The sequence below is a fragment of the Ensifer sp. CCNWLY38 genome, from assembly GCF_037120565.1.
In the GTDB taxonomy this organism is placed as follows: domain Bacteria; phylum Pseudomonadota; class Alphaproteobacteria; order Rhizobiales; family Rhizobiaceae; genus Ensifer; species Ensifer adhaerens_H.
This window is the reverse complement of record NZ_JBBBBO010000003.1, coordinates 287,873-402,291: the sequence shown is the minus strand read 5'-3', so window position 1 is coordinate 402,291 and position 114,419 is coordinate 287,873. Positions and strand designations below refer to the sequence as shown.

Sequence of the window (114,419 nt, the reverse complement as noted above, 5' to 3'; positions counted from 1 at the left end):
GCTATGCCGGCTCGCCCGACCGCTTCCTGCGCACCGAGATTGTCGCCGTCGAGAGCCGGAAGGCAATCGTCGATGCGTTCCGTGACGCGCTTGCGGGCAAGAACCTGCCCTGGGAGCTTTCCGAGGACGATCTCGCAAGCCGGGTCATCCGGCGGGCGATCAGCAATCCGATCTACTGCCGCTCCGCCTGAAGGCTGCGGCGATCAATAACTCCCGACATTTTTCAACGCTCCGGTTTCGGCTACGGCAAGAGTCAAAACCGGATGCCGACATTTCTTTGCTGCACCCGCACATTTTCTCTATTGCAGCAATTTTATGCAGAAAACTTCCGTGCTAAGAAAAGAGGCAGAGACCCCGTTACGGCACGTTAGGACCCCAATGGCCGCACGCCAGCGCATCATTCCCGTCAGGCGTGAATACAATCGTTGGGTCGCCAACCAGACGCTGGAAGACTATGCGCTGCGCTTCACTGCCAAGAGCGCGCGCCGCTTTTCCTCCGAACGCATCTCCCAGACAGCCATCGGCGCGATCTCCTTCCTGGCGCTGGAGGCGATCGGCGGCGCCATCACCATGTCCTACGGCACGACCAACGCGATCGTCGCTATTCTCGTTGCAAGCCTGATGATCCTGACGGTCGGCCTGCCGATCAGCCGCTATGCCATCCGCCATGGCGTCGACATCGATCTTCTGACCCGCGGCGCCAGCTTCGGCTATATCGGCTCGACACTGACCTCGCTGATCTACGCAAGCTTCACCTTCATCCTCTTTGCCATCGAAGCTTCGATCATGTCCGGCGCCCTCGAACTGGCGCTCGGTATTCCCTTGTGGATCGGCTACATCGTCAGCGCCGTCATGGTCATTCCACTCGTCACCCACGGCGTGCGGCTGATCAGCAAGTTCCAGCTTCTGACCCAGCCGTTCTGGATCGTGCTCAACATCCTGCCCTTTGTCTTCATCGCCTTTGCCGACTGGGAAAAGGTTGGCACCTGGCTCGCCTATTCCGGCCTTCATCATGCGTCCGGGCCACCTGGAACGATCGCGCCGTTCGATCTCGTCGAGTTCGGTGCGGCGTCGGCCGTGATCTTCGCGCTGATGGCGCAGATCGGCGAGCAGGTCGACTTCCTGCGCTTCCTGCCGCCCGACGGCCAGCGCAAGCTGCATCACCGCATTGCCGTGTTCCTCGCCGGTTCGGGATGGGTGATCGTCGGCGCGCCGAAACTGCTCGCCGGCTCCTTCCTTGTCGTACTGGCGCTTTCGAGCGGCGTGCCCTCGACCAGGGCCGCTGATCCGGCGCAGATGTACTACACCGCCTTCGGCTACATGATCCCGTCCGAAACGGCAGCGCTGCTGCTGATGGTCGCCTTCGTCGTCGTGTCGCAGCTGAAAATCAACGTCATGAATGCCTATGCCGGATCGCTTGCCTGGTCGAACTTCTTCTCGCGGCTGACGCACAGCCACCCGGGACGGGTCGTCTGGCTGATCTTCAACGTCGCGATCGCGCTACTTCTGATGGAGCTCGGCATCTACCGGCTGCTTGAGGAAACGCTCGGCGTCTTTTCGATCATCGCCATGGCCTGGCTTTGCACGATCTCAGCCGACCTCTTCGTCAACAAGCCGCTCGGTCTGTCGCCGCCCGGTATCGAATTCAAGCGTGCGCATCTTTACGACATCAACCCGGTCGGGCTTGGCGCCATGGCGACCTCGGCGACGGTGGCGCTGACGGCGCATTTCGGCGCCTTCGGCGAGATCGCCGCCTCGCTTGCTCCCTATATCGCGCTTGTCGTCGCCTTCATCGCCTCGCCGCTGATCGCTTGGCTGACGGATGGCAAATTCTACCTCGCCCGCAAGCCGCGCAGGAGCTGGGCCAACCGGACCGAGATCACCTGCTCGATCTGCGAACATCCGTTCGAGCCGGAAGACATGGCCTGGTGCCCGGCCTATGCGGCGCCGATCTGCTCGCTCTGCTGTTCGCTCGACAGCCGCTGCCACGACATGTGCAAGCCGAAGGCGCGTTTCAACGCCCAGGTCGCAACCGTCGCCAACACCCTGCTTCCGCGCGCCATCACGGAAAAGCTGGCGACGCGCCTTGGTCGTTACGCGATCTCGGCGATCCTCTCGATTGCCGGCATAGGCCTGATCCTGGCAATGATCGCGCATCAGACCGCCGGCGCTTCTCCGGAAAGCACCGCGGTGGTCGAGCGCACCGTCGCCATCGTCTTTTTCGTCTTTGCGGTGCTCGCCGGCATCGTCTCCTGGTTCTATGTGCTCGCCCATGACAGCCGCGTGGTCGCTGAGGAAGAATCCTCGCGCCAAAACACCCTGCTGCTCAAGGAAATCGCCGCCCACAAGAAGACCGATGCGGCCCTGCAGCAGGCGAAGGAAACGGCGGAAGCCGCCAACCGCGCCAAGAGCCGCTATGTCGTCGGCCTCAGCCACGAGCTCCGAACGCCGCTCAACGCCGTGCTCGGCTACGCCCAGGTACTGGAGCGCGACGAGACCATTCCGCCGGCGCGCCAGGGCGCGATCAAGGTGATCAAGCGCAGCGCCGACCATCTCTCCGGCCTGATCGACGGGCTGCTGGATATCTCCAAGATCGAGGCCGGCAAGCTGCAGGTCTATTCCAACGAGATCAACATTTTCGATTTCCTCGACCAGATCGTCGAAATGTTCCGGCCGCAGGCGCAGGCGAAAGGCATCGCCTTTGAGCATGAACGCGCCGCCAGTCTGCCGCGTTATGTGAAAACCGACGAGAAGCGCCTGCGCCAGATCCTCGTCAACCTTCTCTCCAACGCGCTGAAATTCACGGAGCGCGGCGGCATCCGCCTGGACGTCGCCTATCGAAGCCAGGTGGCGACCTTCACCGTTATCGATAGCGGCCGTGGCATTGCGGACAAGGACCTGCCGCGCATCTTCGACCCCTTCCAGCGCGGCGAGGCCGAGCATCAAGGCAGCATGCCAGGCCTCGGGCTGGGCCTGACGATCACCCGACTTTTGACGCAGACGCTCGGCGGCGAAATCGCTGTCACGAGCACGCTTGGCAAAGGCACCACCTTCCGCGTCCGGCTGATGCTTTCGGCCGTCGACCGTCCGGCGCTTGCTGCGCCCGTCCGGCGCGTCACTTCCTATCTCGGCTCGCGGCGCACGATCGTCGTCGTCGACGACAATGCCGATCACCGCACGCTGATGCGCGAGATCCTGGCGCCCATGGATTTTACGGTCGTCGCCGTCCCATCCGGGACCGATTGCCTGTCCCTCCTTGCGGACGTCAGCCCTGACCTCTTCCTGATCGACATATCGATGCCGGGCATGAACGGCTGGGAACTCGCCGCCAGGCTGCGTGAAGCAGGAGAAATGGCGCCGGTCATCATGCTGTCGGCCAATATCGGCGACGGCTCGACCACCGGCGCCTTTACCGGCCACAACGACACGCTCGCCAAACCCTTCGTCGTTGGACAACTCGTCGACAAGCTTGCTGTGCATCTCGGCTTGACCTGGATCCACGAAGACGAGGAACAGCCGCCGCATGCCGCGCCAACGGTCCGATCGATGATGCGTCCGGATCTTCAACATGTGCAGGAACTGATCCGCCTCGGCGAGATCGGTTACATCAGGGGCATCGAGGCCAAGTTGACGGAGATCGCGCTCGCGCCCGAACACCAATCCTTTGTCGAGGAGGCTCGTTCCTATGTGCAGGCCTTCGATCTTTCCGGCTACGACGCCTTCCTCAAGAACACCCCCCAAGAAGGAGGCGACGCCCGTGGCTGAGACCTATGACCGCCGCGACATCGTTCTGCTGGTCGACGATTCGCCGGAAGCTCTCGGCTTCCTCACCGAGGCGCTGGAGCGATCGGGCTTTTCCGCGCTGATCGCCACGTCGGGCAATGCAGCGCTTTCGATCGCGGAGCGCATCACCCCCGACGTCATTCTGCTCGACGCTGTCATGCCGGGCATGGACGGCTTCGAGACCTGCCGGCGCCTCAAAGCCAACGCCGCCGTCGGCCAGACGCCGGTGCTGTTCATGACCGGATTGACGGAGACCGAACACGTTGTTCGTGCGCTAGAGGCGGGCGGCGTCGACTATCTGACGAAGCCGATCAATATCGACGAGCTTCGGGCCCGTATTCGCGTCCACCTCTCCAACGCCCGTTCGGCCCAGAGCGCACGCGTCGCGCTCGATGCGGCCGGGCGCCATCTCCTGGCTGTGCGCGCCGATGGCAGCATCTGCTGGTCGACCCCGCAGGCAACCCGCCTCGTCAATGCCGCAACCGGCCGTGACGATGGGTTGAGCACGGTCACGAAACGTATCGCGCGCTGGATGGAAAACCGCAATCGGGGACCGTCCTCTCACGAAGAAAGCTTCACGCTCGATGAGCCAGGCCAATCGGGCCTGCAGATATCCTATCTCGGCGGCATCGGCCCGAACGAATATCTGTTCCGCCTGACGGCCGAGAACCGGCTGACGGACGACGAAATGCTGCGCCAGCACTTCGCGCTGACACAGCGGGAATCCGAGGTGCTGCTCTGGATCGCCAAGGGCAAGGCGAACCGCGACATCGGCGAGATCCTCGGCCTGAGCGCGCGCACAGTAACCAAGCATCTGGAACAGATCTATGTGAAGCTCGGCGTCGAGAACCGGGCATCGGCCGCCGTCAAGGCGACACAGGTTCTGCACGGGATCTGAAGCGAAGAACGGAACATCCGCCACGCTGACACGTTCGGCTGGTGACCTAGATGCCCACTGATGTACTATTGATGCCGCTGAACGGAGGGTTGCATCCATGCCACGATGGCTGTTGCTTGTCGTCATGACCGCATGCGCCGCCGGCGTTGCGCGCGCGGACGAGGGCGCGTTCCTGAAGTCCTTGGGCGGGAGCTGGGCGGGCAGCGGCGTCGTCCGTATCCGGACCAACATGTCGCCAGTCAACGTGTCCTGCAGCTTCAATTCCGAAGCAATCGGCCTCGCGCTGTCGATGGCCGGTGTCTGCCGGGGCATGTTGCTGATCTCACGCTCCATCGACGCGAAGCTTCGCTATACAGGCTCAACCTATAGCGGCTCTTATCTCGGCCCGCGCGGCGGCCGTGCCGGTCTCAACGGCAGCCGCCGCGGCGATGCGATCAATCTCACCATCCGCTGGGCTAAGGAGGTCAACGGCGACCGCCGCGCCGATCTGACCGTACGCAAGATCGGCGCCGACGGCATGCAGTTGACGACGGTTGATGTCGACCCAGCTTCCGGCAAGCGGGTGGTGACGAGCGAGATCAACCTCAAGCGAAAATAGCGGAGGAAGTGCCGCCCTCTCCGAGAGCGGCCACTCAGCGCAGTCAGGCCGCGGCCGCGGTGCGAGTGTCGTAGTCGGTGGTCCATTGCAGCGACGGGCGCTGCCCGCAGCGTTCGACCCACGCCTTGACGACTTCGCTGTCCGGTGTCGCTGCAGGATACCAGGCAAAGGGCGAATGCAGCAGCAGGTCGACCGCCGAGTAGTGTTCGCCCATCAGATAGGGCCTGTCCTTCAGCGCGTTTTCAAGGCGCTGTGCCATCTGTTCCGGACCGCGGAAGGTGGTATCCAGATAGGGGTGCGAAAGCCCCGCCGCCTGCATGATCAGCACCGGCTCGACGACGCCGGCGTACCAGGCAAGCCAGCTCAGATAACGGCCGCGCTGCGGGTCGCCGACAGGCGGCGCCAGCTTCTTTTCCGGGAAGAGATCGGTCAGATACTGAATGATCGCAATGCTTTCCCACAGCACGACGCCGTCATGGACGAGCAGCGGCACCTTGCCTTCCGGATGCGGGTTCGCCGGGTCCTTCCGGCCACTGCCGTCACCGCGGGTGATGTCGACGATCTTGATTTCGACCTTGTCGAGGGCGTCGAGTTCGCGAAGCAGCGTGATGATGCGCGACGAGCGCGAGCGCGGGGCGTGAAAGAGCGTCAGCATGATGAAGTCCTCGGTTGCGTTTGCGAATGCGAAACCTATACAGTTGCCCAACTGTCAGTTTCCGTCAGTAGGCTTCGTCTATCTTCAGTCATGGCCCGTAGTGATCGTTTGTTCCGCCTGCTGCAGGCGCTGCGCACCCTCCCTTCCCCGGTAACGGCCGCTCGGCTCGCCGAAGAGACCGGCGTGTCGTTGCGCTCGCTCTACCGGGACATCGACAGCCTGCGCGCCGCTGGCGCCGTCATCGATGGCGAGCGGGGCTTCGGCTACCGGCTGACGGAGGACATTGCCTTGCCACCCCAGACCTTCACGCGGCTCGAAATCGAAGCACTGGTGCTCGGCCTCGCCGAAGTACAGCACATGGGCGAGCCGGATCTCGCGGCAGCGGCGGTCGCGGTGCTTTCGAAGATAACGGCGACACTGCCCGACCGGCTGCAACGCCAGGCGCTGCACGCCGCATCGCAGGTCTATCGCTTCGAGCGCCGGGACCCGCCGGCAGCCGATGTCGGCCTACTGCGCGAAGCCTGCTGGCAGGAGCGCGCAGTCGTCATCGGCTATGTCGATGCTGGGCAGCAGAGGACCGACCGGCAGGTCCTGCCTCTCGCGATCGTCTACCTCGAACGGGTGCTGGTGCTGCTTGCCTGGTGCTGCCTCAGAGAGGGCTATCGCAAGTTCCGCGTCGATCGCGTCGTCGATATCCGCATGACTGAAGAGAGCTTCCGCCCTCGCCGAGTGCCTATGCTCCGGGAATTCATCGCCTATCTGAACGCCGGCGCGCCTGAAAAATCGAAGATGTCGCTGAGCGGTCAGTAAGCTCAAACGACGACGCGGCCCGTGTTGCCACGAGCCGCGTCCGGACTGCGCTTAGGCAGTCATGCCTTGGGAGGCAAGCTTATTCGGCCGGCTGCAATGCCGGCTGCGGAAGCGCTTCAGGCGTACGGCCGCCAAGCACGGCCGCCATCTGAGCTTCATCCAGTTCACCTTCCCACTTCGCAACCACGATCGTCGCGACCGCATTGCCGACGAAGTTGGTGAGAGCGCGGCATTCCGACATGAAGCGGTCGATGCCGAGGATCAGCGCCATGCCGGCGACCGGCACGGCGGGAACGACCGAGAGCGTTGCGGCCAGCGTGATGAATCCGGCGCCGGTGATGCCGGCGGCACCCTTGGAACTCAACATGGCGACGAGCAGCAGCAACACCTGGTCGCCGAGCGACAGCGGGATATCCATCGCCTGGGCGATGAAGAGGGCCGCAAGCGTCATGTAGATGTTGGTGCCGTCGAGGTTGAAGGAGTAGCCGGTCGGAATGACCAGGCCGACGACCGAGCGCTTGCAGCCGGCCTTTTCCATCTTGCTCATCAGGCCCGGCAGTGCAGCCTCCGACGAGGATGTGCCGAGAACCAGCAGCAGTTCTTCCTTGATGTAGCGGATCAGCGCGATGATCGAGAAGCCGTTGTAGCGGGCAACGGCGCCGAGCACCAGGAAGACGAAGAGGAAGGACGTCAAGTAGAAGGTGCCGATCAACATCGCCAGATTGGCGATCGAGGCGACGCCGTATTTGCCGATGGTGAACGCCATGGCGCCGAAGGCGCCGATCGGGGCGGCCTTCATCAGGATGCCGACGAGCTTGAAGACCGGCAGCGTCAGCGCGTGCAGGAAATCGACGACCGGCTCGGCCTTCTTGCCGACCATCGCCAGCGCGAGACCGAAGAGCACCGAGATGAACAGTACCTGCAGGATGTCGCCATCGGCAAAAGCACCGACCAGCGTGGTCGGGATGATGTTCATCAGGAAGCCGGTGATCGTCTGCTCATGTGCCTTCTCGGCATAGGTCGTCACCGCCTTGGCGTCGAGCGACGCCGGATCGATGTGCATGCCGGCGCCCGGCTGAACGACATTGGCGACGATCAGGCCGATGATCAGCGCCAGCGTCGAGAAGGTCAGGAAATAGATCATCGCCTTGCCGGCGACGCGGCCGACCTTGGCGAGATCGGTCATGCCGGCAATGCCGGTCGCAACCGTGAGGAAGATGACCGGTGCGATAATCATCTTGACGAGGCGGATGAAGGCGTCGCCGAGCGGCTTCAGCTCGGTGCCGAGCGACGGATAGAAATGGCCGAGCAGGATGCCCGCGGCGATGGCCCCCAGCACCTGGACATAGAGATGCCGATAGAAAGGTGTCTTGCCGCGCGGTTCCGCGGATTGGTCGATAATCATGAGATCCTCCACTGGACCCAGTCCGGCGTCATGCCGGGCCTCCCGGGTCAATTTCCGATGCGCGACAGCTCGGGCTGTCATGAGGATGTCATTTGCAACGGCCGTGCCAGTTCTCCGCGGCTGGAGCCAAGCCATTGAATCGATGTGGATGTTTTGTTCGCACCCCTCAACGCGCACGAAGAGTTGAGCGGATTTCCGCACAGATCGTCTGGAAGTCTGAGCGAAAAAATGCACAATCAGGCCATGTTCAATGCCCCATCCGCGCCCCTCAATCTGGCAGATCTCGACCGGTCCATGCGCCGCACCTGGCTGGTGTTCGCCGGCCTCGCTCTGGCGCTGCTCGCCGCCGGCCTTCTGTCCGCCGGTGAATATGGGCGCAGCCAGGCGCTCGAAACGGTCGACGCCCAGAGCCGGATCGATGCCAATCTGAAGGCATCGCTGCTGCGCGCCGTGCTCGAACGTCAGCGCTCGACGCCGTTGGTGCTGGCCGATGACGTCGAGGTGAAGGCCGCACTTTCGACCCGCAGCGCAGAAGCGCTGCAACGGCTGAATGAGAAGTTGCAGGCGCTCGCCGCCAATACCGACGCCGCCGTCATCTATGTGATCGGTCCGAATGGCGTTGCGATTGCCGCCAGCAACTGGCGTGAGCCGACGAGCTTCGTTGGCAACGACTATGCCTTCCGCGAATATTTCCGCATGGCGATGCGGGACGGCAAGGCGGAGCATTTCGCCATGGGCACGGTCAGCAAACGGCCGGGTCTCTATATCTCCCGGCGGGTCCAGGGGCAGGACGGCCCGATCGGCGTTGTCGTCGCCAAGCTCGAGTTCGACGATGTGGAGGCGGAGTGGCTCGCCTCCGGTAAGCCGGTCTATGTCACCGACCGGCGCGGCATCGTGCTCATCACCAGTTTCCCGTCCTGGCGCTTCATGACGACCAGAACCATTCCGCGCGACCGGGTGGCCGCGATCCGCGACAGCCTGCAATTCGGCGATGCCTCGCTGCTGCAGCTGCCGTTCCGCGACATCGAGTCGACCAGCGACGGCTCCAGCAAGCTGCGTGCGCTATTGCCCGGCGACAGCGAGCGGCGGTTCCTGCGGGTCGAAACCATGGTTCCGACCACGAGTTGGCGGCTGGAGCAACTGGCGCCATTGGATGGTGCGGTCTCGGCGGCAACCCGCGAGGCCCGGCTGATTGCGCTGGCCGTGATCGTGCCGCTGCTCGCGCTCGCCGCCCTGCTCCTGCGTCGCCGCCAGGCGCTGACGCTGGTTGCGACGAGGGAGCGTTCTGCACGCGATGAGCTGGAGCGCCGCGTGGCGGAGCGTACCCATGACCTCAGTCTTGCGCGCGATCATCTCGAAACGGAGATTGCCGATCACCGGCGCACCGGCGAGAAGCTGCAGGCCGTGCAGCAGGAACTGGTTCAGGCGAACCGCCTGGCGATCCTCGGCCAGGTGGCCGCCGGCGTCGCCCATGAGATCAACCAGCCGGTCGCGACCATTCGCGCCTATGCCGACAATGCCCGCACCTTCCTCGACCGCGGTCAACAGCAAACGGCGGTCGAGAACCTCGTCAGCATCGCCGAACTGACCGAAAGGGTCGGCACCATCACCGACGAGCTCAGAAGCTTCGCCCGCAAGGGTCGCTTCGTTGCCGAGCCGACGCCGCTGCGTGACGTGATCGAGGGCGCGCTGATGTTGCTCCGCAGCCGCTTCGCCGGTCGCATGGATGCGATCGCCATCGATCTGCCGGATAATGGCCTCAGCGTGGTGGGCAGCCGCATTCGCTTGGAACAGGTACTGATCAACCTTTTGCAGAACGCGCTGGAGGCGCTGGGCGATCGCGCCGATGCCAAGATCCGCGTGCGCTGCGAAGATGGCCCGACCGGCACCGTTGCCCTCGTCGTTGCCGACAACGGCCCCGGCATACCACAGCATATCCGCGAGGACCTGTTCACCCCCTTCAACACCTCGAAGGACGAAGGGCTCGGCCTTGGACTCGCCATCTCCCAGGAGATCGTCGCTGACTATGGCGGCGAGATATCAGTCGAAACCAGCGACAAGGGCACCGTCTTCACGGTTCGCCTGAAGAGGGCCTGAGCGATGCAGCCGTCCGTCTACCTCATCGACGACGACAACGACCTGCGCAAGGCGATGACGCAGACGCTGGAACTTGCCGGTCTCGCCGTCACCTCGCTTGCAAGCGCCGCCGAAGCCTTGGAAACCCTCGACACGAACTTCGACGGCATCGTCGTCAGCGATATCCGCATGCCCGGCATCGACGGGCTGCAGCTCTTTCGCCGCATCGCTGCCTTCGATGCCGACCTGCCCGTGATCCTGGTGACCGGCCATGGCGATATCCCGATGGCGGTGCAGGCATTGCAGGACGGCGTCTATGACTTCATCCCAAAACCTTTTTCCGCCGACCGGCTGGTGCAGAGCGTGCGGCGCGCGCTGGAAAAGCGCCGTCTCGTCATGGAGAACCGCGCACTCAAACGGGCGGCCGAGACGGCCGGCGACAGCCTGCCGCTGATCGGCCAGACGCCTGTCATGGAGCGCTTGCGCCAGACGATCCGGCACATTGCCGATACGGATGTCGACGTGCTCGTCGCCGGCGAAACCGGCAGCGGCAAGGAAGTCGTGGCGACGCTGCTGCACAACTGGAGCCGGCGCCGCGACGGCAACTTCGTGGCGCTGAACTGCGGCGCGCTGCCGGAAACGGTGATCGAGAGCGAGCTCTTCGGCCACGAACAGGGCGCCTTCACCGGTGCCCTGAAGAAGCGTGTGGGCCGGATCGAACACGCGAGCGGCGGCACGCTCTTCCTCGACGAGATCGAGGCGATGCCACCCCCGACCCAGGTCAAGATGCTGCGGGTGCTCGAAGCGCGCGAGATCACGCCGCTCGGCACCAACCAGGTGCGCCCGGTAGATATCCGCGTCATCGCCGCCGCAAAAATCGATCTCGGTGATCCGGCGCAACGTGGCGATTTCCGCGAAGACCTCTACTTTCGATTGAATGTGGTGACGCTCTCGATCCCGCCGCTGCGCGAACGTCGCGACGACATTCCGCTGCTCTTCTCGCATTTCCTGACGCGGGCGGCGGAGCGCTTCAAGCGCGACGTGCCTCACGTCTCGCCGGCAGTGCAGCAACACCTGATGACCCATGCCTGGCCCGGCAATGTGCGCGAACTCTCGCACTTTGCTGAGCGCGTGGCACTCGGCGTCGAAGGCCCGCTGGGACAGCCCGTTGCAGTCGTTGAACAGCCTGGTTTCGCGCTGCCGGAGCGGCTTGAACGCTACGAGGCCGAGATCCTGAAGGAGGCGCTGAGGGCGCAGCGTGGTGACGTCAAGGCGACGATCGAAGCGCTCGGCATCCCGCGCAAGACCTTCTACGACAAGCTCCAGCGCCACGGCATCAACCGCGCCGATTACGCAGAGCGCGGAGTTTCGGAAAAATCCGGCAGCTAGCTCTCGCCAGCGGCCAAAATACACTCAAAAATTGCATCTTCGTCGACGGGCGAATTCGCGCTTGACGACCCGTGCCGTTCGATGGCTATCTCTTGGGCATTCACCAGGGGGGTCCCGCAAGGGGCTGAGATTCTGCTGGATGGCCGGCTTGCCGGCTGTGGCGCAGTGACCCGTTGAACCTGATCCAGTTCATACTGGCGTAGGGACGGTGCAGATATCGAAGCCAGGATTCCGTGCGTCCAGCATCTGGCGGAGCGTCTTTCATCCTTCCGGCATCAGAACTGGGTCTCCAATCGCAAACTTGGAGCCTCGTCATGAATATTGCCACAAAGCCTACCCCCCTCTCGGTCACCCAAGGCCCGCTTCCCGCCTCCTGCAAGGTCCACAAGGCTGGCGTCCTCCACCCGGATATCCGCGTGCCGATGCGCGAGATCGCGTTGCATCCGACGTCCGGCGAACCGCCGGTCACGGTCTACGATTCCTCCGGCGCCTATACCGCTGACGATGCGGAGATCAGCATCGAGGCGGGGCTGCCGCGACTGCGTCGCAACTGGATCGTCGGGCGCGGCGATGTGGAAACCTACGAGGGACGCATCGTCCGTCCTGAAGACAACGGTTTTGCCAGCGGCGACCGGTTGACGCCGACCTTCCCGTTCCAGCATGCGCCGCTGAAGGCGACTGCCGGCAAGGCGGTAACGCAGCTTGCCTACGCCCGCGCCGGCATCATCACGCCGGAGATGGAGTTCGTGGCGATCCGCGAGAACCTCGGCCGCGATGCGGCACGCGCGAAAGCGCGCGACGGCGAAAGCTTCGGCGCCCATATCCCCGACCATGTGACGCCGGAGTTCGTGCGCCAGGAAATCGCCAGCGGCCGGGCGATCCTGCCCGCCAACATCAACCATCCGGAATCCGAACCGATGATCATCGGCCGGAACTTCCTGGTGAAGATCAACGCCAATATCGGTAACTCCGCCGTCACCTCGTCGATGGCTGAGGAGGTCGAAAAGATGGTCTGGGCGACCCGCTGGGGCGCCGATACCGTCATGGATCTTTCGACCGGCCGCAACATCCACAACATCCGTGAATGGATCATCCGCAATTCGCCTGTTCCGATCGGCACCGTGCCGCTCTACCAGGCGCTGGAAAAGGTCAACGGCATTGCCGAAGATCTCAACTGGGAGGTCTATCGCGACACGCTGATCGAGCAGGCCGAACAGGGCGTCGACTATTTCACCATCCATGCGGGCGTGCGTCTGCACTACATCCCGCTCACCGTCGATCGCGTCACCGGCATCGTCTCGCGCGGCGGCTCGATCATGGCCAAGTGGTGTCTGCATCACCACCGGGAAAGCTTCCTTTACGAGCACTTCGAGGAAATCTGCGACATCTGCCGCGCCTATGACGTCTCCTTCTCCCTCGGCGACGGCCTGCGCCCGGGCTCGATCGCCGACGCCAACGACGCGGCGCAGTTTGCCGAACTCGAAACACTCGGCGAACTCACGAAGATTGCCTGGGCCAAGGATTGTCAGGTGATGATCGAAGGCCCCGGCCACGTGCCGATGCACAAGATCAAGGAGAACATGGACAAGCAGCTTGCCGTCTGCGGCGAGGCGCCGTTCTACACGCTCGGACCGCTGACGACCGACATTGCACCGGGCTACGACCACATCACGTCGGGCATCGGTGCGGCGATGATCGGCTGGTTCGGCACAGCCATGCTCTGCTACGTCACGCCGAAGGAGCACCTGGGCCTGCCCGATTGCAACGACGTCAAGGTCGGCGTCATCACCTACAAGATCGCGGCCCACGCCGCCGATCTCGCCAAGGGGCATCCGGCGGCCCAGGTGCGCGACGACGCCCTGTCGCGCGCCCGCTTCGAGTTTCGCTGGGAAGACCAGTTCAACCTCTCTCTCGACCCGGAGACGGCCCGCAACTTCCACGACGAGACGCTGCCGAAGGAGGCGCACAAGGTCGCGCATTTCTGCTCGATGTGCGGTCCGAAATTCTGCTCGATGCGGATCTCGCACGACATTCGCGCCGAGGCACAGAAGGAAGGGCTGGAGGCGATGGCCGCGAAATACCGCGAGGGTGGCGACCTCTATATGCCGGTCGCTGAGGTCGAAGCTCAGAGTTAAAGCGCACACGTCGGGAGGGACGCCTCGTAGTCCCTTCCGACGGAAAGGCGGATGCTGGGCCCTGGGGGAACAGCTTGCCCCCTTATCGGTTGAACGATATGTAAGGTTCACGCAAAAGTCGCCGCCGGCGGACCCGTCATTCACGCCAAGCTGCCGTCTTCTGCGGCACTCTTGCAAGACGACGAAAAAACGCCATTTACGAGGAGAATGACTTGAGGACACGCCTGCTGACACTGACGGCCCTGTCGATAGGCGGCCTTGTGGCACTCGCTGGAGTTCTGCCACGCCTCGACGACAGCGGGAGTTTTGCCACGGGTTTTTCCTGGATTTCCGCCGCCCATGCGGACGACGATGTCGGCGGCGGGAATGGTGAAAATGGCACTGATGGCAGCGACCAAGGTGGCGAAAACGTCGGGAGCGGCGGAAGCAACGGCACAGAGGGTGGCGGCGATGGGGGTGGTGGCGGTTGGGGCACCGGTGACGGCAGCGGCGTAGGCGGCGTTCCCGGCGGTACCGGCGCAGGCGGCGGAGGTGCTGCCGTCATCGACAGCGATAGCCACAGCGAGCCCCACTCATCGATGCGCGACTCACGGGATTACGGACCAAGCGGCAAGGTCTGGCACGGCGGCAGCAATTTCCTTAACCTTTTCCGCCAGACGCCGGAAAGGCGCTTCGAACGGAGCCAGCCTGAATCGTCTGCCCGGCAGAAGACCGTTGACACGAAAAGAGCGCCTTGAAGTGAGTCAGCTTCGTCGCAACGAAGAGGGACCTGCGCTATTTCTCGAAACCGGACTGCGGATTTGCGTGTAGGAACGGGTTCTGACGCGCGAGAACCAGCTCAACTGGCGTCAGAGCTTTACATTCGAGAAATGTCTGTCCCGATCACGACCTGCCGGAGTGTGGCGGCGGAGCTACGGATACAGAGCATCATATTTCTCGCCGCGCGTATTCCTAACGGCCTTTCCAGCCGCTGCAAGCAATCCGCTCGACCACATCAAGCAGTACGTTCGCCCCGGCAACCAGTTCCTCCGGCTCCGTGTGTTCACGCGGATTGTGGCTGATGCCGTCGCGGCTCGGGACGAAGATCATCGCCGTTGGCGCGATGCGCGCGATCATCTGCGCATCATGGCCGGCACCCGAAGTCATGCGCCGGCTCTTCAGGCCGCGCGCCTTCGCCGAAGCCTCGATCGTGGCGACAATGCCCAGATCGAAGGCCACCGGCTGGAAACGCGCCAGGCGCTCGACCGATATCTCGACACCCTCTTCAGCGGCGACACGCAGGAGGAAATCCGCAAGCGCCGCTTCGAGCCCCTGCAGCCGATCCTCGTCCGGATCGCGCAGATCGACGGTGAAGACCGCACGCGACGGGATGACGTTGATCGCGTCGGGCTCGAAACGCATGGTGCCGATGGTCGCCACGCTCGGCGCGTTCGAGCGGGCGATATGCTCGCGCAGGAACAGACCGACGCGGGCGGCGGCAAGTCCCGCATCATTGCGCATCGCCATCGGCGTCGTGCCGGCATGGTTGGCGACGCCATCGATGGTCACCCGCTGCCAGGAAATGCCCTGCAGGTTCTCGACCGCGCCGATTGCCATGCCCTCGCGCTCCAGCACTGGCCCCTGCTCGATATGCAGTTCGACATAGGCGTGAGGTCTGAGGAATCCCGGTTCGACAATACCGGCATAGCCGATCCGCACCAGTTCTTCTCCGAGTATCGAGCCATCCGTGCCGACTGTCGCGAGCGCCGTCTCAACGGTGAGGCCACCGGCATAGACCAGCGAACCCAGCATATCGGGCGCATAACGCACGCCCTCCTCACTGGTGAAGGCGGCCACGACGATCGGCCGGGCCGGCGTCACGCCCCGCTCCTTTAGAGTCTCGATCACCCCAAGTCCGGCAAGAACGCCGTAGCAGCCGTCATAGATGCCGGCATTGATCACCGTGTCGATATGCGAGCCGAGCATGATGGGCGCCTCGCCGGCATTGCCCTCGTCGCGCCAGATGCCGAAGATGTTGCCGATGCGGTCGACAGCGACGTCGAGCCCGGCAGCCTCGATCCAGGCGACGAGGCGATCGCGGCCCGCCTTGTCGTTGTCCGATCCGGCCAATCGGGTCAATTGGCCCTGGGGATCGCGACCGATGTCGCCAAGCTCACGGATGCGCCCGGTCAGGCGCGCGGCGTCGATGGAATGCAATGGCATCTCTGTCCTGCTTTCATGCGGATTTCTGTTCATGGCCGGGGCTCAGTCGGCGCCAGTCTCTGCTTGACGATTTCGGCGTGGTAGCGCGCGCCGAAGATCAGGGCGTCGTCGTTGAAGTCGTATCGCGGATTGTGCAGCGGCGCCGACGTCTCGCCGTTGCCGATGAAGACGAAGCAGCCCGGCACGTGCTCGAGGAAGCGCGCGAAATCCTCCGAACCGGTCATCGGCTCAGCGGCCGTCGCGACATTCTCATGCCCGAACACCGCTTCCGCCGCGGCAAAGGCGTGGCCGGTCAAGGCCGGGTCGTTGATGAGCGGCACGAACTCGCGCGTATAGCTGACCTCGACCTCGCAGCCATAGGCATCCGCCGTGCCCTTGGCGATCACGCGCATCTCCGCCTCGATCTTGGCGCTGACGTCGGGGCGGAAGCTGCGGGAATCGCCGAGAATGCGCGCCAAGCCCGGAAGCGCATTGCGCGTGCCATCGGTCAGCACCTCCGTCACCGAGACGACGCCGATATCCGTCGGCGAAAGGCGCCGCGAGACGATCGTCTGCAGATTGACGACGGTGGCGCAAGCCGCGACAAGCGTCTCGTTGCCCCAATGCGGCCGCGCCGCATGCCCGCCAACACCTTTCAGCACGATTTCGAAATTGTCCTCCGCCGACATGATCGCGCCGATACGGGTCTCGAAGCGGCCGACCGGCAGCCCCGGCATGTTGTGGAGGCCGTAGATCTCGTCGAAAGGAAAACGTTCCATCAGGCCGTCGTCGAGCATCGCCAGCGCGCCTTTGCCCCATTCCTCGGCCGGCTGAAAGATGAAACAAACGCTGCCGTCGAAGTCGCCGCCTTCGGCCAGCATTTTCGCTGCCCCCAGCAGCATTGCGGTGTGGCCGTCATGGCCGCAGGCATGCATGGTGTCGGGCCGGGTCGAGCGATAGGCCAGCTCCCCCTGTTCCGGTATCCGCAGCGCGTCCATGTCGGCGCGGAGGGCTATGGCGCGATTGCCACTGCCGCGTTTCAGCCGGCCGACGACGCCGGTGCCGCCGACGCCTTCCACCACTTCATCGAGCCCGAATTCCCGGAGCTTCGCGGCGACGAAGGATGACGTGCGCTGCTCCTCGAAACCGAATTCCGGATGCGCGTGCAGGTCGCGGCGCCAGGCGGTCATATCAGCGACAAGCCGATCAAGATCCATTTCCGCCATAGGTCACCCTCTTTCGTTCGGTTCGTTGGCGACAGCCTCGGGCGACAACCCGACCAGTGCGGCATAACGCTCCGGATCCGTGGCCCCCTCGGTATTGATGACGAAGACGCGCGACCGTGCGGTCAATCCGAGCGCTTCCCGCAACGCCGGATCACGGGAAACCGCCAGAAGTCCGGCCAGCCCGACGCCACCGCTCTCACCGGCGACGATCGCCGGGTCCCCGACCATGGGGCGCGCGAGCCGGTTCATGACCGAAACGGCGTCCTCTTCATTGACGGTCATGAAGGCATCGGCCACGCGGGACAGGATACGCCAGGCGACGAGCGACGGCTCGTAACATTCGAGCATCGCCATGATGGTCGGCTCGCCATGCGCCACCTTGACGGGATGCCCGGCCTTGGCGCTTTCATAAAGGCAGGCCGCCCGTGCGGGATCGACGACGACGAAACGCGGACGCTCCGCTCCATAGCGCAACGCCAGATGTCCTGCGGTAGCGGCGGCAATGCCGCCAACGCCCGCCTGCACGAAGACATGGGTCGGCGGCTCTTCCATCTGCCGCAACGCCTCGCTGAGCAGCGCGGTATAGCCCTGCATCACCAAGCCGGGAATGTACTCGTAGCCGGGCCAGGATGTGTCGGAAACCACCGTCCAGCCATTCTCGTCGCAGACCCGCGCCGCCTCGTGGACAGAATCGTCATAGGTGCCGGCCACCCGAACGATCTCGGCGCCATAGTGAGCGATCGCCTCGATGCGTTTTTCGCTGACGCCCGCATGCACGAAAATTACCGATCTCGCACCAACGTGCCGGGCGCCCATGGCGACGGAGCGGCCGTGATTGCCGTCGGTGGCGCAGCCGAATGTCATACCAGCGGCCACGGCCCGGACCTCGGGCTGGTCGAGGTCATCGAGATCGAGGCTGCGCCCGAGACGCCGTTCCGCCTCTTCGATCACCAGACGGATCACCGCATAGGAACCGCCGAGCGCCTTGAAGCTTGCGAGCCCCAGGCGATGGCCCTCGTCCTTGACGAAGATGCCGGCAACACCGAGCTCGCCCGCCAGGGCCGGCAAGGCGTGGAGCGGCGTTGGCCGATGATCGGCGCGCCGCGCCAGCTGCCGCTCGACATTTGCTGCGGCCGCGAGCGACAGCATGTCCGCATCCTCAGGCAGCAGGTGACGGCCAAAATCGGAATAGGTGTTGGCAAGGAACATGGTGCAATCTCCGTAGACCCACGAAAATCTATTTCATCGCAGGCGAGAAATGCGCTCTAAATAGCTACCACCAATGCAAGTTTGTAAAGCAGATCGGGTATGCCAACGCGTGGCGTTCCGCTCGCAACCGCTCCGAACGCAGGAACCGATAGGCACCGGATGGCCCCTTCGAAAAAACCAAAGGTCGAACTGGATCGTTTCGACCTCGCGATCCTCGCCATTCTGCAGAAGGACAATACGACGCCGCAGCGCCAGATCGGCGAAGCGGTCAATCTATCCGCTCCGGCCGTCCAGCGGCGGATCAAGCGCATGGAGGAAACCGGCGTCATCCGCTCCAATGTCGCGCTGATCGACCCGGTCAGCGTCAACCAGGCGCTGACGATCCTGGTAGAGGTGGAGGTCGAGAGCGAGCAGATCGCCCTGCTCGACGCGGCGAAGGCGGCATTCACCGCCGCGCCCGAGGTGCAGCAATGCTACTACGTGACCGGCGATGTCGATTTCATGCTCGTCGTCATCGTGCCGACGATGGCCGACTATGAAGCCTTTACGCGGCGGATGTTCTTCGGCAACGCGAATATCAAGCGATTCCGCACCTTCGTGACGATGGATCCGGTCAAAGTCGGCCTGTCGGTGCCGATCTAGAGTGATGCCACGAACGGTCGCCGTTTAAATGGCGTAGTTCCACTACTTCGAGCCCGTGAGCGCCTTTTTCTCCGCTTCTGCATCCAGCGGCTGTCCTGCGCCGATCGATGTCAGAAAGGCGTCGACGGTTTCGAGCGACGAGGCGGGCGCGTACCCGTCTCCGCCTTCGGGCTTGGCGACGGTCAGCCGCGTCTGCCAGGTCGACGCCTTCCGGCAGGCCACCGAGACGAGCCCGGGTTCACCCGGCCGTGCCAACTCGTATTCGCGGCAGAGCTGGCCGGTGGCGAGTTCGAAAGCCGACACCAGCCGAACCGTCCCCTGCCCTTCGCCGATCGCGATTTCTTCTCCTGAAGCAGCCTGGTCGAGGATGGCAGAGAGCCTTGGATCAACAGAGCCGGCCATACGCACCTCACCGGTATCCGCCAACCCGCCGCCGCGAAGCAGATAGCCACCGGCACCGCCGACGACAACGAGCAGCGAAGCCGCCATCGCCATCAGGAGCCTTGAGACACTGCTCTGCGGCGGTGTCGCCTGATCTGCCCGCCGACGAAACGCCACGATGTTCTCGACAGTGGCTGCCGGCGCGTCCGGGGTGCGCTGTGTAACGTTCGCGGCGGCCGCAGCGGTAGCCATGGCCCGCACCTTGCTCACGAGTTCATCCGGCACCGGCTCGGCGAGCACCGGTTTCAGCGCCTCGCTCGCGGCCGCCCGCGTCTCCATGAACATGGCGATGCGTGCCATCAGCTCGTCGTCGATCTCGAGCGCCGCTTCGACACGACGCGTCGTCTCCTCGTCGAGCTCGCCGTCGGCGAACGCCATCAAGATTTCGTCGGTGAATTCCGTGTCGCTCATCTCGTCCCGCCTCTGTTATCCTGTGAACGCGCGACCGGCGGTTCTATTCCCGTTGCCTCGGCGAGATTTTTGCGCGCCCGGGCAAGCCTGCTCATAACAGTGCCAATGGGGATGCCAAGCACCTCGGCCGCCTCCTTATAGGAAAGCTCCTCGACGCAGGTGAGGATCAGCACCTCCCGCTGTTCGAGCACCAGGCCGTCGATCGCGGCCGCCACGCTTTTCAGCGCCAAACGCGCTTCCGCCCCGGCTTCGCCGGAGGGGACGGTGAGCTCCGCCTGCGCATCGATCTCTTCCGTCGGCCCGGCGGTCTTCTGACGGCGGAGCTGGTCGATCCAGAGGTTGCGCAGGATACGGAACATCCAGGCATCGAAGCGCGTGCCCTCCTCGAACCGTTCGGAGCCTGCAAGCGCCTTTTCGCAAGCCGCCTGCACAAGATCGTCGGCGACATCCCGCGAGCGGCAGAGCGAAATCGCAAAACGGCGCAAGTTCGGCAGGAACGCGACGAGGCGCTCGCCGAAGGCGATGGTCGGATCCGTCATGGGGCGTTCCTCGCGGTGCCGCGCGGTGCCCATGGGGGAATAATTTGTCCGTTCATCCGTTGAGCGATATGGGAAACACACGCGAAAGTCATCACCGAGAACCGCTTCGTTCACGGTAAGCTGTCGTCTTCGGACGCTGTAGACGCGAGGAGAGAGCCTTGAAAAGACGCCTATTTCGATTGACCGCCCTGTCGCTGTGCGGCCTGGCAACGGGCGCCGGCGATCTTTCATATGTGGGCAGCAACGGCAATGCCGCCACGCGATTTATCTGGGTCGGCCAAGCCCACGCGGACGACGATGGGGGCGGCGATGACGACGATGGGGGCGGTGGCGGATCGTCCCGCAGTTCCAGCGACCGCGGCTCCGGCGGCGCCTGGCGCGGTGGCGGCAACCTGCTGGACCTCTTCCGCCGGGCACCGGAAAAGCGCGTCGAGCGCCGCCGGCCGCCTGCCCGTCACCCGACCCATACACCGGGCGAAATCATCGCCCTCGGCCTGAACGAGGTTGCGGTTCAACGTCTCGTCACGAGTGGTTTTACGCTGCGTGCGCGCGAGCCGCTAACTCTGTCTGCCAGCGAAATCGTCAAGCTCGGCGTGCCCAAGGACATGACACTTGAGGACGCGCGTCGCCAGGTCGCCGACGCTTCTCCGGGCGCGATCGCCGATCTCAACCATTATTTCGAGCCGAACGAGAGCGCCGCGACGCCCGCCCCCTGTGCCGACGGTGGCTGCGCCCTCGTCCGCAGCGCCATCGGCTGGCCGGATGTCGACGCGGCTTGCACGGCCGCCGGCCCGATCGGGCTCATCGATACGGCAGTCAATCCTGCGCATCCCTCGCTCAAGGACGTCAGGCTCGACATCGTCAGACTGGCAGAGAACGAAGCACCGGAGTCCGGTCGCCAGCACGGAACCGCAGTCGCCGCGCTTATCGCCGGCCGTCGCGACAGCCGCGCACCGGGGTTGCTCAGCAATGCGCATCTGATTGCCGTCGATGCTTTCCAGCGCAAAGGGGGCGAAACCGACATCGCCGAGACCTACGATCTGGTGCGCGCCATCGATCTGCTTGCGGCGCGCAATGTCGCCGTCATCAACATGAGCCTCTCCGGTCCGCACAACCTGCTGCTCGAAAACACCGTCGCCCTCGTCGCCGGAAAGAACATCATCCAGGTGGCGGCGGCCGGCAATGACGGCCCGCGGGCAAAACCCGTCTATCCGGCAGCCTATCCAGCGATGATCGCCGTCACCGCCGTCGACCGCAACTTCAGGCCCTACCGTCGGGCCGGCCGGGGCGACCATATCGATGTCGCCGCACTCGGCACCGGTGTCTGGACGGCTGCTTCGATCGAGGGCGCGGCACCCCGAACCGGCACGTCCTTCGCTGCGCCCTTCGTCACCGCCGCCGTCGCGATCCTCAGAGCATCGCATCCTTCGCTATCGGCCGAAGAGATCGCGAGACTCGTCACGGAGACGACGCAGGACCTCGGCGCGCCCGGCAAGGACCCGGTCTTCGGCTGGGGCGTGCTGAATGCCCGTGAGCTTTGCCGTTCGTAATCGTGAGCGCTTTGACCGGCCCCAAATCGACGCGGATGCGACCGCTCAGACGGGGCGCAGCGGTTGAGCCGCTGCGCCCCCACTCGTGCCCCCGTGATCAGGCCGCAAGGCCGCGATCGTTCAAGAGCATACCGACGCGCACCATGCGCACGGCATCCTCCGCCGCGCGCACCAGCAGTTTCGGCGCCGCGTTGATCGCATCGTCCAGGCTGCAGGGCGCCTTCAGGATTGACGCGAAGGCGTCGATGCCATGATCGAAATTGAGGGTAACGCCCTTGCCGATCGTGCCGGCGAGCGCGATGACGGGGCGGCCCGCCGCCTTCGCCCTGTGCCCCACCTCTGCCGGCACCTTGCCGAACGGCGTCTGCCCGTCGAGGCTGCCTTCGGCGGTGATCACCAGATCGGCCCTGGCGATCACGGTATCGAGGTCGAGGTAGCGCATGACTATGTCGTATCGCGGATGCAGCGTGCCGCCGAGCAGCCCTATGATCGCCGCACCGAGACCGCCGGACGCTCCGGCGCCGGGCGCGGCGCCGACCGCCACTCCGGTGGTCACGTGGATGGCGGCGGCGTAGGTTTCCATCGCCTCGGCCAGAAGCTCCACCTGCTCCGGCGTTGCTCCCTTCTGCGGTCCGAAGACACGGGCGACACCGCGCGCTCCGAGAAGCACATTGTGCCAATTGACCGCCGCATCGATACGGACGTCTACGAGGCGCGGGTCGCGACCCGAGAGATCGATATCAGCCAGCGATGCGAGCGCCGCGCCGCCGGGCGCCAGAGGCTTTCCCTCCCGATCGAGCAGTTTTACCCCGAGCGCCTCGGCCATGCCGGCTCCGCCGTCGTTGATGCCGCTGTCGCCGCAGCCGAGCAGGATTCGGCGGGCGCCGGCATCGAGCGCTGCCCGGATCAGTTCGCCGACGCCGTAGCTCGTAGTGATGCAGGGATTGCGGCGGTCACGCGGCACCAGCCGCAGCCCGGCGGCGGCCGCCATCTCGATGACGGCGGTGCGTTCGCCCTTTCCGCCGAGAAAACCGAAATGGGAGGCGACCGGTTCGCCAAGCGGACCGGTCACGGTCACCTCGTGCAGACTGCCACCGGTGATCGCGACGAGCGCCTTGGTGAACCCTTCGCCACCGTCGACCATCGGCATCTTGATGACCTCGGCGTTCGGGCAGGCGCGCAGCACGCCCTTCTCGATGCAATCGGCGGCTTCCTCCGCCGACAGACTTTCCTTGAAACCGGACGGTGCAACCAGAATGGTAAGCGTCATGTGACAATCTCCTTGCACTTTTGTGACAACGCGGATGCAAGGGAGGAACGGCGCCTCTCGGTGTTTATTCCGGGACGAAATGAGAAATCGGTCGCTTACGGAAAGAAAAATAAAGAGCCGGAACGGAAACCGCGCCGGCTCTGAAGAAAGTAACTATATCAATAGCTTGTGATCACGTTGCGAGACCCATCGTCGGCCAGATCACCAGGGCGAAGAGAGCGAGCAACGCGACGAACGGCAGAGCCAGCATCAATGCCAGGCGTAGCAGATCGGAAGGGCCGAAAGCGGGTGGCTCCATGCCGCCGAAGAGCGCGACGGGCTTGGCCGAAACCATCAGCGTCTGGCAGAAGCCACTACCGATGGTTGCTGCCATGATGAGGCTGGCGGGGTTGACGCCGAAGCCGGCCAGCGGCAGCGCGACCGCTGGAATGAGCACCGTCGCCCGCGCCGTTCGCGAGGCAATGACGATATGGGCGAAGGTCGCCACCGCAATGGTGAGAAGCACGACCAGCCACGCCGGCGGCTTACCGATCTGGCTGAAGGCGCCGACCAGGCGGTCGGCGAGCAGCGTCGCCGTTCCGGTGCTGAGCAGCGCTTCGCCGATGACGAGAGTTCCCGCGAGGAAGAGAAGAAGGTTCCACTCCACGCCCTTCAGCGCCTTGCGGAACGGCATGCCGGAAACCTTTTCCGACGCCAGGACCAGAGCCCCAACGAGGGCGACGACCGGCAGCGCAATGCCGTGCAGGTCCGAGGTCGCGAGCGCGGCGACGATGGCCATGGTCACGGCGAGGATCGCCTTGTCTCGTACCGAAAAAGGGCGCTTCTCCGGCGACGCGTCCGGGGCATCGAGGCGCCTGCGACGATCCGTTTCGTCCAGGAAAAAGCGCAGGATCAGGCCACAGGCAATCAGGCTTGTCAGAAGCGCGAAGGGTGCCGCCAGAAGTGCCCAGCCTAGAAAGCCCGGCGCTTCGCCGCCGCTGCGGCGAATGAAATCGGCCGCGACGAGATGCGCGCCGGCGCCCGTCAGCGATGCTGCCGCCGAAAGCAGGATCACTGAAGGGAACAACAGAGCCAGCGCCCGCGTGACACCTGGGCGGCCAATGGTTGAAGCGAGCCCGAGAAAGACGGGCATGAAGATCGCCGCCCGCGCCGAGGTCGAGGGAATGACGAAGGCAGTCGCAAAGACCGTGAGCGTCACCACCCAGAACAGCCTGTTCACATCGCGGAACCGGGCGAGCAGCCGGAAAGCCAGCCGCTCAACGAGGCCCGATGCCTGGAGCACCGCTGCAATCACCGATGCCGCCAGCATCAACCAGACGATATCATTGCCGAGCGCGCCATAGACCGCCTCCTCATCCACGGCACCCGTGACGGCAAGTGCCGCCACCCCGGCAAGCGCGACCGGTGTCTCCGGCAGGTCGAAGACTGTCCAGCAGACGAGCGTCGTCGCAAACACCATGAGCGCCAATCGCATCGAAAGCGCCAGTCCGTCAGCGGCAAGAAAGATCAGTACGGCCGCGAACGCCACGAGCATTGCCCCGACAAGCAAGCGCACCTGGCTCACGGGCATATGGCCGTCGATGCGATCCGTTCCCGCGACTGTCGTGATGACGAGGTCTTTTTCCGAAGCGATCACCGCGCTGGCGGTCATGGCTGCGCTCCCTTGCTGGCACCGCGCTTGCGCGCAGCAACCGCGCTGCACGAAAGTCGGCTGAATTTCGTGGGAGGGAAAACGGAGCGCGACAGGATTTATTCCCGTGCGGAGGGATTTTCTCGCCGGCCGTGCCTAGGCGGCGGACGCAGCCGAAATCGACGAGACTTGAGCGAGATCAATGCCAGGATACCTGGTCGGTGGAGACTGACGGTTGGACGATCTCTTTAGAAGAGGAGAGCCTCATGTTGATCAGAGAAATGACGCGACAGGAATGTCTCGACCTTGTCGCTGAGAACCATATCGCCCGGCTCGGCTGCACCCGTGATGGCCAGCCCTATATCGTTCCCATCCAATATGCTTTGGCCGCCAACCGGCTCTACAGCTTTTCGATGCCCGGGCAGAAGATAGACTGGATGCGCGCCAATCCGCGTGTCTGCGTACAGGTCGACACGGCAACGGACCGGCAGAATTGGCGAAGCGTCGTCATCCACGGCCGCTACCAGGAACTGCCGGACACCAAGCAATGGCACCGCGAGCGCATGAATGCCTGGTCGCTTCTCGAACAGCGCATCAACTGGTGGGAACCGGGCGGCCTGAAGCTCGGTGAACAGCCGGTTGCAGGCGCATCGCCGCATCTCTTTTTCGAAATCGAGATCGACGATGTGACCGGACGTGCCGCCTCTGCCGGCTAACGATTGTCGGCGCGCAGGCAAATGCTGCGCGCCGTTCCGCTGCCGGTCAATGCGCCATGAGCACGGGGACCACGGCGTTTTCGAGCATCGAACGGGTAACGCCGCCAAAGACGCGTTCACGCATCCTGGAGTGCCCATAGGCACCCATGACGATCAGGTCGGCCGCAACATCCGACGCAAACCGATTGATCACGTCGTCAACCGGATGTCCGCCGCTCGGCAGTCTCTCGACGGAGACGGAAACGCCGTGCCGCGCGAGATAGCCGGCGATATCGGCGCCCGGTTCCTCACCGTTCTTGCCATAGGCGGAACGGGGGTCGACCATCGTGACGTAGACGGTCTCGGCTCCGATCAGCAGATCGAGCGCTTCACGCACCGCGCGCGCGGCTTCCAGCCTGGAGTTCCAGGCGAGTACCACGGTCTTCGGATCAAGCCGCACGGTCTTGCCCCTGGGCATGATGAGGACTGGGCGCGCGGAGCTGAACAACGTCCCGTCGATGGTGCGGGAGCGCAGTTCCGGGTCCAGCATCAGGCCATCGCCGACCAGCGTCAGGTCGGCGTAACGCGCACGCTCGCCGATCTCGTCATCGGCCCAGGCGACCTCGGTATATTTCGTCTCGACGCCGAACGAGATGCCTTCCTTGGTGAGAACATCAACAGCTCTTTCCGCACAGGATTCGAGTTTGTCGACGTCACGCTGCCGCTCGTTCAGCCAATCAATGGAGATGGCGGCGGCATAATCGCCGATCGGCGGTGAGGCGGCGAGCTTGACGATCAACAGGGAGAGGTGGGCGTTTGCGGAAGCACAGACCTGTGCTGCCGAACGCAGATGCTCCACGGAATGATCGACACCAACGACGGCGAGAATGGTCTTGTATGTCATCGGGTTTTCTCCTGGCGACCAGATTTAGGGTCTGGATCAGCGTAGGTAGAAGCCCGTGCGGCGGCATTGATCCCCGTCAACAAAGATCGCGGACATGGGCGTATAATTCCGAAAGAGTTTTGCCCTCTCGCAGCCGCAGTCTTTCGCGGCGGCGAGAACAGGTGGGATGGGCGCATAGCGCCGCCGATGAACTGCACGACCCAGAACGTGGCCCCGTCGACTCGACACCTCTACGTTTGGTGATGGAGTTCGGGGAGGAATGGCGGTCGTCAGGCACTCCGGCGCGCGACGACCGGCACGTAATGCTCGAGCTCCGGTGCCGGGAACTTGAGCGTCGCGTTGATTTCCGCCGAGCGGTAGAGGCCCATCAGCATCTCGACGACGGCGAGCCCGTCCTCGAAGGTTTCGAGCGGCTTCTCGCCCTTGCGGAAGCACTCGACCATGTGGCGGTTCTCATCGGTATAGCCATAGACACCGGCTTCGTCCTCGAGCACCGGCATCAGACCCTGCTCGGCGTTCTGCTTCTCGACAAGATCCTCGCCTTCGGAGCCCTTCACCTCGCGCGACATGAAGATCTTCAGGCCCGTGCTCAGCGAATTGTATTCGAGCGCATATTCCGGCCCGAGCAGTTCAAGCTGGATGCGCAGCCCGGCGCCGACATAGGCCCAGGAGGTGGTCGCCTCGATCATCAGTTCATTATCGTCCTGGTCTTCGAGCGTCACCGTGGCGCGGGCAAAATCTTCCGACGGCCGGTTGCGGTAGTCCACTTCGTTGCCGAAGCGCTTGCGCAATTGTTCGGCATAATTGGGTCGCGTCCATTTGAGGTTGGCGACGGTGCCGTTGACAGCCTTGATTTTCAGTGAGTTGCGCGGTGCGCCGGGCGCCGTGAGCAAGTAGCGCGCCACCTCGACGCTGTGGCACATCATGTCCGAGAGCACGCCGCCGCCCTGCTTGTCACCCTGCCAGAACCAAGGCTCGTGCGGGCCGGAATGTTCCTCCGCGGCGCGCGCCAGATAGGGGCGACCGGTGGTCGAGGCGGCGCGCCGCCAGATGATCTCCTTGCCGCGCAGCACCGGCGTGCAGAACACCTGGTTTTCAAGATAGCCGTGGTTGAGGTCGGCGTCCTCGGCAAGCGACAGCATCTCGCGCGCCTCGGCAACGGTGCGGGCAAGCGGCTTCTCGCAGGCGACGGCAAACACCGTGCTGCGGCCATCCTTGACCGCCTTGTGCAGCGTACGCATGACGTCGAGGCGGGTGTAATTGGGCGAGAGTATCCAGATCGCGTCAACATCATCGGCGGTCAGCAGCGCCTCCAGGCTCCCATGGGTGCGGCAGGTGCCAAGACCAAGTGCGGCGACCTCCTTCGCGAATTTCTCCCGGTTTTCGGGCTTGCGGCTGAAGACGCCGGTGACCTCGACATTGCGCACACCGATCATCGATTTCAGATGGAAATGGGCGATGAAGCCCGATCCGACGAAACCCACGCGCAGCGTCTGCTTTGGTAGCTGTGTCATTCTGTTCTCCCGGTTTGTCGATTTTCTTAAGTTGGAGGGGCGGAATACCGCCCTCACTTTTCCTCATCCCGCTCTGGTCATTTCTTCGGCGGCGCGGTGCTGCCGCGAATGTTGAGCGCGGTCGGCAGCACGACGGCCGGTGCAGAGGCGTCGTCGTCGCCGGAAAGAATGTTCAGAAGCAGCGACATCGCCGTGCGGCCGATATCGGCGCGTGGCTGGCTGACGGTCGTCAGCGGCGGATAGAAAGCCTTGCTCAGATAAAGATCGTCGAAGCCGACGACCGAAACATCGCCCGGAACATCGAGCCCGAGCCGCCTAAGCGCATGGATCGCGCCATAGGCCATCTCGTCGTTGGCGACAAAGATCGCGCTCGGCGGCTCCGCCAGATCGAAGAGCGCGGTCGCACAGGCCTCTCCGCTTTCGAGCAGGTAGTCGCCGCGCACCTCGTAACCCTCAGGGATCGGCAGACCGGCGGCGGCCATCGCGGCACGGTAACCGTCACGCCGGTGCATCGCCATCACCTCCGGCAATGGGCCGGCGATATGGGCGATGCGGCGATGCCCGAGTGCAATCAAATGCTCAACCGCCGAACGCGCCGCGGCAGAGTTGTCGATCTGCACATGCGGAAAGCCCGCGGTTTCGATCATTTCGAGCGCCACGACGATGGGAAGGTGAGAAACCGCGGCGCTTTCGCCCGGCTGCGGCTCCGGCAGCTTGCCGGTCATCAGGATCATGCCGTCGGCATGGCCATCGCGCAGCATGTTGAAGTATTCGACCTCGCGATCCGGATCATTCTCGGTATTGCCCATGAGAACCGCGTAGCCGGCCGCCCGAGCGGTCGCCTCCACGCCCTTGAGGATCTCGAGATAGAAGGGGTTGCCGACATCGCGCACGACGAGCAGCACCGACATCGACCGGCGTGTCCTCAGGTTTCTTGCGCTGACGTTCGGCCGGTAGTTCAACTCACGCGCAAGCTCGTGGATGCGCTTGCGCGTCTCGTCGGTCACCAGGCTGGAGCCGCTCAGCGCCCGCGAAACGGTGGCGACCGAGACTCCGGCCCTCTCCGCAATGTCCTTGATTTTCGGCCGCTCGCTCATGCCCGCATCGCCCGCCCACGGCCGTAGAACAACATGAGCAGCAGCAGCGTCACGCCGAACACCATCTGGCGACCGGACTCGTCTATGTTGACCGTCGTCAGGATGCCCTGGAGGATAACGAGCAGCAGGGCGCCCGCCATGGTGCCGGTGTAGCCGCCCTTGCCGCCGGCAAGCGATGTGCCGCCGAAGACCACCGCGATGATCGAGGAGAGCATGTACTGCTCGCCGACATTGGCGAAGGACGAACCGGAATAGCCGAGTAGGCAAAGCCCGGCGATCGCCGCAAACATGCCCGATATCATGAACAGACCGACGCGCATGAGGCGGACCGGGACGCCGGCCATGTAGGCCGCATGTTCGTTCGCGCCAATCGCATAGATCCGGTGGCCGAAGACGGTGCGGTGGAGCATGAAGGCCATGAACAGGCCGATCGCGATCCAGAGCCAGATGATACCGGGAATGCCGAGCGTCAAGGGTTGGGTGACGAAAGCGGATAGCGCAGGGGCCGCTCGGCCCGACGGGATGCCCTGACGGATGACGACGAGCAGGCCCTGCAGCACGCCGAGCATGCCAAGCGTCATCACCAGCGGCGGGATACGAAGGAGCGTGACACCGAGACCGTTCAACAGCCCGAAGAAGGCGCCCGCCGCTAGGCAGGCCAGCACCGCCGGCAGGATGCCGCCATCGGCGCCGTTCATGACGTTGCCGGCGATGATCGCCGACAAGGAGACGATACCGCCGACGGAGAGGTCGATGCCCTCGCGGCCACCGAGAATGACGACGTTCTGGCCGGCGGCGACGATGCCGAGCAGCGAGGCGACGATCAGGAGACGCAGGATCTGGTCGGCCGAGGCGAAGCCGGGCGAAAGGCTTTGACCGAGATAAAGCAGCGCGACGATGAGGATCAGCGCAACGACCAATGGCTGTTTGAAGAAGGTGGTAACCGCAGTCATGCGCGTGCCCTCCGGCCGGCAAGCACGCCGGCCATCAACACCAGGAGAATGGCAAGGCCCTGGACGAAGTTCTGCCATTCCGAAGGCGTGCCCATGAAGAAGACCAGCGAGTTGACGAGGCCGATCGTCAGAGCGCCGAGCAGCGAACCAACCACCGTCGTCCAGCCGCCGGCGAGCGCACTGCCGCCGAGCACGACCGCCGCGACGCTGTAGAGCGTCATCTTGCTGCCGACGAGCGGATCGCCGCTGGCCGTATCGCCGGTCAGGCAGAAGGCCGCGAGCGCCGAGAAGAGGCCGCAGAGCAGGTAGCCCCTGATACGGACCGCCACGACCGGCAGCCCCGTCTGATAGGCGGCCTGCTGGTCATCGCCGACGGCCAGCAGTTCGGTCACGATACGGGTGCGCGACAGGAGATAGAGCAGCACGGCGAGAGCCGCGAGCACGTAGAAGACGAAAGGCAGGCCGAGCAGGCGTCCGCCATAGGTGCGCCAGAAGAGCGCCGGCGCCGGCGTACCGGCGACGGGCATGATGTAGAGCGCCAGGCCGGTGAAGAAGATGCTGGTGGCGAAGGTGGCGACGATCGCCTGCAGTCGAAGGGCTGCGACGACAAGGCCGTTGACCAGGCCGCAGGCAAGGCCGATCAGCACCCCGAGCGCCAGCGCGAGCAGCACCGCACCGGCACCGCCGCCCCAGCGCTCCATCAAAACGACGATCGCCACGTTGACCAGCGACAGCGTCGCCCCGGCCGAGAGGTCGATGTCTCCGGCGGACACCACATAGGTTTGGGCGATCGCCAGCATGATCAGCGCCATATAGGTGCTGAGCAATCCGGTCAGCGATCGGAAGCTCAGGCTGTTGGGCGAAAAGATGCCGTTGAGGGCCAGCAAGGCGACGAGGATGACCAGTGCCGGCAGGAAGGGGTAGCGCTCCAGCCAGGACCGCAGGCCACCCGCCCCGGAAGTTCGCATGTCGGTCGTTGTCGATGTCATCACGCGGCCTCGTATGCAGCCTGGTAGAGATTGTAGCGGGTGCGATCGTCGCCGGTCAGTTCGCGCGTCACCGAGCCGCCGTTGAAGACGAGGATCCGGTTGGCATTGCCAAGCAGCTCGGCGTCCTCGGACGAATAGAGCAGGATGCCGAGGCCATCGGCCGCAAGCTGCCGGATCAGCGCGAACAGATCGGCCTTGGCCGAGAGGTCGATGCCCTTGGTCGGATCGTCGAGCAGCAGCACGTCGGGTCGGTCGATCAGCCAGCGGGCGATGATCACCTTCTGCTGGTTGCCGCCGGAAAGCGAATTGATCGGATGGAAGAGGCTCGCAAATTTCGTGTGCATTGCCGCGAGCGCCGGCATCGCCTTGTTTTTCAGGCTTGAGGGCCGCGCAATCATCAGCCGGTCGCGGAGATAGTGGATCGGTGTGACGTTCTCGATGATCGGGCGGCCGCTGATGACGCCGTCACGGCCGCGGTCGCCGGAGACATAGGCGCAGCCGCGCCGGATGGCGTCGCGCGGGCTTTTGGCGTCGTAACGTTCGCCGCCGATTGTGAGCTCACCGGACGTGGTCGCACTCGCACCGAAGATCGCCCGGAGCAGGGCAGATTGACCCTGACCATGCAGACCGCCGAGGCCGAGGATTTCGCCCTTTGCCACCTCGAAACTGACGTCGCGAAAGCCCTTGCCGGTGAGGTTCCGAACAGAAATTGCCGCCGTCGCCTGCGTTTCCACCACCGCCGGCGCCGAGGACCGCGCCGCCGGCATGTCGCTGGCGCCGCCGACCATTAGCCGGATCACCGTTCCCGGATCGGTATCGGAGAGCTTGAGCGTCTCGATGGTCTCGCCGTCACGGATGATCGTCACGCGATCGCCGATCGCGGTGATTTCGTCCATGCGGTGCGAGATGAAGATGATGCCGCGCCCTTGCGCCTTGAGGCCACGCAGGATTTCGAAGAAGCGATCGACCTGGGCGCGATCGAGCGCCGAGGTCGGCTCGTCGAAGATCAGGATCGGTGCTTCACTGGCGAGCGCCTTCATGATTTCGACCAGCTGCCGCTGGTCGGCCCTAAGATTGCCAACGAACGCCTCCGCGTGGAAGCCTTCGCCAGCGACCTCGGCGAACAGCGCGATGTAACGCGCCGCCCGCGCCTTCAACACCTGCCGGTCGATGAAGAGGCCGGCCTTCACCGGCAGGGCGGAGAGGCAGATGTTCTCTTCGACCGAACGATGGCTCGCCAGGCTGAGTTCCTGATAGAAGATGCCGATGCCGGCGGCGCGCGCGGCTTGCGGCCCGGAAATCGTCACGGGCTTGTCATTGATCAGGATCTGGCCGCCGTCGGGGCGCACGCTGCCGGCGATGATCTTGCAAAGCGTGCTCTTGCCGGAGCCGTTGGAGCCCATCAGCACATGCACCTCGCCGGCGGCGATTTCGAGATCGCCGCGGCGTAGCGCCAACGTTGCGCCGTAAGCCTTGCTCACGCCGTTCAGTCTCAGTTTCGACATCGGCTGTCGTCCACCAGTTTGGTTGCTTGCTGCACCACCTCAAGCCGCGCTTTGGCGGTTCCGCTGCAGCTGATTTCATGCCCGATACGACCCTTGGGGGCCGTCGGCGGCATTGGCCACCGGGCAACTCAGATGCGAGCTGCCCGGCGGATCAGAGCTTACTTGAACAACGCCGTCGCGTCGTCGATCGAAAGCGCATTGGTGTAGGAGTAGTAGCCCGGCTTGCCGTCGAGCTGCTTGGCGGCGTCCGCGAGGTTCTTCGAGTCGATGAACGGGATCGGCAGATACATGGCGTTCTTGTACTGCCCCGCCGTTGCCGGCTCCTTCAGTTCCTTGCCCTGCAGCATCAGCACCGCGACGTTGAGCGCGCTCGCCATGACGCCGGGCGGGTTGACGGTCGCGCCGGAGTTCAGCTTGTCCTTCACCCAGAGGTCGATGAAATCCTTGCGGATTTCGCCGGTGGCGGCGATCTGGCCGGTCTTGCCCGCATCCATGATCGACTTCCAGGCGCCGGCCGCCATGCCGTCTTGCACGACGACGCCGTTAATGTCGGGATAGGTCGCAAGGATGTTCTGCATCGCCTGCTGGCCTTGCGCCTGATCCCAGTTGGCGTTGACCTCGTTGACCACCTGAATATCCGGATAGTCCTTGAAGACGCTCTTATAACCGGCAACGCGCATTTCGTTGGCCGGATGGCCGGCGACGCCGTTGATGGCAACCACCTTGCCCTTGCCGCCGAGCGTATCGGCCAACCATTTGGCGCCGGCCGCACCCCAGGCGGTCTGATCGATGCCGACATAGGTCGCATCCGGCGAGGAAACCTCGGCGTCCGTCGCGATCACCAGGATGCCAGCTTCCTTCGCCTGGGCGAAGATCGGATCGAAGGCGGTCGGGCTGTTGGGGTTGATGATGATCGCGTTCACGCCCTCCGCGATGAAGTTGCGCACATGCGCAATCTGCCCGGGCACGTCGACATTGGCGCTCTGGACCGAGACTTCGACGTCGACGCCTTTTTCCTTCCACTTCGCCGCGGCCTCCTTGGCCTCGTCGATCATCTGCGTGCGCCATTCGCTGCCAACCCAGCCGTTGGACAGGCCAATCTTGAAGGTCTCGGCATTGGCGAAAGAAGCGGAAATGGCAATGGTAGCGACAGCGCCAAGCGCTGCGGCGATAAATTTCTTCATAAGATCCTCCCAAATCTTGCGAGACCTATGAAGCCAGAAAATGTAATCGATTTCAATGTGCATTTTCAGTGAACTTTGCGGGGGCTTTCAATTTCAACGGCGAATCGGGCACTGGAGTGATTGATAGCGGCAAGGGCCAAAAACCCGCCTCACCCGAAGTGGTGCGCGCGGTGGGCAATAGCGCTTGGCTCCCCCTTCCCGCTGTGCAACAGCTGGGGCAGAGGCGACGACGATTCGTCGAAACGCCAGCTGGAATGAAATGCAGGAATGAAGCCATGACATGAAGGCGCTGCGGGACTGATCCCGATTGCCGCCGGAGCGACGGTCAGCCCGTTGCTCGAATCGCAACACTTCGTTGCTTGCCGGCCGGCTAGCCGCAATTTGCCCTCACCCCCTACTGTCACATTTGGGCAAAGAACAACAACTGGCTCCCAACCAGAGGAGAACATCATGACCGGAAAAACCGGAGCCGCCTCGGGCGCGCTCTATCTGCACATCCTTGTGCTGGCGATCGTCATCGTCTCCGAGCTGATCGGCATTCAACGCCTTCCGATCGGCATCGGCACTGTCATCTTCCTGCCGATCCTCTACGCGTTTGCGCTCGGCATCATCGTCAATCCTGCCATTTTCAAGGCCAGCGCCAGGTTCCTGTCGCGCGATGCGGTCAAGCTGTCCGGCGCGATGATCACGGTCGCCATCATGCCGTTCATCGCCAAGTTCGGAACGACAGTCGGCCCGCAGATCTCCAAGATCATCGAGGCCGGCCCGGCGCTGGTGCTCCAGGAGCTCGGCAATCTCGGCACCATCCTCGTCGCCTTCCCGGTCGCGGTGTTCCTGCTCAAGATGGGCCGCGAGGCCGTCGGCGCCACCTATTCGATCGACCGTGAACCGAACCTCGCGCTGATCGCAGACAAGTACGGCCTCAACTCGCCGGAAGGTGCAGGCGCCATGGGCGTCTATGCCACCGGCACGCTGATCGGCACCTTCGTCTTTGCCATCATGCCACCGATCGTGCATGGCCTTGGCATCTTCGATGTGCGCGCGCTCGCCATGTCCTGCGGCGTCGGCTCCGGCTCGATGCTGGCGGCCTGCACCGGCGGCCTCGTCGCTGCCGTGCCCGACCAGAAGGACATCATTCTGGCGCTCGCCGCCGCCAGCAACATTCTGACCTATGCCACGGGCCTCTATGTCGGCATGTTCGTCGCGCTGCCCTTGACCGAGTGGCTCTACAACAAGGCTCGGCCGTCCGAGCGTCGCGCTCAAGCCTGATCGGGAGAGATATCATGGCCAACCAGACCAACACCTCCGCCAACTACGCCGACGATCTCCCGCTTGCCGCCGAAGACGAGCGCAAGATCGATGTCGTCGGCCATGCCGGCCTGCTGCTGATCGCCTGCGCCATCGGGCTTATCGCCAATTGGGTCGGCACCGGCACCTCGCCGCTGACGGCGCTGCCAGGCATGGCAACGCTCTATGCCGCCTGCATCGTCGGCCTGGCGCTTGCCCGCTTCGTGCCCTTCTACCTGCCAAGCGTCGCCTGGGTTTCGCTGATCGCGATCCTCATCACCATTCCCGGCGTGCCGGGTGCGGCCTGGGTCAGCGAGAAGGTCGAGCATCTGAACTTTCTGGCGCTGGCAACGCCGGCGCTTGCCTATGGCGGCCTTGCGCTAACCGCGAGCGAATTCGCCATCGCCCGCCGCTCCGGCTGGAAGATCGTTATCGTCGCGATCTGCGTGATGGTCGGAACTTACATGGGTTCGGTCGTCGTCGCCGATCTCTTCCTGCGCCTCGGCCAGTAACCGGACGCAACGTCACAAAGAAACAGGTCGGCCGCTGCGCGGCCGGCCTTCCCTCAAATGACAGGACGCATGCCATGACGCGCCACGACATCAGCCCCGAGCGCATCGAGGAAACGATCCGCTGGCGTCATCACCTGCACGCCTATCCCGAGCTTGCCTTCGAAGAGCGGCAGACCGCGGCTTTCATCGCTGGCAGGCTCGCCGAATGGGGCATTGCAGTGAAGGACGGCTACGGCGGCACCGGCCTCGTCGGCACGCTGACGCGCGGCACGTCGAGCCGATCGATCGCTATCCGCGCCGATATGGACGCGTTGCCGATCATCGAGACGAGCGGCGTTGCCTATGCCTCGAAGACGACCGGCAAGATGCATGCCTGCGGCCATGACGGGCATGTCTCAATGCTGCTTGCCGCCGCCCGGCAGGCGAGCGAAATGGATTTCGACGGCACGGTTCACTTCATCTTCCAGCCGGCCGAGGAGGCCGAAGGCGGCGCGCGTGTCATGATCGCCGACGGGCTCTTCCGTGACCATCCGGCCGATGCCGTCTATGCGCTCCACAATTGGCCGGCGCTCGACGTCGGCTCGGTGGTCGCCCGCGACGATGCGATGATGGCCGCCTTCGGCGTTTTCGAGATTACCATCACCGGCCGCGGCGCCCATGGCGCCATGCCGCATGAGGGCGCCGATCCGCTGGTCGCCGCCGCCCAGATCGTGACGGTATTGCAGACGATCGCCAGCCGCAATGTCTCGCCGCTCGAAGCTGCGGTCGTCTCCGTCACCCAGATCCACGGCGGCGATGCCTGGAACGTCATCCCGGAAAAGGCCGTGATCCGCGGCACGACGCGCTGGTTCGACAAGTCCGTTGGCGACACGCTCGAAAACCGCATGCGTACCCTCGTCACAGCGCTAGCCGAAGGGCTCGCCTGCAAGGCCGACCTCGACTATCAGCGGCGCTATCCCGCCACCATCAACGACGCCGCAGCGGCTGCGCTCGTCCGCTCCGTTGCAGCTCAGGATCCTGCGCTGACCGTCGTCGACGCGGCCCCGAGCATGGCGGCCGAAGACTTCGCCTTCATGCTCGACGAGCGACCCGGCTGCTACCTCTGGCTCGGCGCCCGGCGCGAAGGCGCCAACCCCGGCCTGCATTCGCCGCACTACGATTTCAACGACGCGATCATCGGTCAGGGCGTAAACCTTTGGACACGGCTGATCGCGACATCGCTTGGTCGTTGACCCCAAGGGGATTCCGTCGCATCCATGACCGCCATGGACGTACTCGACGCGAAAGCGCTCAGGATCTTTATGGCGGTTGCGCGCATCGGCTCGATCCGGGGTGCTGCCGAACACATGGGACTGGCGCCATCGGTCGTCAGCCGTCAGATCGCCGACACTGAACGTGACATCGGCCTTTCCCTCTTCGAACGCACCGCGCGCGGCACGGTCTTGACCGATGCCGGCGAACTGGTGCTCGAACACGGCAAGCGGGTACTTGAGGACAATGGGCTGCTGGCCGAGCAGCTCGACCAGATCCGCGGCGTGCAGCAGACCCGCATCCGAATTCGCTGCGGCGAAGGTTTCATGGCCGATCTGGTGGAAAACGGGCTTTCCTCGTTCTCCAGGGCGCACTCCTACGTGCGCTACATCGTCGAGCTCGGCAGCACCGAAGACGTCGTCGACGCCATCGCCAACAGCGACGCCGATATCGGCATCGCCTACACCCCCTTCACCGACCCGCGCATCCGGGCGCTGGCAATCGCCCGCCAACCGCTCTGCGTCATCGTGCCGAGCGGTCATCCGCTGTCGAAGCGCACAGAACTGAAACTCGCCGATTGCCTGACCTCGCCTTGCGCTCTGCTCGGCAAGGGCAACGGCGTGACGCAACTGGTGGCGCGGGTGGCGGCCGATGCGGGGCTGGCGCTGGCGCCGCTGCTCGAAACCCATTCGATCGAGGTGCTCCGCCGGTTCGTCGCCGCCGGCCTCGGCGTCACCTTCCTGCCGCGCACGGCAGTCGCCGTCGAAATCGCCCGCGGCGCCATGCAAGCGATCGACCTTGCCGATCCCCTGCTGCGCGAAGCCAGCGCCCACCTCATGGTGCGCGCTCACCGCCGCCTGCCGCTTTCGGTCGAGAAGCTCGGCCAACATCTCGCGGAAGAAATGCAGTCCTTCCGCGGCTGACGCATCGGCTCCCGACCGCCCTCGCCCTTTCGTTCCGGCTGAACGGCCGTCCACGGTCTCGGTAGCCAGCGCGCCCGTTTGGCACCGCTTGACGACGACGCAGACGTTGCCACGCCAGCAACGCATTGTACCAGGCACGCCGTCTACCGGCTCACCACCCCGCATGCCACCTTCGTCCGATCATCAGAACCATATGAGGGTGCAGCGGATCATGACGGCAGAACGAACGACAGTGGGCGTGGTGGGATTGGGGGCCATGGGGCTCGGCATGGCGACCACGCTTGCCCGAGAGGGTTTTGCGGTCAAAGGTTTCGACCTTGCCGAAGCGCGGCGCGCGCTTGCGGCCGAAGGCGACGTTTCCCCCGTCGCCTCACTCGCCGACGTCTTCTTCGACACCGATTTCATCGTCTTCTCGCTGCCGACCGCCAAGGACGTCGCCGCTGTCGTCGAAGCCAATCTCGAGGCGCTGAAAACGGCCAGCAGGCGCGTCGTGATCATCGACACCTCGACATCGGAGCCGGATGTCTCGCGTGATCTGGCCGCAGCCCTTGCCGGCCTCGGTCACGGCTTTATCGACGCACCCGTGTCCGGCGGACCGGCCGGTGCGGCAAGCGGAAAACTGACGATGATGATCGGCGGCAGCGATGCGGATGTGACGCGTGCCGGCCCAGTCATCGATGCGATGTCGGCGAAAGCCCTGCACGTCGGCCCAAGCGGTGCGGGCAACGTCGCCAAGCTCGTCAACAACCTGCTTGCCGCCGCCCATATGGTGACAACAGGAGAAGGCCTGAAGCTGGCGCTTGCCGCCGGGCTCGACGCCGAAGAGGCGCTCAAAGTTCTGAACGCCGCCTCCGGCAAATCGATGATCAGCGAGGTGCATTTCCCGACCTGGGTGATGAATGGCCGTTTCGACAGCGGCTTCACCATGGGGCTGATGCGCAAGGACGTGCGGCTTGCCAGCGAACTTGCAGCGCGCACCGGCGCCGACCTGCCGCTTTCGGGCGCGGTCGCGAAGCTCTGGGCCGAAAGCCCTCTCGACAATGCCGAGGACTTCACCCGCATGGGCGCCTTCCGCCCGGTGGCCAACGACAACTGAGACGAGGGAAACACGATGAACGACATGACCATGCCCGCCAAGACCGAGCGCATCCGCGCGCTCTTCCACGGCATCATTCCCGGCACCGAGATCGGCAGCTATGTCGATGGCGCGCTGGTGCCCGGCTCCGGCGACGAGCAGAAGCTGACCGATCCGGCGACCGGCGAAGTTTTCGCGACCTTTAGGGATGCCGGCAAGGACGTCGTCGACGCGGCGATGCAGGCGGCGGCCCGCGCGCAGCGCGAGTGGATTGCGATGACGGCGTCCGCCCGCGGCCGGGTGATGAATGAGATCGCCCGCAAAATCCGCGAGCGCGCCGGCGAGATCGCCGAGCTCGAAAGCCGCTCGGCCGGCCGGCCGATCCGCGATATCCGCGGCGAGGCCGCCCGGGTCGCCGAGATGTTCGAATATTATGCCGGCTGGTGCGACAAGCTGCATGGCGAGGTCATTCCGGTTCCGACCTCGCACCTGAACTATACGCGCAACGAACCGGTCGGCGTCGTCGCCCAGATTACCCCCTGGAACGCGCCGCTCTTTACCGGCGGTTGGCAGATCGCCCCGGCGATCTGCGCCGGCAACGCCGTCGTCATCAAGCCGTCGGAACTGACGCCGCTCAGCACGCTGGTGCTAGGGGCACTTTGCGAAGCGGGCGGCGCGCCGCGCGGCCTCGTCAACGTCATAGCCGGGCAAGGGTTGACGGCGGGCCAGGCCATGGTCGCCCATCCGAAGACGGCCCTCGTCGTCTTCGTCGGCTCGGCGCTCGCCGGCTCGGCAATCGCGGCGGCGGCGGCAAGGAATGTCGTGCCCTGCATCCTCGAACTCGGCGGCAAGTCCGGCAACATCGTCTTTGCCGACGCCGACCTCGATCGCGCCATTGTCGGCGCGCAGTCGGCGATCTTCTCCGGCGCCGGCCAGAGCTGCGTTGCCGGCTCGCGGCTGCTCGTCCATCGCTCGGTGCACCAGCAGTTCGTCGAGCGCTATGCACGCGCCGCCGAGCGTATCCCGGTCGGCGACCCCTTCGCAGATTCGACGCAAGTCGGCCCAATCAACAATCAACGGCAATGGACAAAAATCGAGGAAATGGTGCGCCAGGGCGTGGCCGAGGGTGCGACGCTTGCGACCGGCGGTTCCAAACCGGTTGCACTTCAATCCTCCGGCGGTTTCTATTTCGCGCCGACCATTCTCGACAACGTCAAGCCCGATATGACCATCGCCCGTGAAGAGGTCTTCGGCCCCGTCGTCGGTGTCACCGTCTTCGACGATGAAGAAGAGGCAATCACGCTCGCCAACGACAATCCCTACGGCCTCGCCGGTGCCGTGTGGACCCGCGACGTCGGGCGTGCCCATCGCGTCGCCTCCAAGGTGCGTGCAGGTACGTTCTGGATCAACGGCTACAAGACGATCAGCGTCATGTCACCCTTCGGCGGCTTCGGCCGCTCCGGTTACGGTCGCTCCTCCGGCCGCGATGCGCTGATGGCCTATACCCAGACGAAGAGCGTCTGGGTCGAGACCGCGGAAAACCCGGCCGTCGTCTTCGGGTATGCCCCGGAAGCTTGATCAATCAGATCACCCACCTGAAACGAGAAAGGGCCGGCAAATGCTGGCCCTTTCTTCTTGCTATTCAAAACCGCTCGGCTGCCTCAAAAATCTACCGATGCGGAAAGCATGAACGTGCGTGGTGCACCGGCTGAGAGGAAGCCACGAGCCGACGAGGCCCAGTAGTTCTCGTTGAAAACGTTCTCGACCGTCGCCCGGAACTCCAGCGGATTGCCGTTTTCCCGCGCCATCGAGTAGCGCGCGCCGAGATCAACCCGCGTCCAGTCCGAAACCTTCTGCGTGTTCGCCCGATCATAATAGGTGCTGCCGGTGTAAATGACGCGACCCGTGAGCGTCAGGTCTTCAACCCAGGGCGTATCGTATTCGCCGTAAAGGCTGATCGCCGTCTGCGGCACGCCGGTCACGGTCTTGCCGTCGTGCAGCCCGCCTTGTGTCTTTGCCAGTTCCGCATCCATGAAGGTGATCCCGCCCAGCAGGCGAACACCGGCGATCGGCTCGCCATAGGCAGAAAGCTCCAGGCCGCGGTTGACCTGAAGGCCGCTCATCGAAAAGAGGCGTGTCCCGGGATCGGTGAAACCGTTCGGCTGCCGGATCTCGAACAATGCTGCACTCAGCATCACCTCGCCGAGGTCGTACTTGAAGCCGATTTCCTTCTGCTTATTGACGACGGCCGGGAACATCTCGCCGCTGTTCAGCGCAACGGTCGGTGCTGTCGGTCCCTCGGTCAGGGCTTCCACGTAGTTGGCATAGACCGCGAAACTGTCTGTGACGTTCACAAGGGCAGCAACGGCAGGGCTGAACCGGGAATCCTCGTAGAGGTAGTTCATCGCACCGACCGGCGCGCTTGGAATACCCGGTCGGGTATTGAAGCCGCGTGAACGCATGTCCTGATAACGTCCGCCAACCGTCAACTGAAACCGGTCTTCCGCGAACGAAAGCGTATCGGAGATCGCAATGCTGGTCGTGAGCAGATCCGCAAACGGGTGGAGGTCGTTCGAGCGCGGAAGCCCGCCCGTATTCACCCAATCACTTGGCACGTAGACCGGATTGTAGATGTTGGTCGTATAGCTCCTGAACCCGAGGGTGCGAGGATTGAAGCGGCCGCGGTTGTTTTCGTTGAGCGCCCTGCTCAGCGAGACATTGAACTGGTGACCGACGGGGCCTGTGTCAAACTCCGAACGAACACCGATCTCACCCGAAATCCCCTGGATTTCCTGCGGATTGTAGCCGAACTCGGCCAGCGCATCGCCCCTCGAGTTTTGAATTGTGTAGGACGTGCTCAGGAAGTCTTCGCGATAGCGGCTGATGCCGCCTGCGGCATAGATGGTGGTATTGTCCAGCACGTCGAACTCGATGCGGCCAGCGGCCATGTTGTGCTCGCTGTCATGGTATTCGAACGGATTGGCCGTGTTGATCCGGCCGTCGGGTGCCTCCGGAATCTTGATGCCTGGCGCTGCCGCGTTGAACAGCGAGGTCGGCGCATTGATGTTCTGCTTGGAGTGGTTGAGGTCGAGCGAGGCCCGCACCCGGTCGCCGCGATAGTCGAGCCCGAGCGAGAAGACACCGATTTCATTCTCGTTGTGATCAAGGGCAGTTTCACCGCCGCGATAGGAGCCGTTGAAGCGGACGCCCCACTCGCCCTCCGATCCGAAGCGGCGACCAACATCGAGATGCGACCACACTTGCGAGTCGGAAAGATACGTGGTCGTCAGCCGCGTCAGCGGTTCGTCGGTGGCGCGTTTTGGGATGAGGTTGATCGTGCCGCCGACGCGGCCGATGCCGCCGTTGACCAGCGCGCTCGGGCCTTTGAGGACTTCAACCCGCTCGATGCCTTCAAGGAAGCTGCGTCGCGGATTGACGATGTAGAAAAGGCCGTCATAGGCGGTGTCCAGATTGGTGACCGAGAAGCCGCGAATGAAGAAGGAATCGCGCTCACTGAACGAAGGCGCATCCTGGCGCACGGACGGATCGTTGAGCGTGATATCGGCGATGGACCGGGCCTGCTGATCCCGGATCAGCTTTTCCGTGTAGCCCGTGATGCTGAACGGCGTTTCGCGAACGGCGCGGTTGCCGAGTGCGCCAAGCTGCGCGCCAGTTGCGACCTGACCGCCCGCGTAGGGCGCCGATGGCTGACCGACCGTGCCTGTTTCGGGCGGCTGACCAGCGGCGTGTCCGACGGCCACGATGGCATCAAGCTTCGTCGTTCCGCCTGGAGCGGAAACGCGTTCGGCCTGAACCTGGTTTTCGACCCTCTTGGTCTTGGGCGCTTCCTGCGCCTGCGCTGATGCAGCGGACATTGCAAGCAGCGACACGCCTGCCAGAACCGCACTGCCTCGCCCGTACGAAACAAAATTATACCTGCCCCTCGCCATTCTCTAAGCCCTCGTATTTCCGGTAAGCGTTGAAACATTTGACCGTCACGGTTGCCCGTCGAATTGAACCGTTCCGGCGAAGGCGACGTGCCTGCGCTTCCGCTGTGCGAAACATCGCAAAGCGGTCACCGGACATCGCTTTCACTTGCGGTTAGTTCGACCGACAGACGGGTCTCGTGCGCAGCAATTCGCTTCGGCAAAGCGGCAGCCAAGTCACTGCAAGTTCGGCCTCGCGCTTGCGGTCCTGCCAGTTGCAAAGTTGCCGGTCAGGGCGGAGAGCTCTCGCCGGGCGAACAATCACGCAACTGGTCGATCTTGCAATCATCTGTCTCAAAACATTAATTATAACAACGTCATAAAACTTGAATTTCTAACTCAAGTCTGTGCACGTATAGCCGGATCCGGTTTGGCGTCCAGGCATTTCGTGAACAAACATTGCGGCTTAACGGTAAACCGCGCACCATCGGAAAATCGACGAGACAGCGGACAGCCTCGGTCTTGTGATCGCCATCGGCCGTGTGAGGCGCCCAATGCGCGGTAGGCCCGGATCGCCAATCGGCAACGTTGAGCCGAGCATGGGACCGATGTCTGAGGTGGTTCCCGACAGGCGCGGCGCCGGTCTGCGCTTGCGGCGACGGGACGCTGGACCCGTCAGCCAGTGGCCGATGAACCGGCATGTCCGCGCGGGCGCATGTCTTCCCGGTCTAAGGCATTTGTTTTTGCCGCGGCGCACGGGCGTGCACCGCGGCGGTGTCATTCCAGCCCTCGATCAGGCTGCGCGGCTCCAGCTGTCGCGCGCTGCCGCAGCTTCCAACTTGAACTTCGCCAGCATCGTGCGCAGCTGACGGCTTTCCTCGGCCAGCGTGCCGCTGGCCGCAGTCGTTTCTTCGACCATCGCCGCGTTCTGCTGGGTCATCTGGTCCATATGGTTGACCGAGGTGTTGATTTCCTGCAGCGCCGTCGCCTGTTCGCGGGCGGCGGTGGCGATCGTGTTGACGTGGCCGCTGACATTGTTGACCAGCGTCTCGATCTCCAGCAGAGCCTCACCGGTGGAGCGCACCAGCGCCACGCCGTTTTCGACTTCCGACGCCGAGCTGTGGATCAGCGTCTTGATCTCCTTGGCGGCGTTGGCCGAGCGTTGCGCCAGCTCGCGCACTTCCTGGGCGACGACGGCGAAACCACGGCCCGCCTCGCCGGCGCGGGCCGCTTCGACGCCGGCGTTGAGCGCCAGCAGATTGGTCTGGAAGGCGATCTCGTCGATCACCGAGATGATCTGGTTGATGCGGTTGGACGAATCCTCAATCCGGCCCATGGCGTCAACCGCACTGCGCACGATCGCGCCCGACCGGCCGGCACTGTCCTTGGTGGCGCGCACCATTTCATGCGCCTCGTTCGCCCGTTCGGAGGCCGTGCGCACGGTCGAGGTGATCTCGTCGAGCGCCGCTGCGGTTTCTTCAAGCGCTGCCGCCTGCTGTTCGGTGCGCTTCGAGAGGTCATTGGCAGCCGAGCTCAGTTCGGCGGAATTGTCGTTGATGGTGCTTGCTGCCGTGCGCACGTTCTGCATGGTCGAGCGCAGCGTCACCATCGTCTGGTTGACGTTCTTCTGCAACTCCGCGAAGGCGCCATGGAATTCGCCGCGCATGTTCTGCGTCAGGTCGGCGTCGGCGAGTGCCGCGATGACCCGGCGGACTTCGTTGACCGTCTGGTCGACGCTGGAAACGAGCTCGTTGACGCTCGACGCAAAGCGGTTGAGGTCGTCGTTCTCATAATCCTTGGTGATGCGGCCGGTGAAATCGCCGGCAACGGCCGAGGCGACCACGACGCTGATGTTCGACTGCAGGTCGCTGCTGCGGGCATGCAATGCCGCTTCCTGCGCCTTCATCGCGCGCATGGCGATGCCGTTCTTGCGGAACACTTCGACGGCGCGTGCCATCTCGCCGATCTCATCCTGGCGGGAAACGTCCGTACCGTTGCCGTCAAGCTTGCCGTCGGCAAGTTCGCTCATGGTCGAGGTGAGTTCGCGCACCGGCATGACGATGCCGCGACGGGCAACGACGAGGCTGACGCCGACGCCGAAGAGGACGCAGGCGAGAGCGGCGGCTGCCAGAATGCTCATCGCGACGGAGGACGAGTTGAGGGCTTCGGCGCGGGCGGCGGCGAGCGCGTCGCCGGAATAGGTGCTGTAGGTTTTGACCGTCGCCGTCACCGTCTTTTGGGCTTCGAGCGCCTTGTCGAGCGCCGCCTTGACGGCGCCGGCGTCCGTGCCCTTGTCGGCGGCAACCGCGATCATCGCCCGGATCTCGTCAAAATAGCTGTTGAGCGTGAGACGGATATCGTTGAGCAGCTTGTCTTCCGCGTCGTCGGCAACCGCCTCGATCTTCGTCAGACGGCCGAGCATTTCTGCGGCACGCTTCTCGGTTTCGGCGCCGAAATCGGAGGCTTTCTCGGGCGCGGCAGCAAGCTGGTAGGTCATGCGGCTGATGGCGATGATATCGACGCGCAGGTCCATCGCCTCGCGTGCGGCCTCTTCACGCGCACCGACGTCGATGATCGTGGCGCCGAGAGAGGAAAGACCGCGCGCACCGGCGAGCGCGATCAGAATGGAGGATATGCCCATGACCACGACCACAAGGCCGACCTTGGTCAAAATCGAAAGGTTCTTGAACGTCACTGCCGTGACTCCTGTGATGTCGCGATCGCGCTGTTGGGAGAGGACATGGTCAGCCATACCGGCGGGAGGAGGACCGGCTGTTTGCTGCGCCTTTAGGGGGAGGAATTAGGGCGCGCACTGACCAATAAGTACTTAGTAAATTCGAATTTAAATTCGGGTTAAAAAAGCGATCGCGTCTTTTCGCAATTGCAGCAAAAGCAGTTGCGCATATCCCACAACGAAAAACGGGCGGACGATCGCTCGCCCGCCCGCAGACCACCGCAGCAGTCTTGGGAGATTGGTCTCTCTAACGTTACGACCGGCCGTAGCCACCGCCCGTCGGCGTCACCACGGTAAAGGCTTCCCCGGCTTCCAGTACCGTGTGGGCAGAGCCCGGCAGCTCTTCCGTCCGGCCGTCGTTGCGGCGCACCAGGTTGCGGCCAAGCTCGCCCGGGCTGCCGCCCTTGATGCCGAACGGCGCGACACGGCGATGACCCGAGAGGATGGCGAAATCCAGCTTTTCACGGGCGCGGATCGTGCGCTTCGTGCCGTTGCCGGCATTCCACTGGCCACGACCGCCCGAGCCGACGCGAATGTGGAAGTCTTCGAGCACGACCGGGAAGCGGGTTTCGAGGATTTCCGGGTCGGTGAGGCGCGAATTGGTCATGTGGGTATGGACCGCATCGGCGCCGTTGTAGCCGGGGCCAGCTGGGGCGCCCGAGCAGATGGTCTCGTAATACTGGTAGTGCTGGTTGCCGAAGGTCAGGTTGTTCATCGTACCTTGCGCGCCCGCCTGGCTTTGAACCGCGCCGAACAGGCAGTTGGTGACGGCCTGGCTAACCTCAACGTTACCGGCGACGACGGCCGCCGGATAGCGCGGTGTCAGCATCGTTCCCTCAGGGATGACGATGTGGATTGGCCTGAGGCAGCCGGCATTCATTGGGATCTCCGCCTCGACCAGCACGCGGAAGACATAGAGCACGGCTGCGCGGGTCACCGGCGCCGGGGCGTTGAAGTTGTCGCCGCGCTGCTCCGACGTGCCGGTGAAATCGACGGTCGCCTCGCGCTTGTCGCGGTCAACGGTGATCTTGACGACGATCTTGCAGCCCTGGTCCATCTCGTAGGAGAACTCGCCATCGGGCAACTGATCGAGCACGCGACGCACGCTCTCGGCGGCATTGTCCTGAACGTGGCCCATATAGGCTTCGACCACGTCCTCGCCGAACTGGGCGATCATCTTCCTGAGTTCGGCGACGCCCTTTTCGTTGGCTGCCACCTGCGCCTTCAGGTCGTTGACGTTCTGCAGGATGTTGCGCACCGGATAACGGGCGCCGTTCAGAAGCGCTTCGAGTTCCGCTTCACAGAATCGGCCAGCATCGATGAGCTTGAAGTTGTCGATATAGACGCCTTCCTCCTCAATGTTGGTGGCCAACGGCGACATCGAACCCGGCGAGATGCCGCCAATATCGGCATGGTGGCCGCGGCTTGCGACCCAGAAGCGGATCTCGCTTCCGGCATCGTCGAAGACCGGCGTGCAAACGGTGAGGTCGGGCAGATGCGTGCCACCGTTATAGGGCGCGTTGATCAGGAATACGTCGCCGGGCTTGATCACCGGGTTTTCGCGGATCGCGGTTGCGACCGACGCATCCATGGAGCCGAGATGCACCGGCATGTGCGGCGCATTGGCGACGAGATTGCCGCGGTTGTCGAAGACGGCGCAGGAGAAATCGAGCCTCTCCTTGATGTTCACCGAATAGGCGGTGTTCTGCAGCGTCACGCCCATCTGCTCGGCGATCGACATGAACAGGTTGTTGAAGATCTCCAGCATGACCGGATCGGCATGGGTGCCGATCGCGCTCTGCTGCTGCAACGCCTTCACGCGGCGAAGCACGATGTGGTCCTTGGCCGTCAGCTCCGCCTGCCAGCCATCCTCGACGACGATGGTCTGGTTCGGTTCGATGATGATCGCCGGACCGTCGAGCCGCTGGCCGGGCGCGAGTTCGGCACGAAGCGCCACCGGCGCATCGTGGAACTGGCCCTGCGAATAGAAGCGCGTGCGACGGGCGATGTCGGGCGTACCCTCCGTGACCGAACCGCCTTCGCGCTCCATCTGGGCGGCACCGCCGCCGACCGTCTCGACTTCGACGGCATCGATGACCAGTGCCTTGTTCTCGGCGACGAAGCCGAAGCGGCGCTTGTGCAGCGTTTCGAACTCGGCGCGCAGGCGCGCAATGTCGTCATGCTCCGGGAAAGTCGCGTCGACCGCGATCACCGTATCGGTGCCGGCGTAACGGATATGGGCGCGCAGATGCGTACGGATCTCGTCACGGGCGATCCCTTGCGCTTCGAGTTCGGCAAGGCAGTCGACTTGAAGCTCGGCCCCGAGCGCGCCGAGTGCGGCAGGCGCCTTGTCGTCGAGCGCAACGCCGAGCGCCTTCTGGCGCGTCGAACGGATATCGGCAAGCCCCATGCCATAGGCCGAGAGCAGGCCGGACATCGGATGCACGAGAATGCTCTTCATGCCGAGCTGATCGGCAACGAGGCACGCATGCTGGCCGCCGGCGCCGCCAAAGCAGCTCAGCGCATAACGCGTGACGTCATAGCCGCGCTGCACGGAAATCTTCTTGATCGCCTCGACCATGTTGGCAACCGCGATGCGGATGAAGCCGTCAGCGACGTCCTCCGGGCTGCGGCCGTCGCCGATCTCGGCGGCCATCGCCGCGAAGCGGTCGCGCACGGCCTCGACATCGAGGCGTTCGTCCTGGTTTGAACCGAAGAGCGCCGGGAAGAATTCCGGCAGCAGCTTGCCGAGCATGACGTTTGCGTCGGTGACCGCGAGTGGACCACCGTTGCGGTAGCAGGCAGGGCCCGGATTGGCGCCAGCGGAATCGGGACCGACGCGGAAACGCTCGCCGTCGAAATGCAGGATCGAGCCGCCGCCGGCAGCGACGGTGTGGATCAGCATCATCGGCGCACGCACGCGCACGCCGGCCACTTCGGTCTCGAAGGCGCGTTCATATTCGCCGTCGAAATGCGCGACGTCGGTGGAGGTTCCGCCCATGTCAAAGCCGATGACGCGGTCGAAACCTGCGGCTTCACCGGTCTTGGCAAGACCGACGACACCGCCGGCCGGACCGGAGAGGATCGCGTCCTTGCCCTGGAACATCTCGGCCGCGGTGAGGCCGCCCGAAGACATCATGAACATGACGCGCGCGCCGGTGCGGGCGATATCGAGTTCGCCCGAGACCTGGGCGACGTAGCGGCGGAGAACCGGTGACAGATAGGCGTCGATGACGGTGGTGTCGCCGCGCCCGACATATTTGATCAGCGGCGAGACTTCGTGGCTGACCGAGACCTGCTCGAAGCCGAGTTCGCGGGCAATTCGGGCAACGACCGCCTCATGCTCGGGATATTTGTAGGCGTGCATGAAGACGATGGCGACGGCCTTGTAGCCCTTGCCCTTCAGGTCTTCGAGTGCCGCGCGCGCCTTTGCCTCATCAAGCGGCGTTTCGACCGTTCCGTCGGCCAGCACGCGCTCGTCGAGCTCGACGATGTCCTGATAGAGCGCTTCCGGCTTGATGATCTCGGTTGCGAAGATCTTCTTGCGCTCCTGGTAGCCGATCTTCAGCGCGTCGCGGAAACCCTTGGTGGTCACGAGCGCCAGCGGCTCGCCCTTGCGTTCGAGCAGTGCATTGGTGGCAACGGTCGTGCCCATGCGCACTTCGCCGATGAGACCGGTCGGGATCGCGGCACCGGTCGCAAGGCCGAGATGCAGGCGAATGCCCTGCACTGCGGCGTCGCGATAGGCTTCCGGATTTTCCGAAAGCACCTTGCGTGCGTGCAGGTTCCCTTGCGGATCGCGGCCGATGACATCGGTGAAGGTGCCGCCGCGGTCGACCCAGAAGTCCCAACTGCCGGTTTCGCGTGCGCTCATTGTCCATCCCTCTCGTTCGCGAGCCGCATGACTGTGCAGGCCCGGAAATTCATCAAAGCAGTTCGTTGACAAAATGTCGATAAAATGATGACATAAAATCGTCAAGATGAGGAAGAGCTGAATGACGAAGAAGCCTGAGGAGAGCTTTGAAGGTCGGGAATGGGCCGAAAACGCCCTGCCCGAACATCTGAAGCCGGTCGCGGCCATCGGCCCGATCGTTTCCTCCGCGCACCTGGCGGAAGGCGGCTCACCCGGCCTCTCCGAAGTGGAATACGGGCTGATCCTCGCTTCGCATGCCTTTCACCGCTGGATGATGCGCTGCATGGCGGCCGCCGGCGTACCCGGCCTTTCCCCGATCGAAATCCTGATCCTGCACACGATCCGTCACCGCGATCGCGGCAAGAAGCTCGCCGACATCTGCCTGGTCCTCGATATCGAAGACACGCATGTCGCGACCTACGCCATCCGCAAGCTCGAAGCCGCGGGCCTCGTGACGACGGGCAAGGAAGGCAAGGAAAAGACCATCCTCATCACCGACAGGGGCTCGGACGCCTGCACGCGCTACGCAAAGATCCGCGAACGCCTGCTGGTCTCCTCGACCGCCAAGGCCCGCCCCTCGGAAGAGACACTCTCTGAAATCGCCGCCGTCCTGCGTTTCATGTCGGGCGCCTATGAACAGTCCGCGCGCGCCGCGACCACATTGTAACGAGGAAGACCGCGTGACTGCCAAAATGCCCGCGCCGCTGCTCGCCGTCGAGAAGCTTTCCGTCGCCTTCAACGGCAACCCCGTCGTCGAAGATCTGAGTTTTTCGGTCACGCCCGGACGGACGCTGGCGATCGTGGGCGAATCCGGTTCCGGCAAATCGGTGACCTCGCTTTCGATCATGCGGCTCTCGGACATGATGGGCGGCCAGTTTCCGACCGGGCGCATCGTGTTTCGTGGCAAGGACGGCGAGATCGACCTGACGAGCGCGCCGCAAAAGACCATGCGCGCCATCCGCGGCAAGGAGATCGCCATGATCTTCCAGGAGCCGATGACGTCGCTGAACCCCGTCTTCACCATCGGCGACCAGGTCGCCGAAGTGCTGATGCTGCACGAGAAGATGACGAAGGCAGAGGCGCTCACCGAGACGCGTCGGCTGCTCGACATGGTCCGTCTTCCTGATTCTTCCGAGCTGATCGGCCGTTATCCGCACCAGCTTTCCGGTGGCATGCGCCAGCGCGTCATGATCGCCATGGCGCTGGCCTGCCGGCCGAAGCTGTTGATCGCCGACGAGCCGACGACGGCGCTCGACGTCACCATCCAGGCGCAGATCCTGACGATCATCCGGGACCTGCAGAAGGAACTCGGCATGGCGGTGATCTTCATCACCCACGACATGGGCGTCGTCGCCGAAATGGCCGACGACGTCGTTGTCATGTGGAAGGGCCGCAAGGTCGAGGAAGGCCCGGTCGGCGAGATCTTCTCAGCCCCCAAGCACCCCTACACCCAGACGCTGCTTTCCGCCGTGCCGAAACTCGGCAGCATGACCGGCGAGGAATTCCCCAAGCGCCTGCCGCTGACCATGATGGTCGACGGCGAGCCGAAGCGCGTCGGCGACGTCCATATCCAGCGCACTGCCCGCTACGAGGCCGCCCCGATCCTGTCGGTACGCGATCTCGTCACCCGTTTCGATGTACGCAAGAACCTCTTCGGCAAGGCGACGCATCGCGTGCATGCGATTGAAAACGTCAGCTTCGATATCTTCCCGGGCGAAACGCTGGCGCTCGTCGGCGAAAGCGGCTCGGGCAAGTCGACGATCGGCCGCACGATCCAGCAGCTGCAGAACGCTACATCGGGCGAGATCCTCTTCGGCGGCCGGCCCGTCTCGGCGATGAGCTATGCCGAGCGGCAGAGACTGAAACAGGAAATCCAGTATATCTTCCAGGATCCCTTCGCCTCGCTCGACCCGCGCAAGACCGTCGGCTTCTCGATCGCCGAGCCGATCCGCACCCATGGCCTGATCCTCGGCGAAAAGGAAATCGACAAGCGCGTGCATGAGTTGCTTGAGCGCGTCGGCCTGACGGCCGCGCATGCCAGGCGCTACCCGCACGAATTCTCCGGTGGCCAGCGCCAGCGCGTCTGCATCGCCCGGGCGCTTGCCTCTCGCCCCAAGCTGATCATCGCCGACGAGGCGCTTTCGGCGCTCGACGTGTCGATCCAGGCGCAGATCATCAACCTGTTCATGGAACTCCAGGAACAGGAAGGCCTCGCCTATCTCTTCATCAGCCATGACATGGCGGTGGTCGAGCGCATGAGCCATCGCGTCGCCGTGCTCTATCTCGGCCAGATCATGGAATTCGGCAGCCGCCAGCAGGTCTTCGAAACACCTTCCCATCCCTATACGCGCCGGCTGCTTTCCGCTGTGCCCGTCGCCGAACCCGGCAAGGGCCGCGAGCGTGCCATGCTGGAAGGCGAAATCCCGAGCCCGATCCGCCGTGTCGGCGACGAACCCGCGGTTCTGCCGCGCAAAGAGATCGCCCCCGGCCACTTTGTGACCAAGGGCGCATGAGCCGCTTTCTTTCCTAGAGAAGGCTGTCGAAACAGGAGTGAGTAAATGATCAACAAAAAGGGGATCCACGCCGCTTTCATCGCCCTTGCGATGGCCGGCAGTTTCATGACCGCAGCCCCGGCCTTTGCCGCCGGCACGCTGACCGTGTCGTCGCCGCAGGATCCGGGTAGCTGGGACCCGGTCGACACCTTCCTCGTCAACTGGGCGTCCGTCGCCACCAACATTTATGACGGCCTGACCTATCGCGGTTCGGATCTCAAGCTCGTGCCCGGCCTTGCCACTTCGTGGGAAGAGCTCGACGGCGGCAAGCGCCTGCGCTTTACGCTGCGCGAAGGCGTCAAGTTTCACAATGGCGAGCCATTCAACGCCGAAGCGGTGAAGTTCACCTTCGACCGCCTGCTCGGCGAGGAAGGTTCCAAGGGGCCGCAGAAGTCCAACTATGCCGTGATTGAAAAGGTCGAGATCATCGACGAGAAGACCGTCGACCTGCATCTGAAGACCCCGGATCCGGTGCTGCTGACCAAGCTTGCCGGCTACGGCGCGATGATCGTGCCGCCGAAGTACATTCAGGAGAAGGGCGAGGACTACTTCAACGCCCATCCGGTCGGAACCGGCCCGTTCAAGTTCGTCTCCTACGAGCCGAAGGTCGGCATCAAGCTCGAAGCCTTTGCCGATCATTGGGGCGGCGCGCCGAAGCTTTCGAACCTCAACTACCGCTTCATCTCGGAGCCGGCGACCGCCGTTGCCGAACTGCAGGCCGGCCGCGTCGATCTCGTGATCCCGCCGACCATTCCGATCGGCATGATCCCGACCATCCAGGACGACAGCAACCTGGAGATCGTCACCAGCGCCGGCCCGACGGTCTACGCTCTGCGCTTCAACACCCGCGACGGCATCACCAAGGATCCGAAGGTGCGCAAGGCGCTCATCCTCGGCGTCGATCGCGACACCATCATCCAGTCGATCCTCGGCGGCCAGGCGGACCCGATCGCCAGCTTCCAAGGCAAGCTCTCCTTCGGCTTCGACCCGGCGATGAAGCCGCTGCCCTACGATCCCGAACAGGCCAAGGCCCTTCTGAAGGAAGCCGGTGTTGCGCCGGGCGCCTCCGTGCAGATCGACGTTCGCGGCAACGATGCGACCTTCAACGAGGTCGTACAGGCGATTGCCAGCTACCTGCAGCTGATCGGCATCAACGCGACGATCAAGCCCTATGAAACCAACGTTCTGCTGAACGACATCATCCCGGCCGGCAAGACCGGCGCGATGTTCCAGCAGTCCTGGGGTGGCTGGACACTCGACTACGACAACACCGCCTACTCCATGTACCACTCCGGCGAAAAGTGGAATCCCTACGACCAGGATGCGGAACTCGACAAGCTGCTCGAATCCCAGCGTTCGATCACCGATCGGGCCAAGCGCGAGGAGATCCTCAAGCAGATCGCCAACTACGCCGGCGACCGGTCGCTCGAGATGCCGCTTTACAACCTCAATGCCATCTTCGGCGTGAGCAAGCGCGTCAAGAACTTCACGCCGGTGCCGGACAGCCGCCTGCGGCTCACGGACGTGACGGTCGAGTAAACAATCCGGTCCGCCGCCGCGCGCGTGAGGCGGCGGACCATTTTCTTTAAAGGGCGGGTCACTTGGCCGGATTTCTAATCAAACGTTTTCTGCAGGCGGTCTTCGTCGTGTTCGTCGTGACACTGACCGTTTCCTATGCCATCCGGTTCACCGGCGACCCGGCCCTGATGCTGGCGCAGGGCGCCGGCAGCGTGACTGAGGAAGACCTCGTGCGCATCCGCGAGGGGCTCGGCCTCAACCAGCCGTTCCTTTCGCAATATGCCGACTTCATCAAAGGCATGTTCACGCTCGATTTCGGCCGCTCCTTCCTCGGCGGCACCCCGGTTTCGCAGCTGATTGCCTCTGCCCTGCCGGCGACCATGCTGCTCGCTTTCGCCTCGCTGATCGTCTCGATCGCGATTTCCATCCCGCTTGGTATCCGCGCCGCCGTCGCGCGCGGCAAGTGGGCGGATCAGACGATCCGCATCCTATCGCTGATCGGCCTGTCCTTCCCGAACTTCTGGCTGGCGATCATGCTCGTGCTGTTGTTCTCGATCGTTCTGAAATGGCTGCCACCGAGCGGCATGGACGGCTTTGCGAGCTTCATCATGCCGGCGCTGACCATGGGCATCATCCTGACGGCGACGAATGTGCGGCTGGTGCGCACCGCGATGCTGGAAACCCTGCAGTCGCAATACATCATGGTTGCCCGCGCCAAGGGCCTCAGCGAAACCAAAGTGCTCTACAAGCATGCGCTGCGCAATTGCGCGATCCCGCTGATCACCTATTTCGGCCTGCAGTTCGGCGGCCTGCTCGGCGGCATCGTCGTCGTCGAACTCGTCTTCAACTGGCCGGGCATGGGCACGCTCGCCTTCGATGCGGTCGCCTCGCGCGACTACCCCGTGCTTCAGGCGGTCATCACGGTGCTTTCCCTGATGATCGTGTTCGTCAATCTTCTGGTCGACATCGCCTATGGCGTAGTCGATCCGCGCATCCGGACGGAGTGAGCCGATGACCACCAAGGCTGCAAACACCCGCTTCGCCCGCTTCCGCAACCTCGAATTCATTCTCGGTGCGCTTTTGACCGGCGGCATCTGCCTGGCCGTGCTCTTCTCCGGCGTGCTCTTTCCAGGCGGTGTCGACAAGATCGACCTGATGGCGCGCCTGACGCCGCCCTTCGTCAACTGGGCCCATCCGCTCGGCACCGACCCGCTCGGGCGCGACGTGCTCGCCCGCGTGGTTGCCGGCGGCAAGATCTCGCTGCTCGTCGGCCTGACCTCGGTTGCCGGCGCCGTCGTCGTCGGCGTGGTCATGGGGCTCGTTTCGGGCTATTATCGCGGCTTCTGGGATATGCTCGTCATGCGCTTTGCCGACGTTCAACTCGCGCTCCCCTTCATCCTGCTTGCGATCACTTTCATCGCCATCGTCGGCGGCGGGCTGACCAACACCATCATCCTCCTGATCGTTTCGCAGTGGGTGCAATATGCCCGGCTGGTTCGCGGTTCGGTGCTGTCGCTGCGCGAGCGCGAGTTCATCCAGTCGGCCCGCGCCATCGGCGTTCGCGACTACAAGATCCTGTTCCAGCACCTGCTGCCCAACCTGATCGGGCCGGTCATCGTGCTGATGACCTTGAACGTCGCCAACAACATCCTGCTCGAAAGCAGCCTTACCTTCCTCGGCCTCGGCGTCGATCCGCTGATCCCGAGTTGGGGTGGCATGCTCGCCGACGGCCGCACCTACCTGCAGAACGCGTGGTGGGTCAGCGTCTTCCCGGGCCTCGCGATCCTGCTCACCGTCCTCGGCCTCAATCTTCTCGGCGACTGGCTGCGCGACAGCCTCGACCCAACCGGTAGAACTTCACGATGACGACGATTTTCGAAGGCGCCTTCGAGCGCACGCTCGATACCCTTCTCACCACCTACGGCAAGGAAGCGGCCCGCGGCACCAAGCTCGAAGCCTGGCTCTTCGACGATGCCGCCAGCCGCAAGGCGGCGGAACAGAAGCTTGCGAGCTTCGGCGTGAAGGCGACACTCAGGAGCGCCTACAAGCCGCTGCTGCATTTCTTCCTCGAAGAGATCGACCGCGCAGCGCTCGCCCAAGTCACCATCTCCTATCCTCAACACGAGGGCGCGCCCCAGAACCGTTTCCTGCTCGAAGCCTATCCGCTTGCCGCTCTCGTCGGCGATGCCGATATCCGCTTTGAGGCCGGCAGCAAGGCAGCCTTCACCTACGACGTCGCGCTGACTTTCCACGATGGGCGCCAGCAAAGCCACGCAGTCTTCGCGCCAAACCGTATCCATACCGATTTCGTCGGCGAGACCCTGCTGTCGCCGACCGGCTGGGTCCGTCTCGACGAAGGCTGCGACAAATGTCGCGAATGCCATCTCGAAACCGACTATGAGCGGCTCTTTGCCGGTACCATGCGGGCGATTGCCGACCATGCCTGGGGCGACAGCGAGCCCTATTTCGAAGAGCTCAACATTCGCGTGACTCTGCCGATCACCGACTTCCGCCTGCCCATCGGCGAAGAGGTCGTGAGCCTTCGTGAGGCGCTGCACGAGGACTTCTATTTCTCGCTGCTCGAAGTCTTCCAGAAGAAGTCCGGTCGTCCCCTCGGCGACCGCGGGCTGAAACCCGGCCAGATCATACCGGAGATCGTCTTTGGCGTCGGCAAGCCGACCGTCGTTGTCGAAGTGCGGCCCTTGCAGGCAGGTGATGCCGAGGGCGAAGCCCAGGCGCTCGAAACCGCCGAAGCGCCGCTGACGGTGGCGCAGATCGATGCCGAACTGGCCGCGATCGACGGCCAGCCCTTCGAGGCACAGTCGCGCGCCGGCCGATCGGTCAATGCCCGCTACCACAAGGGGACCGATGCGCCGGTCATGATCAGCGGCGGCCAGCATCCGAACGAGACGACCGGCATTGTCGGCGTGCTGCGCGCAGCCCAGGCGCTTGCCGCCCGCGCCGGCACCCATTTCACCATCTCGCCGCTCGAAAACCCCGACGGCTACGCCGTGCATCAGCGGCTACGGGTGGACAATCCGCTGCACATGCATCACGCCGCCCGCTACACAGCACTTGGCGATGACCTCGAATACCGCACTGGCGCAGCGCTCAACGAGCGCGAAATCCGCAAGGAAGCCGAACGCCTGACCGGCGCGCAGCTGCACGTCAACCTGCACGGCTACCCGTCGCACGAATGGACTAGGCCGCTGTCCGGCTACGTGCCGCGCGGCTTTGCCATGTGGACCCTGCCCAAGGGCTTCTTCCTGATCATGCGCCATCATGCCGAATGGACCGACCGCGCCGAACGGCTGGTCGAGGCAGTCACCGAGCGGCTTGCCAAGGTTCCGGGTCTGCTCGCCTATAACGACGCGCAGATCGCCCTCTACGAGACCCACGCCGGCGAAACCGGCTTCCGGATCATCAACGGCTTTCCCTGCATGATCTCGGTCGACGACCGCCACACGGCGCCGCTGACGCTGATCACCGAATATCCGGACGAGACCATCTATGGCGATGCCTTCATCGCTGGCCACGACGCCCAGAAGGAAACGGTGCTTGCCGCCTACGACGCGTTTCAGCGGATGATGGCCATCGCCTAAAGCCTCACAGGGCGACGGTACCCAGTGCCGCCGCCCAAAAGCCGACCCCTTGAGCGTTCCCCGCAAGCGACAAGCCGCCGCTGGCGATTTTGGCCATCCGACGCCCCACCACCGAATACGGTAAAGCCTGACGAGGCTGCATTGCCGTGCCATTGCGTGTCCCGCTAGAACCGGCACACGTCCGCGCACCCATGCGCCGCAACGTTGCTGCAATCCTCGTCGACCAGACGTGAGGCAACATCTATCGTATTCGGAGAATTCAATGCGCCTGCTCCTTGTCGAGGACGAGCTGGAAATGGCGGCGGCGCTCAGCGCCGCGCTCGGCCGCTACGACATGATCCTGGATCATGCGCCAACGCTCGACCATGCATTGGCGGCGCTCGCCAATCACGTGCATGACGGCATCATCCTCGATCGCCAATTGCCCGATGGCGACGGGCTGTCACTGATCCCGCGCGTCCGTGCGCTGAAATCCGGAATTCCCGTGATTGTTCTGACCGCGCGTGGCACGGTCGACGAGCGTGTCCGTGGCCTCGACATGGGCGCCGACGACTATCTCGCCAAGCCCTTTGCCGTGGAAGAACTGTTGGCGCGGATCCGCGCCCTCATGCGGCGTTCGCCGGATATCGCCCCGATGACGGCGCGCATCGGCAAACTCGTCTTCGATTTCGACGGCAGGCAGGCGCAGGTGAACGGCCAGTTGCTCGACCTGCCCCGTCGCGAACTGCTGGTGCTGGAAACGCTGGCGCGGCGGCAGGGCCGCACCGTGCAGCGCTCGACCTTGGAGGAATCAGTCTACGGCTATGATGACGAGATCCAATCCAACTCGCTCGACGCGCATGTCTCGCGACTGCGCCGCAAGCTTGCCGACACCGGCGCCGGCGTGGAGATCCACAGCATCCGCGGCGTGGGTTATCTGCTGAGGCCTTCCCCATGAGCACGTCATCCGTCAACTCGTTGAAGAAGCGCCTGATCTGGCAGATCCTCACCTTTCAGGTGCTGCTGTTGATGGCGGTCATCGCCGGCCTCATGGCATTGCTGACGCGCGCCGATCTTGGCGGAAAGTTCCTCGATGCCGACGCAGCTTCGGTCGCAGCCGGCGCGATCCGGTCGGATCCCACAGGTGGATTGTCGCTGGTCGAGACACCGCAATTGCTTGCCATGCGGGCCGAGTCTCCTGATTTCTGGTTCGTCGCGAGAAACGAACGCGGCGACATGATCCGCAGCGGCCCCGTGCCGGACGCCTACCGCAACATTGGCGAACATCTGGATCGGATCGCCTTTGGCGACATGCGAGACAGCGTCGAGCCCTACACGCTCTCGTCGATCGTGCGCTCGGTGACCACGGAAAGCGGAACCTATACGGTGCTTGCGGGCGGCGGCCGGCTGTGGAGCGCGTCCTTCGCGGTTTTCCTGCTGGCAAACCTGGTGCTGCTTCCGATCGTGCTCATCGTCGTGCTGATCCCGGCCCTTGCCATCCCGATCATCGTCAGGCGTGCCTTTGCCGGCCTCGCCGATATGGTCGATCAGGCCAAGAAGATCGACGTCGATCGCCGCGGCGCCCGCTTGTCCGATCATCGGGTTCCCGGCGAAGTGCGTCCGCTGGTAGAGGCATTCAACGGCGCACTGCAGCGACTGGACGAAGGATACGAACGGCGGCAACGTTTCATCCTTGACGCAGCACATGAGCTGAGGACCCCGGTCGCGATCCTGCAGACGCGGCTGGAAAGCATGGACGCCGGGCCGCTCAGAAACCGCCTGTTGATCGATTCCAATCGCATCGCGGGGCTTGCGGAACAGTTGCTGGACCTTGAGCGGATCGATCGCGATGGCGCGGACTTTTCCACGCTCGACCTGGTGTCGCTGTGCCGTGACGTCGCCGCCGATCTTGCTCCGCTCGCGCTTTCGGCCGGCTGCGAACTCTCCTTCGCTTCGGACGTCGAGCGTGTTGTTGCGCGCGGCGATGCCGGCGCCATCGAGCGGGCGGTCACCAACCTGGTGCGCAATGCGATCGAGCATGCCGGTGGTCTCATCACCATCCGCGTCGAGCGCGGCGGCGTGATCGAGGTCACCGATGAAGGCCCCGGCATTCCCGAACGCGAGCGTGAACGCATCTTCGAGCCGTTCCATCGCCTGCAGCCGCGCGACCACGGCGCCGGCCTCGGCCTGCATTTGGTCAGCGAAATCGTTGGTCGCCATAAGGGCCACATTTCCGTTGTCGATGAACCCGCCGGCGGCGCCTGCTTCCGCATCACCTTGCCCGCGGCATGATACAGATCGCGCGGCACCCAACATGATTAACAGACAATTAATAACGAAATCAGCAGCTTAGTTAATTTGTGCAATGTTGGCGCAATCCGTGGAGCCGACAAAGGATGCGCATCTTCCAAGCTTCGCGACCGCGCTACCCGGCACGAGACGCGAAATGGAAGAACCGAAGCGCCGCGAAGGGCGCCCTATCCAATCCACGGAGCAATATCATGCGGCAATCCAGCAAGTTTTCGATCTGGTCCAGTCTTACCCTGCTAACCTTCCTCGGCGTCCAGCAGTCCCAGGCAGCCGACCTCTCCGCGCCCTATTATCAGGATCCGCCAGCCTTTAGCTGGAGCGGCGCCTATGTCGGTGCGCATGGTGGCCTCGGCTTCACCGGAAGCCCCAATCCCTTCGCCGATCACAACGGCGTCGCGCTCGGCGTCCAGGCCGGCTACAACATGCAGGCCGGCCCGGGCATCGTCGGTGCCGAGATCGAGGGCTCCTACCTCGGCGACACGGAGCACAAGGTCAATGGCGGCAAGCTCAAGGAAAAATGGCGCGGTGCGATCAAGGCGAAGGCCGGCCTCACCTTCGACCAGACGCTCGTCTACGGCACAGCCGGCTATGCGATGACCAACTACAAGAAAGGCGGCGATGTTCGCAACGACGTCGGCTTCAAGGGCGGTTATCTCGTTGGCGCCGGCATCGAGCAAGCCTTCGCAGGCGGCCTGTCGGCCAAGCTTGAGTACAACTACATCATGACGCCCGATGTCCGCACCAGCACCGTTTCAGGCTCCAGTGAAGAGGACATCAACAGCCACGTCATCAAGGCCGGCATCAACATGCGCTTCTGACGGGGCCGCCGGTTCGCGGCGGCGCCCCCTGCTAAGCCGACGACCTTCCCGAAAGCGGGCCTGCGGTTGCAGGCCCGGCAAACGGCAGGACGTCACGCCGAGATCGGATCACTCCGCCGCTTCCCTCGCCAACGGCTCTGATGTCGCCAGCCGGCGCCAGATCGGCGCCATGGCGGTGGCGATCTCACCGTAGATCGCGAAGCGGCGGTCATAGTGCGCGCCGAGCGCGGCATTGGGCCGGTAGTGGCGCTCGGTTTGGACCATCGCCGCAGCGCCGGCGGAAATGTCCGCAAAGAGACCGATGCCGGCACCCGCCGTGATCGCTGCGCCGAGCGCGCCGGTCTCGCGCGAACGCGCGACCGTCACCGGCACATCAAGCACATCGGCAAAGATCTGCGGCCAGATCAGGCTGCGCGATCCGCCGCCCGAAAGCACCGCCTCGTCGAAAGTAGCACCTGCGGCTCGCATCGTCGCGATGTGCTGCCGATGACCGAAAGCGACGCCTTCGAGCACGGCGCGCACCAGATGGCCCTTGGTGTGCCAGCCGGCGACGCCGTAGAAACCAGCCCGCGCGTTGCCGTCCTGCTGCGCGCCATAGAGGAACGGATGGTAGAGCGGATCGTTCGCCGCCGGCTCGATCTCGGCCGCCAACTGGCAACAAAGGTCAAAGGGCGAGCGGCCGTCCTTGCCGTCGTGCGGAAAGAGTTCACGGACTAGCCATTCGAGATTGGCGGCCGACGTCGCGCTCGCCTCGATCGCCATGTAGCGGCTTCGATCGAAGGTCGAGAACATGAAGATCGGATTGCTCAGGTCCGGCTGATCGATGATGACCTGGTTGATGCTCCAGGTGCCGGCGATGATCGAGGCCGCCCCCGTTTTTGTGACGCCGGATCCAATCGCCGAGGCGACCACGTCGAAGAGGCCGCCGACGACAGGCGTACCGGCCGCCAGTCCCGTTTGCGCGGCTGCTTCTTCACTCACCCTTCCAACAATCGCGTCGCTTTCGGCGAGATCCGGCAACAGGCCCATGCAGTCGTGAAGGCCATAGGCCTTCATCAGCCCATCGTCATAACGTCGCCCGGCGACGTCGAGCAGCCCCGCTCCACTCATGTCGGAGACGTCGCTGACGCGGGCACCGGTCAGGCGATTGACGACGAAGTCCTTGCAAAGAAACACCGTGCCAATCTTGGCGAAGAGGTCCGGGCGAAAGCGTTTCAGCCAGGCAAGCAGCGTCGGCGTCTGCGATGGCCAGGGCCGCTGCCCGGCGATCGGATAGGTGCGCTGGCCGACGCCTTCAGCTTGCCATTCCTCCACGAGGCCGGCTGCGCGGGTATCGAGCGACTGGATGCCGATCAAAGGCGCGCCGGTACGATCCAGCGCATAGAGGCCGTTGCCATGCCCGGCGCAGCCGATCGCCGCGATCTCATCAGCACGGATACCGGCACGCTCGATACAGGCGCGGATCACCACCTTTGCGTGGCTCCAGAGCTCACCGAGCCCTCGCTCGACATGGCCGGGCGTCGGAACCTGGCTATGCCCTTCCTCAGCGGCCATCGCGATCTCGTTGCCCTCTCGGTCAAAAAGCACCGCCTTGATCACGGTGTTCCCGGCGTCGATCCCGAGCAGATACTCTCCCATGCGCGAACCCCTCCCAAGGTTCTAAATCCGTTCGGCCGAGACGTCGCCGCTGTCCTCCACGGCGACGCGCTCCACCCTGTCACAAAAGGCGTCGCGCCCTGAGGCGCGATGCCATCCCAGCGATTCTCAGCCGCGCTGATAGAGCGCGTAAGCTTCTTCGCCGCCCGCATCCTCATGGATGATCGCCATCAGCCCGCGCACGACGGCGCTCGGATTGGCGTGCTGGTAGATGTTGCGGCCATAGACCATGCCCATTGCGCCCTGGCGCATCAAGGCCGCCGATTTGGCAAAGACGTTGCGCAGATCTTCCTTGCCGCCGCCGCGCACCAGGACCGGGCAGCGCGCCGCCTCGACGACCCTGTGGAAATCTTCCGCGTTGGTGGTCGGGTCCGCCTTGACGATATCGGCTCCCATCTCGCGCGCAAGCCGGGTCAGGGTCACGATCTTCTCGGCATCGCCATCGACCATGTAACCGCCCTGTTCGGTCACCGGCTGCATTACCAGGGGCTCGATCATCAGCGGCATGCCGTATTTGTCGCAATCGGCCCGCACCCGCGAGATATTGGCGACGCATTGGCGGAAGAGATCGGGCTCGTCCGGCAGCATGAAGAGGTTGACGACGACGCAGGCGGCGTCCATCGCCAGCGCGCCGATCAGCGGCTCGGCCTCGTTCTGCAGCACCGCCCACATGTGCCGGTGGCGGATGCGGTTATAGGGGTTGCCCATGTCGAGACGCATGACGAGCGCCGGCTTGTCCTTGCCGGGCACGTCCTGCAAGAGGTCAGCCTGGCCATAGTTCATCTGGATCGCGTCCGGTGCCGCCGCAACCAGAGCCTTCACCACGGCGGACATGTCTTCGAGACCGTTGAGGAAGGACGGTTCGTTGCAGACGCCATGATCGATCGCGACATCGAGGCAACGTCCGCCACCGAAGAGACGGTTCATCCGGACCTTGCTGTTGTTTCGCATAATGCACTCCTTTGTTCGTTCCGTGCGGAGAGGGTTTCCTCGTCGACGCCATGGCGCTCGGTGAGGAGGGTGAGAAAGCGTTTGCGCTCGTGATCGGCGCGGGCCAGCGACCAGTGCTTTTCGGCCGCGAGCAAAGCGAGAGCAGCCTCGGCCATGTCGAGCGAGAGTTCGCCAGATATCGCCAACGTGCTGCGACGCAGCACGAGATCGTCGAGATGTTCGACGGCTTCGTTGCGGACCAGGAACTGCAGCTCCCGCGCGGAGTAATCCGGATGTGGCAAGGCGTGGTCGGCACCGCCAGCGATGAAATCGGCGACCTGCCTCGAGCCCGTTCCATAACGCGTAAACAACGTGCGCATGCGCTCGCGCGAAAGTCCGGTGGATGCCGCAACGTCGTCGATCCATGTATCGCGATCGGACGGATACTGCCGCCCGCCGCCAATGGCGCGCTCGCCGGTACTGACATGGCGCGCCCGGCCCAGACGCTCCAATGTGAGATCTGCCGCCATTTCGCCGAAGGAGCGGAAGGTCGTCCACTTGCCGCCGATCATGCACAGCACCGGCGGGCCATCGTCGACAGCTTCGACGAAGGTGCAGAAATGGTCGCGCGGGATGCGTCCGGTAAAACTGTCCTCGCTTGCCGGCAGCGGCCGCACGCCCGAGAACTGGAAGACCACTTCTTCGGGCCGGATCCGGATATCGGGTAGCACGAAGGCGAGCGACTGCAGGATGTAGTCGCGCTCGTCCGGCTCACAGCGCACGGTTCCCGGGTCGTCGACGCGGATATCCGTCGAGCCCACCAGCACCTTGCCGAGATAGGGAAAGAGGATGCAGATGCGGCCGTCCTCGTTCTCATAATAGATCATGTGGCCGTCGAGCGCTTTCATCAGCGCCGGATTGTCGATGATCAGATGCGATCCCTTGGTGCCGCCCATCAGCGGCGCCGGCTTTGACGTCGAGGGAAACAGCGCTCCGTTGGCGATATCGATCCAGCCGCCAGTGGCGTTGATGATAAGCGTGGGCTCGATCGAAACGACCGCGCCGCTGACACCGTCCTTCAGCTCGTATCGCCCGGGCGCCGCAAGGACCAGTTCGGCATAGTTGAGCGCACGGGCATGTGGGCCGGCAGCAAGTCCGTCCTTCAGGAGCTCAAGACCGAGACGCTCCGGCTGGCTGACCCAGGCGTCGTAGTAGGTGGCGGAACTCTTGATGTCGGGATTGAGCGCCGGCCAGCGGGAAAGCGTTGCGCGTCGCCCGCGAAAGGCGTGCTTCGGCATCAGCGCGCGTTTGCGCGTCAGGAAATCATAGATGCCGAGGCCCAGCTTGACCGCAACGGCGCCACGGCGGCTCGGGCGACGGGTCAGGCCCAGAAACCGCACGGCCCCGTTTGCGAGACCGGAGAAGATATCGAAGATCGGAACCGTCGTCGGCAGCGGCGCTACGTAGTGCGGCGCGTTCTTCAGCAGCCGGTCACGCTCGACCAGCGATTCACGCACCAGGCTGAACTCACCGTTTTCGAGATAGCGAAGGCCGCCATGCACCATGCGCGACAGCGCAGCACTGGCGCCCGAACAGTAGTCGTGCTTCTCGACGAGCAGCACGTTTATCCCTTGCAGCGCCAGCTCGCGAAAGACGCTGAGGCCGTTGATGCCGCCGCCGAGGACGCACACGTCCACCTTCGGGCTCGCGGCGAGCCCGTTGAAAATCTCTTCGCGGTTCATGATGCCAGCCCGTTACCTGTCCATGTTCGCCAGCTTCGCCGCGATCGCCGCGTCGATGGTCGAAAGGTCGTCCTGATCGAGCCGGATCGTTCCGGCCCGGGCATTGTCGAGCGCCTGGCCCGGATTGCGTGCGCCGCAGAGCGCGAAGGTTACGCCCTCCTGTTCAAGCGTCCAGGCAATCACGATCTGGGCGATCGTCGCGCCATGCTTCTCGGCGATTGGCCGGATCGTCTTGGCAAAGGCCGCGACCTTCTCACGATTGCCGACGGAGAAGCGCGGATTGTCGCGACGCTGGTCGTCACCTGAGAAAATGCGCACTGGTCCGATGCCGCCCGAAAGAAGCCCGAGCGCCAACGAGGAGTAGCTGAGCGTCGCGACGCCGTTGCGCCTCGTCAGTGGCAAAAGATCGGCTTCGATCTCGCGATCGATCATGCTGAAGCGTTCCTGGATCGCATCAAGCCCGCCGATTGCGATGTATTGTTCCAGTTCGCCGCGGCCGACATTGCTGGCGCCGATCGCCCTGATCTTGCCCGCCTGGCGCAGCTCTTCGAGGGCGGCCATGGTTTCCTCAATCGGCGTCGTCGGGTCCTGCCAGTGGGTGATGTAGAGGTCGATATAGTCGGTGCCGAGCCGCTTCAGGCTCTGCTCGACCTCATGGCGGATGGCATCTCGGCCGAGGTAGCGATGCACCGGCTTGCCGTCCTGGTCGAAGAAGTGCCGCCCCTTGTCCGTATGCCAGACGAGACCGCATTTGGTGGCGATGATGGCCTTGTCGCGCCGGCCGGCAAGCGCCTTGCCGACGATTTCTTCCGAACGCCCGAGGCCGTAGGCGGGCGCCGTGTCGATCAGCGTCACGCCGGCGTCGAGCGAGGCCTGGATCGCGGCGATCGATTCCCGCTCGTCGGTGCCGCCCCACATCCAGCCGCCGATCGCCCAGGTGCCGAGCCCGACGGCCGAAGCCTTCACGCCCGATCGGCCGATCTCGCGCATCAACTGTTCCCCACTCATGCCAGAAGTCCCTTTTCGCTTGCCATGGCGAGCACCCGCTCACCGGTCGCCTCGTCCGTTACCAGTGTGTCGAGATGCCGTCCGCGCATGACGCTGAGGATCGGTCCCGCCTTGTTCGGGCCGCTCGCCACCCCGATCTTCGTCGGGATCGAGGCGAACTCCTCAAGCGTCAGCGACACCAGCGAACGGTTGAGGCTGTAGTCGCAGACGCGGCCCTCATCATCGAGCAGATGGGCGAGCAGTTCGCAGCTCGCGCCGGAGCGCTCGATCGCCGCCCGGTCGGTGCTCGATGACGGATGCAGGTCGTAGTAACTCGAATCGTCTGACAGGATCGAACCGATGCCAACCACCGCGACCTTCGCCTCTCGCGCCCTGCCGAAAACGTCGGCCACCGCGCGCATATTGATCAGCATCGCCCGCTCGGCAGCGCTGTCGGCAAAAAGCGGCGCATGGATCTGAAAGGACCGGCCGCCGAGCCGGTCGGCCATCAGCGTCGAGACGTGGTTGACGTCGGTATAGTGCTTGCCCTGGACGCAGCCGGTCGCCGGGATCACCTCGACATCGAAGCGGCGCGGCGCCTGCAGCCCGGCGACGACGGCACTGACGCCCTTGCCGCCGGTGATGCAGATGGTGTCGCCGTCGCCGATCTCTTCAAGCAGCAGGCGTGCTGCCGCCTCGCCGACCGCCTGAAGCGCGGTCTGCAGGTTGTCGGAAACGGTGGGCACGACGATCGCACGGCGAATGCCGCCGATCGCCAGCAGTTGCTCCTCCATGTCGACCAGAGGCTCGATCGGCGACTTGATCTTGATCTCGACCAGGCCGAGCTGGCGGCCGCGCTTGATCAGCCGGTTGACGGTCGGCTGGGAAATGCCGAGCCGGTCGGCGATCTGCGACTGGGTCAGCCCTTCGAGGAAGTGCAGGACCAGCGCCTGGTGCATCTGCCTGGCGACGACGAGTTCCTCGCGTGCATTTGAAACCGGGGTCAAGGTGGGTTTGGCAATCGGCATGTTCAGACGGCCTTCCGCTTGTGCAGCAAGTGGTCGATGGAAACGGCAGCTAAGAGAATGCAGCCTTTGATCATGTCCTGCCAATAGACGGACACGTCGAGCAGGATCAACGAACTGGTGACGACCGAAAGCAGCGCGATGCCGAGAATGGCGCCGAGGATCGTGCCCGAGCCGCCGTTGAGCGAGGCGCCGCCGATGACGGCCGCCGCGATGATGTTGAGCTCCATGCCGACGCCGAAGGTCGGCGTCGCGGCGCCGAAGCGCGACATGTAGATGACGCCGGCGACACCGGCGAGCGTCGAGCAGAGCACCGTCACCCAGAACTTCACCTGCTTGGTCTTGATGCCAGAGTAGAGCGCCGCCTTCTCGTTGCTACCGGTATAGAACACCTTGCGGAAGGCGGTTGCCCGACGGAGCAGGAAATCGAAGAGGATGACGACCGCAACGAAGATCAGGATGACATAGGGAACGCCGTGGAAGGTGCCCTGCCCCACGGCCTTGAACGAGGCCGGCAGCGTGAACAGTGACAGAGGGGTGCCCTTGGTGATGACCAGGCAGAGACCGCGCACGATCACCATCGCCGCCAGCGACGTGATGAAGTGGTTGAGGCCGACGATGGTGACGAAAAAGCCCATGATCATGCCGATCATGCTACTTGCAAGGATGCCGACCAGCGAGGCCGTCCAGGGATCGACGCCGGCGAGGAACAGTGAGCCGGCAAGCACCATGGCGAAGCAGACGACCGAGCCGACGGCAAGGTCGATGCCGCCGACGATCAAGAGGATCGTCATGCCGACGACGACAATGCCTTCGACCGAGAAGCTCATCAGCATGGCGCGCATGTTGCCGAAGGTGAGAAAATGCGGCGAGGCGAAGCTCATGACGATCCCGAGTGCGAGGATGATCGCGATCAGCCCTGCTTCGCGCATCGTGCCGATGCGTTTCCAGGCCGGCGCCTGCCTCTCGGTTGCAACCATCGTATCAACTGCCATTTCCGCCTCCCCGGCTCTTTCCGTTCTTTCAGGCGACATGTGCTGCCCCGCCTGTTGCGATCTGATCCGTCTGCGTCACGCCGGACGCCAGGCGGATCACCGCCTCCTCGCTCATATCCGTGTCATCAAGCTCGCCGGCGATCGCGCCCTCCCTTATCACCAGCACCCTGTCGCAAAGCCCAAGCAGTTCCGGCAGTTCCGATGAGATGACGACAATGCCGATGCCGGCTTCCGCCAGTTCGCGCAGCAGCCGATGGATTTCGGACTTCGCGCCAACGTCGATGCCGCGCGTCGGCTCGTCCATCAGGATGACCTGAGGCCGAACGGCCAGCTGCTTGGCGATCGCCACTTTCTGCTGGTTTCCGCCCGAAAGCGACGAGACCGGCATGTCGATGCCGCCCATGCGCACCCCGAGGCGCCGCACGAAATCGCGCGCCAGATCAGCCTCGGCTCTGGAATTCAAAAGCCCGAGCGGACCCGTCAGCGTCTTCAGATCGAGGACAGAAATGTTCTGGGCGATCGACAGTTCGGTGAAGACGCCGGAGCCCTTGCGATCCTCCGAGAGATAGACGATGCCGGTGTTGACGGCATCGCGGTAGTTGCCGATCCGCTGGACTTTTCCGCGCAGGGTGATCTCGCCCCTAGACTTGGCCCGAAGACCACATATCGCTTCGGCGATCTCGGTGCGGCCGGATCCAATCAGGCCACCGATGCCAAGGATTTCACCGCGACGGAGATCGAAGGAAACACTGTCGATGCGATCGCCATCGCTCAAGTTACGGACAGAAAGGATGGTCTCGTCCGAGCGGGCTTCCGGCGCTTGTTTCGGTGGATAGAGCTGGCTGATCTCGCGGCCGACCATGCGGCGCACGACATCGTCGGGCGTCACGTCCGAGATCTTCTCGGTAACCACATGGCGCCCGTCGCGAAACACCGTGACCCTGTCACAGAGCGAGAAAATTTCGGCCATGCGGTGGCTGATATAGATGATCGAAATGCCCGCTGCCTTGAGGTCGCGGATGATGCCGAACAGCGCCTGGGCTTCGGCTTCCGTCAACGCCGCGGTCGGTTCATCAAGGATCAGCACGCGGCAGTCGAGCGTCAGCGCCTTGGCGATCTCGACGAGCTGCTGGCTGGAAATGGCGAGGTCGGCAACCTTGCGGCGGACATCGATCGGCGCCAGCCGGTTCATCACGATCTGCGCCTCACGCTCGAGCGCGCCGTAGTTCATCAGCGGCGAGCGGCGGCGGTTGGTGGCGGCCATGAACATATTTTCCGCCACGGTCGCATCCGGGCAGAGCGCGATTTCCTGGTGCACGAGGCCGATGCCGAGTGTCTGGGCGATCGCCGGCGAACCGATCTTGACGACCGTTCCGTCAACGAGGATCTCGCCTTCGTTCGGCTGCAACACACCGGCAATAATGTTCATCAGCGTCGACTTGCCCGCGCCGTTTTCGCCGCAAAGCGCGTGGATCTCTCCTCGCTCCAGCCGAAAATCCACCTCGGTCAACGCCTTCACCGCACCGAAATGCTTGGTGACGCGCCGGACCTCCAGAACCGGTTGTGCTGTCATGCCGTCCTCCACCCGTAGTCCTGGCTGCCCGGAAACGACCGGGCAGCCAATTCACATCCTTACTCGTCGATACCCTTGGTACCACGACGCTTCAGGTACTTGTCCCAGTAGAAGTCGTCGGCATTCTCGGCGGTGACGATCGAAAGACCGTTGTCGACGAAGGGAATGCTCATCGGGTTGAATCCGGCGCGCTTGGCGTCGTTCATCGGGTCGATCAGTTCTGGATGCTTGGCCATCCACAGAAGCATGAAGCCCATATAGCCCTGCATGCCCTGGTTCGGGTTGATCGAGCCGAAGACTTCGCCGGCCTTGATCATGTCGAGGATGTTGGCGTTGACGTCGGCGCACATGACGAGCACCTTGCCGCCGCTTTCCTTGCTCGCCTGGGCCGCACCGATTGCCGAGTTCGCTTCCGGCATGAACACGGCGCCGAGGTTCGGATTGGCCTGGATGATGCTCATCAGACCCTGATAGGCCTTGTTCGGATCCTGGTTCGAGGCGGCGCGGCCGACGAGCTTCATGTCAGGCCACTTCTCGGCCATGCGGTTGACGAAGGCGGTGATGCGCTTGTCGTGGTTGTCTTGGCCGGGGTTTTCCAGAACCGCATATTCGCCCTTGCCACCCATCTTCTCGGCGATCGCGTCGGCGGCGTAGGTGCCTTCGCGGCTGTTGTCCGAGGTGATGAAGGAAACACGCTTCGACAGCGGCGAGTCCGCGGCGAAGGTGACGACGGCCGTGCCCTGGTCGATCGCCCTGTTGATCGGCTCGATGAACGGATCGGAGTTCATCGGGTGCACCAGTATCCCGGCCGGATTCTGGGCGAGCGCCTGGTCGAAGGTGGCGATCTGCTTGTTGACGTCATACTCCGGCGTGCCGGTATATTCGGTCTCGCAGCCGAACTGCTGGCCGGCCTGCTTGAACATCTCGTAGACCGGGAACCAGTATTCGACGCCGGATACCATGACGTTCATGACGTATTTTTCGCCGGGCTGGCAGCGAAACGGGTTTGTCGTTTCGGCGCTTGCCGAACCGGCCCAGAATGACGTTGCAATGACCGCCAGAGCGGTCGTGCTGAAAAATTTGCGCACGCGTTCCTCCTCGGGGCCGAAGCCCCTCCCAAAAACCGATGGACCGCCTGTTTGCGGCCGCTGAATATGTGAGTTCGCCGGAACTCCTCCTCGACTTCCGACGATTGCGATTAAAGCCGCGGACTCACCGACTGTCAATATAATTCATAGCATGAATAATAATTCATGCGCGATGTGAAAAAACAGCGAGGGGTGGCCTTCAATCTGCTGTCACGGGGATCGGCTAGAGGGCAGCGATGGCTACCCTGCAACAGATCGCCTTTCATGCTGGCTGCTCGCTGGCGACCGTCTCGCGCGTGCTCAACGGCGAAGGCCCCGTCAGCGACGAGATGGTGCGGCGCGTGCGTCGGGCCGCCGCCGAGCTCGGCTATCGGCCGGCGCTTGCAACGGGGCGCACCGCCAACCGCAGCCAACCGGTCGTCGGCGTGCTGGTGCCGAGCGTCACCAACCCGGTCTTTGCCGCCTCGCTGGCCGGCATCCAGCACCGCATGCAGGCGGCAAGCCATGGCGTTCTGATCGCGCAATCCAATTATGATCCCGCACTCGAGGCCCGCGCGGTGCGCTCGCTGCTCGAGCAGCGCCCGACCGGGCTGATCCTGACGCTCTGCGACGCCCGCACCAGCGAGGCGCTTTCGGCGGCGCTGCCGCCGACCGTGCTTCTCAACAACCGGCCTGTCGCCCGCTTCGCCGCCGCCGTCACCGTCGACAATTACCGCGCAGGCTACGAATTGACCCGGCATATCCTTGCGCATGGGCATCATCGCATTGTCGTGGTCACCGGCCATTTCCACTCCTCCGACCGGGCGCGCCTGCGTTACGACGGATATTCCGCCGCCATGCAGGAGGCGGGCGTCCAGCCGATGGAGGCTGTCGAGATCCCCTTCGTCGACGGTTACGAGAACCTCGACCTCGCGGCGGTCCTCGCGCATCACCGCCCGACGGCGATCATCGCCTCCAACGACCTGCTGGCGCTCGGCGTAATCGCGGCGCTCCGACGCGAAGGCCTTTCCGTACCGGATGATGTCTCGGTCGCCGGCTTCGACGGCATCGCCCTCGGGCGATTGATGAGCCCAACACTCACCACGATAGCGATGCCCGACGGAGACATGGGGCTTGCGGCGGCGGCGCTATTGCTCGACATGGCCGAGAACGCCTCCGGCTGCCGCCATCTCAACCTCGACTGCCGCCTCTACGCGGGCGGGACCGTTCGCCACCTCGTCTGAGCGACACAGGAACGCCGCCCGCGGAATTTCCTCCGGGGCGGCGACAATCATCAAGGAAATAGTATCAGCTGCGCGGCAGCAGGCTTTCGACTTCGGCTGCAGCCTCGTCCAGCGCCTCCTTCGGCGTGGCCGTCTGCTCGACGATGCGCGACAGGTTCTCGACGATTGTCTGCGTGACCTTCACACCGTTGCTGCCGGGGAAGGCATACCAGGGGCGCATCAGCGGCATCTGCTCGAGACCGGCGCGGAACAACGGGTTTGCCTTGTAGAAGTTAGCGAGATACTCCGGCGACTTGGCGGCGAGCTCGTTGTTCGGCACGTAGCCGGTACCGGGAACGACGACGGAGGCGCCATAGGGGCCGGCGGCGAACTTCGCGAATTTCCAGGCCGCTTCCTGCTTTTCGGCATCGCGCGTCAGGATGACGACGGCATTGCCGCCGGTCGGCAGCTTGCCGTTTACCGGATCGATCAGCGGGATGTGCGCGGTGCGCAGGTCGAACTTGCCGCCAACATTCTTGATCGTGTTGCGGAGCGCCCCGGTCGTCTGGAAGGCGAAACCGATCTTGCCGGCAACGAAGGCCTGCTCGCCAGCCTGCTTAGTCAGAACCGGCAGCCCACCTTCCTTGACCATGCGGTCGAGCACATCGACGGCCTTCTGGCCCTCGGGACCATTGAAGGCAACCTTGCTCTCGTCTTCGCTCAGCATGTCGCCGCCGGCGCCGAAAAGCAGTGCAGAGAACATCCAGTCGTCGCCCTGCCAGCGGAAGTCGATACCCTCGTTGCCGTCACCGAGCGCCTTGATCTTCGCCCCGAGCGCGATGACCTCGTCCCAGGTCTTCGGCGGGCTGTCCGGGTCGCCGCCGGCTTTGCGCACCAGATCGGCATTGTAGTACATGATCGGATTGGAGGTCGCGAAGGCAAGGCCCACCTGCTTGCCGCCCACCTGAGCGAGCTTCAGGATGGTGTCGGAAAAGCCCTGCTCGGCCATGTTGCCGTCCTTGGCGATGAACGGGCCGAGATCGACAGGGATATCGCGCTCGTTGACCATGCGCAGGCGGTTGAGACCGATGAAGGTGAGATCGGGCATCTCGGCCGTGCCGGCCTGACGCATGATCGTCTGGATGCCTTCCTCATAGGTCGCCGACGGATTGGCGAAAGTGATCTTGATGTCGGGGTTTTCTTCCATGAACTTCTTCGAGATCGTGTCCATCACGTCCTTGAAGAAGCCCGGCATCGGGTAGTGCACCGTCAGCATCGTCTCTGCATAAGCCGGTGCCGCGAGCATCAGCGATGCGGCAGCCGCGGTGAAAAGCTGTCTCAGATGTTTCATGGTTGCGCTCCTGGTTGGACCGTTCAGCCTTTGAGACCGGTCATGGTGATGCCCTCGACGAAACGCTTCTGCGCCAGCAGGAAAGCGGTCACGAGGGGAAGGGTAATGATGAGGGTCGCGGCCATCAGCGCGCCGTAGTCGTCGCCGGCTTCCGCGGCGCGGAAAAAGAGAAGGCCGAGCGGCGGAGTCGCGTAGTCCTGGTTGGTGACGACGATCAGCGGCCAGAAGAGGTCGTTCCAGTGGGCGACCACCGAAAAAATCGCAAAGGCGGTGATCGCCGGCCAGGCGTTCGGCACGATGACGCGCGCAACGATGCCGGCCTCCGACATGCCGTCGAGCCTTGCTGCATGGATCAGGTCGTCGGGCATGGCGCGGAAGAACTGCAGGAACAGGAAGATCGCAAAGACCGAGATCGAGAACGGCGCCACCAGTGCTGTGTAGCTGTTCAGCACCGAGAGCTTGTCGAAAGCGACATAGATCGGCAGCGCCGTCGCATGGATCGGTACCAGCAGTCCGAGCATGACCAGCACCATCATGGCGCGGGCCGCACGAAACTTCAGCTTCGCCATGGCATAGGCGCACGGAATGGCGACGACGATCTGGATGACGAAGATCAGTGCGCAGACGACAACGCCGTTGAAAAGCAGGGTCGTCATCGAGACGCGCGAGAGAGCCTTGGAGAAGTTCTCGATATAGGACCATTGCTGAGGGATCAGCGACAGCGACGAGGAGAAGATCTCGCTCTGCGCCTTGCCCGCGGTCGAGACCATGAAGATGTAGGGCGCGAGGAAGAGCAGTGCGCCAAACGAAAGGACCGCGAGGCGAACGATGCGAGCGACGGAAAGAGCGTTCGTGATCATGCGTAGTGCACCTTCCGGTCGAGCACGCGGTATTGCAGGAACATCAGGACGACGAGGATCGCGAGGAAGACGACGGTCATTGCCGAGGCGTAGCCGACGCGGAGATAGACGAAGCCTTCCTGGTAGATGGTGAAGAGCAACACCTCAGATGCCTTGTTCGGACCACCCTCGGTCAGCGTCTTCACCGTCTCGAACACCTTCACCGAATTGATGATGCTGATGGTGGCGACGAACAGCGTCGTCGGCCCGAGCATCGGCCAAGTCACCAGCCGGAAACGATCGAACCAGGATTTCGCCCCATCGACTTCGGCAGCGGCATAAAGTTCGCGCGGGATGGCGGTGAGGCCCGCGAGGAACAGCACCATGTTGAAGCCGACCGACTGCCAGACGCCGATGATCGAGAGGCCGTAGAGCACCGTGCCGGAGGCGCCGAGCCAGTTGGGGCCGGCAATGCCGAAGAGGGCAAGGAAGGTATTGATCGGGCCGATGGTCGGATGGAAAAGAAACTGCCAGACGGTCGCCATGGCAACGAGCAGCGAGGCGACCGGCAGGAAGTAGACCGTGCGGAAGAAGGCCCTTCCCTTGGTTTCCGCCTCGATCAGCATGGCGATCGCCAAAGCCAGCACGATCGAAACCGGCGTGACGATCACGGTGTAGACCGCGGTGTTCCAGAGCGAGCGACGGAAGGTGCGGTCGCCGAGAAGCTCGGCATAGTTTTCGAAGCCGACGAAACGCCAATTGCTGTAGCCGAGCTCGAAATCGGTAAAGCCGAGCACGATGACCGCGGCCGTCGGCAACAGGATGAAGAGGAAGAGAAGGGTGATGGCCGGGAGCGCGAGCAGCCAGGCGATGCGGGCTTCGCGGGTCGCGGGCTCCGCGAGTGCGGTTTCGAAGGTCGCGACGCTAGCCATGGATCTTCTCCAGGGACGCTGCGATCGCAACCGGCTCGGCCGGAAGGCGGGCGCCCTCCTGGTCGAAGAGCATCGCGCGGTCGGGCATGATCTCGACATCGACGGGCTGGCCTATGCTTAGCGATGCGGCGTCGGATGGCGCCGCCTTCGACGTCATCACCTCGCCGATCGCGTCGAGGCGGGCATGGACGATCACTTCCGAGCCGAGGAATTCCATCCGCTCGACCCGCGCGCTCAGCCGGCCGGCACCTTGCGGATTAAAGCGAACGAATTCCGGGCGGACTGCGAGCTTCACCGGTGCGTCAGGTGCCTGCCCCCGGTTCGCCATCAGCACGAGATCGCCGAAGCGAACGATGCCGGCGGCATCGGTGCGGGCTTCCACCACGTTGATCTTCGGCTGGCCGAGGAAGCGCGCGACTTCGACATGGGAGGGGTTGTCGTAGATCTCCTTCGGGTTCGCCAATTGCAGCAGATTGCCGCCGATCATGACGGCGACCCGATCGGCCATCGACAGCGCTTCCGACTGGTCGTGGGTGACATAGAGCGTCGGCACGCCGGCGCGGCGGTGGAGATCGACGATCTCGCCGCGGGCATGGACACGCAGGTTGGCGTCGAGATTGGATAGCGGCTCGTCCATCAGGAAGACGGCGGGGCGGCGCACCATGGCGCGGGCCAACGCCACACGCTGGCGCTGGCCGCCGGACATCTGGCCCGGTTTGCGGTCGAGCAGATGGTCGATCTTCAGCGCGCCGGCCATTTCCTTGACCTGGCGCTGGATATCGGTGCGGATCTGCTTCTGCCCTGGCATAAGATTGCCGATGACGGGAAGGCGCTGCGCCGCCGTCAGCCGCCGCATGGCGAGCGGCACGGCGATGTTTTCTCCCGCGGTCAGATGCGGATAGAGGGCATAGGACTGGAACACCATCGCGACATTGCGATCGGCCGCAGCCTTGCGCGCGACGCTGCGGCCGCCGATGACGATCTCGCCGGTATCGCCATGATCGAGACCGGCGACGATGCGCAGAAGCGTGCTCTTGCCGCAACCGGAGGGACCGACGAGCGCGATGAACTCGCCTGCCTCCGCCTCCAGGCTGACACCCTTCAGAATGGCATTGCCGCCATAGGATTTGGTGATGCCGCGCAGCGAAAGCACGCTCATTGCGCCGCCTCCACCTTAAGCTTCTTCTTGGCGGCGAGCGGATAGACCTCCTCGACGATCGGATCGAGCACGTGGCTGACGAGCCCCGGAACGGCAACGATCTCGCTCACGACGCCGGCTTCGCTGAACGTGTGCACGACGGCACCGACCAGCCGTTCGCCCGGCATCAGCCGCTCCAGGGTGTCGATGATGAAAGAGGTCGGCGGCGCCCAGACGAGCGACATTCCGGCGTGTTCCCCGGTCCAGGCCCAATGCAGATGGCCGCTTGCATGCAGCGCCACGCCGGACCCGGCGAAGAGATCAAACAGACGCCGGCGCTGGCGGGGGCGGATGCCCCAGTAGCCGGTGTCGCCTTCCTGCGGTTCATCGACGAAGAGCGGCTTGTGGGCAAAGACCGCCACCTTGCGCCCGTCGCGGTCTCGCAACTGCTCTTCCAGCCAGGCGAATTGCTTCTCCTCTTCCTCGTCCTCGAAGCCCACAAGAAGGCTGTTGAAGCCGACCAGTCGCCAATCACCGTGATCGGAGACCCAGTAGTCCGGGCCGGCGAGTCCGCGCCAGCGGGCAAGTCGCTCCGCATCGACCGGTTGGTGCGAGCCCGGCAGATGGCCGACGTCATGATTGCCGGGAACGACCAGCACCGGCATCGACAGCCGGTTGATCAGGCCCAGCGAAAAGGTGATGTCGTCCTCACGGTCGGCGCCGTCGATCGTGAGGTCGCCGGTGTGGATGACGAGATCAGGCGCCATTTCCTCGATCCAGGCGCGAACCGGCTCCCAATTGTTGTTGAAATGGCTCTTGGAGGGGCTGAGATGGGTGTCGCTGATCTGGACGATCTTCATGGGAACGGGCCTCCGACGATGGCTTCAAGACGTGCTCATCGGAGGGATTTCTCTCCCCTCCGATGCGGTTGGCCGCAGTCTTTAGGGGCTTGCCATGTCAGTTTGGTAACAGTCGTTCTCAGCTGATTTTCAGTTTCTCCATGAAAGCGTCACCTGCAGGAAAGCCAACCGGTCGCGAAGTTCACCCTTGCGCGTCCCGATGGAAGCGTCGCGGTCGGTGTGCTCAAAATTTCATACTATTGTATACAATAATTTGCGCATATTGACGACGAAAAGCTCAATTCGTGAGCAGTCGCCCTAAACCGATAACGACTGCAGCCGGCAACCGAAACGGCCATTCTCGCGCGAAAACATAGCCTTAGGCTCGGCGAACGAAATTGGCACGATTGATGCTTCTTCTCTGGTGCAAGGAGAACGCTCATGTCGAAAGCCGCAGAGATCGATATCGTATCCGTTTCCAAGATGTACGGCTCGACCACCGCCGTACATTCCATCAGCCTGAAAATCCCCGCCGGAAGCTATTGCTGCTTCCTCGGTCCTTCCGGCTGCGGCAAGACCTCGACGCTGCGCATGATCGCCGGCCATGAGAACATCTCTTCGGGAGACCTGCGCCTCGGCAATGTCGTCGTCACCGATTTTCCGCCGGCCAGGCGCAGCACGGCGATGATGTTTCAATCCTATGCGCTGTTCCCGCATCTCGACCTCGTCGACAACGTTGCCTTCAGCCTGAAGATGAAGGGCGTCGACCGCGACGCGCGTCGCGCCAGGGCGTTCGACATGCTGAGATTGATGCAGATGGAGGCCTATGCCTCCAGGCGTCCGGCCCAGCTTTCCGGCGGCCAGCAGCAGCGCGTGGCGCTTGCCCGTGCCCTCATCACCGAGCCGGAAGCGCTGCTGCTCGACGAGCCGTTGTCGGCGCTCGATCCATTCCTGAAGATCCGCATGCGTGCGGAACTCAAGAAGCTGCAGAAGACGCTCGGCATCACCTTCGTGCACGTCACCCACAGCCAGGAAGAGGCAATGGCGCTCGCGGACCTGATCGTGGTGATGAACAACGGCCGGATCGAGCAGGCGGCAGCACCCCGCACGGTGTTCGAACGGCCGGCCACCGCCTTTGTCGCGCGCTTCATGGGCGACCACAACGTGCTTTCTGGAAAAGTCCGGTCGATCACCGACAACATCGTCGAGATGGAGACGGCGGAGGGTCAGGTCTTTTCGGTGCGCGATATCGCCCAGCAAGTCGGCCGGACGATCGATATCGGCATCCGCACCGATCGTGTGCGGCTCGATCCGCCGAGCGAGAAAGGCCTCGGCTTCCAGGCAGTGGTTTCCAACATCGAATATCGCGGAGCCTCGGTGAAGCTCACCGCCATCGGTGCCGGCAGCGACGACTTCACGCTGATCGTCAGCGACGCTGACTATTTCAGGAAGCCTGTCGCGGTCGGTGACGCGGTGTCCCTGAGCTGGACCCTGGAGGACGTCGTCCCCCTCGGCCGCCTTTCCGCATGAGCTAATCAACCATCACAAGAAGGGGAACTGCACATGACGACTGAAACTAAAACCGAAAAGCCTGGCGCCGGCCTGACACGCCGATCGTTGTTGAAGACCGGCGCTGCCGCCGTCGGCGCGATCGCCGGATCGGGTGTCATCGCCGGCTTCCCGACGATCTGGGCCCAGAACCCGATCACGCTGCGCCAGTTCGGCACCGGCGTTTCCAACATCAACGCCATCGCCGAGAAGTGCAAACAGGACCTCGGCATCACGCTCGAGATGACGGCGACCGATTCCGACGCCGCCGCCCAGCGCGCGGTGACCCAGCCCGATTCCTACGACATCGCCGACATCGAATACTGGATCGCGAAGAAGGTCTTCCCGGCCGGCGTAATGCAGCCGATGGACGTGAAAAAGATCAAGTACTTCGACAAGATCGTGCCGCTGTTCATCGACGGCAAGCTGAAACCCGAAAGCGTGGTCGCCCAGGGGACCGCACCGCACACCGTCGGCTTCGTCGAGGCGCAAGATTCCAAGACCTTCGCCAAGTCGCCGACCGACTGGATGACGCTGATCCCGACGATCTACAACGCCGACACGCTCGGCATTCGCCCCGATCTCGTCGGGCGCGAGATCTCGACCTGGGCCGACATCATGGACCCGGCGTTCAAGGGCAAGACCGCGATCCTCAACATTCCCTCGATCGGCATCATGGATGCGGCGATGATCATGGAGGCGCTCGGCAACATCAAATATGCCGACAAGGGCAATATGACCACGGACGAGATCGACAAGACGATCGACTTCCTGATCAAGGCCAAGCAGGACGGCCAGTTCCGCGCCTTCTGGAAGTCCTTCGACGAGAGCGTCAACCTGATGGCCTCGGGCGAAGTGGTCATCCAGTCGATGTGGTCGCCCGCCGTCGCCGCCGTCCGCTCCAAGGGCATCGCCTGCAAGTACCAGCCGCTGAAGGAAGGCTATCGCGCCTGGGGCGGCGGCCTCGGTCTTGCCGCCCATCTCCAGGGCGCCCAGCTCGACGCGGCTTATGAGTACATCAACTGGTACCTCTCCGGCTGGGTCGGCGCCTACCTCAACCGTCAGGGCTACTACTCCGCCGCGATGGAGACCGCCAAGGGCTTCATGTCCGAGGACGAGTGGGGTTTCTGGGTGGAAGGCAAGCCCGCCCAAGGCGACATCCTTTCGCCGGAGGGCAAGATCATGGAGAAAGCGGGTGCGGTGCGCGACGGCGGCTCGTTCGAGGAACGCATGGGCAAGGTCGCCTGCTGGAACTCTGTGATGGACGAGGACCGCTACATGATCAAGCGCTGGAACGAGTTCATCGCGGCGTAATCGCCGGCGCGGAAGCGCCCCCTCACCCTAACCTTCTCCCCGCAGTCGGGGAGAGGGGACGTGCCACATCGGCCGGCCGAGCGTGCACATTTGGCGGTCAAGAATGAGCGGGACGGCGACGCATCTCCCTTCTCCCGCAAGCGGCAAGAAGGTGCCGGCAGGCGGATGAGGGGCGGACCCCGATCGCAGAAATCCAGAGAGGAACGACGATGGCGACACTTGCGACGTCCCAGCCAGGGGAAATCAGGACAGAGAAGGCATCCCGTCGCCGGGGCACTCCGCGCGCGCTGGCCTCCCATCTCCAGGCAACCCCTCTCCTTTTGATCCTCGGCTTCTTCTTCGTGCTGCCGATCCTGACCATCATCGTCGTCAGCTTCTGGGACTATGACTTCGCCGGTCTCTATCCGGACTTCCTGACGATGAACTACGCCGATACGCTCGGCTCGTGGGTCACCTGGAAGACCTATCTCAACACGCTGAAATTCACCGTCCTCGTCTGGGCGCTGACACTCTTAATCGGCTTCTGGGTCGCCTATTTCCTCGCCTTCCATGTCCGCACAACGACCATGCAGATGGTGCTGTTCCTCGTCTGCACCGTGCCGTTCCTGACCTCGAACATCATCCGCATGATTTCCTGGATCCCGGTGCTCGGCCGCAACGGCCTTGTCAATTCGACCCTGATCGAGCTCGGCCTGATCCCACAGCCGATCGAATGGCTGCTCTACTCCGACTTTGCCGTGGTGCTTGCCATGGTGCATCTCAACACGCTGTTCATGGTCACGCCGATATTCAATACGCTGATGCGGATCGATCGCTCGCTGATCGAGGCGGCGCGCGACTGCGGCGCTTCCGGCGGCCAGATCCTCTGGAACGTCATCCTGCCGCTCGCCAAGCCGGGCATCGCGATCGGCTCGATCTTCGTCGTCACGCTCGTCATGGCAGATTTCTCAACGGTGCAGGTCATGTCCGGTGGCCAGAGCGCCTCCGTCGCGCTGATGATGAAGAACCAGATGTCGCTGCTGCAATATCCGGCAGCGGCCGCCAATGCCGTGGTGCTTCTGATCGTCGTGCTCATCATGGTCGCCGCGATCCTGCGCGTCGTCGACATCCGCAAGGAGCTTTGACATGAACCACGAGAGACGCGGCAAGGAATTCTACCTGCTCGCAATCTTCTTCACGCTGTTCGTGCTGTTTCTCTACGGCCCGCTGTCGGCCGTGCTGATCCTCTCCTTCCAGGGACCGGACGGCGGCCTGACCTTTCCGCTGAACGGCCTATCGCTGCACTGGTTCTACAACCTGTTCGAACGGCAGGCGGTCGGCAACTTCGGCGCCTCATTCCGGCGCTCCTTTACGCTCGGCCTGATGGTAATGGCGGTCAACGTCGTGGTCGCCCTGCTTGCAGGCCTTGCCTTCCGCCGACGCTTCCGCGGCGCAACCGCGCTCTTCTATCTCACCGTCGCAAGTCTCGTCGTGCCGTCGATCATCATCTCGCTCGGCATCGGCGTCGTCTTCCAGCAGTTCGGCCTGAAGCCCGCCTGGTATTCCTCCGGCTTCGGCGCGCATCTCACCTGGACACTGCCTTTCGGCGTGCTCATCATGTTTGCGGTCTTCAACCGGTTCTCACCGGCCTACGAAGAAGCGGCGCGCGATCTAGGGGCGACGTCCTGGCAGACCTTCCAGCACGTTCTCCTGCCGATGATCGCGCCAAGCCTGATCGGCGTCGGCCTCTTCGGCTTCACGCTCTCCTACGACGAGTTCGCCCGCACGCTGATGACTTCGGGCAGCTACAACACTCTGCCACTCGAGATCTACGGCATGACTACGAATGTGACGACGCCGGTGCTCTATGCGCTCGGCACGGTCACCACCCTCTTCTCCTTCACCATCATCCTCGTCGCGCTCGCAGTCATTCTGACCTTGCGACGCCGCCAGGCAAAGCTGAGCTAGGCTAGATGCGCATCCTGATCATCAATCCCAACACCACCGCGTCGATGACGGCCAAGGCAGCCGCGGCCGCTCGGACTGTCGTCAACCCTGCCACGGAAATTCTCGCGCGCACCTCCAGATCGGGACCGGCCTCGATCGAGGGGCATTATGACGGCGCCGTCGCCCTGCCGGGCCTGCTCGCTGAAATCCGCGACGGCGAGGCCGCAGGCGCCGATGCCGCGGTCATCGCCTGCTTCGACGACACCGGCCTCGAGGCGGCCCGTGCGCTCGCCCGCATACCGGTGGTGGGGCTCTGCGAATCCGCCGTCGCGACCGCTGCCATGCTGGCGCAACGTTTCACCGTCGTCACCACGCTCGAACGGTCACGGGTGCTGATCGAGAATCTCGTCCGGCATTACGGCATGGGCGACCGGGCAAGGGTCCGCGCCGCCAACATCCCGGTGCTCGAACTGGAGGATAAGGCATCAGACGCGCTCGCCAAACTCCGGCGCGAGATCGAGCTGGCGCTCAATCAGGATGGCGCAGAAGCGATCGTGCTCGGCTGCGCCGGCATGGCCGATCTCGCCCGGGCGCTCCAAGCGGACTATGACGTCCCTGTCATCGACGGCGTTTCGGCCGCGGTCAAGCAGGCGGAAGCACTCGTGTCACAGGGACTTATGACCAGCAAGCGCGGGGCCTATGCGTCGCCGCTCAGCAAGCCCTATTCAGGTTTCACGAGCGCGCTCGCTCCGACCCCGGCTTGAGGTGATGCCGACCTGGAATCGCCCACGACGGTCGCCAGCAGCGCATTCGATGCGTCGGCCTCGGCAATGATCCACTCGCGAAAGGCCTGGATCTTCTTTTGCCGCCGGTGGCTCTGCGGGTAGACCAGCCAATAGGCCCGGCCGTCCTGCACCACATGGTCAAACGGCCGGATGAGTTTGCCGTTTCTGAGTTCCTCCAGCAGGAAGGTCGAGACGGCGATGGCAATGCCGTGATCCGCAAGTGTCGTGGCGACGTCCATCGCCTGAACGTCGAAGATCAGTTCGGTGCCGTTGCTCGCCGGTGGTTCCACCCCGGTTTCGATCATCCATCGCCGCCACCAGCTGGCGTTGCCGAAGCGCCGCACGCGTAGAACGTCGGACGGTTCCTTGAGCTGGTGCTTTTCCATGAAAGACGGTGTGCAGACCGGCATGTAATCGATCGGGAAGAGCGGAAACACGTCGTTGCCTGGCCAGTCGCCGTTGCCGCTGCGCACCACGAGGTCGATCGCATCACGCTTGAAGTCGATCAGTTCGGTCGACATGTGCACCCGGATGCTGATGTTCGGATGGGCCGTCTGAAACGAGGCGAGCCGCTGGCCGAGCCAGCTCGAGACGACGGTCGGTAGCACGGAAATGTGCAGGTGGTGCTCGGTCTTGTCGGCGATCTCGGAAAACGCAGCCCCGAGAAGATCGATCGCCTCGGTCACCTTCGGCGCCAGCTGCCGCCCGGCCGCCGTCAGCCGCACCTCGCGCGGAAGACGAACGAAGAGCGGCGTGCCGATGCGCTCCTCCAACAGCCGGATCTGGTAGCTGACCGCCGCCTGCGTCATGCCGAGTTCCTCCGCAGCGCGGGTGAAACTCAGATGTCTGGCGGCCCCTTCGAAGGCGCGCACGGCACTCATGGGAGGAATCTTGCTCATGGCCCTGAGATAAGCATTCTTTATGTCAGCATGCGAGAAATCGCTTTGCGCGAAGCAGCAAAAATCCTCACTTTTTTCGCGAACACAACAGCAAAAACAAAGAGGATAGCAATGCTTAGCGCAGTGCGATCAACGATCCTTCATGCCCTGAACTGGGCCGGGAACGCGCTCAACCCGACCATCGCCATCGATACGTTCAGCGAATTCCAGCTGAAGGATATCGGGCTGACGCGAGATCAGGAGACCATCCGGGCGCGCGTCGGCGATATTGCCGATCCGTGGCATTGGCCGAAGGAGGACAATCCGCGCAAGTCACCGCCCTCGCCGGAGCGGGATTGCGGCGACGCGCCGCAAATGGCAAGGGCTTCGCCTCGAGCCCAGCCCGGAGAAAACAAAGACGTAAGCATGTCGCTCTGCGATTGACGGAACGCAGAGGCAAGAGACAGCGCAGTTGTCGTGATCTGCCACGTGCCAGCCCGCGGACCGAATTCGGGAGAGATCCGGCGTGGCTAGAAGCCGCGCAGCTCTCCACCCACAGGTTTCGCCGCATCCCGCCGTTTACTCCTTGTTAGCCACACGGCGAAAGAAATCACCTTCTCTCCCCAGCTTTAGGCACTTCGAACCTATTGACGCAGAATTGCGATGAACTACTATATCTAGTGTTCGAGGTTCTCTCGATTCGCAGGGATTGAGAGCTAAGACGGGAATACGGTGCGTCGGCGAGTTTTCGCCAGGCTATGCCGTAGCTGCCCCCGCAACTGTAGACGGCGAGCGACTGTCCGGAATTGGACCACTGAGGCATGAGGCCTCGGGAAGGTCGGGGTGGAAGCTGAGACCCGTGAGCCAGGAGACCTGCCTCGAGCAACAAACGTCCACGGGCGGGGTGTCCGGAGGGGTTGAGTTGCGTGCGGCAGGATGAGCCTGCCTGATCGTCTCGACATCTCCCCGGCAGCCTGTCGAAAGCTTCGGGGTGAAGTCATGTCCGCGTCATTGAAATTCTATCACTCGCCAATCAAGAGGCGCGGTTTCCCGCGCATCTGACGAAGAGGCACGCCCGGGCGTCCAGATCCGAGCGAGCCACAGCCATGACAGCCCTGCATTTCGCCGGATCGCGGTTGCGTGTCCGTGCGCCTTCTCATGCTCTCATCCAGCCGACCAAACGAGGAAGAAATGAACGTTACCGTCTACAGCAAGCCCGCCTGCGTCCAATGCACCGCGACCTATCGGGCGCTCGATCGCCAGGGTGTCAACTACGAGATCATTGATATCTCCGTCGACCAGGACGCGCTCGAAACGGTCAAGGGCCTCGGTTATATGCAGCTTCCAGTCGTCGTCGCCGGCCCCGAACACTGGGCGGGTTTTCGCCCCGACAAGATCAGCGCGCTTTCCTAGAGGAGACAGGCGGTGGGCCTGATCGTCTATTTTTCCAGCCGCTCGGAAAACACCCATCGCTTCGTCGAAAAGCTCGGCCTTCGCGCAGCGCGCATACCGCTCAAGGAAAGTAAGGCTTCGCTTACGGTTTCCGAGCCCTTCGTGTTGGTCGTGCCCACCTACTGCGGCGACGACGGCCGGGGCGCCGTGCCGAAACAGGTGATCCGCTTCCTCAACGATGCGGGCAACCGCTCTCACATCCGCGGCGTGATTGCTGCGGGCAACAGCAATTTCGGCGCGACCTACGGGATCGCCGGCGACGTCATCGCGGCCAAGTGCCGGGTGCCCTACCTCTACCGGTTCGAGCTGCTCGGAACCGAGGAGGACGTCGCCAATGTCAGAAACGGGATGGAACGATTTTGGACGTCTCAACACTCGAACGCCCCCTGAAGGCGACGGAACCGGCGCTCGACTATCATGCGCTGAACGCGATGCTGAACCTCTATGATGAAGAGGGACGGATCCAGCTCGACAAGGACCGGCTGGCGGCGAAGCAGTACTTCCTCCAGCACGTCAACCAGAACACCGTCTTCTTCCATAACCTCAGGGAGAAGCTCGATTATCTGGTGACCGAGGGCTACTATGAACAGCAGGTGCTGGATCAGTATTCCTTCAACTTCGTGCGCGATCTCTACGACCACGCTTATGGGAAGAAGTTCCGCTTCCCGACTTTCCTCGGCGCGTTCAAATACTACACGTCCTATACGCTGAAGACCTTTGACGGAAAGCGCTACCTGGAGCGCTACGAAGACCGCGTCTGTATGGTGGCGATGACGCTGGCGCGCGGCAACGAACAGCTTGCCCGCGATCTCGTCGACGAGATCATTTCCGGCCGTTTCCAGCCGGCGACGCCGACCTTCCTCAATGCCGGCAAAAAGCAACGCGGCGAGCTCGTCTCCTGCTTCTTGCTTAGGGTCGAGGACAATATGGAAAGCATCGGCCGCGCGATTAATTCCGCGTTGCAGCTCTCCAAGCGCGGCGGCGGCGTGGCGCTGTCGCTCACCAACATCAGAGAGATGGGCGCACCGATCAAGCAGATCGAAAACCAGTCCTCCGGCATCATCCCGGTGATGAAGCTCTTGGAAGACAGCTTCTCCTATGCCAACCAGCTTGGCGCCCGCCAGGGCGCAGGCGCGGTCTATCTCCATGCCCACCACCCGGATATCATGCGCTTCCTCGATACCAAGCGGGAAAATGCCGACGAGAAGATCCGTATCAAGACGCTGTCGCTCGGCGTCGTCATCCCGGACATCACCTTCGAGCTCGCCCGCAACAACGAGGACATGTACCTGTTCTCGCCCTATGACGTGGAGCGTGTCTACGGCGTGCCCTTCAGCGAGATCTCGGTGACGGAAAAGTATCGCGAGATGGTCGAGGACGCGCGCATCCGCAAGCGGAAGATCAAGGCGCGCGATTTTTTCCAGATTATCGCCGAAATCCAGTTCGAGAGCGGCTACCCCTACATCATGTTCGAAGACACGGTGAACCGGGCAAACCCGATCGCCGGTCGCATCACCATGAGCAATCTCTGTTCGGAAATCCTGCAGGTGAGCGAGGCGAGCGAATTCAACGACGACCTCTCCTACGCAAAGATGGGCAAGGATATCTCCTGCAACCTTGGCTCGCTGAACATTGCCGCGGCGATGGACAGTCCGGATTTCGGCCAGACGATTGAGACCTCGATCCGCGCGCTCACCGCCGTCTCTGAGATGAGCCACATCTCTTCTGTGCCTTCGATCGAGAAGGGCAATGACGACAGCCACGCGATCGGGCTCGGCCAGATGAACCTTCACGGCTACCTCGCCCGCGAGCGCATCTTCTACGGCTCGGAGGAAGGCATCGATTTCACCAATATCTATTTCTACACGGTGACCTATCACGCCATCCGCGCATCCAACGCGCTGGCGGTCGAGAAGGGCGTGAGCTTTAGGGGATTCGAGAACTCGAAATACGCGTCAGGCGAATATTTCGACAAATACACCGGGGCCGAATGGTTACCGGCGACAGAAAAGGTAAAGAGCCTGTTTGAAGCGGCCGGCATCACCATACCGACGCAGGAAGACTGGCTGGAGTTGAAACGGGCGGTCATGCAAGGTGGCCTCTACAACCAGAACCTCCAGGCGGTGCCGCCGACGGGCTCGATCTCCTACATCAACCACTCAACCTCCTCGATCCACCCGATCGTCTCAAAGATCGAGATCCGCAAGGAAGGCAAGATTGGCCGCGTCTATTATCCGGCCGCCTTCATGACCAACGACAACCTCGAATATTACCAGGACGCCTACGAGATCGGGCCGGAGAAGATCATCGACACCTATGCGGCTGCGACCCAGCATGTCGACCAGGGCCTGTCGCTGACCCTGTTCTTCCGCGATACGGCGACGACCCGCGACATCAACCGCGCGCAGATCCACGCCTGGAAGAATGGCATTAAGACGATCTACTACATCCGCCTTCGTCAGATGGCGCTTGAGGGCACGCAGGTTCAGGGCTGCGTTTCCTGCGCGTTGTAGCGCCGCGTTCCCATTAAGTGCCCTCACCCTAACCCTCTCCCCGCCTGCGGGGAGAGGGGACGTGCCACACGAAGCGCCGATGGATGCGTCAGGACGGTGCGGCTAGTCCCTTCTCCCCGCATGCGGGGAGAAGGTGCCGACAGGCGGACGAGGGGCTGACACGCCCGAGAGGACAACGAAATGAACATGCACACCAAGCCAGCAAACCGCATCCGCGCCATCAACTGGAACCGCATCGAGGACGACAAGGATCTGGAGGTCTGGAACCGGCTTACCGGCAATTTCTGGCTGCCGGAGAAGGTGCCGCTCTCCAACGACATCCCCTCCTGGGCGACCCTGAAGCCGGAGGAGCAGAAGCTCACCATCCGCGTCTTCACCGGCCTCACGCTGCTCGACACGATCCAGAACGGCGTCGGCGCCGTCAAGCTGATGGAGGATGCCACCACCCCGCACGAAGAGGCGGTGCTTTCCAACATCTCCTTCATGGAAGCGGTGCATGCGCGCTCCTATTCCTCGATCTTCTCGACGCTGTGCCTGACGCCCGATGTCGACGACGCCTATCGCTGGTCGGAGGAAAACGAGTTCCTGCAAAAGAAGTCGGCGCTGATCATGGAGCAATACGCCTCGGCCGATCCCTTGAAGAAGAAGGTCGCTAGCGTCTTCCTCGAAAGCTTCCTGTTCTATTCCGGCTTTTATCTGCCGATGTACTGGTCGAGCCGCGCCAAGCTCACCAACACTGCCGACATGATCCGCCTGATCATTCGCGACGAGGCGGTGCACGGCTACTATATCGGCTACAAGTTCCAGCGCGCTCTGGAGCGGTTGACGCAGGAACGTCGGCAGGAGATCAAGGATTTCGCCTTCGACCTGTTGCTCGAACTCTACGACAACGAGGCGAAATACACGGAAGCCCTTTATGACGGCGTCGGCCTCACCGAGGACGTGAAGAAGTTCCTGCACTACAACGCCAACAAGGCGCTGATGAACCTCGGTTACGAAGCGCTCTTCCCGGCCGAGGCCTGCAAGGTGAACCCCGCCATTCTCTCCGCACTCTCACCGAACGCCGACGAAAACCACGACTTCTTCTCCGGTTCCGGCTCCTCCTATGTCATCGGCAAAGCGGTCGCGACCGAAGACGAGGACTGGAATTTCTGAGCAATCCGATAGAGCCGTCCCGATCATGAAAAAGCCGCCCGAGGACATGATGTCTTCGGGCGGCTCCGCATATCAACGGGGTATAGCTATTCCGCCGCAACCACCCGGCGGCGGCCGACGGTGGGCTGCGTCAGCAGGAAGGCGGCGAGCGGTCAGGACGTTTCGCCGTGCCCATGGCCGCGAGCAGCGAACGAGCGGTCTCGAAGCGCAACATCGATTTCGCTGACGATCGCCGAGGGGCTGTACCCATTGCGACAGCCGGGCACGCTCTGATGCGGCAGGAGAACGGAAGTTCACCCTGCATTAGGCGACATCGATAGAAGCGCGGATGCCTGCCTATCTGGTGATTCGAAAGCCGCTGACGCCTTCCGGCGCTTCGACGAATTCGGCGACGACCTTCGAAACCCATGCCGCCGGCGGCCCTTCATGCAGACGCTCGAGCATGAGGGTGATTGCCTCCTCCGGACCGCTGATCAGAGCGGCGACCGAGCCATCGGCTTCGTTTCGAACCCATCCGACGAGACCGAGCTTCTGCGCCTCGTCACGGGCCCAAACCCTGAAGCTAACGCCTTGTACCCGCCCGAGGATTCGGACCAACGCCGTCTTGCTGGTCTCAGACATGATCTCGTCTCCGTCACCGTTTGCCACGCTATCTGGCGCGAGGAGGGGCAAAGGCAAGTCATCCGCGCAACGAAGTTGGAGGGAGCCCTTGCGGCTGCTCAGCAGGCTGCGATGAACCGTGGGAAGGTATAGCAAATTTCCTCGGTATGCTTTTTATTTTTTGTTTGCGTATTTTTAAAAATTGACGCGCGCAAAGTTTTGTGGTTTTTACGCCTTCACCAAGACGGCGGTGGGAGGGCCTCGCCAGCTTGGCTGAAACACCGAAGGCCCGCGCCGTTTCCAGGGAGGAAACCATGAACATGTCCCGCATTTTGAAATCGCTCGTCACCGGCACGGCGCTCTCGCTCCTTGCCTCCGCCGCTTTCGCCGACGGCATCGGCGCATCGCTCTTGACCCAGCAGCATCCGTTCTACATCGAGCTCGCCGACGCGATGAAAGCCGAAGCCGAGGCCAAGAACGTCAAGCTTGAAGTCTCGATCGCCAACCAGGATCTCAACAAGCAGCTCGCCGACGTCGAGGACTTCATCGTCAAGGGCGTCGACGTCATCGTCATTTCGCCGGTCGACAGCCAGGGCGTGCGCGCCGCGATCGAGAAGGCCGAGAAGGCGGGCATCAAGGTGATCACCGTCGACGTTCCGGCCAATGGCGCCACCGTCACCTCGCATATCGGCACCGACAACTTCACCGGTGGTGTGAAGGCCGGCGAACTGATGGCCAAGGTCCTCGACAACAAGGGCAAGGTCGCCGTCATCGACTATCCGACGGTCCAGTCGGTGGTAAACCGCGTCAACGGCTTCAAGGAAGCGATCGCCAAGCACAAGGACATGGAGATCGTCGCGATCCAGACCGGCATCACCCGCGCCGAAGCGCTCGCCGCCGCCCAGAACATGCTGCAAGCCAATCCTGACATCACCGGTATCTTCGGCTTCGGCGACGATGCAGCACTCGCCGCTGCCGTCGCAGTCAAGGCCGCAGGCCTTGACTCCCAGGTCAAGGTCATCGGCTTTGACGGCATGAAGGAAGCCCGCGACGCCGTCGACACCAATCCGGTCATGGTCGGCGTCATCCAGCAGTTCCCGGACCAGATGGGCAAGCAGGCGGTCGACACCGCCGTCAAGGTCGCCGCCGGCGAGACCGTTCCGGCCGAACAGCCGATCGTTCCCGGCGTCTACACCGCGAAATAAGTCCTCCCAGGACAGCCGCCGCCTCCGGGTGGCGGCAACTTCAGGAGTGAGCGCTCCGGCATATGGCCGGAGGCGCCTCGGCTCGCCCTTTGCGCGCGCGAATGGGACGCGCGGCGTCGTATGGAGGCCACCATGCATGGTTCGACCACGGACACCATCCTCGAGATCAGTGACGTCACCAAATCCTTCGGTCAGGTCGCGGCGCTGAAAAGCATGCGTCTCAAGGTCAGGCGCGGCCGGGTGCACACGCTGCTCGGCGAAAACGGTGCCGGTAAATCGACACTGATGAAGATTCTGGCAGGCGTGCACGAGGCAACTTCGGGTGTCATCACGCTTGATGGGCGCCCCTACCGGCCGGCCGATCCGCAGGACGCCGCAGCCCTCGGGCTTGCCATCGTCTTCCAGGAACTCAGCCTCTGCAGCAACCTGACGGTGGCCGAAAATATTCTTGCCACCCACGAGCCGCGCCGCTTCGGCTTCATCAACGACAAGGCGCTCGTCGCCAAGGCCCGCGCGATCGTCGCCGATCTCGGTCTGCCTGTTGATGTCAGCGAGAAGGTCGGCAATCTCTCGATCGCCCAGCGCCAACTCGTGGAAATCGCCAAGGGGCTGAGCCACGAGGCCAAGGTCGTCATTCTCGACGAGCCGACCTCGTCGCTGAGCGACAGCGAAGCCGAGATCCTGTTCGAGATCATTACCCGGCTGAAGCAACGTGGCGTCGCCGTCATCTACATTTCCCACCGCATGGAAGAGATCATGCGGCTCAGCGACGACATCACCGTCATCCGCGACGGCGAATATGTCTCGACCCATGATCGCGACGACGTCACCATCGAGGCGCTGATCGCGCTGATGGTCGGCCGTCGCATGGATGAGATCTATCCGCCACGGACCCACGAGCAGTCGGCGAAGACAGCTCCGGTTCTTTCGATCGACAGCCTTACCCGTGATGGCGAGTTCGACGACATCTCCTTCGACGTCCGCCCCGGCGAAATCCTCGGCTTTTTCGGCCTCGTCGGTTCCGGCCGCTCCGAAGTGATGAACGCACTGTTCGGCATGAAGGCGGCGACCGGCACGGTTCGCTTCGAGGGGCAGCCGGTTCGTTTCCGCTCGCCGGCAGAGGCGATTTCGCGCGGCATCGGCTTCGTCACCGAAAACCGTAAGGAAGAAGGCCTCGTTCTCAGCCACAGCGTCGGCTGGAACATCTCGATGGCGGCCCTTGCCGATTTCACCGGACCGTTCGGCTTCACCCGCAAGCGCGCCGAGCGCGACGCCGCTGCCACCGAAGTCGGGCGGCTCGCCATCAAGACCCATTCACTCGACACGCCCTCAGGTTCGCTCAGCGGCGGCAACCAGCAGAAGATCGTGCTCGCCAAGTGGCTGCTGACGCGGCCCAAGGTGCTGATCCTCGACGAGCCCACCCGCGGCGTCGACGTCGGCGCCAAGTTCGAAATCTACAAGATCATCCGCCAGCTGGCGGCCGAGGGCACGGCGATCCTGCTGATCTCCTCCGAGCTGCCGGAAGTTCTCGGGATGAGCGACCGCGTCGTCGTCATGCACGAGGGCGTCATCGGCGCAACGCTTTCCGGCACTGAGCTCACGCCCGAAACGATCATGGCGCACGCAACGGGATTCCAATCATGACACAGCAATCCGAAACCCAGGCCGCGTTCATGCGGGCGTTGAAGCAATATGGCGGCATCCTGCTGTCGCTGGTGATGCTCTGCGTCATCTTCTCCTTCCTCAATCCGCGCTTTATGTCGGTCGTCAACTTCATGAACATCCTGCAGCAGGTGGCTGTGGTGGCGATTGCCGCCTTCGGCATGACCTGGGTGATCCTGCTCGGCGAGATCGACCTGTCGGTCGGCTCGATCATCGCGGTTGCCGGCATGGTCGGGGCGCAATGTTTCGCCTTCGGTCTTGGCTTTGCGCCGGCGATCATCATCACGTTGCTGGCCGGCGCCCTGATGGGCATGCTGAACGGCGTACTCACCGCCAAACTGCTGTTGCCTTCCTTCATCGTCACCGTAGCGACCATGGGCATCTACCGCGGCATGGTCAGCCTGCCGACCAACGGTGCGCCGGCGATGATCGAAAATTCGACCTGGACCGCCATCGGCACGGAGAGCTTCCTCGGCCTGCCCATCATCATCTGGGTCGTCGCCGTGCTTTTCCTCGTCAACCACATTCTCCTCAGCAAGACGAGCTTCGGCCGCCGCGCCTACCTGACGGGCGGCAACCGCGAGGCAGCCGTCTATTCCGGCATCAAGGTCGACCGGCTGAAGATCACCATCTTCATGATCTCAGGCGTAATGGCGGCGATCAGCGGCGTGCTGCTCTCTTCCCGCCTGTTCTCCGCCCAGACCAATGCCGGCATGAGCTACGAACTCGACGCCATTGCCGCTGCCGTTCTCGGCGGCACCTCGCTTGCCGGCGGCGTCGGTACCATGGTCGGCACGCTGATCGGCGCGCTCATCATCGGCGTCATGAACAACGGCATGAACATGCTGTCCGTCCCCTACTTCTACCAGCTCATCGTCAAGGGCCTGGTGATCCTGATCGCGGTTTGGCTCGACGTGCGCGCCAAGCAGGCAAAGCGCTGATCCTCAGAAGAGAAACATATCCATGCACAAGATACTGACGATCGGCGAGATCCTCGTGGAGATCATCGCCACCGAGAAGGGCGACGGCTTCCGCCACGCCACGCCTCTGATCGGCCCTTATCCCTCCGGCGCACCGGCGATCTTCATCGATCAGGTCGGCAAGCTCGGGCAGGCGGCAGCGATCATCTCGCGCGTCGGCGACGACGATTTTGGCCACGTCAATCTCGACCGCCTGAAGGCCGATGGCGTCGACATCTCCGGCATCGCGGTCGATCCACTCGGTACCACCGGCAGCGCCTTCGTGCGCTATCGCCCCGACGGCAGCCGCGCCTTCGTCTTCAATATCCGCCACAGCGCCTGCGGCACAATCCGTCTCGATGACGCGGCGCGGGCATTGGTGCGCAGTTGCAGCCATCTGCATGTCATGGGCTCGTCGCTCTACGCACCAAGCGTGGTGGAGAGCATTATCGCAGCGATCGAGATGATCAAGGCGGCCGGCGGCACGGTGTCCTTCGACCCGAACCTCAGGCCGGAAATCCTCGATAGCCCCGGCATGCGCGAGGCGCTGCGCGCGGTGCTTGCCAGGACAGACGTCTTCCTGCCGAGCGGACAGGAGCTCTTCCTGTTCACCAAGGCGAAGACCGAGGCCGAGGCGGTTTCGGAACTGCTTGCTGCCGGCATCAAGGTGATCGTCGTCAAACGCGGCGCCGAAGGCGCCAGCTATTTCGACGACGAAACCACGCTCTCGCACCCCGGTTTCTCGGTCGAGGAAATCGACCCGACTGGCGCCGGCGACTGCTTCGGCGCGACCTTCGTCACCTTCTGGCTGAACGGTGCAGAGCCAGCCCAAGCGCTGGAATCCGCCAACGCCTCGGGCGCCCGCGCAGTCTTGATCTCCGGCCCGATGGAAGGCGCCTCGACGCGCGCCGATCTCGAAACCTTCATCAACGCGCGAAAGGGCTGACCGCCATGCAACAAAACCTGCTGATCGACATCGCCCGCTGGAACGAGCGCCCTGGCCCGCGCGGCATCCCCTCCGTCTGCTCGGCCCACCCGCTGGTGATCGAAGCGGCCATGCTGCGGGCGCTTCAGGAAGATGCTGCCCTGCTGATTGAAGCCACCTGCAATCAGGTCAACCAGGACGGCGGCTATACCGGCATGACGCCCGCCGATTTCACCCGCTTCGTCGCCGGCATCGCCGATCGCGTCTCCTTCCCCAAGGACAAGATCATCCTTGGCGGCGACCATCTCGGCCCCAACCCGTGGAAACACCTGCCCGCCGAGGACGCAATGGCCAAGGCCGTGACGATGATCGAGGCCTATGCCAAGGCCGGGTTCACCAAGCTGCATCTCGACACCAGCATGGGCAGCGCCGGCGAACCGGTGGCGCTTCCCGACGCCGTGACGGCAGAGCGCGCAGCGCGGCTTGCCGCCGCCGCCGAGGCCGCCATTTCCGGCGAGAACGGTATCGCCCCCGTCTATATTATCGGCACGGAAGTGCCGGTTCCGGGCGGCGCGCTCGAAGAGTTGGATACCCTGGAGATCACGGCCCCCGAGGCGGCAATCGAGACGGTGCACGTCCATCGCCGGGCCTTCGAGGCGGCGGGTGCCGCAGACGCCTTCGGGCGTGTCGTCGGCGCTGTTGTCCAGCCGGGCGTCGAGTTCGGCAACGAGAACGTCATCGCCTATGATCGGGTGAAAGCAGCGAAGCTCAGCGCCAGCCTGAGGCAGCTCGACGGCATCGTGTTCGAGGCGCATTCGACCGACTACCAGACGCCCGAGGCGCTGCGCGAGCTCGTCTCAGATGGCTTTGCCATCCTCAAGGTCGGCCCCGGCCTCACCTTTGCACTGCGCGAAGCGCTTTACGGCCTCGACCAGATCGCTGCCTTCCTCTTTCCCGACGCGCGCAAGCAGACGCTAGCGTCGGTCACCGAAACAGTGATGCGCGACGAGCCGGCGAATTGGGGCAAGTATTACCACGGCTCGCCGGAGGCCCAGCGGCTGCAGCGGCATTTCTCCTACAGTGACCGCATCCGCTATTACTGGCCGCATCCGAGGGTCGCCGCCGCCGTCGAAGAACTACTGTCGCTGCTCGACGGCGTCAGCATTCCGGAAACGCTGATTAGCCAGTATCTCCCCGGCAGCTACGAGCGCGTTCGGGATGGCCACGTCGCGGCCCAAGCAAAACCGCTGGCACTTGCTGCGGTCGATCGAGTTCTCGAGGATTACTTCATGGCCTGTCGCGCTTAGCGCCCGGCTCTATGTTCAGTGAATATTTCCGGGCCGGTACTGCCTATCCCCTCGAAATGAACCTATAAACGAAATCAAAACAATATGGGGCACAGCAAACCGTGGACAGACAGATCAAGACGATGGAGGATTTTTCGGAGTTCGTCGGCTTGTCGCGGCCCACGGTCTCCAAATACTTCAATGATCCGGGCTCTGTTCGGAAGAAGACCCGCGATGCTATCGAGGCGGCGATCAAACAGTCGGGCTTTCGCCCGAACATCTTCGCCGTCAATCTCAACCGCCGCCGCACCAACATTCTCGGCGTTATCGTCCCGAACTCGACCGATCCCTTCTACATGGCGTTGACGCGCCGGATCGAACACATCGCCAATCAGGCAGGCTTCCTTGCCTTCGTGCTTTCCTCCGACGGTCGGCCGGAGATGGAAGAGCGTGCGATCGAGACCTTCAAGTCGATGAACGTTGCCGGTGCGATCATCGCGCCGCTCGGCGTGCAATCGCATCACAAGACACTGACTGCGCTCGGCGAGAGCATTCCGTTGATCTACGTGGACTCGCCGCTTGACGACAGCTCCTCCTTCGTCGGCACCGACAACCGCCAGAGCTTCCGCCTGATGGTCGATTATCTCTGCCGCTCAGGAAGCCCGCCCTGCTACCTCGGCATGCCGCCGGTCAACAACAACGCCATGGCCCGGCGCGACGCCTATCTGGAAGCGATACAGCAGCTGAAGATGGAGCCGGCGCTGGTTACGACCGCGCCGAACGGGTCCTGGGATTTCGAGAAATTCGGCTTCGACGAGACGCTGCGCATCCTCGGCTCCGGCGGCTTTCCGACCCAGACGGTACTTTGCGCCAACGACCGCGTCGCCTTCGGCGTGATCGCCGCCGCCTTCCAGTCCGGCCTCAAGGTCGGCCGCGACGCCGACGCCGATATCCGTGTCGCCGGCCATGACGACCATCCGCTGTCGCGCTACACCTGCCCGCCGCTGACGACGGTGGCGCAGAACTACAACGAGATCGGCCGACTGGCGATCGAACTCTTGTTGTTCAAGCTCGGGGAAAGCTCCGACGACGGCGGTGCCTTCCCCGAGGATGAGCGCATTCTGCTCAGCGCCGAGATCATGCTGCGCGGTTCGGCCTAGACAGGCCCAGACAGGCGCTCCGAATATCCGGCCGCGCCGGCAGCCTATCCGCAGATCAGGACCGCCTTGTGAGCGATAGGACCTGATCGGTCGTCAGGATATCACCAAACGTGTCATCGATCGTCGCGAGCGACGAGCGATGCAATATTGCGTGCGGAACGACGTTGCCGTCGCTGGTGTCGAGATCGCGCGTGGCGCAGGCGTCCGCGGCAACGATCACGTTGAAGCCGAGCGGTACGGCGTCGCGCGCGGCACCGGCGACGCAGGCATGCGTCATCAGTCCGGTGATGACGAGCGTATCAACGCCGGTCAGCTTCAATTGCTCGCCAAGGTCGGTGCTGGCAAAGACACTGACCGACGACTTTCGGACCACGGAATGCTTGGCTGCCGGCCGAATGTCGCGGTGGAAGTCAGAGGTCGCACTGTCCTCGGCAAAGACGGGGCTTCCGGCCGGCGTCACGTGCTTGACGTGGTAGACCTTCATGCCTTCTGCATCGGCGCGTTCGATCAGCCGTTTTGCATTGGCAAGTGCCTTTTCCCCATCCGGAATCGGCATGCGGCCGGTAAAGTATTCGTTCTGAAAGTCGATCGCCAAAAGGGCCGTCTTCGTAGGATCGAGGCTTTCGGGCGCGGAAGCACCGGCGATGGTTCGGATGGTCGGGTGTTGTGTCATGGGAGGTTCCTTTCGCAATCTGACGCCTGCGAAAGTCGCGAAAACGCCCTTGTTGCGAAAGTGGCCTGAACGACAATATATGATAGATTCCGGCCAACTTCGCGCTCACCGGGTTCATACTGCAATGCACACCGTCGCCATCGTTGCCTTCGAGGGCATCAGCCCGTTTCATCTGTCCGTTCCCTGCATCGTCTTCGGCGACGATCTGCTGAAGCTCGGCGTGCCGCGCTACCGACTGCTGATCGCCGGTGAAAAGACCGGATCTGTCCGCACCATGTCCGGCTTCAGCATCGAGGTGGAACATGACCTTTCCAGTCTTGCGGAGGCGGACACGATCATCGTGCCGGCCTGGGATGACCCGAACACCCGTCCATCGGAAAATCTGCTGAACGCGCTACGCACTGCCCACATCGGGGGCGCCCGGCTCGTCGGCCTATGCCTCGGCACCTTCGTGCTCGCAGAGGCAGGCCTGCTCGACGGGCGGGCAGCCTCGACGCACTGGGCCTGGGCCGATGAATTCGAGCGCGCCTACCCCGACGTCGGCCTGAACCGCAACGCGCTCTATATCGATGAGGGCGATATCCTGACTTCGGCCGGCACCGCCGCCGCAATCGACTGCTGCCTGCACATCGTGCGCAACGACCACGGCGCGGAGATCGCCAACCGCATCGCCCGCAGACTGGTCGTCGCCCCGCATCGCCATGGCGACCAGGCGCAATATATCGAGGCGCCTTTGCCCGCGCCGGGCAGCGGCGACCCGCTCAGCGCAACGATCGCCTGGGCGATCGAACATCTCGATGAGCCGCTTTCGCTGGAACGGCTGGCGGATCACGCCGGCATGAGCCTGCGCAGCTTCACCCGACATTTCCGCAAGAAGACGGGAACCACCTTCACCCAATGGCTTCTTCAGCAGCGGCTCGCCGTCGCCCAACGCCTGCTTGAGACCGGCTCCTGTTCCGTCGATCACGTGGCGGAGATGGCAGGCTTCGGCTCGACCGTCTCCTTCCGCCAGCACTTCACCCGCGCCTTCTCGATCTCGCCGGCGAGCTATCGCCGGCAGTTCCGGAACCGGCCGGCACCCGATGGCGTGCCTCTCCACCAACATGCCTCATGAATTCAAAGCGATGAGTGCAAACCGCAGACTGCACCACAACCCCAGCGATCTGGAATTGGTGCAGGAAACCACCCCTGAAGGCTTCGGCGAGTGGATCGGCGAGACAATTACGCGCGACTTCGGTGCCCGAGACTTTCTTGATCGCCTTCCCGACCCACGTGCCCTGCTCTCGCCGTTGCTGGACACCATGGCACCAGGGGATTCACTGTGGCTGTGCCGAAGCAAGCATAGGGGGGTGCTGTATGGCAATGAGGGCATCGCCCTGGTCCGAGACGGGCAACCGATCATCTACTTGCGTGTTATCGACCGCTAGAGCATCCCGCTCTCCAGTGTGCGTTCAGCTGCGTTCGCGTCTTAGGCTGGCGCACCAGGACCACCAGTATCGGCACTGCGACCGTCGAGACAACGGCAGCACAGATGAAGAAGGCCGAATAGCCGAAACGCTCGGAAATCCAACCGGCACCCAGCCCGCCGGCCATGCTGACGAGGCTGTCCATGCACTGGAACAGGGTGAAGTCGACACCCGCCTGGCGCGGATCGGCCCAGCCCATGAACTGGGCATAGAGCGCCACGAAGCCGATCGCCATGACGCCGGAAGAACTGGCGACCGCAAGTGCCATTACCAGCGGCCGCGAGACATCGGCTGACGCCCCGACATAGGCGAAGGCGACAAGCATCGTGACCTGCAAGAGCAGGGCGCCGATCAGTACCGTGGCAGCGCCGCACAGCCGCACGAGCAAGCCGCCGAACAGCGCCCCGCCGAAACCGACGAGCATGCTGCCGAGGCCATTGAGCATACCGACCGAAGCAAGGTCGAAGCCGTAGTCGATGAGGAAAGGGCCGAGCATCGCGAGGCCCCATTTCTGCGCCGAGACGTAGATCGCCGCGAGCAGCAGACCTTTGCGCACTTCCGGCCGGCGCAGTGCGGCCTTGAGCGACGGAACATGGCTGCGCGTTGCGCTCGTTGGACGCGAACCGGGGCCGAGCAGGAAGGGAAGGCCAAGTGCCAGCACCACGACGGCCATGATCCACACCGCCGGCGCCCAGCCGAGCCGGTCGACGAGAACCAGAAACAGCCCTGCGCCGATCGCCGAGCCGACATAGGAGCCGCCGACCTGCGCGGCATTGCCCCAGCCATGGTGTTCTTCGGCCAGCGTCTCGACGGCGAAGCCGTCGCAGGCGATGTCGACGGTCGAGGTAAAGAGCGCGATGAACACGAGGCAGGCGAGAACGGGGAAGAGCCGCTCCGGGCCAATGAGCCCGAGCATGGCAAGCATGAGGGCCGAAAGCGAACCGCCGACAATGACGATGATGTGCGACCGGTTGCGGCCGACCGCCGGCAGGCGAAAGCGCTCCACCTGCGGCGACCAGAGGAACTTCAGTGCCCAGGGCAGCACGGTCAGATAGACGAGGCCGATCTGGTCGAGCGGCAAACCTTGGGTTCTGAGCACCGCCGGCAGGCCGAGCATCGTCAGCCCGCCGATCACGCTCTGCGCCACGTAAAGCCCGCCGACCGCGAAGAAGATCGCGGCCGGCGACGGCCTTGTCGACGGCTTGGCCTCGATCGCCATCAGAAGCGATAGCGCACGCTGGCGACGACCTTGCGGCCTTCGTCGAAGTAGCAGAAGCCCGTGGTGCAGAGCTGCTCGACCTCGTTGAAGAGGTTGGTCGCGTTGAGCTGCAGCCGCACGCCCTCGAAGTTCGGATTAGCGGCGCCGAGATCATAGCGGACCGACGCGTCGACGAAGGTGCGCGCCTGGTTGTTCAGGATCGGCGTATGGACGTTGTCGCCGAAGCTCGATCCGACATAGCGAACGCCGGCACCGACACCGAGCCCTTCGAGCGGACCTGACTGCACCTCGTAGTCCGCCCAGAGTGAGAACATATGGTAGGGCGAGGAGTTCAGCTGATTGCCGAGCGTCTCCGAGGTCAGCTTGGTGATCTCGACGTCGTTGTAGGAATAGGACGCGATGAAGTTCCAGCCATTGTCGAGCGAGGCGGTGCCTTCGAGTTCGAAGCCGCGAGACTTGAGGTCGAGCTGGCGCAGCAGATTGAGGCCCGACGACGTCTCGTAGACGGTGGCGTTTTCCTGGTCGATGTTGAAGACGGCGGTAGTGACGGTCGCGTTCTGGCCGGGGATCTCATATTTGACGCCCGCTTCCCATTGCTTGCCGAGCGTCGGCATGGCCGGGGTATCGGTGCCACCGAGATTGATGATGACGCCCGGATTGGAAACGAAAGCGGTGCCGTAGCTGACATAGGGCATCATGCCGTTCGGCAGGACATAGCCCAGAGCCGCACGCGCCGTCGTTTCGCTGTCGTTCCGGTCAAAGGGTGAGCCATCGACCGAATACTTGTTGTCTACCCAATCGTGACGCAGGCCCGCCGTCAGGCGCCACGCCTCATACTCGATCTGGTCCTGGATGTAGATGCCGATGCCGCTTTGCGACTGCTTCTGGGTCGAGGTCAGCTTCGGCACATAGGTGAAGTCGTCGGTGAAGAGATCCGGCCCGCTGCCCTGCTGCGAGGTATACTTCATGTAGCTGTAGTCGATGCCGGCAATCAGCTGATGTGCTGCCGCACCCGTGTCGAAGTCGAACTTCAGATAGGTGTCGCTGGCAAGGCCGGTATTGTCCTCGACGGTCAGGCCCGGATACTTGGCGAACACCCACTCCTGCCGCGTCGAGATGTCGGAGTAGCGCAGCTTGTGGAAGAGCGTGACGCTATCCGAGAGCTCATGCTCCAGCTCGTAGCCGATGCGGGCCTGCTTCTGGGTGAAGTCGTTGAAGCGGGCGTCACCGCCATAGGTCGGGATCGCGCCGATCGACTTGCCGTCCGGCCCGTAGCGGTTGAGATAGCCCCAGGTGCCGCCGGTGGTCGAATCCATATATTCACCGAGCAGCGTGAACTTGGTGCCCTCGTCCGGCTGCCAGGTGAAGGCAGGTGCGATGAACAGGCGATCGTCCTTGACCGCCTCGATCTCGGTGCGCCCGTCGCGCGCAAGTCCGGTCATGCGGTAAAGCATCGTGCCTTCGTCATCGAGCGGCCCGGAAACGTCGAAGGCGCCCTGCACCCGACCGTAAGAGCCGTACTGCACTTCGACCTCCCGCAACGGATCGCTGGTGGGGCGCTTCGAGACGATGTCGACGATGCCGCCGGAGCTGCTGGCGCCATAGATCGAGGCCGCCGGGCCGCGCAAGGTGGCGATCGCCTCGACGCCATAGGGCTCCAGCCGGAAGAGGCCGTTCGGGCTTGCAATCTGGCGCAGGCCGTCGCGGAAGATGCCGGTCAGCGTCAGGTCGATGCCGCGCACCTTGAAGGCGTCGAAGCGCGGTTCGGCGCCGTACTGGCCGACGCGGGCGCCGGGCGTATAGCTCAACGCCTCCTGCAGGTTCTGAGGCTTCAGGTCTTGCAACTGCTTCTGGCTGATCACCGACATCGACTGCGGAGTCTGCATGACCGGCGTATCGGTCTTGGTGGCGACGCGAGCCGATTTCGCGACATAGCCGTCGGTATCGACGATGCCCTCGGCACCCGTCCGTTCGCCGGTCGCGGTGATCTTTTCCAATTGCGTCGCGCCATCCTTGACGACGGCGCCAGTGGTGATCGTCGCATCCGACGGATCGAAGATCTGCACGGTCTTCTCACCGACGATGCGATAGCGAAGCCCGGTTCCTTCCAGAAGCGATGCAACTGCCGCTTCCGTCGCCAGCGTGCCGCTGACGCCGCTGGTGGTCTTTCCGCTCGTCAGTGTGCTCGGATAAAGAAGGCGCAGGTCGGCCTGCTGGCCAAGTTTCAGGATGCCCGCTTCGAGGGATCCCGCGGGAACGGCGAACGCCTTCGGCGCAATGATCGCGGCCGGCGCCGTTGTCGCCTGTGCCTGGACTGCCGTCGCGCAGGCGATGAAAGAAACGCCGGCAAGCGCCAGGCGTGTGAAAGAACGGCGTCGTGATCCGCGACCCTGCATAATTCTCATCCGAGATCCCCTACTCAACTCCTGGGCAGGCTGCCTCGAACCATGTGCAGCGCCGCCACTTCTGACTAAGAGTTCGCAGGACACCATCTCCTGACGTCGCCAGGAGAATTTTTTCGTCGGACTTCCGGTCCCAATCAACGGGAGCTGAGCTTAAAGGCCCATAAGTCAGGCGGGCGAGAACATCGGGTTTCCGCTAACGGTCGCCACAGCGGGAACCTCTTCCTGCATCACATCCCAGTGCTCGACGACCCGGCCACCCCTCACCTTGAAAATATCGACGGCAACGAGGGGTTTCGGTCCCCAGCCGACATAGCGTCCATGGACCATCACGAGATCACCCTCCGCAACGACCATGCCGATCTCATAGGACAGATCCTGCTTCAGGGTCGGAATAAGCGCGGCGATTGCCCCGGACCCGTCGGGAATTACGGGATTGTGCTGGACATAATCGGGCGAAAAGTAACGCTCGACCACGCTGACGTCGCGCTCGATAAACGCGCCCTTGAGCACCTTCAACACAATTTCCTTGTTGCTCTCCATCTTCAACTCCTCTCTCTATCTACTGATAGATAGATCAGACCGTTGCGGTCCGCTTGTCAATGGCCTATCGCTATTGGAGCATCAGCGGGGATTTGAATGGACATACGGACGGCAATTCTCAATTCAGCCGAGACCCGAATGAGGCGCGGCGGTTTCCACGCCTGTAGCTTCCGGGAAATCGCGGCGGATGTCGGGATCAAGAGTGCAAGCGTCCACTACTACTTCCAGACCAAGGAGGACCTCGGCTCTGCTCTCGTCGCCCGCTACAGAGAGAAAGTGCTGTCGGCGCTGGGCAGACCGACGGACGGTCGGCCGCTTGCGCAGAAGCTCGAAACGATGCGTGCTGTCTTCCGTAGCGGCCTGATCGGGGGTGAGGGCGCGTGCCTGTGCGGTATCCTGGCGGCGCAAGATGCCAGTTTGCCTGCCGCCGTGCGGACTGCGGTTCGCGACTTCTTCGACGGATGCAATGAATGGCTTCGTGCGGCGACCGTGTCTTCGGGAGCGGAAAATCCGGAGGCAATCGCACTACAGGTGACAGCGCTGTTGCAGGGCGCCCTGATTCAGGCCGTGGCGCTCGACAGCGTGGAAAGCTACGACATCGCTACCGCGCGGCTCGCGTCTCTCGGCATGTGATGCCGCCCAGCGACGATTTTCTCCGCAGGGTGCCGTCCTAGCGCGACTGAACGACGACCATCAGGCCCGAAATCCGCATGACACGCAGCGGCAAACTGGCTTCCAGAACCTGCAGCGCGGCGTCGGTGTCGTGCAAATCGAAAATACCGGAGACTTCGAGGTCGCCCGCCGCTTCGTCGAGCAGCAGGATTCGGCCGTGACGGTAGCGCTCGAGGGTCGCCAGGACGTCGCGCAGCGGGCGGCGCGAAAAGACGAGCTTGCCGTCGCGCCACGCCGTTCCGGCCGCGACATCCGTCTTCGACAGGGACAGGCGCCCCTGTTTGTCGATCGTTGCCACCTCGCCCGCGCCCAGGATCGCTTTCTGGCCGGCCGCATCGACCTCAACGCGGCCATCCTCCACCTGGACGCCGGCGGCTCGTTCTGTGCCGGCCGTGCCTACGGAGTACCGGGTCCCCAATGCCATCGCGCTCAGCGACCCATCTTCGACCACAAACGGCCGAAGCGGGTTCTTCGCAACGGCAAAGAATGCTTCGCCGCGCAGGAGCCGTACCTTTCTGCGGCCCTGCTCGTAGCGAACCACGAGGGCCGTGTCGGTGTTCATGTCGACTTCGGTCCCGTCCTCCAGGGTGATCCGCTTGATTTCACCGACGCCGGTGTAAAAGTCGGCGCGCCAGCGGTCGCCGTAGGGCGTCGCGAGCGAGAGCATGGCGAGACCCGCTGCAAGACAGAGCCCGACGAAACCGCCGACCCGACGGCGGCGTTGGGCGTGCAATTCACCGAGGCGCTCGCTGGGGATCGGCACGTCTCCGAGATCGCTCCAGAGCGCCCGCAATTCTTCATAGGCCAACCGGTGATCGGGATGTGCGGAAACCCAGAGCTCGAACGCCGCACGGTCGGCGGCCGTCGCGTCGTCGGACTGCAACTTCGCAACCCACGTCGCCGCCGCTTCCAGAACGCTGTCATCGATGGTCTGGCGATTGCCGTTCATGCGCGTCTTCCGGTCGAACTGAAAATGCCGTCAAGCGAACCCTCCAAGGGAATCGCCTCAATCATCTTAGAGTTGAAAGAACGGTTTGACCTGACGTTCGCTCAGAAAATAATCTCGGCGCGCATCTTCCGGCATTCGAGCAGCGCTCGGATGATATGCTTTTCGACCATGTTTCTCGAGATGCCGAGCTCATCGGCGATCGCGCCGTTGCTCAAGCCGTGCAGGCGGCTGAGGATGAAGACCTGCTGGCAGCGGTTCGGAAGGCCCTCGATGGTGCGCGCCATGATCAGCAGGCACTGGCGGGCGTTGACGATGCGATCCTGGATCGGTCTGTCCTCCGTATGCTCCAGGCCTTCGCTGTCCTCGACGAACATCGCTCGCTCCCGCGCTGCTCGCTCGGACGCGACCCGCGCGACCGAGCGGGCGACCTGGAACAGATAGGCCTGCGGGTTTTCGATCAAGGTCGAGCGCGAAGCCTCCAGCATGCGCATGAAGGTTTCCTGGGTGGCATCGACGGCGTCCTCGCGATTTCTGAGGCGGCGGCTGAAGAAGCGGCGGATCCTACCCTCTTCTCGCTCGTGAAGCCCCTGCACCATCGCATCGGTCATCAATCTGCCTCTCCAGCGTGCGGCTGTCACACCATCATCCTGAACGTACGGCCCGGTCGCCGCCGCTTATCTTGAATACGTTACTCATGTTTCATAAGTGAAGCGGAGGTGTGCTGCAATGCACTGACGTGCGGCATGACGAACCGAAACTGCGTCAGGACCGGCCGCGCCGTCTATTGGAAAAGGACTGTTGCGCGAAGGCCACGGCGTCTGGTACGGGCGCGACCCTGATTGGCGGCTTCAGGTTCGTCCCTTGCTCGGCAAAACACTCTCGTTGGAACTCAGCTCCGAGGCGATGCGGTCTATCAGCAACCGCACCCGGCGCGGCTGGACGGTGAGCGGCGGATAGACGATCTGCAATCCTGTCCCACCTATAGAGAAATCCTTCAGGAGTTCGACAAGGGCACCGGACGCCAGGTCCTCGGCGATGTCCCAGACGGATTTGAGCGCGATGCCGTGCCCCGCGCGACACCATTCCGCAACCACCCCGCCGTCATTGGCGACGCGCCTGCCGCGCACCATGACCTTGCGCGGCTTGCCATCGAGCTGAAAAGCCCATTCGCGATCCAGATTGGCGCCGAAGCGCATGATGATGCAGTCGTGACGGGAAAGATCGTCCGGATGCTCCGGCCTGCCCCTGACCTCCAGATAGGCAGGTGCAGCGCAGACGACCCGGCGGTTTTCGCCGAGCGAGCGCGACCGGAGCGTACTGTCGGCGAGAAGGCCGTGGCGGATGGCGAAATCCATGCCCTGCCCGACCAGATCGACGTAGCCATCGGTAAGGTTGAGATCCACCGTCACGTCGGGGTGCTCGGCAAGGAAGCGGTCGAGGATCGGCACGACGTAGCGTCTGCCCATGTCCTCCGGCGCGCTGAGCCGGATCGGACCGGAGATCATGCGGGCGCCGAGACGAATTCCGGTCTCGAGTTCGTCGGCCTCCGCCAGAAGTCGGCGGGCACCATCCACGAGCAGGCGCCCCTCCTCCGTCAGGCTGATCGCGCGCGTCGTGCGTTTCAGAAGGGCAGCACCGTAGTGGGTTTCAAGCGCCGCCAACCGTTCGGAAACAGAGGCCGGCGAAAGCCCCTTTTCGCGTCCTGCGGCGGAAAGCCCGCCCTTTTCGACTATCAAAAGGAACAGAGCCAGATTGTCGAGCAACATCTTTCGCATTTTCCGAAATATAATTTTGGAAATAAGCCAATTATCCGGATGCACCGCAAGAGCTAAATTCCTTTCCGAAAGGAGACGCGGCATGCATCTCGACCACGTGACCATCCGCACAGGCGACATCGCGGGAACGCGCGCGTTCTTCGAAACGGTCTTCGATCTGACCGTCGGCGAGCGCCCGGCGGCGATCCGGCGCATCCCGGGCTGCTGGCTCTACGCCGACGGCAAACCGATCGTGCACATCATCGGCAGCCAAGGCAGCGGTTTCGACCGGGCCGCCGAGGCGATCGATCACGTCGGCTTCCGGCTCGACAACTACGCGGCCTTCCGGGCCAGGCTAGACCGGCTCGCCATTCCCTACTCGACCATGGACCTTGCCGATATCGGCGAGCGCCGGCTGTTTCTGCGCACGCCCGGCGGTCCGTTGCTCGAGGCCGTCTTTTCCGAAGCCGTTCCCCCCATTCTCCTGGAGCATGAGAATGACCCTGACATTCAATGACAATACCGTTTCCGTCGTCATCGGCGGCACGAGCGGCATCGGCGCGGCCGTTGCGAAGGCGCTGACCCAGCGTCCCGGCCGGGTCGAGATCGCCAGCCGCGCCACCGGCCTCGATATCGCCGACGGCGGTTCCGTTGCCTCCTACTTCCGCAACCTCGGGCCGATCGACCATCTGGTTGTCACGGCCGGTTCTTCGGCCCCCGGCGGCAAGGTTGCCGATATCGACCTGGATGCCGCCAAGGCCGCCTTCGACGTCAAGTTCTGGGGCTCGATCCTGCTCGCCCGCGAGGCGGCCAGATACATGCGCCCAGGCGGGACGATCACCTTCACCTCAGGTTTTCTCGCCCGCCGGACGGTTCCCGGCACCTTCGTCAAGACGGCGATGAATGCCGCTCTCGAGGCCGTGGCGAAGATCCTCGCCAGAGAGTTGGCGCCGCTGCGCGTCAACGTCGTCAGCCCCGGACTGACGCAGACCGAGGCCTATGCCGGCATGGCGGACGATGCCCGTGACACGATGTTCGATCGCGCCGCAGCGACCTTGCCCGCCGGCCGCTTCGGGCAGCCGCAAGACATCGCCCACGGCTACCTCTTTGCCATCGACAATCCATTCGTCACCGGATCCGTCATCGACATCGAAGGCGGCGCGCTCATCAACTGACACAAACCCGTTCCGACATTTTGCCCGAAAAGGATCACCCCATGCCGACAACGCTCTTTTCTCCCGTCTCCCTCGATCCGTTGACCCTGCCGAACCGCATTGCGCTCGCGCCGATGACGCGGGCGCGCAGCAGCCAGCCGGGCAACGTCCCGACCGCGCTGATGGCAGAATATTGCGCCCAGCACGCCTCCACCGGTCTCATCGTCACCGAAGCAACGCAGATCTCGAGCCAAGGCCAGGGCTCCTTCATCGCCCATCCGGACCCGCCGCGGCGGCTGAAGGAAGGCTTGCCGCTTGCGACCTTCGACGGAACCAAGCTTTTCGGCGGAACTGCCGACGGATATTCTACCTATCCGGCGCTGGAGGACGCCGCATGAGCGCGCCACTGACGGAGCATGAGCGCGCGGAAGCCATGGTCAACGATCGCATTGGCACCGCGCTGGTGCTAGAGGAAGAGAGCCTGCGCGTCTGGCATCTGCGGCTGAAGCCCGGCGAAACGCTTCGCCCCCATCGCCACGACCGGCCCTATTTCTGGACGGCGCTGACCGATGGTTCCGCACGCTCGCGCTCGGGCGACGGCAAGGTCACGGACATGATCTACCGCGCCGGCGACACGCGCCACTTCAGCGACCTGACGCTGGAGACCGCCTTCGTGCACGATCTGACCAACACCGGCAACGCCGAACTCGTCTTCGTCACCGCCGAATTCACAGCCCAAGACCATTCGTCCATGACAAGGAGCAAGCCATGAAAGCCGTCGCCCTCACCCGTTATCTCCCGGTTTCCGACCCGCAGTGCTTCCTCGATGTCGACCTGCCGAAGCCGGAACCCAAGGGGCATGACATTCTGGTGGCCGTCCATGCGGTCGCCGTCAATCCGGTGGATGTGAAGATGCGCGCGCCGAAGGACAAGATCGAGGAAACGCCGCGCGTACTCGGCTGGGATGCCAGCGGCGTGGTCGAAGCGGTCGGCCCGGATGTGACCCTGTTTAAGCCCGGCGACCATGTCTACTACGCCGGCGACCTCACGCGATCCGGCACGAACCAGCAGTATCAGCTTGTCGACGAGCGCATCGTCGGGCGTAAACCGAAGTCGCTAAGCTTCGCCGAGGCAGCCGCCCTGCCGCTGACGACAATCACCGCCTATGAAGCCTTCTTCGACCGGCTCGGGATCGACCGGGACGGTGCGGATCGCAGCCAGTCGATCCTGATTGTCGGCGGCGCCGGCGGCGTCGGCTCGATCGGCATCCAGCTTGCCAAGCGCGCCGGGCTTACCGTGATCGCTACGGCGTCGCGGCCGGAGACCATCGCCTGGGTGAAGGAACTCGGTGCCGACCACGTCGTCAGCCACCGCGAGCCGCTGGTCGACCAGGTCCACGCTCTCGGCTTTACCCATGTCGACCACATCGCCATCTTCAACGACATGCGCCATTGGGACGACGCGGTCGAGCTGATCCGGCCTCAAGGGGGCATCGTTTCGATCGACAACACCGACGTGCCGATGCCGATGGCGGGCATGAAGACCAAGGCGGCGAGCCTGCATTGGGAATTCATGTTTGCCCGCCCGATGCATCAGACGCCTGACATGATCGAGCAGCACCGCCTTCTGTCCTTCGTCGCCGACGAGATCGATGCCGGACGGCTGAAAACGACGCTTGCCGAGGTGCTGTCGCCGATCAATGCCGCAAACCTGCGCGAAGCGCACCGGCGCATCGAGACCGGTGCTGCCAAGGGCAAGATCGTCATCGAAGGCTTTGACGGCTAGCGCCCAGCTACCGATCTAGCTGAAATCGCTCGCCGCGACATAGATCGCGGCGAGCACCTCGAAGCCAGCCTGATCCTCGGCATCAAAACGGTTGGGGCTCGGGCTGTCGAGATCGAGCACGCCGAGCACTCTGCCATCCTTGACCAGAGGCACGACGAGCTCGGAGCGGGACGCGGCATCGCAGGCGATATGACCGGGAAAGGCATGCACATCGGGCACCAGCATCGTCTGTCGTTGCGCAGCGGCGGCCCCGCACACCCCTTTACCGACCGGAATGCGCACGCAGGCGACTTTGCCCTGAAACGGCCCGAGCACCAGCTCGTCATTCGGCCGCAGGAAATAGAAGCCGGCCCAGTTCAGATCCGGCACCAGATCGAAAACGAGGGCCGAGAGATTGGCGGCATTGGCGATGAAGTCGCGCTCGTCATGCAGAAGCCCGCCGAGCTGGCTCGCCAGTTCGCGGTAGAATTCGGGCTTGTTGCCGGTCTCGATTGTCTTCGTGGCAAACATCTCTCACCTTTCAAATCTCGGCATCCTGAGCCGCTGTTGGGCACGCGCCAGCCGACATGGCGGCACGCGGCCTGTCACCCGTCCGTTTCCGGAGCGCCCTTCACCCTTGTGATGATCTCGCCGAGCACCAGGTGCAAAGCATCGCGGTAGCCGTTGCGGGCTGACGGTCCGCTCTCGGCCGAGGTCATCACCACGGTCAGATCGAGGCTCGGCACGATGTAGAGCATCTGCCCGCCGTAGCCCCAGGCGAAGTGCACCTCCTCGCCAGCGATCTGGCGGCCGAACCAGCCGTAACCGTACTCGTCCCCGGAGAAACGCGAATTGGTGCGGTGCTGCCAGGATGCTGCGATCCATTCTGACGACACCAGCTGCTGGCCCGATGCGGTGCGGCCGCCATTGCGGTAAAGCTCGCCGAAGGCAAGCAACGAGCGGGGGCTCATCGCCATCTGGTTGCCGCCGAGATAGATGCCCTGCGGGTCGCGATCCCAGGCACCGATGCGGAAACCCTCGAGCGGCCCCAGCCAGTCGCGTGCCAGCGCCAGGGTCGACTTGCCGCTGACCTTCGTCAGGATCGCCGAAAGCAGGTGGGTCGAGGCGGTGGAATAGAGCATCTCACCGCCCGGATCGTCGTCGAAGGGCTGAGCGAGCGCCGTGCGCACCCAGTTGCTGCTCGCGACCCATCGGCCATAGTTCGGCCCCGACAGCCGGCCAAGCCCGGCCTGCATCGACAGCAGGTTGCCGATAGTGATGTCGTTGATACGCGGATCGGGTGAAGCCGGCAGGTCGGCTTTGAGGATCGGCGCGATCTTCTGGTCCGGCCCGAGCAATCCCTTGTCGATCGCAATGCCGACCAGCGCCGAGATGATCGATTTCGACGCCGACTTGATGTTGGTCGGGTCGGTCACGCGGTTGCCGCGATAGCCGCGCTCGGAAAGGATCTTGCCATCACGCGCGACGATCACGGTCTTCAGGGGCTCGAGCTCCTGCCGCGAAGCCAGTTCTTCCAGCAAGGTCGAAACCGGCGCCGCCACCTGGGCAGCCGCCGGCAAGGCGAGAACCGTCAGGACGACGAGTGCCAAGGCGACGATCCGGGCGAAGAGAGCGGCAGCAAATCTGAACATGGATCAGCATCTAAGACCATCTTCCGCCGCCGTCATCCACTGCACGGCCATCTCACGGCGATTTGACAACCGGGTGACTGAAAGGCCGTGGCGCTGACCTCAGGCCGTCGGTTGCCTTGCAAAGGCCTCGACGAAACGTCGCAGGCCTTGTTCGACGAACTCCGCGACAGGCACCTCTGGGTCGAAACTCCACCACAGCAGCGATCCCTGCCATTGCGACGCCATCAGCAGTCCGAGTCCGGGGGCGGCCGCGGGCAATCCCGAAAGACATTCGTCGAGCACGCCGGAAAGCACGTCGCGCCACTTCGCTCCCCGCGCACGGAGCAGCGGGTCCCGTAGGTCCTCCCGGAGAATCCGGAGATCGTCGGCATAGGATTCGATGGCGCCATAATCGCCCGACAGGCCGACGAGCAGCGCGATGGCTCCCTCCGGTGTTCTCGGCACCGTCGCCACCAGCTCCGCCGTCTGGCGGTCAAGGCCGTCCCAGGCCTGGTTGAGCGCGCGCTGGATCAACTTTGGCTTGTTTTCAAAGCGCTGCACGAGCGTGGCGCCGGAAAGGCCGGTGCTTGCGGCGAGCGCCGCGAACGTCAGGCCATCCGGCCCTTCGGCCCGCATCAGCGCGAATGCCGCCACCAGCACCTCTTCGTCTGGCATCGTTTTTGGTCGTGGCATCTTGACTCTCATTTATAACCGAACAATCATTTATATATCCCATTCAACAGAAAGCACCAGCGGCTATCGGCCCCAAGGAGGAAAAACCATGACGCTCGAAGGAAAAATCGCTCTGGTTGCCGGCGCGACACGGGGCGGCGGGCGCGGCATCGCCGCGGAACTCGGCGCCGCCGGCGCCACCGTCTACGTGACCGGCCGCACCACACGGCAACAGCAATCCGAATACAAGCGGCCCGAAACGATCGAGGAAACGGCCGACATCGTCACCAGCCTCGGCGGCAAGGGTATTGCCGTTCAGGTCGATCATCTCCAGCCGGCCGAAGTCGCAGCGCTGGTCACGCGCATCCGCCGTGAACAGGGGCGGCTCGATATCCTCGTCAACGATGTCTGGGGCGGAGAAAACCTGTTCGAGTGGGACAAGTCCGTCTGGGAGCACAATCTCGAGAACGGCCTGAAGCTTCTGCGCCTCGGCATCGACTCCCACCTGATCACCGCGCACTACGCCCTGCCCCTGATGATCGAGAAGCCGGGCGGGCTGCTCGTCGAGGTCACCGACGGCACCGCCGAGTACAATGCCACTCACTACCGCATTTCCCCCTTCTACGACCTCGCCAAGGTGGGGGCCAACCGCATGGCCTGGGCCCATGCCAAGGATCTGGCGCCGCACGGTGCGACCTCGGTTTCGATCACGCCCGGCTGGATGCGCTCCGAAATGATGCTGGAGCATTTTCAGGCGACCGAGGAAAACTGGCTGGAGGGGGCCAAGGTCCAGCCGCACTTCGTCATTTCCGAAAGCCCGCGCTTCGTCGGACGCGCCGTGGCGGCGCTGGCAGCCGATCCGGAAAAGGCGCGCTGGAACGGCCAGTCGCTGTCGAGCGGCGGACTGGCTCAGGTTTACGGTTTCACCGATCTCGACGGCTCGCGGCCCGATTGCTGGCGCTACATGCGCGAGGTGATGGAGGCCAACAAGCCGGCCGAGGTCACTGGATATCGGTAGTACCGCTGCGGCTTGCTCGATGCATCCCGCCCATAGAGCGCGAGAAATGACGGTCATGACAGCGGCCGCGCTTGAACCGAAAGGCCGGCTCCTGTAGGTCCCGTGCGAAGGAACGGCGCGGCAGCGCAATCAGGTGTGATGGAAGATGGCGTCGCGGGATCGTTATTCGAGAAAGCTGGAATGCGCGAAATGCGGGGCGTCCGGTTTCGCCGAAGCCTCTGAAAATGACAAGGCGAAAGGCAGCAATCGCGGCTTTCTCATCGACGTCATGCCCAAGGGCTTTTCGACCGAGCGCACCTCTCCCGACCCCGCCAAGCACATGGTCCGCTGCCGCTGCGGCAACGTTTTTGCGTTCAAGCAGAAGACCGTCTACGCGCCCGGCAGCGAACCACGGGACTGATGCGCCTGGGGCAATCCGGGCGCCCGCGTTGAGAAAAAATTCACCATCTTGTCTCAACATCGACCCAATCGGCGGGCAGCTATGGCGGCGCGCGTTCAAGTATTGTTGATCGCCAGCGCCCAGGACAAAGGCTTGCAGCCAGGGCTGCCACCGCTTAATCGCTGAACTAAAGCCGACCCGCTGTGCGTCGAACGCATGCCGTCGGTAACCGCGCCGAACGCAAGACACTGGGCGGCGGCAGCATAGCCAGGAGCCCGCATGCGGCGCGAGACGATACAGAGCCCCTCCTCCCAAACGCCCTCCACTGGCAAGTTTTTCACGCAGCTGCGCCGGATGCGGCATGCTCTGGCGATTGGCGCGATGGCACTTGCGCTTTCCAGCTGCATGGCGCTCGATGCCGACGACGTGCGCGAACCGCCGCCGATCCCGGCCAAGCTGATCGCCGCCATGGCGAAGAACGGCAGCAAGCCGGAAAGCCCGGTTCTGGTGCGCATCTTCAAGCAGGAAAGCGAACTGGAAGTCTGGAAGCAGAACAAGCAGGGCCAATACGCCCTGCTGAAGACCTACCCGATGTGCCGTTGGTCGGGGAGGCTCGGCCCGAAGACGAAGGTGGGCGACCGCCAGGCGCCGGAGGGGTTCTACCATGTCTCGGCCGGCATGCTGAATCCGAAGTCGCAGTATTTCCTGTCCTTCAATCTCGGCTATCCGAACCGGCTGGAATCGGCGCTCGGCTATACCGGCGAAGCGCTGATGGTGCACGGCGCCTGCTCGTCGTCGGGCTGTTACGCACTGACGGACCAGGGCGTCGGCGAGATTTACTCCGTCGTCCAGCGCGCGCTTGCCGGCGGCCAAGGCACCTTCCAGGTGCAGGCCTATCCCTTCCGCATGACCGCAGAAAACATGGCCAAGCATCGCGGCGATCCGAATTTCGAGTTCTGGAAGAACATCAAGCAGGGCTACGACATCTTCCAGACGACGAAGCGCCAGCCGAAGGTTTCGGCCTGTGGTCGCCGTTATGTCTTCAACACCGATTTCGCTGATGGCGACCCGTCCGATCCGCTCGCGGCCTGCCCCGCCGCTGCGACGACGACAGACGCCGGGCTCGTGGCAAAGCTGCAATCGGAGGACGCGAAGCTCGCGGGCCTGATGGCAAACCAGACGCCGGCGCCGCTCAATGCCTATGTCGATGGCGGCATGCATCCGAGCTTCCGGACGCTCCTTGAGAAAAACGGCGCCGAAAAGCTGGCAGCGAAGATCTCGGGAACTAAGTATCCTATTAGCCGACCCGAAGCGGCGCTGGCGGATCCCTATGCTGGCCTGTGATCGTTCGTCGGCTGGCGACCCACAATTGACCTAAAAGATCGGTTGCATCGCCAGAAGCGAACACAGGACGATCGAGGGTTCCATGCCTGAAAGAGAGATCCGCCGCCGCACCTTCCTGCAATTCTCCGCGGGGCTCGCGGCCGCCGGATTGGCAGGCTGTGCCTCGACGCGGCCGACGGTGACGCGTTCCTATGCGCCGGAACCTGTCCCCGAGGCGAACGCCTTCCTTGCCGATATGTACGGCGAGAAGCCGAACGAACCCTATCCGCTGCCGGCCATTCCCTACGAGAAGATCGATCCCCGCTACTATCGCCAGATGGTCGCCGACCCGACCGGCGAGAATCCGGGAACGCTGGTCGTCGATGTCGGCAGCCACTTTCTCTATCGGGTCTACGAGAATGGCGAGGCGATGCGCTACGGCGTCGGTCTTGGGCGCGCCGGCTTCGCCTGGGCCGGGCGCGGCGTCATCCAGTACAAACGCGAATGGCCGCGCTGGAAACCGCCGAACGAAATGGTGGCGCGCCAACCCGAGCTGCAACAATTCAGCATCGAGGCCGGCGGCATGGACCCCGGCCTCAAGAACCCGCTCGGCGCGCGCGCCATGTATATCTTCCAGAACGGCGAGGACACGCTCTACCGCATCCATGGCTCACCGGAATGGTGGACCATTGGCAAATCGGTATCCTCGGGTTGCGTGCGCATGATCAACCAGGACGTGGTCGACCTTTACAATCGCGTGCCGAACGGCACGCCGATCGTCGTCACCGACCTGTCGGGCGGTGGCATGGTGCAATCGCAGCCGATGCCGGAAATACAGCCCCTTCCGGACTCGCAGCCACTTCCGGATTCGCAGCCACTGCCGCAGCCGCAGGACTATATGCAAATGGGACCGGACGGACTTCCGCTGCCTCAGCCGCTCTGAGGCAATCCGTCCGGTGAAAACCGGAAGATCACGCCAAAGCGTAGCGCGTCACAGGACGAGCAGCGGCGTCTTGCCTCTGACGCGATCGTAAAGATCGATCGCG

At 63.4% G+C, this 114,419-nt stretch carries 101 protein-coding genes and 2 riboswitches (2 of these 103 running past the window's edge); of the genes, 56 read left to right on the top strand and 45 right to left on the bottom strand.

Features of this window, described 5'->3' with window-relative positions; translation table 11 throughout:
* The 4 genes from V7S54_RS08935 to V7S54_RS08920 all read left to right on the top strand — a co-directional run.
* On the top strand, positions 1–191 hold the end of the coding sequence (locus tag V7S54_RS08935; protein WP_065373235.1) for a CehA/McbA family metallohydrolase. 1,213 nt of this gene lie to the left of the window's left edge; 191 of the gene's 1,404 nt are visible here — the last part of the coding sequence; its start codon lies off the left edge, out of view; it ends in the stop codon at positions 189–191.
* Between the two features lie 187 nt (positions 192–378).
* A complete protein-coding gene (locus tag V7S54_RS08930) occupies positions 379–3,765 on the top strand; it encodes a hybrid sensor histidine kinase/response regulator (RefSeq protein WP_336408285.1) in 3,387 nt (1,128 codons plus the stop codon).
* Positions 3,758–4,681: a response regulator transcription factor gene (locus tag V7S54_RS08925; RefSeq protein ID WP_065373237.1), complete on the top strand. Its 924-nt coding sequence runs from the start codon at positions 3,758–3,760 to the stop codon at positions 4,679–4,681. Before V7S54_RS08930 ends, V7S54_RS08925 begins: the two co-directional genes overlap by 8 nt.
* A gap of 97 nt (positions 4,682–4,778) precedes the next feature.
* Positions 4,779–5,279 carry a hypothetical protein gene (locus V7S54_RS08920; protein ID WP_057251760.1) on the top strand — a complete coding sequence of 167 codons (501 nt, stop codon included), beginning with the start codon at positions 4,779–4,781 and terminating at the stop codon, positions 5,277–5,279.
* A gap of 43 nt (positions 5,280–5,322) precedes the next feature.
* Here V7S54_RS08920 and V7S54_RS08915 read toward each other — a convergent pair whose 3' ends face one another.
* Entirely contained in the window at positions 5,323–5,934 is a 612-nt protein-coding gene (locus tag V7S54_RS08915) for a glutathione S-transferase family protein (protein ID WP_336408284.1), read from the bottom strand.
* Between the two features lie 90 nt (positions 5,935–6,024).
* On the opposite strand from V7S54_RS08915, the gene V7S54_RS08910 reads away from it, so the two are divergent.
* The gene (locus tag V7S54_RS08910) at positions 6,025–6,744 is read left to right on the top strand and encodes a helix-turn-helix transcriptional regulator (protein WP_065373238.1); all 720 of its coding nucleotides are present in this window, start codon (positions 6,025–6,027) and stop codon (positions 6,742–6,744) included.
* Between the two features lie 79 nt (positions 6,745–6,823).
* Here V7S54_RS08910 and V7S54_RS08905 read toward each other — a convergent pair whose 3' ends face one another.
* Positions 6,824–8,149 carry a dicarboxylate/amino acid:cation symporter gene (locus V7S54_RS08905; protein ID WP_065373239.1) on the bottom strand — a complete coding sequence of 442 codons (1,326 nt, stop codon included), beginning with the start codon at positions 8,147–8,149 and terminating at the stop codon, positions 6,824–6,826.
* Between the two features lie 228 nt (positions 8,150–8,377).
* Between V7S54_RS08905 and V7S54_RS08900 the strand changes: the two genes are divergently transcribed.
* The 4 genes from V7S54_RS08900 to V7S54_RS08885 all read left to right on the top strand — a co-directional run bounded on the left by V7S54_RS08900 (position 8,378) and on the right by V7S54_RS08885 (position 14,486).
* Positions 8,378–10,246, top strand: a complete 1,869-nt coding sequence (locus V7S54_RS08900; RefSeq protein WP_442892546.1) for a sensor histidine kinase — start codon at positions 8,378–8,380, stop codon at positions 10,244–10,246.
* 3 nt (positions 10,247–10,249) lie between these two features.
* Positions 10,250–11,614 carry a sigma-54-dependent transcriptional regulator gene (locus tag V7S54_RS08895; RefSeq protein ID WP_336408283.1) on the top strand — a complete coding sequence of 455 codons (1,365 nt, stop codon included), beginning with the start codon at positions 10,250–10,252 and terminating at the stop codon, positions 11,612–11,614.
* A gap of 95 nt (positions 11,615–11,709) precedes the next feature.
* Positions 11,710–11,838: riboswitch (TPP riboswitch) on the top strand.
* A 90-nt stretch (positions 11,839–11,928) separates the two neighbouring features.
* On the top strand, positions 11,929–13,749 hold the full coding sequence (gene thiC / locus V7S54_RS08890) for a phosphomethylpyrimidine synthase ThiC (RefSeq protein ID WP_336408282.1): 1,821 nt from the start codon (positions 11,929–11,931) through the stop codon (positions 13,747–13,749).
* 212 nt (positions 13,750–13,961) lie between these two features.
* Entirely contained in the window at positions 13,962–14,486 is a 525-nt protein-coding gene (locus V7S54_RS08885; RefSeq protein WP_336408281.1) for a hypothetical protein, read from the top strand.
* Positions 14,487–14,700: 214 nt separating this feature from the next.
* On the opposite strand, the gene V7S54_RS08880 is transcribed toward V7S54_RS08885, so the two are convergent.
* The 3 genes from V7S54_RS08880 to V7S54_RS08870 are packed head-to-tail and all read right to left on the bottom strand — an operon-like array spanning position 14,701 to position 18,365.
* Positions 14,701–15,951 carry a Zn-dependent hydrolase gene (locus V7S54_RS08880; protein WP_336408280.1) on the bottom strand — a complete coding sequence of 417 codons (1,251 nt, stop codon included), beginning with the start codon at positions 15,949–15,951 and terminating at the stop codon, positions 14,701–14,703.
* A gap of 29 nt (positions 15,952–15,980) precedes the next feature.
* Entirely contained in the window at positions 15,981–17,156 is a 1,176-nt protein-coding gene (locus tag V7S54_RS08875) for a M20 aminoacylase family protein (protein ID WP_336408279.1), read from the bottom strand.
* A 3-nt stretch (positions 17,157–17,159) separates the two neighbouring features.
* Complete coding sequence (locus V7S54_RS08870) at positions 17,160–18,365, bottom strand: diaminopropionate ammonia-lyase (RefSeq protein ID WP_336408278.1); 1,206 nt, start codon at positions 18,363–18,365, stop codon at positions 17,160–17,162.
* A gap of 159 nt (positions 18,366–18,524) precedes the next feature.
* On the opposite strand from V7S54_RS08870, the gene V7S54_RS08865 reads away from it, so the two are divergent.
* The gene (locus V7S54_RS08865) at positions 18,525–19,007 is read left to right on the top strand and encodes an Lrp/AsnC family transcriptional regulator (protein ID WP_336408277.1); all 483 of its coding nucleotides are present in this window, start codon (positions 18,525–18,527) and stop codon (positions 19,005–19,007) included.
* Positions 19,008–19,049: 42 nt separating this feature from the next.
* On the opposite strand, the gene V7S54_RS08860 is transcribed toward V7S54_RS08865, so the two are convergent.
* Both V7S54_RS08860 and V7S54_RS08855 read right to left on the bottom strand, forming a co-directional pair.
* Complete coding sequence (locus tag V7S54_RS08860; protein WP_336408276.1) at positions 19,050–19,859, bottom strand: anti-sigma factor family protein; 810 nt, start codon at positions 19,857–19,859, stop codon at positions 19,050–19,052.
* On the bottom strand, positions 19,856–20,398 hold the full coding sequence (locus tag V7S54_RS08855; RefSeq protein ID WP_336408275.1) for an RNA polymerase sigma factor: 543 nt from the start codon (positions 20,396–20,398) through the stop codon (positions 19,856–19,858). The genes V7S54_RS08860 and V7S54_RS08855 overlap by 4 nt, the downstream gene beginning before the upstream one ends.
* A 158-nt stretch (positions 20,399–20,556) precedes the next feature.
* Between V7S54_RS08855 and V7S54_RS08850 the strand changes: the two genes are divergently transcribed.
* On the top strand, positions 20,557–21,948 hold the full coding sequence (locus V7S54_RS08850; RefSeq protein ID WP_336408274.1) for a S8 family serine peptidase: 1,392 nt from the start codon (positions 20,557–20,559) through the stop codon (positions 21,946–21,948).
* 97 nt (positions 21,949–22,045) lie between these two features.
* Here V7S54_RS08850 and V7S54_RS08845 read toward each other — a convergent pair whose 3' ends face one another.
* Together V7S54_RS08845 and V7S54_RS08840 are read right to left on the bottom strand one after the other, a co-directional pair.
* Positions 22,046–23,218, bottom strand: coding sequence for a glycerate kinase family protein (locus V7S54_RS08845; protein ID WP_336408273.1), 1,173 nt, complete (start codon positions 23,216–23,218; stop codon positions 22,046–22,048).
* A gap of 172 nt (positions 23,219–23,390) precedes the next feature.
* Positions 23,391–24,869 carry an SLC13 family permease gene (locus tag V7S54_RS08840; protein WP_336408272.1) on the bottom strand — a complete coding sequence of 493 codons (1,479 nt, stop codon included), beginning with the start codon at positions 24,867–24,869 and terminating at the stop codon, positions 23,391–23,393.
* 245 nt (positions 24,870–25,114) lie between these two features.
* Between V7S54_RS08840 and V7S54_RS08835 the strand changes: the two genes are divergently transcribed.
* Positions 25,115–25,564, top strand: coding sequence for a pyridoxamine 5'-phosphate oxidase family protein (locus V7S54_RS08835; RefSeq protein WP_336408271.1), 450 nt, complete (start codon positions 25,115–25,117; stop codon positions 25,562–25,564).
* Positions 25,565–25,610: 46 nt separating this feature from the next.
* Here the strand turns inward: V7S54_RS08835 and V7S54_RS08830 are convergent, their stop codons facing one another.
* From V7S54_RS08830 to V7S54_RS08800, 7 genes are all read right to left on the bottom strand, one after another.
* Positions 25,611–26,447, bottom strand: a complete 837-nt coding sequence (locus V7S54_RS08830) for a universal stress protein (protein WP_336408270.1) — start codon at positions 26,445–26,447, stop codon at positions 25,611–25,613.
* 269 nt (positions 26,448–26,716) lie between these two features.
* Complete coding sequence (locus V7S54_RS08825; RefSeq protein ID WP_336408269.1) at positions 26,717–27,961, bottom strand: Gfo/Idh/MocA family protein; 1,245 nt, start codon at positions 27,959–27,961, stop codon at positions 26,717–26,719.
* Positions 27,962–28,038: 77 nt separating this feature from the next.
* Positions 28,039–29,058 (bottom strand): LacI family DNA-binding transcriptional regulator, encoded by a 1,020-nt coding sequence (locus V7S54_RS08820; protein WP_336408268.1) that lies wholly within the window; start codon positions 29,056–29,058, stop codon positions 28,039–28,041.
* On the bottom strand, positions 29,055–30,011 hold the full coding sequence (locus V7S54_RS08815) for an ABC transporter permease (RefSeq protein WP_336408267.1): 957 nt from the start codon (positions 30,009–30,011) through the stop codon (positions 29,055–29,057). The genes V7S54_RS08820 and V7S54_RS08815 overlap by 4 nt, the downstream gene beginning before the upstream one ends.
* Positions 30,008–31,000 (bottom strand): ABC transporter permease, encoded by a 993-nt coding sequence (locus tag V7S54_RS08810; protein WP_336408266.1) that lies wholly within the window; start codon positions 30,998–31,000, stop codon positions 30,008–30,010. Before V7S54_RS08810 ends, V7S54_RS08815 begins: the two co-directional genes overlap by 4 nt.
* A complete protein-coding gene (locus tag V7S54_RS08805; RefSeq protein WP_336408265.1) occupies positions 31,000–32,505 on the bottom strand; it encodes a sugar ABC transporter ATP-binding protein in 1,506 nt (501 codons plus the stop codon). The genes V7S54_RS08810 and V7S54_RS08805 overlap by 1 nt, the downstream gene beginning before the upstream one ends.
* Positions 32,506–32,663: 158 nt before the next feature.
* Positions 32,664–33,689 (bottom strand): ABC transporter substrate-binding protein, encoded by a 1,026-nt coding sequence (locus tag V7S54_RS08800; RefSeq protein WP_336408264.1) that lies wholly within the window; start codon positions 33,687–33,689, stop codon positions 32,664–32,666.
* Positions 33,690–34,139: 450 nt separating this feature from the next.
* Between V7S54_RS08800 and V7S54_RS08795 the strand changes: the two genes are divergently transcribed.
* The 6 genes from V7S54_RS08795 to V7S54_RS08770 all read left to right on the top strand — a co-directional run bounded on the left by V7S54_RS08795 (position 34,140) and on the right by V7S54_RS08770 (position 40,315).
* Positions 34,140–34,958: a DUF3100 domain-containing protein gene (locus V7S54_RS08795; protein WP_065373255.1), complete on the top strand. Its 819-nt coding sequence runs from the start codon at positions 34,140–34,142 to the stop codon at positions 34,956–34,958.
* Between the two features lie 14 nt (positions 34,959–34,972).
* Complete coding sequence (locus V7S54_RS08790) at positions 34,973–35,488, top strand: hypothetical protein (RefSeq protein ID WP_336408263.1); 516 nt, start codon at positions 34,973–34,975, stop codon at positions 35,486–35,488.
* Positions 35,489–35,562: 74 nt separating this feature from the next.
* Positions 35,563–36,720 (top strand): M20 aminoacylase family protein, encoded by a 1,158-nt coding sequence (locus tag V7S54_RS08785; protein ID WP_336408262.1) that lies wholly within the window; start codon positions 35,563–35,565, stop codon positions 36,718–36,720.
* A 24-nt stretch (positions 36,721–36,744) separates the two neighbouring features.
* Complete coding sequence (locus tag V7S54_RS08780) at positions 36,745–37,662, top strand: LysR family transcriptional regulator (RefSeq protein ID WP_336408261.1); 918 nt, start codon at positions 36,745–36,747, stop codon at positions 37,660–37,662.
* Positions 37,663–37,873: 211 nt separating this feature from the next.
* Positions 37,874–38,758 carry an NAD(P)-dependent oxidoreductase gene (locus tag V7S54_RS08775; RefSeq protein WP_336408260.1) on the top strand — a complete coding sequence of 295 codons (885 nt, stop codon included), beginning with the start codon at positions 37,874–37,876 and terminating at the stop codon, positions 38,756–38,758.
* 24 nt (positions 38,759–38,782) lie between these two features.
* Positions 38,783–40,315, top strand: a complete 1,533-nt coding sequence (locus V7S54_RS08770) for an aldehyde dehydrogenase family protein (protein ID WP_442892551.1) — start codon at positions 38,783–38,785, stop codon at positions 40,313–40,315.
* A gap of 83 nt (positions 40,316–40,398) precedes the next feature.
* On the opposite strand, the gene V7S54_RS08765 is transcribed toward V7S54_RS08770, so the two are convergent.
* From V7S54_RS08765 to V7S54_RS08755, 3 genes are all read right to left on the bottom strand, one after another.
* Positions 40,399–42,612, bottom strand: coding sequence for a TonB-dependent receptor (locus tag V7S54_RS08765; RefSeq protein ID WP_336408259.1), 2,214 nt, complete (start codon positions 42,610–42,612; stop codon positions 40,399–40,401).
* An 844-nt stretch (positions 42,613–43,456) separates the two neighbouring features.
* Positions 43,457–45,358 carry a methyl-accepting chemotaxis protein gene (locus V7S54_RS08760; RefSeq protein WP_336408258.1) on the bottom strand — a complete coding sequence of 634 codons (1,902 nt, stop codon included), beginning with the start codon at positions 45,356–45,358 and terminating at the stop codon, positions 43,457–43,459.
* A 292-nt stretch (positions 45,359–45,650) separates the two neighbouring features.
* Entirely contained in the window at positions 45,651–49,271 is a 3,621-nt protein-coding gene (locus tag V7S54_RS08755; protein WP_336408257.1) for a hydantoinase B/oxoprolinase family protein, read from the bottom strand.
* 121 nt (positions 49,272–49,392) lie between these two features.
* Between V7S54_RS08755 and V7S54_RS08750 the strand changes: the two genes are divergently transcribed.
* The 9 genes from V7S54_RS08750 to V7S54_RS08710 all read left to right on the top strand — a co-directional run bounded on the left by V7S54_RS08750 (position 49,393) and on the right by V7S54_RS08710 (position 60,089).
* Positions 49,393–49,977, top strand: a complete 585-nt coding sequence (locus tag V7S54_RS08750) for a winged helix DNA-binding protein (RefSeq protein WP_336408256.1) — start codon at positions 49,393–49,395, stop codon at positions 49,975–49,977.
* A gap of 25 nt (positions 49,978–50,002) precedes the next feature.
* On the top strand, positions 50,003–51,823 hold the full coding sequence (locus V7S54_RS08745; protein ID WP_336408339.1) for an ABC transporter ATP-binding protein: 1,821 nt from the start codon (positions 50,003–50,005) through the stop codon (positions 51,821–51,823).
* A 90-nt stretch (positions 51,824–51,913) separates the two neighbouring features.
* The gene (locus V7S54_RS08740; RefSeq protein ID WP_442892550.1) at positions 51,914–53,401 is read left to right on the top strand and encodes an ABC transporter substrate-binding protein; all 1,488 of its coding nucleotides are present in this window, start codon (positions 51,914–51,916) and stop codon (positions 53,399–53,401) included.
* Between the two features lie 62 nt (positions 53,402–53,463).
* Entirely contained in the window at positions 53,464–54,387 is a 924-nt protein-coding gene (locus V7S54_RS08735) for an ABC transporter permease (protein ID WP_336408254.1), read from the top strand.
* A 4-nt stretch (positions 54,388–54,391) separates the two neighbouring features.
* Positions 54,392–55,246 (top strand): ABC transporter permease, encoded by an 855-nt coding sequence (locus V7S54_RS08730; protein ID WP_065373265.1) that lies wholly within the window; start codon positions 54,392–54,394, stop codon positions 55,244–55,246.
* Positions 55,243–56,982 (top strand): peptidase M14, encoded by a 1,740-nt coding sequence (locus V7S54_RS08725; RefSeq protein WP_336408253.1) that lies wholly within the window; start codon positions 55,243–55,245, stop codon positions 56,980–56,982. The genes V7S54_RS08730 and V7S54_RS08725 overlap by 4 nt, the downstream gene beginning before the upstream one ends.
* 262 nt (positions 56,983–57,244) lie before the next feature.
* A complete protein-coding gene (locus V7S54_RS08720) occupies positions 57,245–57,919 on the top strand; it encodes a response regulator transcription factor (protein ID WP_336408252.1) in 675 nt (224 codons plus the stop codon).
* The gene (locus V7S54_RS08715) at positions 57,916–59,253 is read left to right on the top strand and encodes a sensor histidine kinase (protein ID WP_336408251.1); all 1,338 of its coding nucleotides are present in this window, start codon (positions 57,916–57,918) and stop codon (positions 59,251–59,253) included. The genes V7S54_RS08720 and V7S54_RS08715 overlap by 4 nt, the downstream gene beginning before the upstream one ends.
* A gap of 209 nt (positions 59,254–59,462) precedes the next feature.
* On the top strand, positions 59,463–60,089 hold the full coding sequence (locus tag V7S54_RS08710; protein WP_336408250.1) for an outer membrane protein: 627 nt from the start codon (positions 59,463–59,465) through the stop codon (positions 60,087–60,089).
* A gap of 108 nt (positions 60,090–60,197) precedes the next feature.
* Here V7S54_RS08710 and V7S54_RS08705 read toward each other — a convergent pair whose 3' ends face one another.
* The 8 genes from V7S54_RS08705 to V7S54_RS08670 form a co-directional block, all read right to left on the bottom strand.
* On the bottom strand, positions 60,198–61,727 hold the full coding sequence (locus V7S54_RS08705) for an FGGY-family carbohydrate kinase (protein WP_336408249.1): 1,530 nt from the start codon (positions 61,725–61,727) through the stop codon (positions 60,198–60,200).
* A 126-nt stretch (positions 61,728–61,853) separates the two neighbouring features.
* Positions 61,854–62,696, bottom strand: coding sequence for a class I fructose-bisphosphate aldolase (locus V7S54_RS08700; RefSeq protein WP_057251794.1), 843 nt, complete (start codon positions 62,694–62,696; stop codon positions 61,854–61,856).
* Positions 62,669–64,417 (bottom strand): glycerol-3-phosphate dehydrogenase/oxidase, encoded by a 1,749-nt coding sequence (locus tag V7S54_RS08695; protein WP_336408248.1) that lies wholly within the window; start codon positions 64,415–64,417, stop codon positions 62,669–62,671. Before V7S54_RS08695 ends, V7S54_RS08700 begins: the two co-directional genes overlap by 28 nt.
* A gap of 12 nt (positions 64,418–64,429) precedes the next feature.
* Positions 64,430–65,425 (bottom strand): aldo/keto reductase, encoded by a 996-nt coding sequence (locus V7S54_RS08690; RefSeq protein WP_336408247.1) that lies wholly within the window; start codon positions 65,423–65,425, stop codon positions 64,430–64,432.
* Complete coding sequence (locus tag V7S54_RS08685; RefSeq protein ID WP_336408246.1) at positions 65,422–66,432, bottom strand: sugar-binding transcriptional regulator; 1,011 nt, start codon at positions 66,430–66,432, stop codon at positions 65,422–65,424. Before V7S54_RS08685 ends, V7S54_RS08690 begins: the two co-directional genes overlap by 4 nt.
* Positions 66,433–66,434: 2 nt before the next feature.
* Complete coding sequence (locus V7S54_RS08680) at positions 66,435–67,424, bottom strand: ABC transporter permease (protein ID WP_058322902.1); 990 nt, start codon at positions 67,422–67,424, stop codon at positions 66,435–66,437.
* Between the two features lie 28 nt (positions 67,425–67,452).
* Entirely contained in the window at positions 67,453–68,997 is a 1,545-nt protein-coding gene (locus tag V7S54_RS08675) for a sugar ABC transporter ATP-binding protein (protein WP_336408245.1), read from the bottom strand.
* Between the two features lie 59 nt (positions 68,998–69,056).
* A complete protein-coding gene (locus V7S54_RS08670; protein WP_057251800.1) occupies positions 69,057–70,085 on the bottom strand; it encodes a substrate-binding domain-containing protein in 1,029 nt (342 codons plus the stop codon).
* 236 nt (positions 70,086–70,321) lie between these two features.
* Here V7S54_RS08670 and V7S54_RS08665 point away from each other — a divergent pair, with 236 nt between their 5' ends.
* Entirely contained in the window at positions 70,322–71,308 is a 987-nt protein-coding gene (locus V7S54_RS08665; RefSeq protein WP_336408244.1) for a substrate-binding domain-containing protein, read from the top strand.
* A 64-nt stretch (positions 71,309–71,372) separates the two neighbouring features.
* Here V7S54_RS08665 and V7S54_RS08660 read toward each other — a convergent pair whose 3' ends face one another.
* From V7S54_RS08660 to V7S54_RS08640, 5 genes are read right to left on the bottom strand one after another with little or no spacing between them, the layout of a single operon-like run.
* Entirely contained in the window at positions 71,373–72,638 is a 1,266-nt protein-coding gene (locus tag V7S54_RS08660) for an ABC transporter substrate-binding protein (RefSeq protein ID WP_336408243.1), read from the bottom strand.
* A 23-nt stretch (positions 72,639–72,661) separates the two neighbouring features.
* A complete protein-coding gene (locus V7S54_RS08655; RefSeq protein WP_336408242.1) occupies positions 72,662–73,498 on the bottom strand; it encodes a carbohydrate ABC transporter permease in 837 nt (278 codons plus the stop codon).
* On the bottom strand, positions 73,495–74,409 hold the full coding sequence (locus tag V7S54_RS08650) for a carbohydrate ABC transporter permease (protein ID WP_336408241.1): 915 nt from the start codon (positions 74,407–74,409) through the stop codon (positions 73,495–73,497). Before V7S54_RS08650 ends, V7S54_RS08655 begins: the two co-directional genes overlap by 4 nt.
* Positions 74,402–75,568 carry an ABC transporter ATP-binding protein gene (locus V7S54_RS08645; protein ID WP_336408240.1) on the bottom strand — a complete coding sequence of 389 codons (1,167 nt, stop codon included), beginning with the start codon at positions 75,566–75,568 and terminating at the stop codon, positions 74,402–74,404. Before V7S54_RS08645 ends, V7S54_RS08650 begins: the two co-directional genes overlap by 8 nt.
* Complete coding sequence (locus V7S54_RS08640; protein ID WP_065373282.1) at positions 75,565–76,407, bottom strand: metallophosphoesterase family protein; 843 nt, start codon at positions 76,405–76,407, stop codon at positions 75,565–75,567. Before V7S54_RS08640 ends, V7S54_RS08645 begins: the two co-directional genes overlap by 4 nt.
* Before the next feature lie 420 nt (positions 76,408–76,827).
* On the opposite strand from V7S54_RS08640, the gene V7S54_RS08635 reads away from it, so the two are divergent.
* From V7S54_RS08635 to V7S54_RS08615, 5 genes are all read left to right on the top strand, one after another.
* On the top strand, positions 76,828–77,916 hold the full coding sequence (locus tag V7S54_RS08635) for an ABC transporter ATP-binding protein (RefSeq protein WP_336408239.1): 1,089 nt from the start codon (positions 76,828–76,830) through the stop codon (positions 77,914–77,916).
* A gap of 33 nt (positions 77,917–77,949) precedes the next feature.
* On the top strand, positions 77,950–79,248 hold the full coding sequence (locus tag V7S54_RS08630) for an ABC transporter substrate-binding protein (RefSeq protein WP_065373284.1): 1,299 nt from the start codon (positions 77,950–77,952) through the stop codon (positions 79,246–79,248).
* 209 nt (positions 79,249–79,457) lie between these two features.
* Positions 79,458–80,372 carry an ABC transporter permease gene (locus V7S54_RS08625; protein WP_065373285.1) on the top strand — a complete coding sequence of 305 codons (915 nt, stop codon included), beginning with the start codon at positions 79,458–79,460 and terminating at the stop codon, positions 80,370–80,372.
* 1 nt (position 80,373) lies between these two features.
* Entirely contained in the window at positions 80,374–81,195 is an 822-nt protein-coding gene (locus V7S54_RS08620; RefSeq protein ID WP_065373286.1) for an ABC transporter permease, read from the top strand.
* A 5-nt stretch (positions 81,196–81,200) separates the two neighbouring features.
* Entirely contained in the window at positions 81,201–81,938 is a 738-nt protein-coding gene (locus tag V7S54_RS08615) for an aspartate/glutamate racemase family protein (protein WP_065373287.1), read from the top strand.
* Here the strand turns inward: V7S54_RS08615 and V7S54_RS08610 are convergent.
* Entirely contained in the window at positions 81,896–82,840 is a 945-nt protein-coding gene (locus V7S54_RS08610; protein ID WP_336408238.1) for a LysR substrate-binding domain-containing protein, read from the bottom strand. The two genes, V7S54_RS08615 and V7S54_RS08610, sit on opposite strands and share 43 nt — an antisense overlap.
* On the opposite strand from V7S54_RS08610, the gene V7S54_RS08605 reads away from it, so the two are divergent.
* From V7S54_RS08605 to nrdF, 5 genes are all read left to right on the top strand, one after another.
* The gene (locus V7S54_RS08605; protein WP_336556958.1) at positions 82,802–83,281 is read left to right on the top strand and encodes a hypothetical protein; all 480 of its coding nucleotides are present in this window, start codon (positions 82,802–82,804) and stop codon (positions 83,279–83,281) included. The genes V7S54_RS08610 and V7S54_RS08605 overlap by 39 nt on opposite strands.
* 226 nt (positions 83,282–83,507) lie before the next feature.
* Positions 83,508–83,732: riboswitch (cobalamin riboswitch) on the top strand.
* Positions 83,733–84,028: 296 nt separating this feature from the next.
* Positions 84,029–84,250, top strand: coding sequence for a glutaredoxin-like protein NrdH (gene nrdH, locus V7S54_RS08600; protein ID WP_065373289.1), 222 nt, complete (start codon positions 84,029–84,031; stop codon positions 84,248–84,250).
* 12 nt (positions 84,251–84,262) lie between these two features.
* Positions 84,263–84,679, top strand: coding sequence for a class Ib ribonucleoside-diphosphate reductase assembly flavoprotein NrdI (nrdI, locus tag V7S54_RS08595; protein ID WP_058322887.1), 417 nt, complete (start codon positions 84,263–84,265; stop codon positions 84,677–84,679).
* Entirely contained in the window at positions 84,649–86,802 is a 2,154-nt protein-coding gene (gene nrdE / locus V7S54_RS08590) for a class 1b ribonucleoside-diphosphate reductase subunit alpha (RefSeq protein ID WP_336408236.1), read from the top strand. The genes nrdI and nrdE overlap by 31 nt, the downstream gene beginning before the upstream one ends.
* 180 nt (positions 86,803–86,982) lie before the next feature.
* Positions 86,983–87,957 (top strand): class 1b ribonucleoside-diphosphate reductase subunit beta, encoded by a 975-nt coding sequence (gene nrdF / locus V7S54_RS08585; protein WP_336408235.1) that lies wholly within the window; start codon positions 86,983–86,985, stop codon positions 87,955–87,957.
* Positions 87,958–88,293: 336 nt separating this feature from the next.
* On the opposite strand, the gene V7S54_RS08580 is transcribed toward nrdF, so the two are convergent.
* Positions 88,294–88,578 (bottom strand): acylphosphatase, encoded by a 285-nt coding sequence (locus V7S54_RS08580; RefSeq protein WP_058322980.1) that lies wholly within the window; start codon positions 88,576–88,578, stop codon positions 88,294–88,296.
* 293 nt (positions 88,579–88,871) lie between these two features.
* Here V7S54_RS08580 and V7S54_RS08575 point away from each other — a divergent pair, with 293 nt between their 5' ends.
* The 6 genes from V7S54_RS08575 (at position 88,872) to V7S54_RS08550 (ending at position 95,754) form a co-directional block, all read left to right on the top strand.
* Positions 88,872–89,762, top strand: a complete 891-nt coding sequence (locus V7S54_RS08575; RefSeq protein ID WP_336408234.1) for a substrate-binding domain-containing protein — start codon at positions 88,872–88,874, stop codon at positions 89,760–89,762.
* Positions 89,763–89,894: 132 nt separating this feature from the next.
* Positions 89,895–91,406, top strand: a complete 1,512-nt coding sequence (locus tag V7S54_RS08570; protein WP_336408233.1) for a sugar ABC transporter ATP-binding protein — start codon at positions 89,895–89,897, stop codon at positions 91,404–91,406.
* Positions 91,403–92,365, top strand: coding sequence for an ABC transporter permease (locus tag V7S54_RS08565; protein WP_065373295.1), 963 nt, complete (start codon positions 91,403–91,405; stop codon positions 92,363–92,365). Before V7S54_RS08570 ends, V7S54_RS08565 begins: the two co-directional genes overlap by 4 nt.
* Positions 92,366–92,387: 22 nt before the next feature.
* Positions 92,388–93,329 (top strand): tagatose kinase, encoded by a 942-nt coding sequence (locus tag V7S54_RS08560; RefSeq protein ID WP_336408232.1) that lies wholly within the window; start codon positions 92,388–92,390, stop codon positions 93,327–93,329.
* A 5-nt stretch (positions 93,330–93,334) separates the two neighbouring features.
* Complete coding sequence (locus tag V7S54_RS08555) at positions 93,335–94,615, top strand: D-tagatose-bisphosphate aldolase, class II, non-catalytic subunit (RefSeq protein WP_336408231.1); 1,281 nt, start codon at positions 93,335–93,337, stop codon at positions 94,613–94,615.
* 122 nt (positions 94,616–94,737) lie between these two features.
* A complete protein-coding gene (locus V7S54_RS08550) occupies positions 94,738–95,754 on the top strand; it encodes a LacI family DNA-binding transcriptional regulator (RefSeq protein WP_336408338.1) in 1,017 nt (338 codons plus the stop codon).
* Between the two features lie 55 nt (positions 95,755–95,809).
* Here V7S54_RS08550 and V7S54_RS08545 read toward each other — a convergent pair whose 3' ends face one another.
* Entirely contained in the window at positions 95,810–96,427 is a 618-nt protein-coding gene (locus tag V7S54_RS08545; protein ID WP_336408230.1) for an isochorismatase family protein, read from the bottom strand.
* Between the two features lie 124 nt (positions 96,428–96,551).
* Here V7S54_RS08545 and V7S54_RS08540 point away from each other — a divergent pair, with 124 nt between their 5' ends.
* Entirely contained in the window at positions 96,552–97,541 is a 990-nt protein-coding gene (locus V7S54_RS08540; protein WP_336408229.1) for a GlxA family transcriptional regulator, read from the top strand.
* Positions 97,542–97,551: 10 nt separating this feature from the next.
* Positions 97,552–97,854 carry a hypothetical protein gene (locus V7S54_RS08535; RefSeq protein ID WP_336408228.1) on the top strand — a complete coding sequence of 101 codons (303 nt, stop codon included), beginning with the start codon at positions 97,552–97,554 and terminating at the stop codon, positions 97,852–97,854.
* Here the strand turns inward: V7S54_RS08535 and V7S54_RS08530 are convergent.
* From V7S54_RS08530 to V7S54_RS08520, 3 genes are all read right to left on the bottom strand, one after another.
* Positions 97,841–99,112: an MFS transporter gene (locus tag V7S54_RS08530; RefSeq protein ID WP_336408227.1), complete on the bottom strand. Its 1,272-nt coding sequence runs from the start codon at positions 99,110–99,112 to the stop codon at positions 97,841–97,843. The genes V7S54_RS08535 and V7S54_RS08530 overlap by 14 nt on opposite strands.
* On the bottom strand, positions 99,112–101,517 hold the full coding sequence (locus V7S54_RS08525) for a TonB-dependent siderophore receptor (RefSeq protein WP_336408226.1): 2,406 nt from the start codon (positions 101,515–101,517) through the stop codon (positions 99,112–99,114). Before V7S54_RS08525 ends, V7S54_RS08530 begins: the two co-directional genes overlap by 1 nt.
* A 165-nt stretch (positions 101,518–101,682) precedes the next feature.
* Positions 101,683–102,057, bottom strand: a complete 375-nt coding sequence (locus V7S54_RS08520) for a nuclear transport factor 2 family protein (RefSeq protein ID WP_336408225.1) — start codon at positions 102,055–102,057, stop codon at positions 101,683–101,685.
* Between the two features lie 96 nt (positions 102,058–102,153).
* Here V7S54_RS08520 and V7S54_RS08515 point away from each other — a divergent pair, with 96 nt between their 5' ends.
* Positions 102,154–102,690 (top strand): TetR/AcrR family transcriptional regulator, encoded by a 537-nt coding sequence (locus V7S54_RS08515; protein ID WP_336408224.1) that lies wholly within the window; start codon positions 102,154–102,156, stop codon positions 102,688–102,690.
* A gap of 37 nt (positions 102,691–102,727) precedes the next feature.
* On the opposite strand, the gene V7S54_RS08510 is transcribed toward V7S54_RS08515, so the two are convergent.
* The 3 genes from V7S54_RS08510 to V7S54_RS08500 all read right to left on the bottom strand — a co-directional run bounded on the left by V7S54_RS08510 (position 102,728) and on the right by V7S54_RS08500 (position 105,444).
* Positions 102,728–103,678 (bottom strand): FecR family protein, encoded by a 951-nt coding sequence (locus V7S54_RS08510; protein WP_336408223.1) that lies wholly within the window; start codon positions 103,676–103,678, stop codon positions 102,728–102,730.
* A gap of 101 nt (positions 103,679–103,779) precedes the next feature.
* A complete protein-coding gene (locus tag V7S54_RS08505) occupies positions 103,780–104,286 on the bottom strand; it encodes an RNA polymerase sigma factor (RefSeq protein WP_336408222.1) in 507 nt (168 codons plus the stop codon).
* 240 nt (positions 104,287–104,526) lie between these two features.
* Positions 104,527–105,444, bottom strand: a complete 918-nt coding sequence (locus V7S54_RS08500; protein WP_336408221.1) for a LysR family transcriptional regulator — start codon at positions 105,442–105,444, stop codon at positions 104,527–104,529.
* 91 nt (positions 105,445–105,535) lie between these two features.
* Between V7S54_RS08500 and V7S54_RS08495 the strand changes: the two genes are divergently transcribed.
* The 5 genes from V7S54_RS08495 to V7S54_RS08475 are packed head-to-tail and all read left to right on the top strand — an operon-like array spanning position 105,536 to position 108,371.
* Positions 105,536–105,949 (top strand): glyoxalase, encoded by a 414-nt coding sequence (locus V7S54_RS08495; protein WP_336408220.1) that lies wholly within the window; start codon positions 105,536–105,538, stop codon positions 105,947–105,949.
* Entirely contained in the window at positions 105,930–106,607 is a 678-nt protein-coding gene (locus tag V7S54_RS08490; RefSeq protein WP_336408219.1) for an SDR family oxidoreductase, read from the top strand. The genes V7S54_RS08495 and V7S54_RS08490 overlap by 20 nt, the downstream gene beginning before the upstream one ends.
* Before the next feature lie 41 nt (positions 106,608–106,648).
* Positions 106,649–106,984, top strand: a complete 336-nt coding sequence (locus tag V7S54_RS08485; RefSeq protein WP_336408218.1) for an oxidoreductase — start codon at positions 106,649–106,651, stop codon at positions 106,982–106,984.
* Complete coding sequence (locus tag V7S54_RS08480; protein WP_336408217.1) at positions 106,981–107,358, top strand: hypothetical protein; 378 nt, start codon at positions 106,981–106,983, stop codon at positions 107,356–107,358. Before V7S54_RS08485 ends, V7S54_RS08480 begins: the two co-directional genes overlap by 4 nt.
* Positions 107,355–108,371, top strand: a complete 1,017-nt coding sequence (locus V7S54_RS08475; RefSeq protein WP_336408216.1) for a zinc-binding alcohol dehydrogenase family protein — start codon at positions 107,355–107,357, stop codon at positions 108,369–108,371. Before V7S54_RS08480 ends, V7S54_RS08475 begins: the two co-directional genes overlap by 4 nt.
* A gap of 15 nt (positions 108,372–108,386) precedes the next feature.
* Here the strand turns inward: V7S54_RS08475 and V7S54_RS08470 are convergent, their stop codons facing one another.
* The 3 genes from V7S54_RS08470 to V7S54_RS08460 all read right to left on the bottom strand — a co-directional run bounded on the left by V7S54_RS08470 (position 108,387) and on the right by V7S54_RS08460 (position 110,674).
* Positions 108,387–108,881: a GAF domain-containing protein gene (locus V7S54_RS08470; protein WP_336408215.1), complete on the bottom strand. Its 495-nt coding sequence runs from the start codon at positions 108,879–108,881 to the stop codon at positions 108,387–108,389.
* Positions 108,882–108,955: 74 nt separating this feature from the next.
* Positions 108,956–110,002 carry a serine hydrolase domain-containing protein gene (locus tag V7S54_RS08465; RefSeq protein WP_336408214.1) on the bottom strand — a complete coding sequence of 349 codons (1,047 nt, stop codon included), beginning with the start codon at positions 110,000–110,002 and terminating at the stop codon, positions 108,956–108,958.
* Between the two features lie 99 nt (positions 110,003–110,101).
* The gene (locus V7S54_RS08460) at positions 110,102–110,674 is read right to left on the bottom strand and encodes a TetR family transcriptional regulator (protein ID WP_336408213.1); all 573 of its coding nucleotides are present in this window, start codon (positions 110,672–110,674) and stop codon (positions 110,102–110,104) included.
* 88 nt (positions 110,675–110,762) lie between these two features.
* Between V7S54_RS08460 and V7S54_RS08455 the strand changes: the two genes are divergently transcribed.
* From V7S54_RS08455 to V7S54_RS08440, 4 genes are all read left to right on the top strand, one after another.
* Positions 110,763–111,671, top strand: a complete 909-nt coding sequence (locus V7S54_RS08455; protein ID WP_336408212.1) for an SDR family oxidoreductase — start codon at positions 110,763–110,765, stop codon at positions 111,669–111,671.
* Positions 111,672–111,816: 145 nt separating this feature from the next.
* Positions 111,817–112,071, top strand: a complete 255-nt coding sequence (locus V7S54_RS08450) for a hypothetical protein (RefSeq protein WP_336408211.1) — start codon at positions 111,817–111,819, stop codon at positions 112,069–112,071.
* A 258-nt stretch (positions 112,072–112,329) separates the two neighbouring features.
* The gene (locus V7S54_RS08445) at positions 112,330–113,394 is read left to right on the top strand and encodes a hypothetical protein (protein ID WP_442892545.1); all 1,065 of its coding nucleotides are present in this window, start codon (positions 112,330–112,332) and stop codon (positions 113,392–113,394) included.
* An 82-nt stretch (positions 113,395–113,476) separates the two neighbouring features.
* On the top strand, positions 113,477–114,316 hold the full coding sequence (locus V7S54_RS08440; protein ID WP_083203523.1) for a L,D-transpeptidase: 840 nt from the start codon (positions 113,477–113,479) through the stop codon (positions 114,314–114,316).
* 48 nt (positions 114,317–114,364) lie between these two features.
* On the opposite strand, the gene V7S54_RS08435 is transcribed toward V7S54_RS08440, so the two are convergent.
* Positions 114,365–114,419, bottom strand: partial view of a L,D-transpeptidase gene (locus V7S54_RS08435; protein ID WP_336408210.1) — the end only. It continues 662 nt past the right edge of the window; only the last 55 of its 717 coding nucleotides appear in the window; its start codon lies off the right edge, out of view; its stop codon occupies positions 114,365–114,367.

What these genes read in the sequence shown, in the direction of transcription:
- V7S54_RS08930 (WP_336408285.1), top strand. Translation starts at nt 379, where the DNA reads ATGGCCGCACGCCAGCGCATCATTCCCGTCAGGCGTGAATACAATCGT.
- V7S54_RS08920 (WP_057251760.1), top strand. Translation starts at nt 4,779, where the DNA reads ATGCCACGATGGCTGTTGCTTGTCGTCATGACCGCATGCGCCGCCGGC.
- V7S54_RS08915 (WP_336408284.1), bottom strand. Translation starts at nt 5,934, where the DNA reads ATGCTGACGCTCTTTCACGCCCCGCGCTCGCGCTCGTCGCGCATCATC.
- V7S54_RS08910 (WP_065373238.1), top strand. Translation starts at nt 6,025, where the DNA reads ATGGCCCGTAGTGATCGTTTGTTCCGCCTGCTGCAGGCGCTGCGCACC.
- V7S54_RS08905 (WP_065373239.1), bottom strand. Translation starts at nt 8,149, where the DNA reads ATGATTATCGACCAATCCGCGGAACCGCGCGGCAAGACACCTTTCTAT.
- V7S54_RS08900 (WP_442892546.1), top strand. Translation starts at nt 8,378, where the DNA reads ATGCACAATCAGGCCATGTTCAATGCCCCATCCGCGCCCCTCAATCTG.
- V7S54_RS08895 (WP_336408283.1), top strand. Translation starts at nt 10,250, where the DNA reads ATGCAGCCGTCCGTCTACCTCATCGACGACGACAACGACCTGCGCAAG.
- thiC (WP_336408282.1), top strand. Translation starts at nt 11,929, where the DNA reads ATGAATATTGCCACAAAGCCTACCCCCCTCTCGGTCACCCAAGGCCCG.
- V7S54_RS08880 (WP_336408280.1), bottom strand. Translation starts at nt 15,951, where the DNA reads ATGCCATTGCATTCCATCGACGCCGCGCGCCTGACCGGGCGCATCCGT.
- V7S54_RS08875 (WP_336408279.1), bottom strand. Translation starts at nt 17,156, where the DNA reads ATGGCGGAAATGGATCTTGATCGGCTTGTCGCTGATATGACCGCCTGG.
- V7S54_RS08870 (WP_336408278.1), bottom strand. Translation starts at nt 18,365, where the DNA reads ATGTTCCTTGCCAACACCTATTCCGATTTTGGCCGTCACCTGCTGCCT.
- V7S54_RS08865 (WP_336408277.1), top strand. Translation starts at nt 18,525, where the DNA reads ATGGCCCCTTCGAAAAAACCAAAGGTCGAACTGGATCGTTTCGACCTC.
- V7S54_RS08860 (WP_336408276.1), bottom strand. Translation starts at nt 19,859, where the DNA reads ATGAGCGACACGGAATTCACCGACGAAATCTTGATGGCGTTCGCCGAC.
- V7S54_RS08855 (WP_336408275.1), bottom strand. Translation starts at nt 20,398, where the DNA reads ATGACGGATCCGACCATCGCCTTCGGCGAGCGCCTCGTCGCGTTCCTG.
- V7S54_RS08845 (WP_336408273.1), bottom strand. Translation starts at nt 23,218, where the DNA reads ATGACGCTTACCATTCTGGTTGCACCGTCCGGTTTCAAGGAAAGTCTG.
- V7S54_RS08840 (WP_336408272.1), bottom strand. Translation starts at nt 24,869, where the DNA reads ATGACCGCCAGCGCGGTGATCGCTTCGGAAAAAGACCTCGTCATCACG.
- V7S54_RS08835 (WP_336408271.1), top strand. Translation starts at nt 25,115, where the DNA reads ATGTTGATCAGAGAAATGACGCGACAGGAATGTCTCGACCTTGTCGCT.
- V7S54_RS08830 (WP_336408270.1), bottom strand. Translation starts at nt 26,447, where the DNA reads ATGACATACAAGACCATTCTCGCCGTCGTTGGTGTCGATCATTCCGTG.
- V7S54_RS08825 (WP_336408269.1), bottom strand. Translation starts at nt 27,961, where the DNA reads ATGACACAGCTACCAAAGCAGACGCTGCGCGTGGGTTTCGTCGGATCG.
- V7S54_RS08820 (WP_336408268.1), bottom strand. Translation starts at nt 29,058, where the DNA reads ATGAGCGAGCGGCCGAAAATCAAGGACATTGCGGAGAGGGCCGGAGTC.
- V7S54_RS08815 (WP_336408267.1), bottom strand. Translation starts at nt 30,011, where the DNA reads ATGACTGCGGTTACCACCTTCTTCAAACAGCCATTGGTCGTTGCGCTG.
- V7S54_RS08810 (WP_336408266.1), bottom strand. Translation starts at nt 31,000, where the DNA reads ATGACATCGACAACGACCGACATGCGAACTTCCGGGGCGGGTGGCCTG.
- V7S54_RS08805 (WP_336408265.1), bottom strand. Translation starts at nt 32,505, where the DNA reads ATGTCGAAACTGAGACTGAACGGCGTGAGCAAGGCTTACGGCGCAACG.
- V7S54_RS08800 (WP_336408264.1), bottom strand. Translation starts at nt 33,689, where the DNA reads ATGAAGAAATTTATCGCCGCAGCGCTTGGCGCTGTCGCTACCATTGCC.
- V7S54_RS08795 (WP_065373255.1), top strand. Translation starts at nt 34,140, where the DNA reads ATGACCGGAAAAACCGGAGCCGCCTCGGGCGCGCTCTATCTGCACATC.
- V7S54_RS08790 (WP_336408263.1), top strand. Translation starts at nt 34,973, where the DNA reads ATGGCCAACCAGACCAACACCTCCGCCAACTACGCCGACGATCTCCCG.
- V7S54_RS08785 (WP_336408262.1), top strand. Translation starts at nt 35,563, where the DNA reads ATGACGCGCCACGACATCAGCCCCGAGCGCATCGAGGAAACGATCCGC.
- V7S54_RS08780 (WP_336408261.1), top strand. Translation starts at nt 36,745, where the DNA reads ATGACCGCCATGGACGTACTCGACGCGAAAGCGCTCAGGATCTTTATG.
- V7S54_RS08775 (WP_336408260.1), top strand. Translation starts at nt 37,874, where the DNA reads ATGACGGCAGAACGAACGACAGTGGGCGTGGTGGGATTGGGGGCCATG.
- V7S54_RS08770 (WP_442892551.1), top strand. Translation starts at nt 38,783, where the DNA reads ATGACCATGCCCGCCAAGACCGAGCGCATCCGCGCGCTCTTCCACGGC.
- V7S54_RS08765 (WP_336408259.1), bottom strand. Translation starts at nt 42,612, where the DNA reads ATGTCCGCTGCATCAGCGCAGGCGCAGGAAGCGCCCAAGACCAAGAGG.
- V7S54_RS08755 (WP_336408257.1), bottom strand. Translation starts at nt 49,271, where the DNA reads ATGAGCGCACGCGAAACCGGCAGTTGGGACTTCTGGGTCGACCGCGGC.
- V7S54_RS08750 (WP_336408256.1), top strand. Translation starts at nt 49,393, where the DNA reads ATGACGAAGAAGCCTGAGGAGAGCTTTGAAGGTCGGGAATGGGCCGAA.
- V7S54_RS08745 (WP_336408339.1), top strand. Translation starts at nt 50,003, where the DNA reads ATGCCCGCGCCGCTGCTCGCCGTCGAGAAGCTTTCCGTCGCCTTCAAC.
- V7S54_RS08740 (WP_442892550.1), top strand. Translation starts at nt 51,914, where the DNA reads ATGGCCGGCAGTTTCATGACCGCAGCCCCGGCCTTTGCCGCCGGCACG.
- V7S54_RS08730 (WP_065373265.1), top strand. Translation starts at nt 54,392, where the DNA reads ATGACCACCAAGGCTGCAAACACCCGCTTCGCCCGCTTCCGCAACCTC.
- V7S54_RS08725 (WP_336408253.1), top strand. Translation starts at nt 55,243, where the DNA reads ATGACGACGATTTTCGAAGGCGCCTTCGAGCGCACGCTCGATACCCTT.
- V7S54_RS08720 (WP_336408252.1), top strand. Translation starts at nt 57,245, where the DNA reads ATGCGCCTGCTCCTTGTCGAGGACGAGCTGGAAATGGCGGCGGCGCTC.
- V7S54_RS08715 (WP_336408251.1), top strand. Translation starts at nt 57,916, where the DNA reads ATGAGCACGTCATCCGTCAACTCGTTGAAGAAGCGCCTGATCTGGCAG.
- V7S54_RS08710 (WP_336408250.1), top strand. Translation starts at nt 59,463, where the DNA reads ATGCGGCAATCCAGCAAGTTTTCGATCTGGTCCAGTCTTACCCTGCTA.
- V7S54_RS08705 (WP_336408249.1), bottom strand. Translation starts at nt 61,727, where the DNA reads ATGGGAGAGTATCTGCTCGGGATCGACGCCGGGAACACCGTGATCAAG.
- V7S54_RS08700 (WP_057251794.1), bottom strand. Translation starts at nt 62,696, where the DNA reads ATGCGAAACAACAGCAAGGTCCGGATGAACCGTCTCTTCGGTGGCGGA.
- V7S54_RS08695 (WP_336408248.1), bottom strand. Translation starts at nt 64,417, where the DNA reads ATGAACCGCGAAGAGATTTTCAACGGGCTCGCCGCGAGCCCGAAGGTG.
- V7S54_RS08690 (WP_336408247.1), bottom strand. Translation starts at nt 65,425, where the DNA reads ATGAGTGGGGAACAGTTGATGCGCGAGATCGGCCGATCGGGCGTGAAG.
- V7S54_RS08685 (WP_336408246.1), bottom strand. Translation starts at nt 66,432, where the DNA reads ATGCCGATTGCCAAACCCACCTTGACCCCGGTTTCAAATGCACGCGAG.
- V7S54_RS08680 (WP_058322902.1), bottom strand. Translation starts at nt 67,424, where the DNA reads ATGGCAGTTGATACGATGGTTGCAACCGAGAGGCAGGCGCCGGCCTGG.
- V7S54_RS08675 (WP_336408245.1), bottom strand. Translation starts at nt 68,997, where the DNA reads ATGACAGCACAACCGGTTCTGGAGGTCCGGCGCGTCACCAAGCATTTC.
- V7S54_RS08665 (WP_336408244.1), top strand. Translation starts at nt 70,322, where the DNA reads ATGGCTACCCTGCAACAGATCGCCTTTCATGCTGGCTGCTCGCTGGCG.
- V7S54_RS08660 (WP_336408243.1), bottom strand. Translation starts at nt 72,638, where the DNA reads ATGAAACATCTGAGACAGCTTTTCACCGCGGCTGCCGCATCGCTGATG.
- V7S54_RS08655 (WP_336408242.1), bottom strand. Translation starts at nt 73,498, where the DNA reads ATGATCACGAACGCTCTTTCCGTCGCTCGCATCGTTCGCCTCGCGGTC.
- V7S54_RS08650 (WP_336408241.1), bottom strand. Translation starts at nt 74,409, where the DNA reads ATGGCTAGCGTCGCGACCTTCGAAACCGCACTCGCGGAGCCCGCGACC.
- V7S54_RS08645 (WP_336408240.1), bottom strand. Translation starts at nt 75,568, where the DNA reads ATGAGCGTGCTTTCGCTGCGCGGCATCACCAAATCCTATGGCGGCAAT.
- V7S54_RS08640 (WP_065373282.1), bottom strand. Translation starts at nt 76,407, where the DNA reads ATGAAGATCGTCCAGATCAGCGACACCCATCTCAGCCCCTCCAAGAGC.
- V7S54_RS08635 (WP_336408239.1), top strand. Translation starts at nt 76,828, where the DNA reads ATGTCGAAAGCCGCAGAGATCGATATCGTATCCGTTTCCAAGATGTAC.
- V7S54_RS08630 (WP_065373284.1), top strand. Translation starts at nt 77,950, where the DNA reads ATGACGACTGAAACTAAAACCGAAAAGCCTGGCGCCGGCCTGACACGC.
- V7S54_RS08625 (WP_065373285.1), top strand. Translation starts at nt 79,458, where the DNA reads ATGGCGACACTTGCGACGTCCCAGCCAGGGGAAATCAGGACAGAGAAG.
- V7S54_RS08620 (WP_065373286.1), top strand. Translation starts at nt 80,374, where the DNA reads ATGAACCACGAGAGACGCGGCAAGGAATTCTACCTGCTCGCAATCTTC.
- V7S54_RS08615 (WP_065373287.1), top strand. Translation starts at nt 81,201, where the DNA reads ATGCGCATCCTGATCATCAATCCCAACACCACCGCGTCGATGACGGCC.
- V7S54_RS08605 (WP_336556958.1), top strand. Translation starts at nt 82,802, where the DNA reads ATGTCTGGCGGCCCCTTCGAAGGCGCGCACGGCACTCATGGGAGGAAT.
- V7S54_RS08610 (WP_336408238.1), bottom strand. Translation starts at nt 82,840, where the DNA reads ATGAGTGCCGTGCGCGCCTTCGAAGGGGCCGCCAGACATCTGAGTTTC.
- nrdH (WP_065373289.1), top strand. Translation starts at nt 84,029, where the DNA reads ATGAACGTTACCGTCTACAGCAAGCCCGCCTGCGTCCAATGCACCGCG.
- nrdF (WP_336408235.1), top strand. Translation starts at nt 86,983, where the DNA reads ATGAACATGCACACCAAGCCAGCAAACCGCATCCGCGCCATCAACTGG.
- V7S54_RS08580 (WP_058322980.1), bottom strand. Translation starts at nt 88,578, where the DNA reads ATGTCTGAGACCAGCAAGACGGCGTTGGTCCGAATCCTCGGGCGGGTA.
- V7S54_RS08575 (WP_336408234.1), top strand. Translation starts at nt 88,872, where the DNA reads ATGAACATGTCCCGCATTTTGAAATCGCTCGTCACCGGCACGGCGCTC.
- V7S54_RS08570 (WP_336408233.1), top strand. Translation starts at nt 89,895, where the DNA reads ATGCATGGTTCGACCACGGACACCATCCTCGAGATCAGTGACGTCACC.
- V7S54_RS08565 (WP_065373295.1), top strand. Translation starts at nt 91,403, where the DNA reads ATGACACAGCAATCCGAAACCCAGGCCGCGTTCATGCGGGCGTTGAAG.
- V7S54_RS08560 (WP_336408232.1), top strand. Translation starts at nt 92,388, where the DNA reads ATGCACAAGATACTGACGATCGGCGAGATCCTCGTGGAGATCATCGCC.
- V7S54_RS08555 (WP_336408231.1), top strand. Translation starts at nt 93,335, where the DNA reads ATGCAACAAAACCTGCTGATCGACATCGCCCGCTGGAACGAGCGCCCT.
- V7S54_RS08550 (WP_336408338.1), top strand. Translation starts at nt 94,738, where the DNA reads ATGGAGGATTTTTCGGAGTTCGTCGGCTTGTCGCGGCCCACGGTCTCC.
- V7S54_RS08545 (WP_336408230.1), bottom strand. Translation starts at nt 96,427, where the DNA reads ATGACACAACACCCGACCATCCGAACCATCGCCGGTGCTTCCGCGCCC.
- V7S54_RS08540 (WP_336408229.1), top strand. Translation starts at nt 96,552, where the DNA reads ATGCACACCGTCGCCATCGTTGCCTTCGAGGGCATCAGCCCGTTTCAT.
- V7S54_RS08535 (WP_336408228.1), top strand. Translation starts at nt 97,552, where the DNA reads ATGAGTGCAAACCGCAGACTGCACCACAACCCCAGCGATCTGGAATTG.
- V7S54_RS08530 (WP_336408227.1), bottom strand. Translation starts at nt 99,112, where the DNA reads ATGGCGATCGAGGCCAAGCCGTCGACAAGGCCGTCGCCGGCCGCGATC.
- V7S54_RS08525 (WP_336408226.1), bottom strand. Translation starts at nt 101,517, where the DNA reads ATGAGAATTATGCAGGGTCGCGGATCACGACGCCGTTCTTTCACACGC.
- V7S54_RS08520 (WP_336408225.1), bottom strand. Translation starts at nt 102,057, where the DNA reads ATGGAGAGCAACAAGGAAATTGTGTTGAAGGTGCTCAAGGGCGCGTTT.
- V7S54_RS08515 (WP_336408224.1), top strand. Translation starts at nt 102,154, where the DNA reads ATGGACATACGGACGGCAATTCTCAATTCAGCCGAGACCCGAATGAGG.
- V7S54_RS08510 (WP_336408223.1), bottom strand. Translation starts at nt 103,678, where the DNA reads ATGAACGGCAATCGCCAGACCATCGATGACAGCGTTCTGGAAGCGGCG.
- V7S54_RS08505 (WP_336408222.1), bottom strand. Translation starts at nt 104,286, where the DNA reads ATGACCGATGCGATGGTGCAGGGGCTTCACGAGCGAGAAGAGGGTAGG.
- V7S54_RS08500 (WP_336408221.1), bottom strand. Translation starts at nt 105,444, where the DNA reads ATGTTGCTCGACAATCTGGCTCTGTTCCTTTTGATAGTCGAAAAGGGC.
- V7S54_RS08495 (WP_336408220.1), top strand. Translation starts at nt 105,536, where the DNA reads ATGCATCTCGACCACGTGACCATCCGCACAGGCGACATCGCGGGAACG.
- V7S54_RS08490 (WP_336408219.1), top strand. Translation starts at nt 105,930, where the DNA reads ATGACCCTGACATTCAATGACAATACCGTTTCCGTCGTCATCGGCGGC.
- V7S54_RS08485 (WP_336408218.1), top strand. Translation starts at nt 106,649, where the DNA reads ATGCCGACAACGCTCTTTTCTCCCGTCTCCCTCGATCCGTTGACCCTG.
- V7S54_RS08480 (WP_336408217.1), top strand. Translation starts at nt 106,981, where the DNA reads ATGAGCGCGCCACTGACGGAGCATGAGCGCGCGGAAGCCATGGTCAAC.
- V7S54_RS08475 (WP_336408216.1), top strand. Translation starts at nt 107,355, where the DNA reads ATGAAAGCCGTCGCCCTCACCCGTTATCTCCCGGTTTCCGACCCGCAG.
- V7S54_RS08470 (WP_336408215.1), bottom strand. Translation starts at nt 108,881, where the DNA reads ATGTTTGCCACGAAGACAATCGAGACCGGCAACAAGCCCGAATTCTAC.
- V7S54_RS08465 (WP_336408214.1), bottom strand. Translation starts at nt 110,002, where the DNA reads ATGTTCAGATTTGCTGCCGCTCTCTTCGCCCGGATCGTCGCCTTGGCA.
- V7S54_RS08460 (WP_336408213.1), bottom strand. Translation starts at nt 110,674, where the DNA reads ATGCCACGACCAAAAACGATGCCAGACGAAGAGGTGCTGGTGGCGGCA.
- V7S54_RS08455 (WP_336408212.1), top strand. Translation starts at nt 110,763, where the DNA reads ATGACGCTCGAAGGAAAAATCGCTCTGGTTGCCGGCGCGACACGGGGC.
- V7S54_RS08450 (WP_336408211.1), top strand. Translation starts at nt 111,817, where the DNA reads ATGGCGTCGCGGGATCGTTATTCGAGAAAGCTGGAATGCGCGAAATGC.
- V7S54_RS08445 (WP_442892545.1), top strand. Translation starts at nt 112,330, where the DNA reads ATGCGGCGCGAGACGATACAGAGCCCCTCCTCCCAAACGCCCTCCACT.
- V7S54_RS08440 (WP_083203523.1), top strand. Translation starts at nt 113,477, where the DNA reads ATGCCTGAAAGAGAGATCCGCCGCCGCACCTTCCTGCAATTCTCCGCG.